This is a genomic window from Acaryochloris thomasi RCC1774 (assembly GCF_003231495.1).
Classification (GTDB): Bacteria; Cyanobacteriota; Cyanobacteriia; order Thermosynechococcales; family Thermosynechococcaceae; genus RCC1774.
Genome location: NZ_PQWO01000001.1, coordinates 512,427 through 605,849, shown reverse-complemented (window position 1 = coordinate 605,849; position 93,423 = coordinate 512,427). Strand labels below are relative to the sequence as shown.

Annotated in this window: 83 protein-coding genes, 2 tRNA genes and 3 pseudogenes (1 of these 88 cut by a window edge); 38 read left to right on the top strand and 50 right to left on the bottom strand. The window is 50.3% G+C overall.

Annotation, left to right across the window (positions count from 1 at the left end):
• On the top strand, window positions 1–199 hold a 199-nt coding region (locus C1752_RS02915), incomplete at its 5' end, for an ISAzo13-like element transposase-related protein (protein ID WP_407061214.1).
• 13 nt (window positions 200–212) lie between these two features.
• Here C1752_RS02915 and C1752_RS02910 read toward each other — a convergent pair.
• Both C1752_RS02910 and C1752_RS02905 read right to left on the bottom strand, forming a co-directional pair.
• Window positions 213–1,184, bottom strand: a complete 972-nt coding sequence (locus tag C1752_RS02910) for a YegS/Rv2252/BmrU family lipid kinase (protein ID WP_110984524.1) — start codon at window positions 1,182–1,184, stop codon at window positions 213–215.
• A gap of 80 nt (window positions 1,185–1,264) precedes the next feature.
• Window positions 1,265–1,666, bottom strand: a complete 402-nt coding sequence (locus C1752_RS02905; RefSeq protein ID WP_110984523.1) for a phage holin family protein — start codon at window positions 1,664–1,666, stop codon at window positions 1,265–1,267.
• 229 nt (window positions 1,667–1,895) lie between these two features.
• On the opposite strand from C1752_RS02905, the gene C1752_RS02900 reads away from it, so the two are divergent.
• Window positions 1,896–2,072: a YqaE/Pmp3 family membrane protein gene (locus C1752_RS02900; RefSeq protein WP_110984522.1), complete on the top strand. Its 177-nt coding sequence runs from the start codon at window positions 1,896–1,898 to the stop codon at window positions 2,070–2,072.
• Window positions 2,073–2,104: 32 nt separating this feature from the next.
• Here the strand turns inward: C1752_RS02900 and C1752_RS02895 are convergent, their stop codons facing one another.
• From C1752_RS02895 to C1752_RS02880, 4 genes are all read right to left on the bottom strand, one after another.
• The gene (locus C1752_RS02895) at window positions 2,105–2,683 is read right to left on the bottom strand and encodes a DUF3038 domain-containing protein (RefSeq protein WP_110984521.1); all 579 of its coding nucleotides are present in this window, start codon (window positions 2,681–2,683) and stop codon (window positions 2,105–2,107) included.
• 172 nt (window positions 2,684–2,855) lie between these two features.
• Window positions 2,856–3,179 (bottom strand): DUF4168 domain-containing protein, encoded by a 324-nt coding sequence (locus C1752_RS02890; RefSeq protein WP_233501282.1) that lies wholly within the window; start codon window positions 3,177–3,179, stop codon window positions 2,856–2,858.
• Window positions 3,180–3,477: 298 nt separating this feature from the next.
• A complete protein-coding gene (gene holA / locus C1752_RS02885; RefSeq protein ID WP_110984519.1) occupies window positions 3,478–4,494 on the bottom strand; it encodes a DNA polymerase III subunit delta in 1,017 nt (338 codons plus the stop codon).
• A 71-nt stretch (window positions 4,495–4,565) separates the two neighbouring features.
• On the bottom strand, window positions 4,566–5,033 hold the full coding sequence (locus C1752_RS02880) for a DUF4168 domain-containing protein (protein WP_110984518.1): 468 nt from the start codon (window positions 5,031–5,033) through the stop codon (window positions 4,566–4,568).
• A 160-nt stretch (window positions 5,034–5,193) separates the two neighbouring features.
• On the opposite strand from C1752_RS02880, the gene C1752_RS02875 reads away from it, so the two are divergent.
• Window positions 5,194–5,820, top strand: a complete 627-nt coding sequence (locus tag C1752_RS02875; RefSeq protein WP_110984517.1) for a cobalt-precorrin-8X methylmutase — start codon at window positions 5,194–5,196, stop codon at window positions 5,818–5,820.
• Entirely contained in the window at window positions 5,817–7,061 is a 1,245-nt protein-coding gene (gene cbiE / locus C1752_RS02870; RefSeq protein ID WP_110984516.1) for a precorrin-6y C5,15-methyltransferase (decarboxylating) subunit CbiE, read from the top strand. The genes C1752_RS02875 and cbiE overlap by 4 nt, the downstream gene beginning before the upstream one ends.
• A gap of 103 nt (window positions 7,062–7,164) precedes the next feature.
• Here cbiE and C1752_RS02865 read toward each other — a convergent pair whose 3' ends face one another.
• The gene (locus tag C1752_RS02865) at window positions 7,165–7,545 is read right to left on the bottom strand and encodes an AbrB/MazE/SpoVT family DNA-binding domain-containing protein (RefSeq protein ID WP_110984515.1); all 381 of its coding nucleotides are present in this window, start codon (window positions 7,543–7,545) and stop codon (window positions 7,165–7,167) included.
• Window positions 7,546–8,354: 809 nt separating this feature from the next.
• On the opposite strand from C1752_RS02865, the pseudogene C1752_RS02860 reads away from it, so the two are divergent.
• The 4 genes and pseudogenes from C1752_RS02860 to C1752_RS02850 all read left to right on the top strand — a co-directional run.
• Window positions 8,355–9,353: pseudogene (locus C1752_RS02860) on the top strand (succinate dehydrogenase/fumarate reductase iron-sulfur subunit); the annotation flags it as partial.
• Window positions 9,354–9,590: a CAB/ELIP/HLIP family chlorophyll-binding protein gene (locus tag C1752_RS30635; protein ID WP_488656250.1), complete on the top strand. Its 237-nt coding sequence runs from the start codon at window positions 9,354–9,356 to the stop codon at window positions 9,588–9,590.
• A gap of 180 nt (window positions 9,591–9,770) precedes the next feature.
• On the top strand, window positions 9,771–12,071 hold the full coding sequence (locus C1752_RS02855) for a metallophosphoesterase family protein (protein ID WP_110984513.1): 2,301 nt from the start codon (window positions 9,771–9,773) through the stop codon (window positions 12,069–12,071).
• Between the two features lie 162 nt (window positions 12,072–12,233).
• Window positions 12,234–13,046 carry a DUF1206 domain-containing protein gene (locus tag C1752_RS02850; RefSeq protein WP_110984512.1) on the top strand — a complete coding sequence of 271 codons (813 nt, stop codon included), beginning with the start codon at window positions 12,234–12,236 and terminating at the stop codon, window positions 13,044–13,046.
• Between the two features lie 42 nt (window positions 13,047–13,088).
• Here C1752_RS02850 and lipA read toward each other — a convergent pair whose 3' ends face one another.
• Both lipA and C1752_RS02840 read right to left on the bottom strand, forming a co-directional pair.
• Window positions 13,089–14,042, bottom strand: a complete 954-nt coding sequence (gene lipA, locus C1752_RS02845) for a lipoyl synthase (protein ID WP_110984567.1) — start codon at window positions 14,040–14,042, stop codon at window positions 13,089–13,091.
• Window positions 14,043–14,171: 129 nt separating this feature from the next.
• Window positions 14,172–14,972, bottom strand: a complete 801-nt coding sequence (locus tag C1752_RS02840) for a TetR/AcrR family transcriptional regulator (RefSeq protein WP_110984511.1) — start codon at window positions 14,970–14,972, stop codon at window positions 14,172–14,174.
• Between the two features lie 51 nt (window positions 14,973–15,023).
• Between C1752_RS02840 and C1752_RS02835 the strand changes: the two genes are divergently transcribed.
• The gene (locus tag C1752_RS02835) at window positions 15,024–16,028 is read left to right on the top strand and encodes a Rieske 2Fe-2S domain-containing protein (RefSeq protein ID WP_110984510.1); all 1,005 of its coding nucleotides are present in this window, start codon (window positions 15,024–15,026) and stop codon (window positions 16,026–16,028) included.
• Window positions 16,029–16,037: 9 nt separating this feature from the next.
• Here the strand turns inward: C1752_RS02835 and nrtS are convergent, their stop codons facing one another.
• Window positions 16,038–16,268: a nitrate/nitrite transporter NrtS gene (nrtS, locus tag C1752_RS02830; RefSeq protein ID WP_110984566.1), complete on the bottom strand. Its 231-nt coding sequence runs from the start codon at window positions 16,266–16,268 to the stop codon at window positions 16,038–16,040.
• Between the two features lie 75 nt (window positions 16,269–16,343).
• A complete protein-coding gene (locus C1752_RS02825) occupies window positions 16,344–16,706 on the bottom strand; it encodes a winged helix-turn-helix transcriptional regulator (protein ID WP_110984565.1) in 363 nt (120 codons plus the stop codon).
• Between the two features lie 230 nt (window positions 16,707–16,936).
• Here C1752_RS02825 and C1752_RS02820 point away from each other — a divergent pair, with 230 nt between their 5' ends.
• From C1752_RS02820 to C1752_RS02795, 5 genes are all read left to right on the top strand, one after another.
• Window positions 16,937–17,647, top strand: a complete 711-nt coding sequence (locus tag C1752_RS02820; protein WP_110984509.1) for an alternative oxidase — start codon at window positions 16,937–16,939, stop codon at window positions 17,645–17,647.
• A 194-nt stretch (window positions 17,648–17,841) separates the two neighbouring features.
• Window positions 17,842–20,268 carry a phosphoketolase family protein gene (locus tag C1752_RS02815; protein ID WP_110984564.1) on the top strand — a complete coding sequence of 809 codons (2,427 nt, stop codon included), beginning with the start codon at window positions 17,842–17,844 and terminating at the stop codon, window positions 20,266–20,268.
• A gap of 615 nt (window positions 20,269–20,883) precedes the next feature.
• Window positions 20,884–21,486, top strand: a complete 603-nt coding sequence (locus C1752_RS02805; RefSeq protein WP_110984508.1) for a hypothetical protein — start codon at window positions 20,884–20,886, stop codon at window positions 21,484–21,486.
• A gap of 51 nt (window positions 21,487–21,537) precedes the next feature.
• A complete protein-coding gene (locus C1752_RS02800) occupies window positions 21,538–24,075 on the top strand; it encodes a PAS domain S-box protein (protein ID WP_110984507.1) in 2,538 nt (845 codons plus the stop codon).
• 62 nt (window positions 24,076–24,137) lie between these two features.
• Complete coding sequence (locus tag C1752_RS02795; RefSeq protein ID WP_110984506.1) at window positions 24,138–24,575, top strand: response regulator; 438 nt, start codon at window positions 24,138–24,140, stop codon at window positions 24,573–24,575.
• Window positions 24,576–24,615: 40 nt separating this feature from the next.
• On the opposite strand, the gene C1752_RS02790 is transcribed toward C1752_RS02795, so the two are convergent.
• The 3 genes from C1752_RS02790 to tmk all read right to left on the bottom strand — a co-directional run bounded on the left by C1752_RS02790 (window position 24,616) and on the right by tmk (window position 26,310).
• A tRNA-Phe gene (locus C1752_RS02790) sits at window positions 24,616–24,688 on the bottom strand.
• A 33-nt stretch (window positions 24,689–24,721) separates the two neighbouring features.
• Window positions 24,722–25,654, bottom strand: coding sequence for a DNA polymerase III subunit delta' (locus C1752_RS02785; RefSeq protein ID WP_110984505.1), 933 nt, complete (start codon window positions 25,652–25,654; stop codon window positions 24,722–24,724).
• Window positions 25,627–26,310 (bottom strand): dTMP kinase, encoded by a 684-nt coding sequence (gene tmk / locus C1752_RS02780; protein ID WP_110984504.1) that lies wholly within the window; start codon window positions 26,308–26,310, stop codon window positions 25,627–25,629. The genes C1752_RS02785 and tmk overlap by 28 nt, the downstream gene beginning before the upstream one ends.
• Window positions 26,311–26,638: 328 nt before the next feature.
• Here tmk and C1752_RS28855 point away from each other — a divergent pair, with 328 nt between their 5' ends.
• A complete protein-coding gene (locus C1752_RS28855) occupies window positions 26,639–27,535 on the top strand; it encodes a hypothetical protein (protein WP_233501279.1) in 897 nt (298 codons plus the stop codon).
• A gap of 24 nt (window positions 27,536–27,559) precedes the next feature.
• Here C1752_RS28855 and C1752_RS02765 read toward each other — a convergent pair whose 3' ends face one another.
• Both C1752_RS02765 and miaA read right to left on the bottom strand, forming a co-directional pair.
• A complete protein-coding gene (locus C1752_RS02765) occupies window positions 27,560–28,078 on the bottom strand; it encodes a DNA recombination-mediator protein A (protein ID WP_110984502.1) in 519 nt (172 codons plus the stop codon).
• 78 nt (window positions 28,079–28,156) lie between these two features.
• The gene (gene miaA / locus C1752_RS02760; protein ID WP_110984501.1) at window positions 28,157–29,062 is read right to left on the bottom strand and encodes a tRNA (adenosine(37)-N6)-dimethylallyltransferase MiaA; all 906 of its coding nucleotides are present in this window, start codon (window positions 29,060–29,062) and stop codon (window positions 28,157–28,159) included.
• A gap of 154 nt (window positions 29,063–29,216) precedes the next feature.
• Between miaA and gyrB the strand changes: the two genes are divergently transcribed.
• Window positions 29,217–31,163 (top strand): DNA topoisomerase (ATP-hydrolyzing) subunit B, encoded by a 1,947-nt coding sequence (gyrB, locus tag C1752_RS02755; RefSeq protein WP_110984500.1) that lies wholly within the window; start codon window positions 29,217–29,219, stop codon window positions 31,161–31,163.
• A gap of 299 nt (window positions 31,164–31,462) precedes the next feature.
• On the top strand, window positions 31,463–32,140 hold the full coding sequence (locus tag C1752_RS02750) for a class I SAM-dependent methyltransferase (protein WP_370664145.1): 678 nt from the start codon (window positions 31,463–31,465) through the stop codon (window positions 32,138–32,140).
• Window positions 32,141–32,293: 153 nt separating this feature from the next.
• On the opposite strand, the gene C1752_RS02745 is transcribed toward C1752_RS02750, so the two are convergent.
• On the bottom strand, window positions 32,294–33,847 hold the full coding sequence (locus C1752_RS02745) for a cation:proton antiporter (protein ID WP_110984499.1): 1,554 nt from the start codon (window positions 33,845–33,847) through the stop codon (window positions 32,294–32,296).
• 174 nt (window positions 33,848–34,021) lie between these two features.
• Window positions 34,022–34,858 carry an acyl-CoA desaturase gene (locus C1752_RS02740; protein ID WP_110984498.1) on the bottom strand — a complete coding sequence of 279 codons (837 nt, stop codon included), beginning with the start codon at window positions 34,856–34,858 and terminating at the stop codon, window positions 34,022–34,024.
• Between the two features lie 121 nt (window positions 34,859–34,979).
• On the opposite strand from C1752_RS02740, the gene C1752_RS02735 reads away from it, so the two are divergent.
• Window positions 34,980–36,209: a methionine gamma-lyase family protein gene (locus C1752_RS02735; RefSeq protein WP_110984497.1), complete on the top strand. Its 1,230-nt coding sequence runs from the start codon at window positions 34,980–34,982 to the stop codon at window positions 36,207–36,209.
• 1 nt (window position 36,210) lies between these two features.
• On the opposite strand, the gene C1752_RS02730 is transcribed toward C1752_RS02735, so the two are convergent.
• A complete protein-coding gene (locus C1752_RS02730; protein WP_110984496.1) occupies window positions 36,211–36,453 on the bottom strand; it encodes a NifU family protein in 243 nt (80 codons plus the stop codon).
• Window positions 36,454–36,918: 465 nt separating this feature from the next.
• On the opposite strand from C1752_RS02730, the gene hepA reads away from it, so the two are divergent.
• Window positions 36,919–38,781 (top strand): heterocyst formation ABC transporter subunit HepA, encoded by a 1,863-nt coding sequence (gene hepA / locus C1752_RS02725; protein ID WP_110984495.1) that lies wholly within the window; start codon window positions 36,919–36,921, stop codon window positions 38,779–38,781.
• A gap of 66 nt (window positions 38,782–38,847) precedes the next feature.
• On the opposite strand, the gene C1752_RS02720 is transcribed toward hepA, so the two are convergent.
• Genes C1752_RS02720 through C1752_RS02705 form a run of 4 tightly spaced genes read right to left on the bottom strand, consistent with a single transcriptional unit; the run spans window position 38,848 to window position 42,150 of the window.
• On the bottom strand, window positions 38,848–39,810 hold the full coding sequence (locus C1752_RS02720) for a succinylglutamate desuccinylase/aspartoacylase family protein (RefSeq protein WP_110984494.1): 963 nt from the start codon (window positions 39,808–39,810) through the stop codon (window positions 38,848–38,850).
• Window positions 39,810–40,715: a 30S ribosomal protein S6--L-glutamate ligase gene (gene rimK, locus C1752_RS02715; protein WP_110984493.1), complete on the bottom strand. Its 906-nt coding sequence runs from the start codon at window positions 40,713–40,715 to the stop codon at window positions 39,810–39,812. The genes C1752_RS02720 and rimK overlap by 1 nt, the downstream gene beginning before the upstream one ends.
• A gap of 5 nt (window positions 40,716–40,720) precedes the next feature.
• Complete coding sequence (locus tag C1752_RS02710) at window positions 40,721–41,203, bottom strand: ATP-dependent zinc protease family protein (RefSeq protein WP_110984492.1); 483 nt, start codon at window positions 41,201–41,203, stop codon at window positions 40,721–40,723.
• A gap of 35 nt (window positions 41,204–41,238) precedes the next feature.
• The gene (locus tag C1752_RS02705; protein WP_110984491.1) at window positions 41,239–42,150 is read right to left on the bottom strand and encodes a mechanosensitive ion channel family protein; all 912 of its coding nucleotides are present in this window, start codon (window positions 42,148–42,150) and stop codon (window positions 41,239–41,241) included.
• 176 nt (window positions 42,151–42,326) lie between these two features.
• Here C1752_RS02705 and C1752_RS02700 point away from each other — a divergent pair, with 176 nt between their 5' ends.
• On the top strand, window positions 42,327–42,893 hold the full coding sequence (locus C1752_RS02700; protein ID WP_110984490.1) for a PRC-barrel domain containing protein: 567 nt from the start codon (window positions 42,327–42,329) through the stop codon (window positions 42,891–42,893).
• Window positions 42,894–42,935: 42 nt separating this feature from the next.
• On the opposite strand, the gene C1752_RS02695 is transcribed toward C1752_RS02700, so the two are convergent.
• On the bottom strand, window positions 42,936–43,979 hold the full coding sequence (locus C1752_RS02695) for a sensor histidine kinase (RefSeq protein ID WP_110984561.1): 1,044 nt from the start codon (window positions 43,977–43,979) through the stop codon (window positions 42,936–42,938).
• A 53-nt stretch (window positions 43,980–44,032) separates the two neighbouring features.
• A pseudogene (locus C1752_RS02690) lies at window positions 44,033–44,747 on the bottom strand (response regulator transcription factor).
• 205 nt (window positions 44,748–44,952) lie between these two features.
• Between C1752_RS02690 and C1752_RS02685 the strand changes: the two are divergent.
• Window positions 44,953–45,330 (top strand): hypothetical protein, encoded by a 378-nt coding sequence (locus C1752_RS02685; protein WP_110984489.1) that lies wholly within the window; start codon window positions 44,953–44,955, stop codon window positions 45,328–45,330.
• A 107-nt stretch (window positions 45,331–45,437) separates the two neighbouring features.
• On the opposite strand, the gene C1752_RS02680 is transcribed toward C1752_RS02685, so the two are convergent.
• The gene (locus C1752_RS02680; protein WP_110984488.1) at window positions 45,438–45,953 is read right to left on the bottom strand and encodes a sterol desaturase family protein; all 516 of its coding nucleotides are present in this window, start codon (window positions 45,951–45,953) and stop codon (window positions 45,438–45,440) included.
• Between the two features lie 322 nt (window positions 45,954–46,275).
• Here C1752_RS02680 and C1752_RS02675 point away from each other — a divergent pair, with 322 nt between their 5' ends.
• Both C1752_RS02675 and corA read left to right on the top strand, forming a co-directional pair.
• On the top strand, window positions 46,276–47,316 hold the full coding sequence (locus tag C1752_RS02675; RefSeq protein ID WP_110984487.1) for a hypothetical protein: 1,041 nt from the start codon (window positions 46,276–46,278) through the stop codon (window positions 47,314–47,316).
• A gap of 146 nt (window positions 47,317–47,462) precedes the next feature.
• Window positions 47,463–48,557 (top strand): magnesium/cobalt transporter CorA, encoded by a 1,095-nt coding sequence (gene corA / locus C1752_RS02670; protein WP_110984486.1) that lies wholly within the window; start codon window positions 47,463–47,465, stop codon window positions 48,555–48,557.
• 248 nt (window positions 48,558–48,805) lie between these two features.
• Here the strand turns inward: corA and C1752_RS02665 are convergent, their stop codons facing one another.
• Genes C1752_RS02665 through C1752_RS02660 form a run of 3 tightly spaced genes read right to left on the bottom strand, consistent with a single transcriptional unit; the run spans window position 48,806 to window position 52,067 of the window.
• Window positions 48,806–50,218: an ATP-binding protein gene (locus tag C1752_RS02665; protein WP_110984485.1), complete on the bottom strand. Its 1,413-nt coding sequence runs from the start codon at window positions 50,216–50,218 to the stop codon at window positions 48,806–48,808.
• Window positions 50,219–50,251: 33 nt separating this feature from the next.
• Window positions 50,252–50,377, bottom strand: coding sequence for a hypothetical protein (locus tag C1752_RS29655; RefSeq protein WP_274704407.1), 126 nt, complete (start codon window positions 50,375–50,377; stop codon window positions 50,252–50,254).
• The gene (locus C1752_RS02660; RefSeq protein WP_110984560.1) at window positions 50,370–52,067 is read right to left on the bottom strand and encodes a SulP family inorganic anion transporter; all 1,698 of its coding nucleotides are present in this window, start codon (window positions 52,065–52,067) and stop codon (window positions 50,370–50,372) included. Before C1752_RS02660 ends, C1752_RS29655 begins: the two co-directional genes overlap by 8 nt.
• Before the next feature lie 356 nt (window positions 52,068–52,423).
• On the opposite strand from C1752_RS02660, the gene C1752_RS02655 reads away from it, so the two are divergent.
• Window positions 52,424–53,230 (top strand): phytochelatin synthase family protein, encoded by an 807-nt coding sequence (locus C1752_RS02655; RefSeq protein ID WP_199464255.1) that lies wholly within the window; start codon window positions 52,424–52,426, stop codon window positions 53,228–53,230.
• On the opposite strand, the gene C1752_RS02650 is transcribed toward C1752_RS02655, so the two are convergent.
• The gene (locus C1752_RS02650) at window positions 53,211–54,632 is read right to left on the bottom strand and encodes a chloride channel protein (protein ID WP_110984484.1); all 1,422 of its coding nucleotides are present in this window, start codon (window positions 54,630–54,632) and stop codon (window positions 53,211–53,213) included. The two genes, C1752_RS02655 and C1752_RS02650, sit on opposite strands and share 20 nt — an antisense overlap.
• Before the next feature lie 421 nt (window positions 54,633–55,053).
• Window positions 55,054–56,496: an alpha/beta hydrolase family protein gene (locus C1752_RS02645; RefSeq protein ID WP_158534995.1), complete on the bottom strand. Its 1,443-nt coding sequence runs from the start codon at window positions 56,494–56,496 to the stop codon at window positions 55,054–55,056.
• Between the two features lie 516 nt (window positions 56,497–57,012).
• Between C1752_RS02645 and C1752_RS02635 the strand changes: the two genes are divergently transcribed.
• Window positions 57,013–57,573, top strand: coding sequence for a TIGR04376 family protein (locus C1752_RS02635; protein WP_110984481.1), 561 nt, complete (start codon window positions 57,013–57,015; stop codon window positions 57,571–57,573).
• Window positions 57,574–57,714: 141 nt separating this feature from the next.
• Here the strand turns inward: C1752_RS02635 and C1752_RS29180 are convergent, their stop codons facing one another.
• The 7 genes from C1752_RS29180 to petP form a co-directional block, all read right to left on the bottom strand.
• Window positions 57,715–57,930: a hypothetical protein gene (locus C1752_RS29180; protein ID WP_233501275.1), complete on the bottom strand. Its 216-nt coding sequence runs from the start codon at window positions 57,928–57,930 to the stop codon at window positions 57,715–57,717.
• 6 nt (window positions 57,931–57,936) lie between these two features.
• Window positions 57,937–58,959 carry a hypothetical protein gene (locus C1752_RS02625; RefSeq protein WP_110984479.1) on the bottom strand — a complete coding sequence of 341 codons (1,023 nt, stop codon included), beginning with the start codon at window positions 58,957–58,959 and terminating at the stop codon, window positions 57,937–57,939.
• 301 nt (window positions 58,960–59,260) lie between these two features.
• Window positions 59,261–59,334, bottom strand: a tRNA-Arg gene (locus tag C1752_RS02620).
• Between the two features lie 163 nt (window positions 59,335–59,497).
• Window positions 59,498–61,825, bottom strand: a complete 2,328-nt coding sequence (locus tag C1752_RS02615) for a peroxidase family protein (RefSeq protein WP_110984478.1) — start codon at window positions 61,823–61,825, stop codon at window positions 59,498–59,500.
• 949 nt (window positions 61,826–62,774) lie between these two features.
• Window positions 62,775–65,210, bottom strand: coding sequence for a peroxidase family protein (locus tag C1752_RS02610; RefSeq protein ID WP_158534994.1), 2,436 nt, complete (start codon window positions 65,208–65,210; stop codon window positions 62,775–62,777).
• A 582-nt stretch (window positions 65,211–65,792) separates the two neighbouring features.
• Window positions 65,793–66,896, bottom strand: a complete 1,104-nt coding sequence (locus tag C1752_RS02605) for a Get3/ArsA fold putative tail anchor-mediating ATPase NosAFP (RefSeq protein WP_110984476.1) — start codon at window positions 66,894–66,896, stop codon at window positions 65,793–65,795.
• Between the two features lie 3 nt (window positions 66,897–66,899).
• Window positions 66,900–67,094: a cytochrome b6f subunit PetP gene (gene petP / locus C1752_RS02600; RefSeq protein ID WP_110984475.1), complete on the bottom strand. Its 195-nt coding sequence runs from the start codon at window positions 67,092–67,094 to the stop codon at window positions 66,900–66,902.
• A gap of 230 nt (window positions 67,095–67,324) precedes the next feature.
• On the opposite strand from petP, the gene C1752_RS02595 reads away from it, so the two are divergent.
• Entirely contained in the window at window positions 67,325–68,125 is an 801-nt protein-coding gene (locus C1752_RS02595) for a peroxiredoxin-like family protein (RefSeq protein ID WP_110984474.1), read from the top strand.
• Between the two features lie 28 nt (window positions 68,126–68,153).
• On the opposite strand, the gene C1752_RS02590 is transcribed toward C1752_RS02595, so the two are convergent.
• From C1752_RS02590 to C1752_RS02580, 3 genes are all read right to left on the bottom strand, one after another.
• Window positions 68,154–68,726, bottom strand: a complete 573-nt coding sequence (locus C1752_RS02590; protein WP_110984473.1) for a CAP domain-containing protein — start codon at window positions 68,724–68,726, stop codon at window positions 68,154–68,156.
• Between the two features lie 123 nt (window positions 68,727–68,849).
• Window positions 68,850–69,539, bottom strand: a complete 690-nt coding sequence (locus tag C1752_RS02585; protein ID WP_110984472.1) for a type I restriction endonuclease subunit R — start codon at window positions 69,537–69,539, stop codon at window positions 68,850–68,852.
• Between the two features lie 105 nt (window positions 69,540–69,644).
• The gene (locus C1752_RS02580; protein ID WP_110984471.1) at window positions 69,645–70,700 is read right to left on the bottom strand and encodes an amino acid ABC transporter substrate-binding protein; all 1,056 of its coding nucleotides are present in this window, start codon (window positions 70,698–70,700) and stop codon (window positions 69,645–69,647) included.
• Between the two features lie 155 nt (window positions 70,701–70,855).
• Between C1752_RS02580 and C1752_RS02575 the strand changes: the two genes are divergently transcribed.
• Window positions 70,856–71,464 (top strand): hypothetical protein, encoded by a 609-nt coding sequence (locus tag C1752_RS02575; protein WP_199464254.1) that lies wholly within the window; start codon window positions 70,856–70,858, stop codon window positions 71,462–71,464.
• Window positions 71,465–71,679: 215 nt separating this feature from the next.
• On the opposite strand, the gene C1752_RS02570 is transcribed toward C1752_RS02575, so the two are convergent.
• The 6 genes from C1752_RS02570 to C1752_RS02535 all read right to left on the bottom strand — a co-directional run bounded on the left by C1752_RS02570 (window position 71,680) and on the right by C1752_RS02535 (window position 85,305).
• Window positions 71,680–73,473, bottom strand: a complete 1,794-nt coding sequence (locus tag C1752_RS02570) for a calcium-binding protein (RefSeq protein WP_110984469.1) — start codon at window positions 73,471–73,473, stop codon at window positions 71,680–71,682.
• Between the two features lie 192 nt (window positions 73,474–73,665).
• Window positions 73,666–74,265: a tetratricopeptide repeat protein gene (locus C1752_RS02565; protein WP_110984468.1), complete on the bottom strand. Its 600-nt coding sequence runs from the start codon at window positions 74,263–74,265 to the stop codon at window positions 73,666–73,668.
• A gap of 1,079 nt (window positions 74,266–75,344) precedes the next feature.
• Window positions 75,345–79,004, bottom strand: coding sequence for a TIGR03032 family protein (locus tag C1752_RS02560; RefSeq protein ID WP_110984467.1), 3,660 nt, complete (start codon window positions 79,002–79,004; stop codon window positions 75,345–75,347).
• A 281-nt stretch (window positions 79,005–79,285) separates the two neighbouring features.
• A complete protein-coding gene (locus C1752_RS02550; RefSeq protein WP_110984465.1) occupies window positions 79,286–81,703 on the bottom strand; it encodes a VCBS domain-containing protein in 2,418 nt (805 codons plus the stop codon).
• 1,121 nt (window positions 81,704–82,824) lie between these two features.
• Window positions 82,825–83,583 carry an alpha/beta fold hydrolase gene (locus C1752_RS02540; RefSeq protein WP_110984463.1) on the bottom strand — a complete coding sequence of 253 codons (759 nt, stop codon included), beginning with the start codon at window positions 83,581–83,583 and terminating at the stop codon, window positions 82,825–82,827.
• A gap of 195 nt (window positions 83,584–83,778) precedes the next feature.
• Window positions 83,779–85,305 (bottom strand): slipin family protein, encoded by a 1,527-nt coding sequence (locus C1752_RS02535; protein WP_110984462.1) that lies wholly within the window; start codon window positions 85,303–85,305, stop codon window positions 83,779–83,781.
• A gap of 234 nt (window positions 85,306–85,539) precedes the next feature.
• On the opposite strand from C1752_RS02535, the gene C1752_RS02530 reads away from it, so the two are divergent.
• Both C1752_RS02530 and rpmF read left to right on the top strand, forming a co-directional pair.
• Window positions 85,540–85,962, top strand: a complete 423-nt coding sequence (locus C1752_RS02530; RefSeq protein ID WP_158534993.1) for a tetratricopeptide repeat protein — start codon at window positions 85,540–85,542, stop codon at window positions 85,960–85,962.
• An 86-nt stretch (window positions 85,963–86,048) separates the two neighbouring features.
• Window positions 86,049–86,225: a 50S ribosomal protein L32 gene (gene rpmF, locus C1752_RS02525; RefSeq protein ID WP_110984460.1), complete on the top strand. Its 177-nt coding sequence runs from the start codon at window positions 86,049–86,051 to the stop codon at window positions 86,223–86,225.
• Between the two features lie 158 nt (window positions 86,226–86,383).
• Here the strand turns inward: rpmF and C1752_RS02520 are convergent, their stop codons facing one another.
• Window positions 86,384–86,683, bottom strand: a complete 300-nt coding sequence (locus C1752_RS02520) for a 30S ribosomal protein PSRP-3 (protein WP_110984459.1) — start codon at window positions 86,681–86,683, stop codon at window positions 86,384–86,386.
• A 122-nt stretch (window positions 86,684–86,805) separates the two neighbouring features.
• Between C1752_RS02520 and C1752_RS02515 the strand changes: the two genes are divergently transcribed.
• From C1752_RS02515 to C1752_RS30170, 6 genes and pseudogenes are all read left to right on the top strand, one after another.
• A complete protein-coding gene (locus C1752_RS02515) occupies window positions 86,806–87,582 on the top strand; it encodes a TIGR01548 family HAD-type hydrolase (protein ID WP_199464253.1) in 777 nt (258 codons plus the stop codon).
• Window positions 87,575–87,877, top strand: a complete 303-nt coding sequence (locus C1752_RS02510) for an HD domain-containing protein (protein ID WP_110984457.1) — start codon at window positions 87,575–87,577, stop codon at window positions 87,875–87,877. The genes C1752_RS02515 and C1752_RS02510 overlap by 8 nt, the downstream gene beginning before the upstream one ends.
• A gap of 199 nt (window positions 87,878–88,076) precedes the next feature.
• Window positions 88,077–88,268, top strand: coding sequence for a hypothetical protein (locus C1752_RS02505; RefSeq protein WP_110984456.1), 192 nt, complete (start codon window positions 88,077–88,079; stop codon window positions 88,266–88,268).
• Window positions 88,269–88,374: 106 nt separating this feature from the next.
• The gene (gene gnd, locus C1752_RS02500) at window positions 88,375–89,805 is read left to right on the top strand and encodes an NADP-dependent phosphogluconate dehydrogenase (protein ID WP_110984455.1); all 1,431 of its coding nucleotides are present in this window, start codon (window positions 88,375–88,377) and stop codon (window positions 89,803–89,805) included.
• A 134-nt stretch (window positions 89,806–89,939) separates the two neighbouring features.
• Complete coding sequence (locus tag C1752_RS02495; RefSeq protein WP_110984454.1) at window positions 89,940–90,179, top strand: hypothetical protein; 240 nt, start codon at window positions 89,940–89,942, stop codon at window positions 90,177–90,179.
• 54 nt (window positions 90,180–90,233) lie between these two features.
• Window positions 90,234–90,443, top strand: a pseudogene (locus C1752_RS30170) (hypothetical protein); the annotation flags it as partial.
• Here the strand turns inward: C1752_RS30170 and C1752_RS02485 are convergent.
• Window positions 90,433–90,942, bottom strand: a complete 510-nt coding sequence (locus C1752_RS02485) for a QcrA and Rieske domain-containing protein (protein WP_233501273.1) — start codon at window positions 90,940–90,942, stop codon at window positions 90,433–90,435. The pseudogene C1752_RS30170 and the gene C1752_RS02485 sit on opposite strands and share 11 nt — an antisense overlap.
• A 134-nt stretch (window positions 90,943–91,076) precedes the next feature.
• On the opposite strand from C1752_RS02485, the gene C1752_RS02480 reads away from it, so the two are divergent.
• Together C1752_RS02480 and C1752_RS02475 are read left to right on the top strand one after the other, a co-directional pair.
• Complete coding sequence (locus C1752_RS02480) at window positions 91,077–91,790, top strand: DsbA family protein (RefSeq protein WP_110984557.1); 714 nt, start codon at window positions 91,077–91,079, stop codon at window positions 91,788–91,790.
• Between the two features lie 89 nt (window positions 91,791–91,879).
• Complete coding sequence (locus tag C1752_RS02475) at window positions 91,880–92,344, top strand: DUF4359 domain-containing protein (protein WP_110984453.1); 465 nt, start codon at window positions 91,880–91,882, stop codon at window positions 92,342–92,344.
• Here C1752_RS02475 and C1752_RS02470 read toward each other — a convergent pair.
• Window positions 92,267–92,863: an L-threonylcarbamoyladenylate synthase gene (locus tag C1752_RS02470; protein WP_110984452.1), complete on the bottom strand. Its 597-nt coding sequence runs from the start codon at window positions 92,861–92,863 to the stop codon at window positions 92,267–92,269. The two genes, C1752_RS02475 and C1752_RS02470, sit on opposite strands and share 78 nt — an antisense overlap.
• A gap of 90 nt (window positions 92,864–92,953) precedes the next feature.
• On the opposite strand from C1752_RS02470, the gene thiO reads away from it, so the two are divergent.
• On the top strand, window positions 92,954–93,423 hold the start of the coding sequence (thiO, locus tag C1752_RS02465; protein ID WP_110984451.1) for a glycine oxidase ThiO. Its footprint extends 637 nt past the window's final position; 470 of the gene's 1,107 nt are visible here — the first part of the coding sequence; its start codon is at window positions 92,954–92,956; its stop codon lies off the right edge, out of view.

Below are 93,423 nucleotides of genomic sequence, written 5' to 3'. Positions count from 1 at the left end.
TTTTGAGGCGGTGGAAGTTGTGAAAGAGTTGATGGCCACAGCCAAGACTAAAACGGGTCTGAAGGTCTTTACGACGGTGTTAGACAAGGTCTACCAAACGGGTCGAAAAGTCACCGAGGAGTTTAAGGAATCAATGGAAATTGTTTTTGATGCTTACTTGCCAAAATGGAACTATACTGCCAAACCTCAGGCGGCCTGATTTTGGATATTATTTAATCCACGATCCTAACGCTCAAATCGGGCAGATTTTCTAGCCGTTCCTGGGGCTGCTCTGGCCGTTCCATATCAGATTGAGGGGTACACACCGTCAGCGAATGGGGGATACAGGCTATTTCTATGGGCGTATGCCCAACCAGCTCACCATCTATCATCACTCGTTGAGCCGGTTGAGTCGTGATCCTAAAATGTTTGGCACGCAGATAGCCAACGCTTTCCTGAGTCGCCGCTTCTCCGCGTAGAGCGGATCTGAGCAGATTATAGGAGGCTGCCATAATGTCCAAAGTGCTCTCTGGGGCCACGATGGTCAGATCCAGTAACCCATCATCAGGAATGACGCCAGCGGGTCCCTGGGCCAGAATCGAAGTTGCGGGAGCCGCGTTTGCCACTGTAATGGCTCCCGCAGAAAACTCCACCTTACGGGAGCCATCAATTTCCAGCTCAGCAGAAAATAACTCTAAATCTTGAAGCTGTCTGAATCCTGCAAAGACGTAGGCCAGAACACCTAGGCGATCCTTCGCAACGCGATCGGCCTTCCGAATCGTTTCTGCCTCCAGACCAATGCCGGCCAATAAAATCATGGTACTGTCACCGCAGGACGCAGCATCCACTACTCGGGTTGTGCCCTCCGTAATCACGCGGCAGGCAGCTTCCAAAGAAGTGGGAATATCTAAAGCATTGGCAAAGGCGTTAGCGGTTCCCCGTCCAATGACGCCTAAAGAGATGGAGGTGCCGATTAGAGCAGCGGCCACCGCAGACACCGTTCCATCTCCACCCGCCGCGATAATCAGATCGAAATTCTGGTTGACGGCGGTCCGTGCTAAGGGCGCTGCATCTACATCAGGGGAGGTTAAGCGAACCTCCAGCTCCATATGGGGAGAAAGCAGCTGACAAATCGTCTGCAACTCCTGTTCAGAATCTCCCTGACCCGCAGCTGGATTGAAAATGAGACAGGAAGATCGCGCCATTGGGTGATTCAAATAGTAGGATTACTCAAGGCTAGCAAAGCGCAAATCTATTCTCATAGATGTCTCTGCCGACAAGCATTCTATTTTGATAACTCATCTGTCTTAAGCAGAGGCGTGTTATTTCCCATCAACTGCGGGAACTTTTCGGTCAAATACTGGTTAAAAAAGGTGCTCACTACCGACAAAATGATCGGCCCCACAATGAACGATAGGATACCGCTCACCTTGAAGCCCGGAACCAAGAGCGCTGCGAACCAGAAACAAAGACCATTCACAATCAGAGAAAACGCACCGAGGCTCAGGATCGTTAGGGGGAGAGACAGTAATGAAAGCACAGGTCGCAAAACAGCGTTGACGCCACCTAAGACAGCGGCACCCGCAAGGGCAGCGGGGAATGTCGCCAGATCAACGCCGGGGAAAATGATGTCAACCACCAGCAAACTAAGGGCCGTGGCAAGTAGAGTAAGCAGGACTCCAAGCATAATTTTTCCTCATCATTAACGATACAGAATAAGAAGGTTCATGATTGAACCGCTGCTTCAGATTTAACAGAGAGCAGTAGAAAGACACATCTACACAGAGGAAGAGTTTTTCCGGCTGCAGAGAAGGGAGATGGCAATAGAAGCCTGTCTCTAGGTAGAGGACAAAATGGCTCTAACGTCAGACGCTGGGTTATAGATGCTGTTCACACAAACAGGAGCGTGAAAGACCATGCAACTTCTCAAGATTATTCTGGCCATCGTCCTGCCTCCGCTGGGTATTTTCCTTGAGGTTGGCCTAAGTGGCACACTGTTGCTCAATATTTTGCTAACGCTGCTGGGATGGCTGCCGGGGGCCATTCACGCCCTATGGGTTATTTCCAAGGGAACGGGACGAGGCCGATTCTAAGGGAGATGAGCTGCGTCAATGGCGCCACAGCTTTACCCATCGTTACCATTCGCTCGGTCGAGAAGTGCTACCCATAGTCGTCGAGAGCCTTGAGGACTGCTGTAGAAGAGTAAGTCAACCAGTAGCTTCAGAGCCAGATGACTGAGGGCATCTGTTGAAAGATTGTCATCCATCCGCTCTTGATAGGTGTTGGTGAACTGATCAAGATAATCACCTAGCAGCGCCGCTTGATGAGGCTGACGATTTTGCTCAGCCAGCTCCTCCAAAAGCATGACGGCTTTGCGAATTATCTCTTGATGTTGCTGTGCGAGATGGCAGCTAATGAGCACTAAAGCTCGCGCCTCATCGATATCGAGCTTCTTGCGTCCGCCGGTTCCGCGCCGCATCGGGTTAGACTGACGCAGCCGCCAGAGAGCGACGCGATCGCTGACCGAGTCCTGCAAATTTAAATCTGCTGCGGCCTGCAGGACCGCCTCAGAGCCAATGCCGATCAGGGCCTCTAGGGCTAAGAGGACCAAATCGAGCTGCGTTTTTATGTTGTCTAACTGAGCTGTATCCGGCTGGACCTCACGCTCTAGCGGTGTAGTTGTGTTTTGCCAACGACTGACCATAGCATCAGGCAGCTCTGCAGGTCTGGCAACATTCGTTCTCCACTATTCTGACGCCCTTAACCCCACATTGGAATAAGTCAGTATAGATCAAACGTCATTGCCACGATCACCTGTCATTATTCCATGACTCTTTCATCTTCGGCAGCACGAGAGAACAGGAGAGGCTCTGATATTACTGACGTCTTTGCAGCTCTTGGTCTAGACGCTGACGATAGAGGGTATCTGTCCGCACCTTTTCGGTAATTTGATTAAATTCCCAGTTAGACAGACCGTTACGCTGAATAACGTCAGCCGACCGGTTATAAAAGTCGGTGCAGGTAGTTTTGACTGAATTTGGTAAATCACTCTGGCGGCAAACGTTTTTGGGCGTCTGCTGCCCCATATAAGAACGCACCTTGGTCAGGGCATTAAGGCGCAGAGGCTCCATTTGTAGAACAGCATCAGCATAGTTACCCACTTTGGGCAACAACGCCTGAGCATGGGCAATGGAACTCATGTCCAATTGTGAAAAATCTTGCGTCAACCCTGGTACGAAACCTGAGAAGCTTCCGATAACGGATAGCAGAGAAATCCAAGCGAATCGTTGCTGGGAACGAACTCGAGCAGGCTGAGTAAGGGATCGAATTAAATAGGCCATGAACGTCTGCAATCCAAACAAACCACTATATTAATGAGTGCTAATGATCTTGAATCATTTTGCAGGTGGGAAGTTCCGTCCCTGCAAACTATATTTTCTGCTCACAGGGGGAAGCCACTATCCTTCGCTATTCTACCCGTTTGTCCGGGTGCGTTGATCAAGGATGATGTTCCCTCGCTGGCATCTGACAGAGCTGACACAGTTCGATAATTTTTGTTTGCAGCACGGTTGTCGAGTTTTGGCCTTGCTTCAAACTGACATCAAGTTCTAGCAGCCCCTTCAGCACCTGTCGTAGCTGTGGGCTGCGGAGAGATTTCACGTCCTGCTGCAAAAAATAGATACGCTTGGGGTTTCTGACCTCAGCCGCCTTGGCGATCACCCGCTCATCTCGCTCCCCGGCTTCAAGCATGAGTTTTATCCAGAGCCAAGTCCGAAACTGGCGCACGAGGGTGGCGGTAATCTTCAGGCTCGGTTCGCTGATCGCCAATAGATCGGCAACCAAAGTCAGGGCTTGACTTGTGTGTCCCTGGCGGATGGCATCGGCCAGCTGCAGGCTATTTTGGGTGGTTGCAGGCACCAGTTTGGCAACTGCTTCGGCCGTGAGGGCCGCAGACTGCTGCTGAGCATAGAGCTGCAGCTTGTTAAGTTCGCAATAGAGACGCTGTGTATCGTTACCTATGGAATCAGCCAGTAGTTCAACGGCATCAGCAGACAGCTTGACACCCACCTCGGAGGCAGCTTGCTTAACAGACTGAATCAAAAGCTGTGTCTTCCAGGGAGGAATGGGGGTAAATTCTTGAGTTTGGGCTTGCTTTTGCAAAAGTTTGATCGCTTTACTGCGACCATTGGGCTTAGAAGCATAGGTGAGCAACAGGTGAGAGGTTTCCGGGAGGGCTGGCAGGGTGCGCTCCAGTTCTGAAACCACATCTTCGCTATCTTGTCGCCCGAGGGTGGGATTGATCAGCCACACCAGTCGTTGCCCTGCACCAAAGGGGGGCGTCATTGCTTGATTGAATCCCTGCATCATCTGGGTGGCGGCATCCGCACTGGATCCAACCTCAATTTTATCGTAGTTAAAGCTCAGCCAAGCGGGATCAAGCACTTGGGCATGGAGGGCTTCCACGGCCCGGTTCAAGCGGTAATGGTCTTCACCCCAGTAAAGATAGACAGGCATATCAACTTAGAGTACGCGAATCTAGGACCGATCGACGCACATCCTCAGCTGTTGCTGAGAGAATGAATCGTTTATTTGGTTTGTTCCAGCAGTGCCTCATTAAGGCGCTGTCGATAAAGCGAATCCATCTGTACCTTTTCAGTGATTTGATTGAACTCCCGGTTAGACAGACCGTTGAGCCGAATAATTTCAGCAGACTGATTAAAGAAGTTGGTGCAGATCGTTTTCACTGCGTTGGGTAGCTCATTTTGACGGCAGACGTCTTTCGGGGTCTGCGAACCTAGTTCTGCCTGCACTTGATTCAAGGCTTGAATACGGAGGGGTTCCATCTGTAGGACGGATTTAGCATAATTGTCGATTTTAAGCAGCAAATCTTGAGCATAGGCAACGGAGGCAATTTCAATGCGTGAGAAGTTCTGCGTGAGGCTCGGGGTTAGCCCTAATAAACTGGCTGATGTGGAGAGTAAAAAGATCCAGGTTAGTCGGTGGCTCAGACGAAGTTGAGACGGTTGTGGGGGGAAGTGAACTCGATTTGCCATGACTGTCAAGATCTAACGAAATCTTTTCTAGAGCAATATTGCTAGCCTTGAATCATTCCTGAGGTGAGAAGTTCCAGGCATCAATTTACATCGCAGCCCCAAAGAGGACGCTTCGATCTATTATGCTGTGGCTTGTACAACTGATGAATCTGAAGTAAAGATGTCTCCGACGGTTCACCCTATTTTGCAGCAAAGCTTTGCTGTAATCGATCAGGAAATGGGTCATCACTCGTTCTCGGCAGATGAGTATGCTGTGGTGCGGCGGGTGATTCACAGTACGGCTGATTTTGAGTTTCAGCATCTGCTGCAGTTCAGTTCTGGGGTGATTGAAGATGCGATCGCAACCCTGACCCAAGGCACCCCTATCATTACAGATGTTGAAATGGTGGCACGGGGCATCCAGCGGCTCGTTCAAGATACTTTCGGCAACCCAATTATAGCCGCCGTGAGCACCGCCTCGATGGCTGCACCCGGCCAAACGAGGACCGAGACCGGCCTCCTGCAGTGTCTACAGCAGTACCCTACCGGCATCTACGTAATCGGTAACGCACCCACAGCGCTTTTGGCCCTCTGCCGCCATCTGAAAACGGCATCACAATCACCTAGTCTCGTGATTGGCGCCCCCGTCGGCTTCATCTCCGTAGTTGAATCAAAGGCGGCTTTGGCTCAGCAGGCGGTGCCCCAAATTCGGACTGAGGGCCGCAAAGGGGGGTCCCCAGCCGCCTCTGCGATTATCAATGCCTTGATCATGCTGGCTTGGGACCGTCAGAGTCCTCGATCCCTATGAACCCCATAGTGGTGGTGGGGATTGGGCTGGCAGGCGCAGCCGATCTCAGCCCCACGGCACAGGCCGCTGTCGATCAGGCAACGCTCCTCGTCGGAGGTCAGCGCCATCTCAGCTATTTCCCCAGCCATGCAGCCCCAAAGCTCACGCTGGGAGACTTAAGCTCTGCTTTAGAGCAAATCCAGGACCATTTGGCGATCTCGCCCCAGAAAAAGGTCGTGATTCTCGCTTCGGGCGATCCCTTATTTTTTGGATTAGGCCGCCTGCTGCTCACAACGTTCTCGGCAGAGCAGCTTACGTTTCATCCCCACCTCAGTGCCGTCCAACTGGCCTTCAGCCGCATCAAAGTACCGTGGCAGGATGCGAACATCGTCAGTCTGCACGGGCGATCGCCAGAGCGATTGATTCAGGCCCTGCAGAAAGGGGATGACAAAATCGCAATTTTTACGGATCCCACCTATACGCCAGCGGCAATTGCTCAGTTATTTCTAACGCTTGATCTGCCTATCGCCTATCAGTTTTGGGTTTGCGAAGATTTAGGAAGTCCGTCAGAACAAGTGCAGGGATTTGCCCCCTCTCAACTGCTGGGGCAGACCTTTGCAGCTCTCAACATTGTTATTCTGATTCGGCTTACACCCACCCCTTCAGAACAAGATTGGCCACACCTAGGTCTGCCGGACGGGAGCTTTTTAAGCTTTCCTGATCGCCCTAGCCTGATTACGAAGCGTGAGGTCAGAGTCTTAGCTCTCGCAGAACTTGATCTCCGTGAAAATCAGATCATTTGGGATATTGGAGCCGGAACGGGTTCTGTTTCCATTGAAACAGCCAGAATTTCAGCGAGCAGTACCGTCTATGCCGTAGAAAAAACGGTAATTGGACATCGTTTGATCCAGCAAAACTGTCGGCGGTTCGCGGTCAACAACGTTGAGGCAATTTGCGGAACAGCACCCGATGTACTGGCAGCTCTGCCGCCTCCAGACCGCATTTTTATTGGTGGCAGTGGCGGAAACTTATCGACTATTTTAGATTGTTGTCAAATACATGCCTGCAAACAGACCGTTATTGTGCTTGCGATCGCAACCTTAGAAACCTTAGAAATAGCTCTTCACTGGCTACGAACCCACCATTGGTCAACGCAGTTATTGCAGATTCAAGTGTCACGTTCAGTCCCGATCGCGACTCTGACGCGCTGGCAACCCCTTAATCCTGTCACTCTCATTCGAGCCAAATTAAAATCGCCCTAGTCAACTGTCAAATTTAACAACCTCCAATGCAGGAGCAATTGACGCTTGAGACCCGGACGATCTTAATTTTTTTCAGCCCATCAACAGAGAGAAAGGAACAGCCCTAGCTATCTTCCTCATCAATCTGGATCAGGTGAATATGCTTGTAGCCAAGCTTAATTTCAAACTCATCACCGGGCTGCAAACCCATCGCTTCAGTATAGGTTGACCCAATCACGATTTGGCCATTTTTGTGTACGCTAACGCGGTAAGTCGGCTCTCGTCCACGGCCATCCTTATCGCCACCGGGGCTCAGCGTAATTCCCTTTGCTTCAATAACAGCATTGAGAAAATCACCCAGGTTAACACGGGGCTTATTATTTTTTGTGATTGTGTAGTAACCACATGCCTTCGCTTTTTCCCGCCGAGATAAGTGCTGTAGTTCTTTAACTTTAGCTAAGAGCGCTTTACCTGTTAACGCTGTATCTTTTGTATCAGTGGTCATTTATAAAAGCATTCCTCAGTTTATAGATGAAGATTAATGTAGACGAGGCTGTTGTATCGAGCCTTCAATTGAGACTACCAAAGCTTACAACAAAGTGTTTTACACTTGCTACAAGCATAGCAAAAAAAAATTAATCATTATCACTAGTTTGAAAAAAATTTGTTTTTTAGTTGAGCAAACACCATTAAGAGTCTGCACAAAAGGATTATGCACTTGCCTCGGTAATCAGCATCGGTAAAAGGTGCATTGAGAATTCTCTCAAATCATATTGATCAATTTATTTGTTTATCCTCTCGATCAAAGACTTCGTGCTCAGTCAGCAAGACCTAAAATTGAATTTAATGCATCGGGGAGCATCCTACTTTTGCAGAAACGCCTAGCGATTGAAATCGCGGCTGTATAGAAGAAATCCGCCTACGCGGACTCACGCATTATCTTTAACCTGCGCAGGCCAGCTTGGTTTTTCTCGCTGCGATTTTGATCGCCAGATACAAAAGTGGGATGCTCCCAACGAACCGTGAGTTGTTAACCTGCATTCTGCTTAAGAGAGTCCTCTGATCGCCATCGATTAGGCAGAAGAGACTCTTCTTTCGTCGAGTGACTCTGAGGGTTTCTTCTATTGTTCACTTTTATAAACTTAAGAATGTTTTGGGAAATCTTGCCTCGAGAAGAAGGTTACCCTAAGTGATAGCGGTACACGTGTTGATCTAAAACAACAAAGTGGCTGAGCGCGATGTCTGCCAACGGAGGGCCGTCCTGACACATCCGGGTACTGCTGTATATACTGATTTTCTGCCGAGTGAGTTTTTATGCAGGTCTCGTTTAAGGTTGTGCGTCAGCAACCTCATCAACAGCCCCGACTTCAAACCTACATTTTAGAAGTAGAGCCTAGCGCTACTGTTCTTGAGTGTCTCAATCAAATTAAGTGGGAGCAAGACGGTACCCTTGCTTTTCGAAAAAACTGCCGTAATACCATTTGCGGTAGTTGTTCAATGCGCATTAATGGTCGGGCTGCGCTGGCTTGCAAGGAAACCATTAAACAAGAGTTAGAACGGCGAGTCGTTGCAACGTCCTTGGCTGCAGAAGCAGCTGAAGGTTTAGGGGAGCATCCTGAATTTGAGATTGAAATTGCCCCTATGGGTAACATGCCGGTCGTCAAAGATTTAATCGTCGATATGCAGGATTTTTGGCAAAATCTAGAGGCCATTGACCCTTATGTGAGTACGGCAGGCCGAAAGATACCAGAACGTGAATTTCTACAGTCGCCAGAAGACCGAGCCAAGCTCGATCAAATGGGAAACTGCATTCTTTGCGGAGCCTGTTATTCCGACTGTAATGCTCGGGAAGTCAATCCAGACTTTGTCGGTCCCCACGCCCTTGCGAAGGCACAGCGCATGCTGGCAGATACCCGTGACCAAGCAACTGAGGCGCGGCTGTCGCAGTACGACGGGACAGAGGGAGTCTGGGGCTGTACGCGCTGCTTTAACTGCAACGCCGTTTGCCCCATGGAAGTTGCGCCCCTTGATCAGATCAGCAACATTAAGTCTGAGATTCTACCGCGTCAGGATGCTCAGTCGAGTCGTTCCGTACGTCACCGCAAGGTGCTGGTGGACTTGGTACAGCAGGGGGGCTGGATTGATGAACGACAGTTTGGCCTCAAGGTGGTGGGCAATGGCTTTCGAGATTTAAAGGGGCTACTGAGCCTAGCGCCGCTAGGACTGCGAATGCTGCAGCGGGGTAAGTTTCCAGGGGCTTTTGAGGCTTCAGAAGGGACCGCAGAAGTGCGATCGCTGATCAATTCCGTTAAGATGCGAGGGTCGCAGCCTGCAAAAACAATGAGCGATCCCTCGCCTGAAACCCCAATTAAGTCTGACTCTATTCCTCAAGAAACTATCTCTCACGAGGACAGACCTGAGCCATCTTTTGGCTGGAGTACCTATGCTGAACAGGTCAATGGTCGCTTTGCGATGATCGGTTTCATTGCACTGTTGTTGCTAGAGCTGATAACTCATCAAGACTTCTTTACTTGGCTCGGTCTTCGATAAGCCCGAACGAGCGACAGAGCTCGCAACAGATTATAGACTTCATAACGGAACTTTCCTGGAATGTCTGAGTTCATACACTTGATGAGTTCGAGCTAAGAAAAGTGGATGCTGCCTCGCCACTTTTGATTCAGGCTTCGGATGGGCCAATGATGCTTGGCTTACGCTTTGCAAATATCTGTTATGCCAGTTAACGTTGCGACCGCCGCGCTCCCTTTGATACTGGCTGGTCCCATTCTTCGTAGAACAGAGTCTGAGGCTGTTACGGTGTGGGTTGCCCTCAGCAAAAAGAGTGTCGTCACCCTAAACATCTATCTTGCAGGCGAGCAGGGTCGTAAAATCCAGAAAATGGTTGCCAGGGGCCAAGGCCAAACGATCCAAATGGGCCGCCAGCTTCACCTTGTTGCCGTCACCGCTGCAGTGCTACAAACGTCCCTCCAGCCGGGACAAATCTATGCCTACGATCTTGAGTTTCTCGCTCAAGGGACTCAGAAATCTGTCAGTCTGCGCACTGAAGCTCTCTTAGAACAAGGCTCTCTCAGCTACTTTTCCCATCATCTACCCACATTTGTCCTACCGCCCGTCAGCCTGGATGACTTGAAAATTGTCCACGGTTCCTGCCGTAAACCTCACGGGGGTGGACCTGACATTTTGCCGCTGCTTGATGACTTACTCATTCGAGATGCCCACCTTGTAGAGCGGAGACCGCACCAGCTTTTTCTCACGGGCGATCAGATTTATGGCGATGATGTTGCCGACCCTTTTCTGTGGATTGCCATTCGTTTAGGTCCTGTACTGCTGGGCTGGGAGGAAATGCTACCGGTTGATAGATTCGAAAACGGCACATTCGATTATTACAGCCCCAAGCTTTGGCCACCGGGAGAGCGCACTGAAATCGCCCGCCAGAAGTGTGGGTTGACGGCCATGTTGCACAACAGTCCTGAAACCGCGAAGAGCCATCTGTTCAGTTTCGCAGAATACTGTATTGCCTATCTACTGGCCTGGTCGCCGGTTTTATGGCCGGAGCCAGAGGCAATTCTTGACGCCAATTCGCTGCACGGGGGTCGGAGTGCATCGAAACGATGGTCGCAAGATGCAGCAGACATGCAAACCTTTGTTCACGGTGTCGCTCAGGTCAGGCGGGCGTTAGCGAATGTTCCCACCTATATGATTTGCGATGACCACGATATCAGCGACGACTGGTATCTCAACCACAACTGGTGCAACCGCGTGCTCAGCCAGCCGCTAGGTCGCTGCGTTGTCCAAAATGGGCTGTTGGCCTACGCTCTTTTTCAGGCCTGGGGGAATACGCCAGAGCAGTTTGTTCAAAATCAGCCCGGTGCGTCTCTGCTGAAAAATGTTGAACAATGGTCTCTCTCGCGGGGAACCGATCAGAAGGCTTGGCGACAGATAGGTCGATATGTGGGTATGCCGCTCACCGATGAGCAAACCGGTCAGCCTCGCACACAGACAGAAGAAGAAGTCCTAATTTTGGAACGAGATCCTGAAGCGCTGAGCTGGTTCTATACAATCCGCAGCGATTGCCATGAAGTCTTGGTTTTGGATACGCGGACTTGGCGAGGCTACCCTAAAGATACAGAAAAGATCGCGCCTCCAATGCTACTTTGCCCATCCGCTTTTCGCCAGCAGATTGAGGCTCCTTTACGGCATACAGATGCGCTCAATCAGCGGGGCGCAAAAATCCGGGAAACGCTAATTGTGCTGCCCACCAATCTTGTTAGTTTATCTATCATTGATGCTGTGCAGCAGTATGATTTTCAGCGGGGTAAGGTGTTTGATAATGATGTCGGTGATGCCTGGAATTTTCATGAGGGCGCATTTACGCAGTTGTTGAGTTATCTGAGTACCTATCGAGATCGAGTGATTTTGCTCTCAGGCGATATTCACTACGGCAGCACCATCAGACTCGATCACTGGACCCACGACAACGCTCAAGCAGCCCCTCATAGCAGCGTCATTGTTCAGTTGACGTCCAGCGCGATGAAGAACGCTGAGCTAGCGACCTATCTGGTTCATACTCGGCTCAAATCATTATTTCCAGAGTCTGCTAAAGCTCGGGTAGGGTGGCGCATCCCCCCTGTCGAGAATTCTGAAGCGAAACCGGACTGGCAGTATCAGGTGCGCTGGATTCCTAGGCAGAAGGCACAAGCAACTGACTTGCCGCCCACTCATCGCTGGTCTCAACGCTCTCGTTCACTCTCCCTGCTCCAGGTTGTAAAAGGGACTGTGTCGTGGCTGTGGCGGAATCGCTGGTTCCAGGAAGGTTCAGAAGTGGTCGGTCACAACAATTTTGGCGTTGTTACTTGGGCAAAGACTGAAACGAGGGAGTCCGCAACTATCGTTCATGATATTTACTGGTATCCACCCTGGGATATGACGCGGCCGGTTAAAAGTCAGTATCGCGCTTCGCTCGCTCAGGCTACTGTTCCTCCAATATCGCCGGTTCTCTATTCCAAATACTAGGTGCAGCGCAACGGGCAAGATTTCGAATCAGCATTCTTCGACAAAAGCATTTTGTGGTCTGACCGTTCAACCCTTTTGTGGACGGTGTACGACTTTCTTGATAGGCGCGGTACGGCACAGTAGGGTGGACTCATAGCTCTACTAAAGCGGTGGTTCGTGCAAATGAAAAGCAATACTGGGTCGTGGATAGAGCGGCTAGCGCGTCTGGGCTATGCCGCGAAAGGCATTGTTTACATAACCATTGGTGCTTTATCAACGTTAGCGGCGCTGAACATGGGCGGCGGAACCACTGGATCGAGCGGTGCGTTAGAAACGATTGCTCAACAGCCCTTTGGACAGATTTTGCTGGGTGTTGTAGCTGTCGGATTGGCTGGCTATGCGCTATGGCGGTTTGTTCAAGCAGGTTTGGACCCTGAACATCGCGATAGCACGGGGGCAAAGGGAATCTTTCGACGCCTGGGCTATGCCGTTAATGGGGTGGCCTATGCTGGGGTGACGCTCACGGCGGTTCAGCTTTTATTAGGCAACAACCAGAGTAGCGATAGCGGCAGTTCGGCTCAGACATGGGTCGCTAAGCTCATGTCACAGCCTTTTGGGGAATGGCTGGTGGGCACGGGTGGTGCTTTCATGATTGGCTTAGGTGTGTATTTTTTCTACCGAGCCTTTACTGTCAAATTTCGTGAAAAGTTGAAGCTAAGAGAGATGAGCCAGACGGAGAAACTTTGGGCGACGCGCGTTGGCGTATTGGGAATCTCAGCCCGAGGGATTGTGTTTATCGTGATTGGTGGTTTTCTGATCCAGGCCGCGCGTCGGGCTGACCCGAGTGAAGTTCGTTCTTCGGAAGGTGCCCTTGAGGTGCTGCAGCAGAGTCAGCCTTTTGGCTCCTTGTTGTTTTTGTTCGTTGCTGCTGGTCTGATCGCCTATGGCGTTCATATGCTTGTGCAGGCCCGCTATCGTCGAATCGAACCGGAGTAGTTGGGGCACCGGAGTTCTCTAGCTGACAAAAGGCTGTCAATACTATTGCTCTTCGCCTGCGTGGTAAGAGCTGCGCACAAGTGGGCCGGAACGAACGTGGCTAAAGCCCATTGATCTAGCTACTGATCCGAGATGATCAAATTCGTCGGGATGCCAGTATTTCTGAACGGGCAAGTGATCTAAAGAAGGACGCATATACTGGCCGAGGGTGATGCGATCGCAACCCACCCCTCTCAACTCTCCCAGCGTTTCCAGAATCTCTGCCTCTGTTTCCCCTAAGCCCAACATCAGTCCTGACTTAGTGGCAATATGGGGCGCAAATTCCTTAACTGCTTTGAGGACATCCAGAGATCGTTCATATTTGGCCCCTCGACGCACGGGGCCCTGAAGACGACGGACGGTTTCAAGATTGTGGTTGTAGCAGACGGGGCCTGCGTTGACGACAGTTTTAATGCAGTTGCGATCGCCCCTAAAATCCGGCGTCAACACCTCAATTTGAGTCTGAGGCATGACCTTATTAATTTCTGCCATTGTGGCGGCAAACCAGCCGGATCCCTGATCTTCTAGGTCATCTCGATTTACAGAGGTCAAAACCACATAGTTTAGCCCCAGCAGCTTTACAGAATCAGCAACTTTCTGAGGTTCCTGAGAATCCAAAGGCTGAGGTGCATGGCCTTTATCAACCTGACAAAAGGCACAGGAGCGAGTGCAGACGGGTCCCATCAACAGAAAAGTTGCCGTTTTTTGGGCATAGCATTCACTGCGATTGGGGCAGCGCCCCTCTTCACAAATGGTGTGAATTTGATGCCGCTTCACAATCTGCTGCACCGTCGATAGCTCACTGGCTTTACCGATGGGACGCTTCAACCAAGACGGAAGTCGCTCAACCTGCGTAGTTTCCAAGATGTTTGTATCTCTAATATCTCTCAGGGCTACCTTAGCAAGGTTTCTACTCTCCTGCAGGAGACGCCAAGTATTGATTGAGGGACCATTCATACCCTGCTTGAAGTTATGCCTTTGCATTGTGCTCAAAAATGTTGCCGTGGGCCATAATTACGCGATTCATATTACAAAACTCTCAACATAGCTTCAGTCCTTGAATGAGGCAGGAGAGTACCGCGAATGCTATTGCAAGGTATCCTGAGTCGCCTTCAGCATCACTGACTCGACAAATTGCTTGCCGCAGTCTTTGCAGAGATAGCACTGTTTGCCTCGCCGAGATCCATTTTTAGAGATCTGCCTCGATCGACAATGCGGGCATTTCATTACTTTCATTACATTCTCGACGAGATGATCCCCAATGTGTGGCTCTAGATACGACACCATCAAATCTTCCATCTGCTCAGTCATGCGCTGACGGTGCTGGATGTCTGGATTACGCAATGCCGCCAGAATGATGGCATTTGTACCATGCACACAGACTTCAGCAATCAGACTCGCTTTATCTTTACCTAGATGAGAGTTGCGCTGTTCAAGAATGCTAGCGAGAACATTTATGGCCTCTTGGGTCATCCCTTCATCAATAGACTGGAAAATCTCACGGGCGGTATAAAACTGGATAAATACAATCCGCGAGACAGGATGTTCAAAGAGTTCGCTCACCGATCGCATCAAAACCTGAATCATTTGCCTGAGCGGGAGTTGAACGACTTCAGGTGTCGTAATCTGTGCCCAGAAAACTTTCGCCCGCTCCACATGCCGTAGCTCCATTGCATTGAAGATTGCGGCCTTATGAGGAAAAAACTGATAGAGCGATCCAACCGCTGTCTCAGCTTTATCTGCGATTTGATGCGTCGTCGCAGCATCATACCCAACCTCATCGAAGATTGCTGCCGCTGCATCCAGAATCTTTTCGACGCGCTCCTTCCCTCGCTGTTGTTTGGGTCGCCGCCGTAAATGACTTGACGAATGCGAATGTTCTGTCATAATTTAAAACACGACAAATTCTTCACAATTTTATAGCGAACGGAGAAGATCATGCGATCTATGCTTCCCGGTGCGCCATGGCTGTTGGCGCACAAATCTATGCTGGCCGAGAATCAGCCTCGCAGAGTATCGCTCTATGGGAATGATTATGTGCTCTGGAAAGATGCTTCTCAAAAGATTCATGCATTGCCCAATACCTGTCCTCATATGGGTGCAATGTTGTCGGAAGGATGGTGTGAATCATTACATCCTGCAGTATCTGATACCTCTGGTATCGTTTGCCCTTTTCATGCTCTCAAGTTTGATGGAGCAGGATGTACTGTTTTGCCGGGGTCTGAAAAGAAAACGGCACCTCAGCTACAGCCGCTAGAACTCATCGTTCAGGGAGATTTCATTTGGTCCTATGGTGGACACGAGCCTCAGAGGCCGATTCCCTCGGTCATGAATGAAATCGCCAAAACCTATCGCTTTATTGGCCATACCGCAGACTGCAGCGTTGAGACCGAGCTGCTTCCCATGCTGCTGAATATGCATGACTACAACCATCAAAACGGAACCCATCGGGATCTCTTTCGCATTACTCAAGTCAACTTTCATCAATTCATCGATCAGGGGCACCAATCTCATGCCTATTTCGATACACCAACAGAGTCCTATCGCTTAGTCGAAAAACTGAGAAAGCCAGATTTGTTCTTGCTGCCTGAGACTATTCAAGCTCATTTAGAGAATCACTTCCCGTCACTGGTCATTTTTCACGGCGAAATGCCTCTCGGGAAAGCAGCGCAGTGTCACTTTTTTGTTCCAGAAGCTGAGAACCGAACCCGCACCTACATTCTGCTCTTTGGTCAGGCCAAGCATCCACTCTTTAATCTTTTGGGCAAGACATATCTCAACTTCGGAAAAGTGGTTGTGGAGCAAGATACCGATATTCTCGGCAAGCTCTACCCTGACGCTCCTCAGAAGATCAGGCTCAACAATGAGGTAGGGATGGATTGGGTTAAGCGAAATTTCGCAGACTTCCCGGAGATAGTGGAGCCTAATTTATCTAAATCTTGAAAGCTCGACTCAACTTTTGTGAGCGGCTTGAGCACCTGTGCTTTGGCCGTGAATGCTAACGAGATAAGGGACACAGTAGGTTAAGACCGCAGAAATCCAGCGATCTCGTTTCATTCGCCCCTCAACCAAAGCTGACCCATGATTAATTGCAAACAGAAGTGATCCCACCACCAAAGCCACCCGCAGTGCTTTAGAACGATAGCGAGGGTTTGTTAGAGCGGCATAAATAGCTTGAAGCACGGTACTTCCAGAAAGATCGCCCACTCAAAGCTAGCACTTAGCGTCGTGATTAAGCGCTTTGCCCAGTCTGATTCTCTAGCTCACTTTCTCACTCAGAGGACAATAGCAATCCTGCTGTTCAAGCCACAATTGCCCCACTTGATAGAGCGCAGATAGAACCGGCTGAACCTGTTGCCCCTTGTCAGTGATGGAATACTCTACGTGTAGCGGAACCTCTGCAAAGACCTGCCGTTCGACAAGGCCGTGGCGTTCTAGCTCTCTGAGACGAACCATCAAGGTTTTGCTGCTGATACCCGGCAATGCATCTAGCAATTGATGCGTACGGCGGGTTCCATCAAATAACTCTCGCAGAATCGGGATAGCCCATTTTCCCCCCAACACATCTAGGGTGAACTCAATCGGGCACTGCACGTTTTGGCAGTCCTGCATTTTGCTCATTTGTTTACCCATTTAGTGTGGCTACCTTTATCTTGGCGGCTGAATCTCTTCTATCGAGATGCCTAGCTGACAGTTACAAGAAATTTAATGTTTTTTTCAGAAGCACGTAGAGGCCAGAGAGAGTACTAGCTTTTTGCTGCTGGTAACTATGGGGCGCTCTGGGTGCCTATCTTGTGGCCCATGAGTGGATCGGCCAGGATGCAGATAGTGAATTAAAGGAGTGTTTCATCATGATTCGATTGCTGGTCGGTGTCTTGGTCTTCGTCTTGAAAAATATTTATCGAGATCGCCCCATTCCACGCTTCTATGTATTAGAAACAGTCGCTCGTGTCCCCTATTTCTCCTACCTTTCCGTTTTGCACCTCTATGAAACCATTGGGGTCTGGCGGCGGGCGGACTGGCTAAAAGTTCACTTTGCTGAATCCTGGAATGAGCTTCACCACCTTCTGATTATGGAAGAACTGGGCGGCAATCAACAGTGGATAGATCGATTCCTGGCTCGCCATGTGGCCCTGCTGTACTACTGGATTATTGTGGGTCTATATGTTGTCTCGCCGCGCTCTGCCTATCGCTTCATGGAGCTGGTCGAGGAAGAAGCATATCACACCTACGATCAGTTTTTGAGCGCTAATGAAGCTGACCTGAAAAACCAACCGGCTCCTCAAATTGCAATCGGCTATTACCGCGATGGCGATCTTTATCTGTTCGATGAATTTCAAACGTCCCAGCCGCCTGAGTCACGTCGCCCCGCAGTAGACACCCTCTATGACGTATTTGTTGCCATTCGTGATGATGAGATGGAGCATGTCAAAACAATGGTGGCCTGTCAGGCAATGGAAGAGCAGTCCAGTCTCAAGAGTCCCCATACTCATCTGCCTATCGAGAATCCGCACACCGATCTTCCCGCAGCGCAAGTGGAATCTGTTGACGTTCGGCAATAGAAGTAACAGCCTTTGGATGGTCCCCTAGCTCCCTAATGCCGGGGGCCAATGCAGAACTTGGCAGCTCCCCTCAGATGTCTAAAACCTGACAAGATGTGTTCTCTAATGCTGCGTTTTGGGTGGTCATCCCTCCAGACTGAAATGAAACCTCGCCCGATTCAAACTTCGCCACACTTCTACAAGAGAGATAAATGATGATTCAGGCTGCTCCACAAGCTATTTCTTCGCTCAACCCATTGACGGACGCTGAATTGCACAAAATTGATGCCTACTGGCATGCCTGCAACTATCTTGCCGTTGGTATGATTTATCTTCGAGATAATCCTCTGCTAAAAGAATCTCTCCAGTCTTCACAGATAAAACATCGCTTACTCGGTCACTGGGGCGCTTCCCCCGCCCTTAGCTTTACCTACATTCACTGCAATCGGTTAATCAAAAAATACGACCTCGACATGATCTTCATGGCAGGTCCCGGCCATGGTGCGCCTGGAGTCCTCGGACCGGTCTACCTCGAAGGCACCTATTCGGAAATCTACCCCGACAAAAGCGAAGATGCTGAGGGCATGCAGCGCTTTTTCAAGCAGTTCTCCTTCCCTGGCTTTATTGGCAGTCATGTCACCCCCGAAACGCCAGGGTCAATTCATGAAGGGGGCGAACTGGGCTACAGCGTTTCCCATGCCTACGGTGCAGTTTTGGATAACCCCGATCTGATTGTGACCTGCGTGGTAGGCGACGGCGAATCAGAAACAGGACCATTAGCAACCTCTTGGCATTCTAATAAGTTCATCAATCCGGCCCGTGATGGTGCCGTGCTGCCGGTTTTGAATCTGAACGGCTATAAAATTGCCAACCCCACGATTCTGGCCCGGATCTCCCATGAGGAACTGGAGTGTTTGTTCAAGGGCTATGGCTACACGCCCTATTTTGTTGAGGGTAAGAATCCGGCGGAGATGCATCAGAAAATGGCTGCGGTCATGGAGGAGTGCGTTCTCAAGATTCGAGAAGTGCAGCAAGAAGCCCGCACCACGGGCAAGATTGAACGCCCTCGTTGGCCGATGATTGTCTTGCGGACTCCGAAGGGCTGGACGGGGCCTCAAGAAGTGGACGGAAAGAAGGTCGAAGACTTTTGGCGATCGCATCAAGTCCCGATGGGCGGAATGCACGACAACCCCGATCACCTCCGCAAGCTCGAAGAGTGGATGCGCGGCTACAAACCGGAAGAGCTATTTGATGAAAACGGGACGCTGATTCCAGAGCTGAAAGAACTGGCACCTATGGGAAATCGCCGCATGGGATCTAATCCCCACGCTAACGGAGGGTTGCTGCGGAAGGCGCTGAAGCTGCCCAACTTCCATGACCTTGCCATCAATATTGGAGAGCAACACGGCACCGTCGAGTTTGAGAATACTAAAGCACTAGGCCTATTCATGCGGGAGATCATGCGGGATAACCCTGATAACTTCCGGTTAATGGGACCAGATGAGACAGCCTCGAATCGTCTCCAGGACGTGTATCAAGTCACCAAGAAAGTTTGGATGGCAGACATGTATCCCGAAGACGAAGACGGGACTGAACTGTCTCGGGACGGTCGGGTCATGGAAATGCTCAGTGAGCATACGCTGCAGGGGTGGCTAGAGACCTACCTACTCACCGGACGTCACGGCCTATTTCATACCTATGAAGCCTTTGCCCATGTGGTCGATTCAATGTTTAATCAGCATGCTAAATGGCTGAATATTTGTCGCAATCATGTTCCCTGGCGGAGATCCGTCTCATCCTTGAATATCTTGTTGTCGTCACTGGTATGGCGACAGGACCATAACGGCTTCAGCCACCAGGATCCAGGCTATGTAGATTTAGTAACCAACAAGAGTCCAGATGTGGTGCGGCTTTACTTCCCGCCGGATGCGAACTGTTTGCTATCGGTGGCAGATCACTGTTTCCGCAGCGTGGATTATATCAACGTAATCATCTCGGACAAGCAGAAACACCTACAGTATCTGTCGATAGATGAGGCGGTTGCCCACTGCACAAAGGGCATCGGTATTTGGGATTGGGCCAGTAATGATGACTGCGGAATCGAGCCGGATGAACCCGATGTGGTGATGGCCTGCTGTGGCGATATCCCGACGATGGAATCGTTAGCGGCGACAGCGATTTTGCGGGAAGAATTTCCCTGGCTTAAGGTGCGATTTGTGAACGTAGTGGATTTATTCAAATTGGTGTCTGAAGGGGAGCATCCCCACGGTTTATCTGATCGAGACTTTGACTCTCTGTTTACCCGCGATAAGCCGATGATCTTCAACTTCCATGGCTATCCCTGGTTGATTCACAAGCTGGTTTATCGTCGCTCTAATCAAGAACGAATTCATGTACGGGGCTATAAAGAGCAGGGCAATATCAATACGCCACTAGAGTTGGCAATTAAGAATGAAGTGGATCGCTTTAATTTAGTCATTGATGTGATTGACCGAGTGCCAAAGCTAGGATCTGCGGCAGGCCACGCAAAAGAGCGGATGCGGAATAAAATCATCGAGTGTTTGGCCTATGCTCATACGCATGGCAAGGACCAAGATGAGATTGTCGACTGGAGGTGGCCCTACTCTGAGATGTGTGAATAGCATCTTTCTCTCCTTTGCCGATATCAGGTCTCAAATCAGTCATAACAAATTAACCTAGTTGTGAAATTGAGAGTTCAGCCTTGCAGGTCTATCTGGTTTGATAGACCTGTAAGCAATTGTGCACCTTCTAAAGTGAGTCCCTAGTGAAAGTTTCTCTCACATGAGTTGAAACTATTTGCACGTCCCTTTGTAGAGAAACTGCAGTTTCAAAGCCCAAGGTTTATGGAGGTCTGAGAGAATAATCGCGAGTGCCGTGCAGATAATCGGAGACAGGCTACCTTGTAAACGTTAAAGGCAAAAAAACTTTAACGTTGCTAAGAAAAGTCGCATTAGCCCTGGATAACAATTAGACCTGACTATAGTTCTAAGCTAAAGCGAATTATACTTTTTTGCGAGAATTTTAATCAGTTCTGTATTTGCTTTTCCATCAACAGTCGGCGGCCGTAGAAAGACAGTGAATCTACTGTCAGAGATAGGTTTGGTGGATTAATCATGGGCACTTAGCTTCACCCTAATCTGCATCTTTAAGATATCAAAGACGCTCACTTCCAACGAATTATTAATGCCTCAATGTCAATGCTATCTTGAGAGAGGTTTCTATTGGTTTAATCATTTGTGAATACGCCCAGCCATGCAATTCTAAATCTTGCTCTGCTGCTACCGGAACCTCAAGCACTCCCGATTATCACATTAGGAGCTATATTGCCTGATGTTCCGATGTTTGTGCTGTATGCATGGGCAAAGATTCGACGTATTCCAGCACGGCAACTATGGACCGAAACGTACTACCTGCCATTCTGGCAAACCTGGACTGATCTATTTCATTCTATTCCCTTGGCGAGTGTGGGAGTGGGTGTGGGTATCCTATGCCAATCACACACGTTAGCACTGTTGTCCGGTAGTGCCGTGCTGCATTCACTATTAGACCTTCCCGTCCACCATGATGATGCACACCGTCACTTTTTTCCCTTCCATCACTATCGTTTCATCAGCCCCGTATCGTATTGGGATCCAAGGCACCATGGCTACATTGTGGCCCTAGTGGAAATTTTGCTGGTGCTGATCGCCACGCTGTATTTATTCCCGATCGTTGAGTCGGTGTTTGTACAGGGTCTCTTCATTGCCGTGAATGTACTGTATATCGGCGTTTATCTGCTGATGTTTGTGCGGCGGCGACTACCCAATTTGTTCTGTCAAGCGGCACTGAACCGCGACTGAGTGTTGGCCTATCTTGAGGGGCTGGTCGAGATTATTGAATAACAAGTCAAAATGCTGGATACTTCCTACTCTCCGAGCTTTTTTATCCCCCATGGCCATTGCTATCTCTGGAAACCAGAGTTAGTTGGGCTGCATGTGATCTCGGATGCGCTAGTTGCGATCGCATATTTTTCTATCCCTTGCATGCTGGTTTACTTCGTCTATCAGCGAAAAGACTTGATGTATTCCAGAGTATTCGTACTGTTCGGAGCCTTTATTCTTGCCTGCGGTACCACTCATCTTTTAGAAATCTGGACGTTATGGAATCCTGACTACTGGATATCAGGCTTTGCGAAAGCCGTGACTGCCATTATTTCAGTGATGACCGCGATTCAGCTTTTGTTTGTTGTCCCCCAAGCCTTAGCGCTCAAGAGTCCTGCGGAGCTGGAAAAAGTCAACCGCGCCCTAACGTTCTCTATGGCAGAGCGACAACGCATTGAAGCAGAATTAACAGATAGCCAGCAGCTTTTCCAAAATGCCTTTGACTATGCCCCCATTGGCAAAGCACTCGTTGACCTAGACGGAAGCTGGCTAAAGGTCAATTCAGCCCTTTGTGAACTCACTGGCTATTCAGAGGCAGAGCTGTTACAAACGACCTTTCAAGCCATCACCCACCCTGAGGATCTAGACAAAGACTTGAATTATGTACAGCATATGTTCTTGGGGGAAATCAGCCGCTATGAAATGGAAAAACGCTATTTTCACAAGGATGGGCAGGTAATCTGGGCACTCCTAAGCGTATCCACAGTTTATGGACCGGAGGGACATCCACAATACTTTGTCTCTCAGATTCAAGATATTACCGCCCGTAAGCAGTACGAAGCCGACCTACAAATTCTTAATGAGGATTTAGAAGCGAGAATTCAGGAACGAACTGCGGATCTTGAGCAGACCTACATTCGGTTGCAGGAGTCTCAGGCAGAATATCAAGATCTCTACGAAAATGCGCCCGACATGTACGTCTCTGTTGATGCGGAGAGCAAAAAAATTCTTCGCTGTAACCAGACCCTAACGAACGCACTGGGCTATACCAAGACTGAAATATTGGATCGAAGGATTTTTGACGTCTATCACCCTGCTTGTCTACCAGACGTTGAAGTGGCCTTTCAGCAATTCGTCCAAACCGGAAGAGTGCAAGATGCGCAACTTCAGCTCCAGCGTAAAGACGGTAGTCAGATGGATGTTAGCCTCAATGTGCATGCTATCCGCGATCAACAGGGACAGGTTGTTCAAAGTCGATCAAGCTGGCGAGATATCACTGTGCGAAAGCAGCTCGAACGACAGCTCCAGCAAGCAAAGGAAGACCTAGAAAATCGAGTCAAAGAGCGCACGCAAGAGCTGCTCACAGCCAACCAGTTACTGCAGCAAGAGGTACAGGATCGACGACAAGCTGAAGCAAGTCTAAAACAGAGCCAAGAACAGCTAGAGCTGGCACTAGAGGCATCGGGTGCAGCCTGGTGGAATTGGGATATCGAGACTGGCGCACTTAACCTGAGTCCTCAGTACTTCACAATGCTGGGCTATACGGATCAACAAGGCAAAGGAAATTATTTGACTTGGGAAAACCTAGTCCATCCCGATGATTTACCCTGGGTTCAAAATATTCTTGCGGCTCACCTTAAAGATGCCTCTACTCCCTATGCCTTTGACTATCGAATGCTGACGGAATCCGGCGCATGGAAATGGATTGCCAACCTCGGGAAAGTGGTTGAGCGAGATGGGCAGAATCAGCCCTCACGCATGGCTGGCGTACACCTTGATATTAGCGATCGCAAAGCAGTAGAAGAAGAGCTACACCAGCTCAACCACGAACTCTCACGCTCAAATCAAGAACTGGGCCAATTCGCCTACGTTGCCTCCCATGATCTTCAAGAACCCCTGCGTAAGATTAAAAGCTTCACTGAACTTCTGTTTAAACGCTACCCAGGAGAAGGAGATGAAAAAGCAGAGCGCTACATGAACCATATTATGGACGGCACCAGCCGAATGCAGGTGTTGATCCGCGATCTGCTGACCTACTCTCGGGTCGGACGGGCAGAGCTCAATGTTCAGCCCACTGATCTGAACACGATCTTGGCGGATATTCAGTCCGATCTGACTCATATCATTACAGAACGACAGGTCCAAATTGAATCTCAGCCCTTGCCGACCTTACCTGCAGATCCGTCGCAAATGCGGCAGTTATTTCAAAATCTGGTGAGCAACGCGATCAAGTACTGTCAGGCTGAGATTCCGAAGATTCAAATTCGAGCGGTTCAATCTGATGCAATCTGGACTTTCTCTGTTCAAGACAACGGCATTGGTATTGCTCCTGAGTATGCAGACCGCATCTTTATCATTTTTCAGCGCCTCCACAATCGTGAAGCCTATTCTGGCACTGGAATTGGTTTAGCCGTCTGCAAAAAGATTATCGAACGACATGGGGGAAAGATTTGGTTGAGCGAGTCCTCGGAGCCAGGAGCTACCTTCATGTTCACACTCTCAACCCAGCGAAAACTGGATTCACACCACCAAGAGGTGACTCTAGCTGCTGTTGAGGTCAGCGCATAAATCAGTTCAGCGCAAAGGCTATCAATCACGGTAAGTTTATCGAAGTAAGGGAGAATTGAATCTTGATTACGGTTTTATTAGTTGACGACGACTTGGGCGACATTGAACTTATTGAAATTGCTCTAGAAGAGACCAAGGTGCAGCTAGAGATGGAAGTTGCTCGCAATGGCGTGGAGGCTATGTCATACCTACACGAACAACTTGATAAGCCAGAGCCAAACCTACCCGATCTGATCCTGCTTGACCTCAATATGCCCCAAATGGATGGCCGTGAGGTGCTAGAAAAAATTCGCGCCCATGACGGTCTAAGGCACCTGCCTGTGGTTATCCTCACGACCTCTGAGGCGGATGAAGATGTCCTCAAGAGCTATCGCATTGGAGCCAATGCCTACGTCACTAAACCGATTGGGCTAGACGGGCTAACCAAAATTGTGCAGTTGCTGGAAGAATTCTGGTTTACGATCGTAAGACTGCCTCCTAAAAATGCACCAAAAAGGTGATGCCAGCACAAAATGCTGTACGAGAGGCTTCTAGTTTAAATGCCAGGAACCAGAATTGAACTGGTGACACGAGGATTTTCAGTCCTCTGCTCTACCAACTGAGCTATCCCGGCGGACTCGAATAATTGTAGCACCGAATTGACGAACTAAGGCACTGTTTCCATAAGCTCTAACAGGGTAACTTCCCAGACAAGGCGGGGCTGAGCATAGGAGCGCAGATAGCGCCTCGCGGTTTCGAGAATATGAAGTCGCTGGGCTTGCCCATAAGTTTGCCAGTCAATCTGCTGCAGATAATCAATCAGCCAGAGCTGAGCATCGACCTCTAAGGACTGCTCAACGGACTGCGCGAGCGCTAGGCAGTCAGAAGCGGTCGTCGGGCAGAGATGGCAGCGCTCAAGAAGTTCAGATGGGATTGTCTGGAGCTGTTCCCAGGCGGTGATGGCAGCACCAGGACTGCCCTGGGCCATTGAGAGAACAGGAATATTGCTGAGGACTTCGGCGTGGCCCGCTTGGCCTAACACCTGCTGCATGTGAGCGGCAGAGAGGGGCCGGAATGGGATCTGCTGACAGCGAGAGACGAGGGTGGGCAGAAGACTATCGGCGGTGGGGGCTAACAGAATCAGGGTTGCACTTCCCGGTTCTTCTAGGGTTTTGAGCAGGCCGTTGGCGGCGGCTTCTTTCATCGTCTCGGCATGATCAATGACGACGCACTGGCGGGCTGCTTCTAAAGGTGACTGACTAAGGAACTGAGCAATCTGGCGAATTTGAGCCAAACGGACCTGTGGCTGAGCTTTAGGAGGCTTGTCTCCTTTGGCGGCTAGGGCAGAGACCGTGATCAGTTTGCCCTGCTGTGTATAGGTGGGTTCGATCCACAGCACGTCGGGATGGTTCTCAATGGCGCGGTGAGTAGAACCTTGAAGCAATTGCTGCAGGAAGGCTTGAGCTGCTAAGCGACGTCCAACACCGTGGGGGCCTACAAAGAGGTATGCAGGGGCAATGCGGTGGGTTGCGATCGCACGTAGCAGCAGCTTAGTTGCCTGCTCTTGTCCAACTAATTCTGAGAAAGGGGCGGATACCATTGCTGTAGGTACTCTTGGATAACGGCTTGAATATGAGCAGCCACCGTATCAGGATCGCGGGCCGCATCGATCTGCACCATCGTGGGCTGTTGAGCCGCAATCGCCGTAAATCCATCTCGAATCCGTTGATGGAAGGCGACCTCCCCGGTCTCCATGCGATCGAAGGTCTCACCACGCTGCCGGACTCGCTCAAGGCCAATGCTGACATCAAGATCAAGCCAAAGGGTCAAGTCGCAGGTAACCCCTGCCGTAGCAATTTGGTTGAGTTGTTTAATGAGACCCAGATCCAGACCGCGACCGTAGCCCTGGTAGGCCACGGTTGAAGCCGTGTAGCGATCGCAAAGCACGAGGTCTCCCTGCTCTAGATGGGGAGTAATAAACTCGGCAACATGCTGGGCTCGGTCTGCCGCGTAAAGCAGGAGTTCAGAACGATTTGCGATCGCAACCTCCGCTGAATCTTGAGTGTTCAAAAGCAACGCCCGCAGCCGCGCCCCCAAAGCTGTACCACCGGGTTCACGCGTTGTGACGACAGGCGGCTCGCCTCCCTGTCGCTGCGCCCAAAAAGAACTCGCTAACAGCCAGTCCTTCAATCGCATCAGCTGCGTTGATTTGCCGCCCCCTTCTCCGCCTTCAAAAACAATTAACTTGCCCTGCATAGATACCTGCCGTGGATACACAAATATTGAAACAGGTCCAAAGACATTACGCTACGAAGTCATCGCGGGACAGCGGCATGCATTAAACTTTGATGAAATTTAACGGTCTGCGGAAGGAGGGAAGTGGATGTCTATCGTGCCGAGCTGACAAGGTTTTATCCTCTCTGTGCCTTGATCAAACCTAGGAGTCAGCTTATGTTTAAGTGGAAGGTGGATTGTTCAAAAATCCTTGCAACCGGGGGCAAAACTTGCCAAGACGAATTTACTCGCTATGCTGAAGTGAATTCGACCTTCCCTTTGCCGCTTAAAAAGTTTATCCTCCCTTAACATGGCTCGATATACCTGCTCAGTCACAGTGGCTGTTGCCCTCGCAAATCTTTATCCCAATATTACAGAGCTTCTCAAGAGCTGTAGCCTTGAGGTACTAATTTTCAGGGAAGACTATCTCATGGCCAGGGAAAAGCCTGGTCAAGTTCCGTTCACTAAGCTGGCGACCGTCGAAGTACTCGTAGATAGCACCCGTTCAACAATGCATGCAGCAGACTTTGAGCTGGTGGTGAAGAACGAAGAACTACCGCTGCAAAGCAATAATCACTGCAGTCAGGTCTATCAAAGTCTCCTTAAGCGAAGTGCGGCCAATCCCGGCTGGCGTTTGCTGAGCTGCAGCGACCAGGACTTTGCCGTTAATGTTCCAGCTTCAGAACCTCAGCCTGCCCAATCTCCGCCCCCGGCCGCGGCTGCCACAGTTCCGCCATCTGCCACCTCCCCAGAGCCTTCAGCTTCCTCAGCATTGAGTAATGACGCCACGACTGCGGCAAACTCGTCACCCCCGAAAACAACTGCAGCGCCATCAACACCTCTGAATTCTGCTGCTGAGCCAGATGCTGCTGCCTTCGTGGTCCAGGAAGCACCGGAACAACTGACTTCAGAACCTAGCCATCAACCAAAACCGATATCTGATCCGTCTCGCTTTACATCATTGCCCAAGGTCGCGCCGCGCACGCCACCGGCGACCACCGCAGAGACTGCTGCAGCCAATGGTGGTGGAACGTCACAGCCATCAGCGAACGGCGCTAAACTTATCTGGAAACCCGTGTCTCCTGACGCTCCTCCGTCTCACCCAGAACCTCCAAAAGTGGATCCTAGCTCATCCTTTGAAGAGTTCCTGGCTGCCGGAAAATCAGCAGAGTCAAAACCGCAGTCTGACCACGGTTTGCAGACCTAGCCCCCGAGGGTCAGACCGGTCTCATCAATCGAAATAGAATAGAGTCACCAGCTTGCGCTGGGCCTCAGCATCGTGGCAGGTTTTTAAGAGTGTTTGGCTGTCATGGAATGCAAAGCAAACCAGCTGATCACAGCGAGATACGATTTCTTGATTACAGAGAGCGCTGGCTTCACCTAAAGCAAGACCGTCGTTTTCAGGCTTTTCAACCAGGTGCATGACATTCTCAAGCTGTTCCCTTGACTCGCGGGGCTGGCGGCCCATGCTTTGGGGCAAAATGACCGTTAATAGGCTGGGATCAGCTCGCATCGCACCTCTAATAGCGGCGGCATTGGTGCCAATCGCTCCCGAGGTCAATAGTTGATTGCCGGTGAGCACGAGGGCATAGCTCATCATTTCAATCATATGCTGATGCATGAGCGGCACGTGGCGGGATCCAAGCAGGGCAATGCGTTTGGAGCTAGTCTGCTGGATGGCGGCTAACTCTTGCAGAAACTCGTCAGCCTTAGGATCACCCACCTGAGGTAAGTCAAGCGATTGAGTCAAATGAGGTTGAATTCTAAACAACCCCGCTATTTTAACAAAGCCCTGTGAGCTTGTGCGGAGGAAATTTCAGGGCCTGAGCTAGAGCGGACGGATAAAGCGATCGATGACCTGCTCAAGGACGAGCCAATCAGGGTTTGAGGCCGCTAGCCATGTGATAGTGGGATCAGCCCGAAACCAGGTCCGCTGGCGTTTGGCGAACTGACGAGTATGAATAACCGTTAAGTCTTGGGCTTGCTCTAAAGAAATTTCATGCTGCAGGTGCTGTCGCATTTCTTGATAGCCGAGGGTATTGAGCAACGGTAGCTTGGGGCCATATTGCTCCATCAAGTTTCGTATTTCTGTGAGCCAGCCCTGCTCGATCATGACCTGAGTGCGCTGCTGAATCCTCTGGGTGTGCAGCTCTAAATCCTGATCGTCCAGCCCAATCTGCAGGATGGGATAGGTTGGCGGACAGCGGCCCTGCTGCTGTGAGAGGGGAAGGCCGGTCACGTAGTAAACCTCCAGGGCTCTTAGCGTTCGGACCCGATCGTTGGGGTGAATTTTGGCGGCGGAGCTAGGGTCGACCTGCTGCAGCCAGCCATAGCTTTGAGTTTGATCAGGGAGTTGCGATCTCAACTCCAACTGCGGCCCCACCTGTGGGATCTTCAGTCCCTGAACCACAGCTTTAATATAGAGTCCGGTGCCCCCCACTAATAGGGGTATAATGCCCTGAGCCTGATACTGAGCAATCAGTTCTTGAGCCTGCTGCTGAAACTGAGCAAGGGTAAATGTCTCTGTGGGATCACAGATGTCAATGAGGTGATGAGGAACTTGCGATTGTTCCTCCCGAGAAGGTTTAGCAGTACCAATATCAAACTCCCGATAGACCTGCCGCGAATCAGCGCTAAGGATTGGACCGCCAAGACGCTCAGCTAAGTGAAGCGCTAACCGTGACTTACCCGTCGCCGTAGGGCCACAAATCACAATCAGACCGGGCTGTATCATGGGTTACAAAACTTTTTGAGGTGGATCTGCAATCTAAATTCCCTCATAGACGCTTCTAGGGCCGCGACCAAGGCTTTTATGCTAGAATTCAAGTGCTTTTTTGCATTTTAAATGTCAAGCTTGCTTTGAGTTGCTTACAGGAGCATTTCAGTTTATGACCACAAACTCAAACTATAGTGCGGATCAAATTCAGGTTCTCGAAGGTCTAGAGCCCGTCCGTAAGCGTCCAGGGATGTACATCGGCAGCACCGGCCCCAAGGGACTGCATCACTTAGTTTACGAGGTGGTCGATAATTCTGTCGATGAAGCATTGGCAGGACACTGTAAGCACATATATATAGATCTCAATACCGACGGCAGCGTCTCTGTTTCTGATGACGGTCGCGGCATTCCCACAGGCATCCATCCGCATACCGGTAAATCAGCTCTAGAGACCGTGATGACGGTGCTCCATGCCGGCGGTAAATTTGATGGCAGCAGTTATAAAGTATCGGGTGGCCTGCACGGTGTCGGCATTTCGGTGGTCAATGCCCTCTCCACATGGGTAGAAGCAAAGGTATGGCGCGACAACAAGCTGCACACCCAGCGCTTTGAGCGCGGTATCCCAGCGACAGGGCTGGAGGAATCAAAAAGCGATCGCAAAGAAACCGGCACCTCCATCTCGTTTTTACCAGACCCCCAAATTTTTCCGACCGGGACTGAGTTTGACTATAAAACCCTAGCAAGTCGCTTCCGGGAGCTGGCTTACCTCAATGCTGGCGTCGAAATGATCTTCCGGGACAACCGCCTAGAGCTAATCGGAGCATCAGAACCCCATGTTGAGACCTACCGCTACGACGGCGGCATTAAAGAATATGTGGAGTACATGAATCGGGACAAAGATCCGATGCATGAAGAGATTGTCTATGTCGAAGGAGAGCGCAAGAACATTCAGGTAGAAGTGGCACTTCAGTGGTGTCGAGATGCCTACACCGACAGTCTGCTAGGGTTTGCCAACAACATTCGTACCGTTGACGGTGGCACCCACTTAGAGGGCTTAAAAACGGTCCTGACGCGCACCATCAACACCTTTGCCCGCAAGCGCAAGAAACTTAAGGACAGTGACTCTAACTTCGGCGGTGAGCATGTGCGGGAAGGCATGACCGCAGTGATTTCAGTCAAGGTACCTGAGCCTGAATTTGAAGGCCAAACCAAAACCAAGCTGGGGAATCCTGAAGTTCGGGGCGTGGTTGATTCTTTGGTGGGAGAGGTGCTCACAGAGTACCTAGAATTTCGGCCCAATGTGATTGATTCTATCCTTGATAAAGCACTGCAGGCCTATAGTGCCGCAGAGGCCGCCCGTCGGGCGCGGGAACTGGTGCGCCGCAAGTCAGTACTGGAATCGTCAACGTTGCCGGGTAAGCTGGCCGACTGCAGCTCTCGAGATCCGAGCGAATCCGAAATATACATCGTTGAGGGCGACAGTGCGGGCGGTAGTGCGAAGCAAGGACGCGATCGCAGATTCCAGGCCATCCTGCCACTGCGGGGCAAAATTCTCAACATTGAAAAAACCGACGACGCCAAAATCTACAAAAACAACGAAGTCCAGTCGCTGATCACGGCTCTGGGTCTGGGGATTAAGGGCGAAGAGTTTGATCTCAAGCAGCTCCGGTATCACCGCGTGATCATCATGACCGACGCCGACGTCGATGGGGCGCACATTCGGACGCTGTTGCTCACGTTCTTTTATCGCTATCAGCGGGCACTGTTAGAGCAGGGCTATATATACATCGCTTGTCCACCGTTGTATAAAATTGAGCGGGGGCGAAAACACTACTATTGCTATAGCGATCGCGAGATGCAGTCGCTAATTGCGAACGAATTCCCAGCTAACGCCAACTACACCATTCAGCGCTTCAAGGGCTTAGGCGAAATGATGCCCACGCAGCTTTGGGAAACCACAATGGATCCTGAGACGCGTACGCTCAAGCAGATTGACATTGAAGATGCCGCTGAAGCCGATCGCATCTTTACGATCTTGATGGGCGATCGCGTCGCGCCTCGCCGGGAGTTCATTGAAACCCACGGTCCACGTCTCAACCTCGCTGAACTAGATATTTAAATCAGCACCCTTCGCACAGGTAGGTACTGGTATAGAAAAAGTTTTCGCTTGAGATACGGTGGTCAACCACCAGCCTCTGACTGTCGCATCCTGCAAAGGGCGCTCTGGTGCGGTACCAATGTAGAAGCATTACGCGCTAGCGATACGGTTTAACATACAGAGGTCGTCGTCTCAGGATTACTGTGAACCGCTCTACTCATATATGGTCTACCCTTGGACCGTTCACCCTCTGTCTTTTGCTCCAGATAGGGCTGGCTCTACCGGCACAGACTTCTGAACTGCTGGCTCATCCTGCTGCAATTCCGATTGTGCAGCATACTACCGATCCTTTAGCGACCGTTTACAAATCACAGGCTCAACCTAGCTCCGACGGCATTGGCAAGATCTACATGGGACGAGAGATCTCTCAGGTGATGGGACATCAAGGTGCTGGCTGGCTAGAGCGGCCCAGCCGATCCATCTCAGAACAACCGCAGCAGTTCATTCCAGCCTTGAACCTAGAACCCACCGACACCGTCGCTGACATTGGTGCCGGGACAGGATTCATCAGCTTTCGACTCGCCCCCCTACTGCCTGAAGGCAAAGTCCTCGCCGTAGATGTGCAGCCCGAAATGCTAGAGATTTTGGAGAGCGTTCAACAGCAACGGCAGATCGCCAACATTCAAGGCATCCTGGGAACCGAGAAAAATCCTAACCTAGCGCATGAAAGCGTGGACTTAGCTCTAATGGTGGATGCCTACCACGAGTTTGCCTACCCCCGCGAAATGATGGAGGCCGTTACCCAAGCTCTCAAGCCGGGTGGCAGAGTGGTCCTAGTCGAATACAAAGCAGAGAACCCTCTTATCTTTATCAAGCCACACCACAAGATGTCCGTCAGACAAGTTCGTAAAGAAATGCAGGCCGTCGGACTGAAATGGAAAGGCAATCAGAAGGTGTTGCCACAGCAGCATGTGCTGACATTTCAAAAAAGCCTGTAGTCCTGCAACAACACAGGCGATTTCCTAGAGTTAGAGGGACAACATCCAACAACCACGCCTAAGGGGGCGTCTCTCACACTCTGCCTTAGGTAGCAGGAACCTGTGCTGCTGTAGGCAGCAGTCCTCTAAAATCGGGGCTCAATAGCTGAGTATTCAAACATTCCCCATGAGCGCATCTGACAGATAGGGAGCCAGCTCCTTATTTAATCGCCCCGCTCGGACAAATTCAGCATAGGTGTCGGCCTCGATAGCCATCAACTCATCTCGCAGCTTTTCGGCGGTGAATTCCTTGAGTTCAGGATGCGTTATTTGCAGTTTCTCAAGCTGAGATTCAATTTTTTCTAGCTCCCCCTTCACCAAAGCCGTTTGGTAGCGATAGTATTCGGGATCAACTTCGAGCTTGCGATCGCCCTTCTCTAAATATTCCACAACCCGCCCGAGCGCCGCCCGTCGAGCAATTGCCTTCTGATAGTCTTGCTCATAGGCGCGACCACCCATTAAGCCCAGGTTTTGCAGCAGTGGCTTCGTCGTTAGTCCCTGCACCAGCAGTGTAAACAGAACGACGCCAAATACTGTTGCGATAATCTCTTCTCGCTCTCCTAATACTTTTGGGACACTGAGGGCCAGGGCAATGGAAACAGATCCCCGTAAACCACCCCACCACAGCACCGTTTGATCAGGAATGCCAATTTCAGAGCCAACTAGTCTGTTGCTAATAAAGCCAAGACCGTAGGTTGAAACAGCACGTGCTGCAATCATTGCGGCAATGGTGACTGCGATGGTTTGCAAATTATCACCCAAGATTGCAAATCGAATCTGGTCACCAATCAATAAAAAGACAATCGAGTTGACGAAAAAAGCGAGGAAATCCCAAAACTCCGTCACGATTAGCCGAGTCCGTGGATTCATCCCGATCCGCGAGCCAAAGTTTCCTAAAATCAACCCCGTCGTTACCACGCCAATAACGCCTGAGCCGCCTAAATCTTCCGTCACCAGATACGTTCCATAGGCTGACACCAGCGTCAATGACTGCTCTACCAGTGGCAGATCAAAGCGCTGCGTGAGGTATGAGATGCCAAAACCAACCAAACCCCCCACACCTAAACCAATGCCGACAACCGCCAATAGCTCGCCCAAAACCTGAGGCGGTGCAAGGTCTGTCTGCCCCAGCGGGATGCCCACCAAAACGCTGAAGGCAACGACCGCCATGCCGTCGTTGAAGAGGCTTTCGCCTTCCATGAGCGTTCGCAGGCGTTTCCCGACCCCCAGCTCTCGAAACAGAGCCACCACCGAGACGGGGTCGGTGGCAGAGAGACTGGCCCCAATTAACAACGCGGTCGCAATCGGAACCCCAGCAAACTGATTGAGCCCCAGGGCAACCCCGGCAATGGAGATCACTACGCCCAACACGGCAAACAAACAAATGGGCACTAAATCACTTTTGAGATCGGCCCACTTAAGATTCCAAGCCGCTTCGAACAGCAGCGGGGGGAGAAAAATTGCCAGAATTAGCCCCGGCGATAGATCTACCAGTCGCACATCGACAAAGGCTAGACACAGCCCTACGATCACCAACAGTAAGGTGTAGGGGATTTGACGGAACCAGCTAAACACCTGCGGTAAAGTAGCGACACTGAGAGAGACCGACAGTACCAGTAAAAACTGTTTAAGATTATTGGCGATCAATTCTTCGCCTTCTGTTGCCATCTCAGTGGCGAGTAAGTTTATATCCACAGGGTTAGCTCAAAACTTCAATCTAAAGTGTACAGGGGATATCTGGTGGGATGCGAAAATTATCGCCCATGAAAAAATCGGCAGTAAGCCGAAGCTCAATGCCGATTTCTAAATTCCGTCCGTCAGGACAACAGAGCTTGCCTAAATTTAGACCTTGCTTTCAGCCGGAAGCCGGACCTTCGAGGCGAGTCCCAGCGTTTGAAAGAGCTGAATCAACATCCAGGTGGTGTCGATTTCCCACCACTGAATGCCGTGGCGAGCAGATTGCGGAAACGCATGATGATTATTGTGCCAGCCCTCACCGTAGGTCAGCATCGCAACCCACCAGCAGTTGGTGGAGTTATCGTCAGATTCGTAGGTTTGATAGCCAAACTTGTGAGTCGCACTGTTGACAAACCAAGTGCAGTGATAAACCAGCACCAAGCGAACAAAGATGCCCCACACGACAAAGGACCAGCCACCCACTAAAAATAGCAGCGCACCAAAAGCAATCTGAATTGGGAAAAAGTAATTATCTAAGAACTGATAAACAGGGTCGTCACGCATATCTTTTGTGAGACGCTCAACCTCTGATGCCGCAGGGGTCTCATGCATCATCCAGCCCATGTGGCTCCACCAGAAGCCTCTATTGGAGTTGTGCTGGTCATTATCAGTATCCGAGTGCATGTGATGGTTGCGGTGCAAACCAACCCACCAGATTACGCCGCCTTCGCAGGCCAGAGTGCCGCAGAAGGCCAAGAAATATTCGAGAGGCTTTGGAACCTGAAAGCTGCGGTGGGTTAGCATACGATGCCACCCCAGCGTAATTCCTAGACCGCCTGTGACCCAGTGCAAAAATAAAGCGAGACCGACAGCAGCCCAGCTAAAGTTTGAGGGGAGGAGCGCAAAAAGTGCTCCAACATGCACCACAGCCAGGACTATGATAAAGGGCCAACTTTTCTTTAGTTGGTTTGGCTCGACTGGACGTTCTGTTGCAATAGTCATTTAAACATCTTTATGTAAGTGATGATTGACGAGGTATGCCCCCTCTCCGCCCAAAATAGCCCCGTCTCTTCCAAACATTAGGGTGCCCAGTCGTCTATAGGAGTTAGTTAATAAAATCTTGATGAACACCCACTCACAGCTAGAGGCAGCAGAAAAAGCACTAACCTTCACTTTTGCTAAAATTGATACGAAAGTCAAGAAAAATTTACAACGCGTGCTGCAGGCATTCCGCGACCATAAAGTCGGAGCGCACCATTTCGCAGGGGTTTCGGGTTACGGTCACGATGATCTGGGACGTCAGGTTTTAGATCGGGTCTTTGCTCAGGTGATGGGAGCTGAGGCGGCAGCCGTGAGGGTGCAGTTTGTCTCGGGAACACATGCGATCGCGTCCACCCTATACGGCGTTCTCCGCCCCGGCGACGAAATGCTAGCCGTCGCTGGCCCTCCCTACGACACCCTAGAAGAGGTGATCGGCGTCCGAGGACAAGGACAAGGCTCTCTCAAAGAATTCGGCATCCACTATCGTCAGCTTGAACTCACCAAGGCCGGCACTATCAACTGGCAGATGCTCGGCAAGGCTGTACAGCCTCAGACCCGCCTTGTTTTTATCCAACGTTCCTGTGGCTATGACTGGCGTCCCAGCCTTAGCATTGATGATATTGCTCGAATTGTAGAAAGCGTCAAACAGCAAAATCCCAATACCGTTTGCTGCATAGATAACTGCTACGGCGAATTTGTCGAAGATCGTGAACCCACAATGGTGGGCGCGGATTTAATTGCCGGTTCGTTGATTAAAAACCCGGGCGGAACCATCGCAACGGCCGGGGGCTACATCGCTGGAAAGGCTGACCTTGTGGAACAAGCCGCCTGTCGACTCACCTCACCGGGCATTGGTCTCGCAGGAGGTGCAACCCTAGATCAAACGCGACTGATGCTTCAGGGACTGTTCCTTGCCCCCCAAATGGTGGGAGAAGCCATGAAGGGCAACCATCTTACCGCTCACGTCTTTAGTGCTTTAGGGTATCCTGTGAACCCTAGCCCCGATGCACCACGCAGAGACGTCATTCAAGGTATCCAGCTGGGGTCGGCAGAGAAGCTGGTCGCTTTTTGTCGTGCCATTCAGCAATATTCGCCCATTGGTGCTTACTTAGATCCAGCACCCGCCACAATGCCAGGGTACAAAAGTCATCTGGTAATGGCGGGCGGCACATTCATTGACGGCAGCACATCCGAGCTATCTGCCGATGGTCCCTTGCGGGAGCCTTATGTTGCCTTTTGTCAGGGGGGAACCCATTGGACCCATGTTGCAATAGCGCTTGAAGCCGCCATCGCCGCCGTAGGTCCAGCCTAATTTAGATCACCTGCTCAACTTCAGCGACCTCAGGAATCATGTCACGCATCTTGCGTTCGATACCCATCTTGAGGGTCATTGTTGAGCTAGGGCAAGAACCACAGGCTCCTTGGAGACGCAGGCGTACAACCGGCCCTTCAATTTCGACCAGTTCAACATTGCCGCCATCCGCCATCAGGTAGGGGCGCAGCTCATCCAAGACAGTTTCTACATTTTCTGGGTTAAGTTCTAAAATCGCAGCCATAACGCAAAAAGATCAATAACAGTGCTTCTATCATGTTACTTGAGTCAAGAGGGATTGGGTTGACCATGGCTGAGCATCACTCCCCCACCCTTTCGAATGGCAACAACAACTGTGGCTTGATGCACGTGAAACAAGTTGCCCCTAGCTTCGGACCTCACAGCTTGGCCCCTCAGTGTATTTACCTTTTGGGACGGAAAAGGATAGAACATATTTCCAAAAAGAGCATCTTCTCTCTGGTGAAGGTTAGTATGTTAGTGGTTTAGAGCATCCATGAGCTTCAAGAATACGAGGTTATTCACCCCGAATAAACCCTCTCGTACAGAGGGCTGTCAGTATCTCAATTGACGCATCGATGTAAGAAATCGTCTGTATACAAATTTCTAGTTAGCCCTATCTTTACCATCAATGCTAGTTTGCATTGGATAAGTGGTGAGAACAACTATGCAAAGTTCATAAACATTGCCAATGCCCAAAAGATCTCTGAAACTGCCGACCTTTGTTCGTAACTTTTTGAAAGCGACCAGCATATGGCAAGAACACCGCTTGATTCTCCGAGAGCTGAAGTATTTTCGTCGACTGCTCTTTTTAGCAATCACTTCTTCTCTCATCTCTGCCATCACTGCAGCAATTAGCATTGGCCTGATCGGAGCCTTACTTCAAGGTCTCACCACCCCACAGGCTCCACCTCTGCAGACAGATATTGCCTGGATCGATAACGGCATTCTAGGTGTTCAAGCCTCTGTCAATGAGCGCATCTATCGCTTGGGTGGTCTCTCTCTCATCGCAGCATGGGTTCAAATGGCCACGACCTATTGGGGGCAGCTAGCGTCTAGATATGCAGCTTTTGGACTCGTCAACCGAGTGCGAAAAGCACTGTTTGAACAAATACAGGGTCTCAAACTCAGTTTTTTCATGACCACGAGTACTGGCGCACTCGTCACAACGCTGACTGGAGAAGTCAACCAGATTCAGCAAGTTCTGAATAGTATCTCTCAAATGATCACGCAGATGTTTTTGCTATCTGGCTATGCGGTTTCGATGGCATTACTATCTTGGCAGTTATCTCTGGCAACTATTGTCATTTTTGGCCTACTTTCAGTGGGAATGACAGCGCTGCGACGCCGGGTTCGAGAGGCCAGTTTTGCCGTTCCCATTGCCAACAAGAAATTTTCCTCAGTTACCCTAGAATTTATCAATGGCATCCGCACTGTTCATGCTTCCGGTACCCAAAACTTTGAACGTGAGCGTTATGGGACGGCGGCCGATCAGGTTTATCGAGCGGCTCGTCGATTGAGTAAGGGCACGCTCAGCGTTCAACCGCTAACCCAGGGATTTGCCAGTAGCTTATTAATTATTTTAATTATTCTTGCCTATACAATACTCGTATCAAACGGCATTCTACAGGCTACGACGTTACTTGCCTTCTTGTTTGCCTTGTTTCGGACATTGCCCATCGTGGCCCAGATGAGTGGCTCTCGCGTTAATGTTAGTAGCTTGCAAGGCTCCCTCAAAAGCGTAACTGAGCTACTTGAGCGCAAAAATAAGCCCTATCTGCGAGACGGCGATCTTGCCTATCAGAGTCTGCAGTCGGCCATTGAGCTTGTGGACGTGAGCTTTGGCTACGATCCTGAGCAGCTTGTCCTCCAAAATGTTTCGATGGCGATTAAGCAGGGACAGACGACGGCTTTAGTGGGATCTTCTGGTGCTGGTAAAACCACCCTGGCAGATCTGATTCCACGCTTTTTTGACCCCACAGCAGGTCAGATTTTAGTGGATGGCGTCGATCTTCGTCAGCTGCAGATTAACTCACTGCGGTCTCGGATGGCGATTGTGAGTCAGGATACTTTTATTTTCAATGCTTCGGTTTACTACAATATTGCCTATGGTCTTGCGGACGTAACTGACGCAGAGGTGCGACAGGCGGCGGAGCAGGCAAATGCGCTGGAGTTCATCCTAGAGATGCCGGAGCAGTTTGAAACTCAGTTGGGCGATCGCGGTTTGCGACTCTCTGGCGGTCAGCGTCAGCGTATTGCCATTGCCCGTGCGCTTTTGCGCAACCCTGAAATTTTGATTTTAGATGAAGCAACCAGTGCCCTAGATTCCGTAACGGAGCAGCTGATCCAAGAGTCGTTGACGACCCTATCTTCGGGCAGAACAGTGATTTCTATTGCCCACCGTCTCTCAACGATTTCCAATGCAGATCAGGTAATCGTACTAGAACAAGGTCAGATTGTTGAGCAGGGGACCTACCAAGGTCTGCTCGAACAGCAGGGTAAGCTGTGGCAATATCATCAGATGCAGTACCAGCAGTCAGCAGTTCAGGCCTGATCGGCAGACCATAGGCTGCCTGAGCACTTGATGTAGCCTGCAGCCGCAATCTGGATTAGAGCCGGACTAAAGCTGCTGAGCGATGTGAACAATACCATCCCCTTGGTTCACTAAGGGGTTTTGAGTGTAGCCAATGATCACTCCGGCACAGGGAGAGTAGATTTTGATACTGGTATCGCCCAACGTATCAGAGATAGAGCCAATGTGCTGTCTTTTCGTCACCTGCTGTCCTAAGGCAACATGCTTATGCAAAATACCGCTGCGTGAGGCTCTCACCCACCGAGACTGCCGCAGCTCTAGAGACTGGGACTGTTCAGATGAGGGCTGCTGAACAGGGGGCCTCAACATACCTAGGGTCGTCATCACCTGCAAAATTCCTGTCACCCCGATTGCAATCGCATGAGGGTCAAATCTGAGGGCCTCACCGGCTTCGTATAGCAAAACCGGAATCCCTTGCTGAGCGGCAGCTTGGCGAAGTGAGCCATCGCGGATATTGGCGTGCAGCATCAGAGGTGCATTAAAGGCTTTAGCACAGCGGTAGGTTTCTGCATCATCTAAATTTGCTCGGATCTGCGGCCAGTTTGTGCGGTGATTGGAGGCCGTATGGAGATCAATGCCGTGGGTACAGTGGCTAACCACTTCTTTCATGAACAGATGGGCCAACCGCCCCGCGAGTGATCCGCGTACAGACCCAGGGAACGATCGATTGAGATCGCGGCGATCGGGAAGATAGCGCGACTGCTCAATAAAACCAAACACATTGACGATGGGTACCGCCAGCAACGTACCGCATAGTATTTGCGGATTGACCTGTTCCAATACCTGACGAATAATATCGACACCGTTGAGTTCGTCGCCATGAATTGCTGCACTCAACCAAAGGCAAGGGCCAGACTGAACGCCGTTGATGACGGTAATCGGAAGGGACAGCATCGTTTGCGTCGGCAGCCGCGCGACGGGCAGATCTATTTGCTGTCGTTGCCCAGGGTGAACGGCAACCTCTCCGACCTCAATAACGTTAGGTTCCATTAATACTTGATGCGATCGCGAGTTTTACCCGGCTCAGCATTCTTTCCCAAGAAGTCAATGATTTTTCCTGCCACGTCTACCTCTGTGGAGGTTTCGATGCCTTCTAGCCCCGGAGAAGAGTTCACTTCCATCACCACAGGGCCATGATTCGATCTCAGGATATCGACGCCAGCGACGCGAAGACCCATTGCTTTGGCGGCACGGGTTGCCGTACTGCGCTCTTCTGGCGTGAGCTTAATCTTGACCGCGCTCCCGCCTCGATGAATATTGGAGCGAAACTCACCGGGCGCTCCCTGACGCTTCATGGAGGCAATCACGCGATCGCCCACCACGAAACAGCGAATATCCATGCCCTTGGCTTCTTTGATGAACTCCTGAACGAGAATGTTGGCGTCCAAGCCTCGAAACGCTTCGATCACTGAGGTTGCGGCCTGCGTTGTTTCCGCTAGAACAACACCAATGCCCTGTGTTCCTTCTAGAAGCTTGATCACAACAGGGGCACCGCCAACGGTCTCTAGTAAGCCATCAATATCTTTTGTGGAATGAGCAAAACCCGTTACGGGCAGACCGATCCCCTGACGAGCCAGAATTTGTAGACACCGCAGTTTGTCGCGGGAGCGCGAGATCGCTTGAGATTCATTGGCGCTGAAGACATCCATGACTTCAAACTGTCGGACAACGGCACAGCCATAGAAGGTCTGTGATGCACCGATGCGGGGAATGATCGCATCAAACCCTTCTAGATCTTCGCCCTGATAAATCACTTTTGGTTTATGAGCGGCGATGTTCATGTAGCAGCGCAGGTAGTCGATGACGCGAATTTCGTGTCCTCGCTCTTCTCCTGCTTCCTTGAGACGTCGAGTGGAATAGAGAGAGGCGTTCCGTGACAAAATTGCGATTTTCATAGCACTCAAGTTCTCTGCTGTTCCAGTGTAGAGTGCTGGGCTGCACTCTGAAGGAAGGATTGTCCCGCATCCACTAGAAATCTCCCCCGCACGGCTTCGCGCCCCAACAGCATTCGGAATCCCATGCTGCTGCGGTCAGTTAAGGTCAGTTCGATGGGCCAAGACTGACCGTTGAGGGTGACGTCAACCTGAATAATCGGCCGCAGCTCAGCGTGACCGCCGGAGTCTCGGACCTCACGCTCATCAAATAGGTCAGCTTCTGCCGTGATCACGATATCGGTGCGGTCTTGTTCTGGATGGACTTTGAAACGGACTCTGGTTTTGCCTTGTGCTTCAATCCGCTCAACCTCAAAGGCGTGGAGAGCTGAGGATCGTGCGCCTGTATCAATTTTGGCTTTGACGTGATCAATACCGAGGCTAGGCAGCGTAATCCACTCACGCCAGCCAATGGCGGGGAGAGCCAAGGTGGCAGGCAGGGGGGCAGTCATAGAGGCATTCCTCAACGTTTTGGTCTGTGGCGTATCTATTGGGGTGGCCGGTTCAGGTGCGGATCGCTTGATGAAACAAACCGCTGGGTAGGATAGGCAAAGGCAATATTATCGTGCTGGGCAAACGTTCTCAAAATATCTTCCCAAATGGACTGCTCTGTTGTTCGTCGCTGCCGAGGCTCACAGAGATAGCGAATAGTCAGCAAGACACCGCTCTCCTGCACGGAGGTATAAACGATGGGGGTGAGTTTAGAGTAGACGATCATATATTTTTGAGCCGCAGCCCGCAGACGAGACTGGGCTGCATCGCTAAGGTGTTCGGCATGACAGTTGGCGAGCTTAAGCAAGATCTGTTTGGCCTGCTCCCAGTCGCTCTCAAAGGTGAGCAGGACCGGAATTTCGTGCCAAAGATATTGGAACCCTTGGGAATAGTTGGCAACGGTATCTTGAAATACTTTTCCGTTGGGTACGTGAATCACGCGGCCTGTGCTCTGATCGGCCGCCACCCAATTGCCCACTTCCATGAGCGTAAATTGAAAGATGCGGATGTCGATGACGTCGCCGGCATGGGGGCCAAGTTGGATGCGATCGCCCACTTGAAAGGGCTGCCGAGAAAGGATGAAAGCCCATCCCACTAAATCAACGATAGGTTCTTTCAACGCTACCGCCAAGCCTGCTGTGACAATCCCTAAAAAGGTAGAGATGTTCTGTAGTTCAGGAACCCAGGGCCGACCGACGCTGAAAATGGAAAACCCAAAGCTGATATAGCCGACCCACTTGCGCCAGCCGTAAAGAATACGCGGATCTTTGACCCGGCGATTCAGCACACGCAGTGCCAGCCAGCGGAGACTCAGGACCAAGATGAGACCTATGGCGGAGGCGATCAGCTTATTTGGAATCTCAGGGTCTATGCCTAGATTAAGATTGAGCTGATTGAGCAGGTCCATAAGCCAAAGGCTCAAACTGTATAAGGATGACCGGAGTTTAACAACTTTTTCAAACGGCAGACACAACTGTCATCAAACTGGCACTCACTCGCCATAGAAATGACATACCTTCTCTCTAAACTTGTCAGTATCAATTTCAGCTAAGTGACTCTACCGCTTTGAAGCAGGAGAATAATATGACTCACGCCCTAGAGTTAAAAGTTTGCCACAGTAGTTTCCTGCATTGCCAGGTCGTGACTACTTCTTCCGCTAAGCTACTGGGTCAAGTCTCTGCCGTCTGGCTAGACCTAATTAATCACAAAGTCTTAGGTTTCAGCAGTCGCGTTGGCTTTTGGGATACGTTGCAGACCTATCCCTGGCGGCAGGTCGTAGCCGTTGAAGACCAAATGATCAAGGTTAAAGCGGCTTCGGCGAGTCATCCCAGCTCGGTTTTGCACCTAGAGGCTCAGTCATGGACTGCGACAACGACTCGCCTCGATTTTGAAGTGTGGACCCATAAAGGACGGCGACTGGGCAACATTGCAGACTACTCTTTTGACCCCAGCACGGGAATCATCTGTGAATATCTCTGCGCTGTTCAAGGCCGCATTGGGCTGGCAGAGAATCTGCTTCGTATTTCACCTGACATGATTATGGATGCAGGACAGGGATGGTTAGTGGTTCCTGATGCAGTGATGCAGCAGGTAGAAACAGAAGCAGAGCCAATAGATATTTCACCGAGCAGAGTCGTCGCTCTATGCTAGCGAGCTGAGTACGCAAGTGTTGTGGGTAAAAGCTCGCGCGAATCAGTTCACCTTTGGCAGCGAAAAGCGAAAGGTACTGCCAATGCCTAGTTGACTTTCAGCAGTGATTTGCCCACTTTGAAGTTCCACTAGGCGGCGAGTGATGGCGAGTCCGATTCCGGTGCCTCGGGTTGCTTGCGATCGCATCTCTTCGGACCGCCAAAATCGTTCAAACACGTGGGGTAGATCATCAGCCGCGATCCCTGATCCTGTATCCTGCACTGCAATCCAGACATCACGCTCTTCTGCCTGAACTTGAATAGTGACGGTGCCGCTTTTTGTGTGGCGGAGCGCATTCCCCAGCAGATTGACCAAAATCTGCTTTGTTCGTGCGGGATCGGCAAGAACCTGTGGGCTCTCCGACGGACAGTCTAATCGGAGGCAGGGACCGTCCTCCGTTAACTGATGGGAGAGGGTTTGGATCAGTTCTTCAATCAGCGGCCTTAACGCTAGCGGCTGCAGATCTAGAGTGAGATGTCCGGCTTCAGCAACGGATAGCTCTTGCACATCATTCGTCAGCCGTTCTAAACGCTTGGTTTCCTGAATTAAAAGCTGGTAGGCTTTTGCGTTGGGCGTCAGCTTCCCGGTGGCCCAGGTTTCTAGATATCCTTGCAGAATCGTCAGCGGCGTCCGTAGCTCGTGGGTTAAATCGGTGATTAGCTCCCGCCGCCGCTGCTCCACATCATCAAGCTGAATCGCCATGCGGTTGAAGCTGCGGCTGAGACGGTTTAGCTCTGGGATGGCATTGCTGGGCACCCGTTCCTGTAGATCGCCGGCCGCGATCTGATGAATCGTCTGCTCAATCTGGGTCAAGGGCCGCGTGATAATACGAGCAAGGATCAAGCTCAAAATAGCAGCGGTAAAGCCTCCCACCAAAACAGCCCAGTAGGTGCTGTGACTCCAGGCAGCCTCGAAGCTCTCTAGTAGGACAGTGCGGGCCGTGCGGATGGTAAACCCTTTGCCTTCAAGCTGCGCTAGGCGATCGGCAAATAAATTCACGGCGGAGGCTTTGCTGATTAAGATAAAGCCCAGCAAAGGAACGACCATCACAAACAGATGAGAAAGAAAAAGACGCGATCGCAACCCTATTCGCACTTTCTTTACGCTCCTGGTGAGTCTTCAAACCGATAGCCCACTCCGGTCACGGTTTTAATGAACGCAGGTCGAGCCGGATCTGGCTCAATTTTTTTTCGCAGTCGCGACTTGGGTATCCACCACTCGGTCATCGCCAAAGAAGTCGTCGCCCCACAGCTTCTCAATTAGTTGTGTTCGGCTCCAAACCCGTCCCGGCGAACCGATTAAAGTCGCCATCAGCTTAAATTCTAGCGTTGTCAAATCTAGGGACTTGTCTCCCTGGGGCTGGCCATGCTGCTGGGCACGATGCTGATCGAGATCAACGGTAAAGTGCTGCGTTCGGTAAATCTGAGACGAATCAGCCTGCCGCAAACTACGACGCAGTAAAGCCCGCACCCTTGCCACTAACTCGATGGGACTAAAGGGTTTAACCAAGTAATCGTCAGCCCCTGTTGATAGACCAATCACCCGATCAATTTCTTCACCTTTGGCCGTCAACATCAGAATATAGGGGTCTTTGGCGCTGGCCTGCTGGCGAATGCGAGTGCAGACTTCAAGACCGTCTAGGCCGGGAAGCATCAGGTCTAAAATCAGCAGATCGGGCTGCAGTGTCTGGTTGAGACTGAGCGCCTCTAGGCCATCGTGGCAGCTTTGACATCCAAAGCCTTCCTGCTCTAAGAGCTGTTGGATAAACCGAGCAATCTCGACTTCATCTTCAACAATGAGAATAGATGGCTTCATGGCTGGGCCGAAATCACTCACAATCTAGTGGTCAGGGGCAGCAGTGTCGCCCTGCTCACAATATTGACATGCGTTTTACACACTCACGACACATGGCTCCCCTACATTAATAACCATAGGCCCAGCGTACAGCGATGCGAATAGCGCAAATGGTTGATTTGCTGTCAGTGGCTGTTTGAGTTCGTCTTTAACAAAGGCATTGACAATGACGCTAGCGCAATTGCTTCCCCCGCCTCGGCTCCTCTTCGTTGACCTGATTCAACGCTTCTGTATCTGGACTTTCTCGCTGACCGTCTGCTGGTTGGTTGTCGGGTTTCCGGTGGTGGCGCTGCTGGTGATTGGTACTTCACTCGTAGCGATTTCTCTCCAGGCTGTGCTTCCCTTCAGCACGATTATGGTCGTTGGCGGCGGCGTACTTGCGGCTAACGTCACTTTCCTCATAGTGGGTGCAGCTTTGCTCACAGCCTGGGGTGTTCATCCCCGTCAACTATCTGGTGTCGGATGGCCGAAGTCACTGGCTCAGGAGCCAGTCGTGTTTGCATCCTGTCCTTTGACTTGCGATCGCGTTTTTCTTACCCCATAGATTTCATACCTCACTCACGTGATTTAGCCCTAGTCAAAAGCTAGGGCTTTTTTCTGGCATTACGGATCGCCTGCTGAGCGACAGCAGTTGACGTGCCCCATTTCCCGTCAACGCCACTTGATCGCCAAATAGCCCCGTTTCGATGAATTCTCTTTTATAGGTGTAGACCACGGCTTGAGCTGATAGGTCCCAAATACTCGGTCCCACCAGTCCACGGCTATGCCAAAATTATGGTGCCACTGGTTGTACTGATGATGGACAGTGTGAACCGGCATCTCCATCCAGTCACACCGCGCAGGATTATCATGCTGCAGTTGATGGGCATAGGCTGAAAACGTCGCATAGGCAATGCCGCCCAGCGTACAGCACACCCCAATTTGCCAAGAGAATAAGAACGTAGTGGCCATAAGCGGTGCAGTCCCAATCACATAGTTTCGCAGCTCTAGCAAAAATCCCTGGCCGGTATTCTCTTGATGATGTTGCACATGGACTTTGCCAAGAGGGTAGGGATCGATATGCATGAAGCGATGTAGCCAGTATTCAACGAAGCTAGCGAAGATAAAGGCAGCTATAGACCAGCCCAGGTATCCTGCGACCTTGAAGATATCTGAAATGTTGTCCATATGCCCGTTCTCCTTACGAACTTACTCAGCATTAAGAGCGTTATTGTTCCGAAGCCATAAACTTGAATATTTTATCGTTTCTATCGCGAATGCCTCACCCATTGAGGGAACACTGGACCGTGAGCCGTCTGTCATTTAGGTTGATCGACTCAGCGAATTGATGCGTAAAACATGAGCATGAGCTTAGCTCATGAAAGCTTGTGACGAATATTACGTGATCCTAGAAGTTTGGATCACCAACGGTTTAATTGTTTGTTAAGTAAAGTGGAATGGCCAATCATTCAGGCTGTAATTCAAGGTACATCAAGGGTTCAGTTGAGCTATGCGTAATTTCAAAGTTCTATTTTCTCTGCTTTTTAGTGTGTCGATCGTTCCGGCCTTGGCTCAAGTCAGTCGGGCAGAAACCTATCAAGGGGTAGATTTTCCGCAGGGAGAGATCTCGTTTGCCGATCGGGTCGTGCGTCTAAACTACAACGCTGCTGGCGGGAAGGTTTCTGGGAAGAATCGAGAGGCCAGTCATGCTTTAGGTATTCCTGATAAAAAGTACGTCTCTCTCGGGAATGCGACAGATTTAGCAACCTCTTCTGATCTGATACTGGAGTTCACCAATAATCGGCTCGTTGATAGACAGGGGCCAGATCTCTATATTTTTGAGACGGGGCCTGCGGTTGAGGCAACTTCAGTAGAGGTTTCAGTCGATGGAACAACCTGGTATGCGTTGGGACGTATCGAAGGGTCAACGCGCTCCATTGATCTGGCAAACTATCAGCTCCCGCAGAATGCTCAATATCGATTTGTGCGTCTGCGAGACTATCCCGACGGTAATACCAGTGGGTCTCCCTATGCCGGTCCTGATATTGATGCGGTGGGTGCTATTGGCACTGTTGCAGCCACGCCAGGGGCACCTGTGTCACAGGATGGCAATCAGCCTCAACGTCAGCCCTCGCAGGGGAGTGCCAACGCTCAAAAGGGATCCTGCCCGCTAACAGAGAGCGTATTTACTGCGATGGGTAATCCCAATTACTCAATGATGTTCGCGCCAGCATCAGGGGAATTTGCGAGTGTTCCATACACGGTCACGATTGGGCACACACAGCGTGGTCCCATTGATCTGTTTGACTACTCTGCTTCAGTTGGTTACCCGAGCCCGAGCCTAAACCTACGTAAAGATCGGGGTCAGACAAACTCTCGCAGTTTTTCAATTTATTTTTTTGATGCCAACTTGCGTCCTGCCTATGACGGAGAGACAGCCACCTATGCTTTTGTCAGCGGCCTGGGTGCCTATGACTATTACAGCAATGTTGATACGGGGTCTCGAACGAACGAGATGGGTAGCGTGATGTGGAAGCGGAGTTGCTCCTAAATCGTATGTAGGCAGAACAGACAGGCCAATCCAGGAAACAATAGACATTTGCAGGACAGATTCTGCAGCAGTCGAAGCATCTGGTCTTTTGATGTTTGCCTAGACTTACTGTCTGTTCAGCTAATCCAGCGCTATCGGAGCATTGTATGACCCAGTTTCCCGCTTCTCCTCCAGACTATGCGGACTACTTTTACGACCAGCCCGGTAGTGCCCCTGGCACGCTGATGATCGATGAGGATGCCCATCCTCCTGAAATCACGTTGATTGAATATGATGCAATGCGATCGCGTCGGGCTGCGATCGCAAATCCTGAAGATTGCCTCGCCTGTCTTGACACAGAGATGGTGTCCTGGATCGATGTTCAGGGGTTAGGTAGCGAAAGTATCTTACGGCGGCTGGGTCAGGTCTTTCATCTGCATCCCTTGGTGCTTGAAGATGTCGTCAATGTCCCCCAGCGCTCTAAAGTGGAGAACTACGAAGATCAGTTGGTGCTTGTAGCCCGAATGGTTTTACCCGCCGCCGGAGAACCTGGATTCACCAGTGAGCAGGTGAGCTTTATTCTGCAGGATCATACGCTGCTGACGGTGCAGGAACACCCTGGAGACTGCTTCGATCCGGTACGCCAGCGGATTCGGTTTAAGAAAGGATCCATCCGACGGGCAGGGGCCGATTATTTAGCCTATTCACTTTTAGATGCGGTGGTGGATGGCTTTTTCCCGATCTTGGAAAACTACAGCGATCAGCTTGAGATTCTCGAAGATGAAATTTTACTCAATCCATCACGGGAGTTGCTCAATCAGGTGCATACGCTTAAGCGAGAGCTGCTGTCTCTTCGGCGACTGAGCTGGTCTCAGAGAGATGCGATCGCATCTCTACTCCGCGACGACAGCCCCCTCATTAGCGAAGAAGTGAAAGTCTACCTGCGGGACTGCCACGATCACGCCATTCAGATTTTAGAGATGGTGGAAACCTATCGAGAGTTTGCCGCCAGCCTGATGGATGTCTATCTCTCCTCGGTCAGCAACCGCATGAACGAGGTGATGAAGATTCTCACCGTCATTTCGACAATTTTTATCCCGCTCACTTTTATTGCGGGCATCTACGGCATGAATTTCAAAAATATGCCGGAGCTGAACTGGGAGTGGGGATACGCAATGGTGTGGTTTTTGATGGGTGCGATCGCAAGCAGCCTAGTGTACTTCTTTTGGAAACGAGGCTGGTTTAGCAACTTCTCAGGCTGAAGAAGCACCTATGAATATCTATAGGCGTATACCCATTACCCAAAGTGAGGCACGGATAATTGGGAATTAGCGTCTAAAGAAGGAAAGCCTTCTATATCAGGCTTTCTGCAAAAACGGATTACTGAAAAGTGGTTTGTATCTAAAGAACGGCCTATGGAATAGAAATTAGCATCTAAAGAAAAAATCCCTATATATCAAAGGTTTCAAGGAAAACAGGTTGAGAGCCGTCGCTTGTATCTATGGAGACTTCAAGCCCAGAAGGGAATATAACTCCGATAGCGGGTAGATGTTACAGATGGATCAGCAGGCTGAACTAATCTAGCATCAAGGGCTTCACGAATGGCTCTTGAAACCGGCTCTGCTTTCTTATCCGGTAATTGAAAGCGCTTTCTAAGAGACCTGTTGGTCATTTTCTCATTCATCACATACTTTAAGCAGCAGTGTTGGTAGGTTGCCCGGATACGATCGTCACGATCCATCTCCTTGAAGTCCTTATGGGCAAAAAGCACGATAGATGTGTGAACGGTCCCCAATCTAATGTCAGGAGCGGGTAACTGATGCACTTCAGTCGCATTGACAACCCGATCAAAGCCACTTCCTTTACGCTCACAGATTCTAAGACGACGCATGAGATCCGCAAGGCGCTCGTTGCGAGATTTATCCTCATCAATAAAACGCTCGGTATCAATTGGAGGTAAGCCCAAATTGCTAATCTCTAGGCGATCTGAGAAAAGCTCAATTCGGACCGATGGCCCAGTCTGAGAAAAATCTTGATGAATTAGTGCATTAGCTAACAATTCCCGCACAGCCTCTTCTGGGAACATTTTGACTGATTCTCGTAGTGCTCCGCTGAGGACTTCGCTTTGCGGAGTTTGGGCCATAATAAAGCTCACTAGACCCGAGAAACCCACGGCGTAACCCTTGCTTCCAAAAATATCCATGCGGGTGTTGAGCTTATTGTTTTGCTCATAAACAACGAAACGAGGCGCTTTTGACTGTAGATCAGGAAAATCTTGTTCAATGCGTTTGGCAAATAAGATAGCTCCCATACGGGTAATATTCCATCCAGCTGTAGCGGATTCGATCAGGTGCTCTTGCTCAAACTTTCGTAGAACTTCTGCACGGGTACTTGGATAAGTCCGTTCTTGTAGGTCATAGTAGCTTTGAGTATCCAGTAAGCGGACAATATCTTCATCGCTACAGTTTGACTTGGCGGATCCCTCCAACCAATCGGGTTGGCCCTCAGCAAAAATTCTTCTCAGTTGATCTTCACTCATAGGTACAAGTTGTTCGCCAGAGCGCATAAGATAGGCTCCGCCGTGATTGTACGCTGTGCCTTTGGGGCGAGATGGAATAAGAAAAACTATAACTCGACCATCGGAATGCTCTACAGCCTCTACTTCAACGCGAAACTTGAGAACTATCAGGAGTTTTTCAGCGATTACACCTGGATTAGGGAACGCTGAGGTACCTACCACGGGACGAGGGCGCTCATCCGAAATCCCAAGTAAGAGATGTCCGCCACCTTCGTTGGCAATAGCAACGCAGTATCGATAGAGCTTAGTTTTATCAAAGCTATTTTTAGCTTCTTTAAACTCTAGCTTTGGCGTTTCTCGAGGGACCTGTCGCCATACGTCAATCTGTGCCGGTGTAATAGTCATGTGCTTTTCTTGATGGATAAAACCGCCAGCAATTTAGTCTACTTCTTTTGGCGTCGGAGCTGATTTAGCAGCTTCTCTGACCAACAGCCTCACTACCTGGAGGGGATGGCAGGGCGTCAGCGGTTCCATCACTACTCGCAACTCTAAATCCTTATCCACGATTTGGGTGAGTTTGAGTGCAAATAACTGCTGTTTGCCTCACCCCATCTAGGTTGATCAACGTCAACGCCATCTCAAGGGCATAGGAGCAAGCGGGCAAAAAGTTTGCGGCAGGTAGAGCATCCTGAACTTGAAATTGCTGCAGTCGTTTCTCTACTTGGCCTCTCGCTCCAACAATATAAATTTCGACCTGTCGGCGACGAGCCGCTTTTACTTCTGCTTCGACAATCAACGAAGCCGTGACGCCTATCAATGGTACATGACTCAAATCGAGAATCAGGATGTCAAAGTTCCGCCCCATTTGGTACGAGATGGTCCTGGCTGCTCCATAGCTTATGGGACCACTCATCTGAATCAACAAGATACGCCCTTGGGCCTGATCCATCAGCCGTCGTTCTTCAGGTGTCAAGAGTATGTTGGGATCGTCAGCGGGATGGGTAACCGCCAAAATCTTGCTGATTTGGAGGCTGGTTAGTCGCTGGATGGTCAGTATATTGGCCACGAAAGCCCCCACCAGAACTGCCGTGATCAGATCCACAAAAACGGTGAGGAACAGCACGCCATAGGTCACCAAGGCCGCCCGAAAAGAGACCTGACAGATTCGCCAGAGGAACCCCCAATCTATGATTTGGACGCCCACCTTAATTAAAATTCCGGCGAGAACTGCATGGGGGATTTGAGAGGTAATGCCGCCAGCCCAGAGGACAATACACAGCAAAACCAGGGCGTGAAACATGCCTGAAAGAGGGGTGCGTCCGCCTGCTTGCACATTAATCACAGTCCGCATGGTGGCGCCAGCACCGGGCAGCCCGCCGAACAAACCGGACAGCAGGTTGCCAATGCCCTGACCGATCAATTCCTGCTCAGAGTCGTGCTGGGTGCGGGTGATGTTGTCAGCAACCAATGAAGTGAGCAATGAGTCGATGGCCCCCAAGGTTGCCAGCATGAGGGCATAACCAACAATATCGCCGAGTTGGCTCAGGCTAAGCTGCGGCCACTGCAGTTGGGGTAGCCCCTGAGGAATATCGCCAATGCGGGCCACATCGTTATTGGGAAAGATGAGAGTTGCGATCGCAGTGCAAACAATCAGCGCCACCAGCGGTGAGGGTACGATTCGTGCCCATCTCTTCGGCCAGCCAAACACGATCAGCAGCGTTAATCCCCCCAGCCCCACTGCTACAGGATGAGGTTCGGCTAGAGCGGTAGGCAACTGCTGCAGTCCTTCCACAACGCTGCTCTGGGCTGCATGTCCCAGTAGAGGCGCAAGCTGCAGCGCCACAATGATTACCCCAATCCCAGACATGAAACCAGAAATGACGGTATAGGGCATCAGCGTAATGAACTGCCCCAGGCGCAGCATCCCAAACAGAATCTGAAGTGCACCGCTAAGCATCACGGCAGTAAAGGCCATTGCCATGCCGTTCTCGGGATTCTCAGCGATTAACTTCGCGAACACCGTCGCCATAACTACGGTCATCGGACCTGTCGGGCCAGAAACCTGGGAGGGAGTACCGCCCAATAGCGCAGCAAAGAAGCCCGTGAAGACAGCACCGTAGAGACCTGCGATCGCACCTGCACCCGAAGCAACGCCAAAGGCCAGCGCCAGCGGCAGTGCAACAATGGCTGCGGTCAAACCACCAAACAGATCGCCTCGAAGATTGTCAAACTGTAATCGACGCCAGAGCTGCATAGAATCTCGACCCTTCATAAATGGACCCATGCGCTCTCAAAGCAAGGCTCTATCCTCAGCATTGGAAAAGGTGATGGATCGGACTGAAGCATTCTAAAACTCAGGCTGAGCGACCAATGTGTAGATCAGCACATTTGGGCAGTGCAAAGCTCGGTTTATGGGTTGAGTCCAACCGCCTCGTAAAAACAATACTCAATTTGGGAAAAAGTTCTTAATACTCTGCAAAAAAGAGATGCTACAAGCAACATAAAACACAGGATAGAAACTATACGATTGATAACCTCTAACGGACTTTGTGAGTCAAGACTTTGTGCAAGGATCAGGAAGTTGCGATCTGAAAATTTTAGGGTGGGCACATGCAATCAACAACGCTGGGCAAAATTTATGATCTAGCTCTTAAACCTCTGGGTGAGAGAGGTGAAACGGCCCTCTGGTCCCTGTGGTGGATCATGACTGCTATGATCCTTGGCTCTCCTGGTTCCAGCGCTGCGCAGGAAATCTCTAAAACGAAAGCTTTGGTAGACCTCGACTCACAAGCGGGCGAACAGTTGTTGTTTACAAGTCAAGCTCGACGGGACTATCTACCGCTGTCCTCGGAGTTTCTGACTCAGAATCATCTTGCCTACTGCGGCGTTGCCACCATCGTCATGATTCTCAATGCTTTAGAGGTTGATGCACCAGAAGTTGTCAGCCATACCGTTCCAGGATTGGTCTCCTATCGCTTTTTCACGCAAGAGAATGTGTTTGAAAACGAGAACACTCACACCGTCATCAAGCCCGAGACCATCAAAAAGCAGGGCATGACTCTACAGGAGCTTGGAGGACTGTTTCAAAGCTATCCTTTGGATGTGCAGGTTTTTCATGGTCAAGAAGTGAGTTTAGATCAGTTCCGAAACTCCGTTGTGCAAAACCTTCAACAACCCAAGAACTTCGTCGCTGTTAACTATTTGCGGCGCAGCCTTGGGCAAAAAGGTGGCGGTCATATCTCGCCAATTGCTGCCTACAACGCAGAATCAGATCGATTTTTGATCCTCGATGTTGCTCGCTACAGGTATGAACCCCTCTGGGTTGAAGCAGAGGCGTTATGGAAGGCGATCAATACCTTGGATTCAACGTCAGGTAAGAGCCGTGGCTTTGTCCTAGTCAACTCAGTGGCTCGTTGAGCCGCAGAGCAGGGGGCGGCGGACCGGCAACCTGCTGCAGGCTTGCAACCAAATCGGGCTGAGCAGACATCGCACTTATGACCAAACTTTCTGTACTACGCGATCGCTGAGTCCCAATCATCGTTACCTTGCTGGTGAGTAAAAAGCTCGTAAAGCTAGCGATGACGATCACCGGCAGCATCGCAGTCCCCGACAAAACGCTGAGAATAATGCTGCTGCTTACTGGCGTTTTAGTCACGGCCACATTCACCGCCGCCATTAGACAAACCATGCCAACTGTGGGATGAACCTGCGGCACCGCGAGAGAAATTGCCAGACCGACATTAGCTCCAATAAAAAACAGCGGGAAGATAAATCCACCCAGGAAACCTGAATGCAGCGTAAAGCTAATGGCAAACATTTTGGCGACAGCAATCATCAGCAAAAAGCTAATGCCCAGCGTTGCGCCGGTTTCAATCACAGTATGAATCTGCTCTTCACTGAAAAATAGCGTCTGAGGAAAGGCAAACGCAATTAAGCCAATGGAGAGACCGCCCAATGTGGCTAAGGCAATCCGGTAGTGCTCTAATGGCTCTAACAGTTGACCAATGAGGCGAAAGACCCCGATAAACATTACGGCTATGCCTGCACCGATCACGCCCAAAACTAATCCTTCAAATAGATTCATTGGCGTTAGGGCCGGAACGGTTTCAAAGTGGTAGAACCCGCCGATGGTGATGCCGGTATTGATGCGAAAGACGGCAAAGGACAGGATGGCCGAGACGATGGCAGGTGCGATCGCTTCGTAATACTCCAGACCCTTGCGATGGGGAATCTCTAAAGCAAACAAAGCTGCGCCAATGGGGGCACCGAAAAAAGCACCGAGGGCCGCACTCATGCCGCAAAACGTGAGGACCCGCACGGACTCACCTGAGAGTTTTAGCTTTTCTCCCAGCCAACTACCAAAGCTGCCGTTCACCTGTACAAGAGGTGCTTCAGGGCCGGCACTGCCGCCAGAGGTGATGGCAACCAAAGAGGCAATAATCATCGCCGGGGTTTTACGGACATCAATCTTGCCGGGGCTGTGGATGTTGTCTACGACCTGAGCCATCTCCCCAGGTAGACCCATAAAGTAGAGGACTAGACCGACGCAAAAGCCGCCCACGGTAGTAGCGATCCACACATAGTTCTGGGTCGGCAACCAGCTCGGGAAATACGGCTCTAGAAAGTCTGGGGTAGTGTGCCACATCCCATGCATCATGAACTCTAGAACAAAGTAATAAATTGTGGCGACGAGACCACCGACGGCACCAATCAGCGCGGCGCATAAAACAAGCTGAGTGTAGGTCAGTTGACGAGGCTGATCAGAGGATTGCGCTTCCTTTTCTGTCTCAGCTTGATCGCTTTCCGGTACTTGAAGCATAAGCAATCGGTCTCCTGAAGTGCTTCACAAGTATCTAATCTTGAAAGTTCGCGGCAAAAGTCTTCTTCGTAAAGCCAAAAAATGAGGGTATTTAAAGCCAAATTTGGTTGTGTTGAAGTAGCATTAAGGGCAAATATTTCGATGCTTTAGATTTGTCTTTTAGGCTACAAAAATAGATAAAAGATAAAGTTAAATCATTCTCACAACGTACTGAGTTTCTCTCCAGAGTTTAGTATCCTCAATTACCCCTTAATGCTCTCAACTGGCAAAAATATTGAGTAATGCATGACTAGAATGCATTTTTTGAATGGCAAGGGAGAGCAGAAAAATTTAAGATTGCGATCGCAATTGGAACCGTAATCGATACAAGTCAAACCAAGATAGATCAAGACAGGCAAGATCTCAGATTGTTGAGAGGGATCTAAACCAACGGAAAGGGTGTCACAATTAGCCAACTAAAAATGGGCGCACAGGCAAGGCAAGCACCCCAGGGTGAGGCAGCCTTAGCAGTAACCAGTGAAAACAGAGCGACCAAAAGCGGGAAAACAGGCAGCATGATCGCCAAGAATCCCAAAGAAGGCAACAGTGCAATCGTGCCGGTTAATCCCACCAAGAAGACAAGGCTTTGTCCCAGCCACCACGCTAGACGGCGTCGCCGTTTTGCCTGATGCTGCACGAGGCTAGACGCCAGGAACCAGGGAATGCAGGCGACCGAGATCGCAACCCACAGGAGCAGCCGAGTCGGCACAAGAAACCAGGGCAGCCAGACCCATTGTGCCAAGGCCCCCAGCCCCAGCCACAACATTGCAAAGCCAACCGCACCCACCTTCAGATCTTTGATTGTGGGTTTTCTAATCGCAGCTCGGCCCCCAGCAGTGACCGTGCCCAACCACACTAACCCGGCGAGCAGCATCCAAACGCCAAGGGCACCCCCAATCAGCAAGCCACCTAAATTATCGATGGGGGTTTGTCGGTTAAGCAGCTTAAGGAATGCGATGGGGATGACCGGAGCGAACAAAAGGCCGCCCCAGCTCCATCGGGCCGCAGTCGCTTTTCTCTGGAGTGGTTGTGATGGTCCCGGGACAGGAGACGCGGGGGAAGGCATGGAATCCCAGGATTTTGAGGGAGGGGAAGGTGGTTTGATGACTGTCGGTAGAGCAGATGCGATCGCAACCACCCACCCTAGCAGGTGCAAACCATACCAAGCCATTCGTCGATCTTTATAGGTACTCATAGAGGTCAAGCCAAAGGTTTGGTTGAGCCAGTTAAGCGACTCTTGATGGCTGACATCGCTAAACAAAATCGTGGCATGCTCCACGGCAGGAATAATTTTGAAGGACCGCCCTCGCCCCTGCGACACATCTAGACTGGCACCCCCCGCTTGGTCCAACAATCGCTCTGCATAGGGAGCAAGATAAGATTCCCACTGACCAATCTGGAGATTCAAATTTTTAGGTAGCTCCGGCGTGACCGGGGCATCAGTAGATGAAATCGCCACCACCGCATCAAGCTGATCACCATGCTCAATGCCGCCCCTTAGGGCAACCCCCCCACCCATTGAATGCCCTAACGCAGCGAGTCTCTGAGGATCAATCTCTGGCTGTTGTTCCAAGGTCGAGAGCGATACGTCAAAACTATGCTGTAGAGACTCATAGACAAAGGGCTGTGTGTTGGCCCCGTGCCCTGGCAAATCCCAGAGCAGCACACCGTAGCCGTTGTGAACCAGCACATAGGCATACCCAAGCATCAGCTGTTTGGAGCCAGAGAAACCGTGGGCAATTAAGACACCAGGATGCTGCCCTGCTGTCTGCGGAGTCATCAACTGCATCGGAATGTCCTCAACCGTTAGGGAACGACTCGTCACTCCTATCTGTGCTGAATAGATGCCCCACCAAGACAGGACGATGAAAAGACCCGCGAAAAGCAACAGTATGAGCTGCCTTATTTTTGAAATCACCATCTTTTGTAGAGTCTTGCTTACTGTTCGTTAGCGCCTCTCTAGTTATGACAGATGTGAGCAACTCGTGAGCGTATTCCCCTAATGGCTAGTTCCTATGAGCAGCCTATTTATACATCGATGTATAAATTAAACATCGACTCAAGGCCGCCTATACGCTATCTCCTTTTGATTTCCACACCTTAACCGTAGATAGCCAGCTTGAAACAGAAGTGGTGCCGCAGTAAGAAACCTCTCATCCTGTATGAGAAGATATTCATCATTGGTCTGGCTTTAAACCTCAACGCTATTGAGCGGATAGATGAACGATTGACGGATACAAAACGGCTTTTTTGCATGAATCGGTCAAAGATTGAAGTCGGAATAAAGAAATATGACACACTTTAATAAGTGGGACCAATCAATCTTGATGGAAATTGCCCGATGAGTGTATTCGACGATGTTAGCCGCTTCCTAGAAGAGCGCCTTGAGGAATATCTACGTGCCCATCCTCATTTAGAGCTACAGGTTCTTGATGATAAGCTTCGTGATCAAGCCGCAGATACCGCAAAACTACTGGCCCAACTTCAGGCCGAAGAACAACAGCAGCAAAAAGCCATTCTAGAGACGGCCAATGAAATTCAGCGCTGGCATCAGCGTATCAAAAAAGCACAGCAGGCTGGTCGCAAAGATTTAGCAACGGCAGCGGAGCAGCGAGAAGCTGCACTCCTGCGCCAGGGCAACCAGCAGTGGGGGCAGCTTGAAATTATCAAAGAGCGCGTTGCTCAAACCAAAGAGCTTCATCAAAAAATTCAGGTCCGCCGGCAAGAAGTTCAGGCGAAGATTCGTCAGGCACCTAAACAGCAAACCGCCCGCACCGCCCAGACGACCGGCTGGTATCAGAAAACGTCCTCCGGAGGAGCCTCCGACCCTCTAGAAGAGCAGTTCCAGCGCTGGGAAATGGATGATGAACTCGATCAATTAAAACGGAAAATGGGACGCTAACAAAGAAGACAGGCCTAGCTCTATCTAGTTCTTCTTCGCTTTGTTCTTATCAAAAACTTCGCAGTCTTCACAGTTTGCCAATTTTAGAAGACTGGAAAGCAAGCACAAGCTTGCTATCTGCCCTGCTGTTCACAGATCTTCTTACTCCGATGCAGAGCGTTTCTTCTCAATCATCTTTTCAGGCATCGACCGCAGCATGAGATCAGACTGAGTGAATAAAACAGACCCGTTAGAGATTACGGCTAACGCCGCTCCTCCTATTAGTAGGGCTGGCCAAGGCAGTGCAATCTGCTGAAGCCACTTACTGCTTTCAACCAAAGCCAACAGCACAATAAAACTAGTGAGCCATACCTTCATGTCAATTTAGTCAGCCGTGCGCGTGAACACAGATACAGGCTCAGAGTTAGTTTGAGCAGCCCTAGGATCAATCAATTGATGCATTGTCCGCCAGAAACGTTGCTGAAGCTCTAGGGCTGTAAACGCTTGCTCAATGTCGTTGCAGTGAGCTTGATGAATCAATTGCCTGTGATGCATACCCACCGATAGCTTATTGAGGGGAATATAGCGCCAATGAACATCGCGTGGGAATGCCGGTAGGTCTAAAGGTCGTTTGTCCTGTTCTGTAATCTGATGTGCAGAAAGCTGAGGCGGCAATGTTGTCCCTTGAGACGGCTGACACTGAATAGTCTGTTTTTGCCGAGGTAGAACAGGTAAACTCACAGCGTCTAAGTCCTGGTGTTCAGAGACCTCGTCTATCTCCATCGCAGGGAAATGATGGGTATCGACGAGGCTTGCCTCGCAATAATCTATAGAGAAAGAAACATTACTCTTCTCCTCCATATCACTTTGCACAATGTCCGCTACATCTATCAGATCACAGTCAGCAGCTTGTGACCCAACGTTTTTTGTTGCACCGGTAGCCACGAAATTCTTTTCTGCATTAATCTGGTTGGCAATCTCACTCATGACAGTAGCGTCTATCTCTTGCACCTGCGGCCAGCTATTTTGAGTGGCTTCCACAAACTCCCAATCAGATATCGCATCACAGTCCTCTGCCAGCACTTGAAGATTAATAGACTGACTGTACTCGTTAGTCTGGTCCGCCAAAAAGGTACAGGTTAAAGTCCAAAGACCATGTCCCAAGTAAGCATCTGGTAAAAGGCTCAGATTGCCATGGACGTCGGGTTTCTGCCGATGCTGTTGACGCTCTTCCTGGAGAACACCGTTGTTTTCATAACGATGGCGAATCTGAATATCTAGGGGCTGATCAAGTTGAGTCGCATGGGCTATTAAATGATATCTTCCCTCCAACACTTCAACGGTAGGAGATTCTAAAGGCAACCATTCTCGGTCGCCCGCCTTCTGTATTAAAAACGTTAGATCCATCATGCTGTTTTAACCCCGATCCCTCACACTTCAGATTTCTTGTCAAGCGGACTCAGTTCGTTGGCAAGTGTAGCCGATTCTACTCAAAAATGGGATATAAATATCGAATTTTTTCTTAAAGTCGGGAAACGTGAGCCTATTCCTAGACGCTCAAAGTCAGCAAACGATACTGAACAACCGATTCTCCTGCAAAGGTTGGTTTTAGTTTTCTGAATCGCTGCTTTGCAATACGGCGACTGACTCCATTCGTCGAAGAGAGCCGCTCGCAAATGGAGGACCAGCATTACATCAAGCCTAAAAACGGGACTGGGCGGATTCGAACCGCCGACCTAGCGCTTAGGAGGCGCTTGCTCTATCCATCTGAGCCACAGCCCCATGCCTCTATAAACGCCATATTAGCGTGAGATTGGTGCCACGTTCACAATAAAGACGACTCAGAGGGATGCCCCCTGAGTCGTCTTTGAATAATCTTGAATCTCAAGTCACAGCGTAGAAAGCAACTTCAAGATAGATTTGAAACACCTTGAAGCAGAGCCTTCTAGGCTAATAGATCTGAAAGCTGCGCCTGAGCCACGTTGATAGCAGCACGATTTCCGAAAACGTTAATCGTATCTTCGCCACCGTTGAGTTCAATTTCAAGTAAACCGTGGCTGACTCGATTGACATCAATTGAGCCACTGTAGTCACTGAAATCAAAAGTATCAATTTTCTGGAAGCCAATAATGACATCAGTATCTGAAAAGCCATCTTCAAGGAGAGCATCACTGAAGATGAACAGATCTGCACCACGACCGCCATATAGGGTGTCGCTACCGGCCTCACCTTCAAGGTGATCTACACCATTGCCGCCTGAGAGAATGTCTTTACCGATCCCGCCGACGAGGGTGTCATATCCAGCGCCACCGCGGAGGAGATCATTGGCATCGCCTCCCATAAGGGCATCAGAACCCCAGCTGCCAGAGATTGTATCAGCACCTAAACCACCGACGAGGGTGTCGTTGCCGTAACTACCAAAGAGCACATCAGCTCCGTTACCACCCAGGACAATATCATTCCCCCAAAAGCCATTGATATTGTCACTTCCAGCTTCACCATCAACGAGATCATGCTGATTAGTGCCGACTAAGGCATTGCGTGACTCATCGCCGGAAATTGTGTTTTTGTAAGGAACTTGAAAGGGATTATCTTGAACGAGAAGGGAACTCTCGGTGTTGTCCCGGATGATGTCAGCAAAGGTCGTGTCAGCGATGTCGGCATCTAGCCACTCGAGACTTTCTAAATCGTTGGCGTAGAAAAAGCGATCGCCATCTCGTAGCCGCGTAAACTGATCCGCCACGATAGTGTTGAAGGTCTCGCCCAATACACCGCCATTGACGTGCTGTTCACCTAGTCCACCGATCCATAGATCAACGTCATCGACCGAGGCGTAAACACTTTCGAATTTAGCGGCAAGGTCTGCATCGCCACCGGCCAAATCAAGGAAGCTATCGTACGTAGAGAGACCCAAGCTGTCGCGAACATCATTAAGGGCAGGTAAACCGTGATCCCGTCCTCGCTGAATGTTGAGAGAAACAAGATCAAAGCCACCGGCTCCAGGAGGCCCAAACAGGAAGTTACGGACATCGTCAATTACTAGCGTATCGACTTCTTGAGCCTGCTGCAGACCCAGTCCTAAGAGGAAGGATTCTACACCGCCATCTTGAGCCAGAGTGGGTCGAAAGAAAGCATCCTGTAGTGCGGTACTGCCCAGGCTACCATTGGCATCGTACTGCTGCAGTTGAGGGGACAGCATCGTGTGGCCGAAGCGGAATGCTGCCGTTGAGAACTCATTGGCAATGCTGGGATCTACGCTGGAGTCATAGCCGCCATAGGCAGCGAGTGGTCCACCCAGCATGAGGGGTAGAAACTCGTTATAGGTAATCATCTGAATCTTAGCGCCAATGAGCTTGCGGGCAGATTCGTAGACAAAGTCACCTTCAGTTGCCTCTGCATTCTCAGATAAGAAAGCATTTAGCTTTTGTACAACGGTGCTGTCACCACTTTCGATTCTTTCTAGAAGACTATCTGCAATGCGATTGTGCTCACGTACGAACAACGTGTGTACTGATGTCAGGCCAATTTGTTCATTGGCGCGGATATCACCGGCTAAAAATAGGTCAGCGCTATCGCCACCTGCATTGCCAAAGCCACCTTCGTTAAACGGCAGTAAATCGCCTTCAGATGTCTTAAGACGTCCGGTGCCGTCGTTAGAACGTAGTGCATCGGCACGTTCTTGATCTGAACCATAGACCATCGAACCATCGATATAGGTTGTGATCTCGTTGATCTGTTGGCGTGGATTTTCTGTACCCGTATGCTCGTCGAAGACAGACCGGTTAAGCTCAATTTGTGCTGTTCCGGTATTGAATGGGTCGAAGTGTTGGTCACCCATGGGCACACTAATATTGAAGGGTTCTGCAACCTCCCCACCTTCTGTTAGGTCAATATCGTGATCGAGGAATTGCCCCCATTGCCAAAACCAATCGCTGAGACCCAGAGAGTTCAACACTGAGCCGGATTGAGAAGCGACGCTGTTGCTAATAGCGCGAGCACTTGGCAACTCAGTACTGTTATCAGAAGCAATACTACGAGGAGTCGAAATCCCGTCGTCATAGTCTGCATCGCTTAAACGTCGAAGCTGGGTATGGGGGGTACCCAATTCGGAGTCGTCAATATTGTTGCCGGAACCGTCAATGGAGCGGAATTCTAGTCCCTCTAGCCCAGCAGTTGCTTCTTCTACCTCAACTGTTTCTACAGTCAAATTCTGCTGACCCATGATACTCCCAGGAGCAGAATCTAGTAAATTAGAACCTAGCTGATCACTCATTAATTTAAACCTCAAAAGATAAAGAACTCACAACACGGAATAAACGAGTCAAACTCTCCGTCCAGAGTTTTCAAAACTCAGACAGCAAGATTTAGATGCACTTACTTGGCATCAACTCGCAAAAGTAAAGACATGAAAAGAACACCGATAGGTTCTTCCCGCATCAGCAAATCACTAACCAAAAGTTAGTATTCTGCTTAAGTTACGTTTGTAAAAATTTAAACTTTGCTTTCAGAAGCAAGCTGAGATAACCCCCGTAAATCTCAGATGCTGTGCCTGAAGGCTAGCTTCAACAGCTTTGAAATAACACTGGAAAAACAAATGGCTAGTAGCCATATCCCCAATTGATAAACCACCATGGATATGAATGGTCTGTCAGATAACACCCTTAGAATTCAAAGCAGCAGTAGTCCTAAAGACTGCAAAAAATGGAAAAGAGTTCCAATACTGTTTTGTACTTTAGCTTGAATCTAAAATTAGCTTAACCTCATCAACCCTGGAACGGCAAGTAAATTTAGATTTTGTTGTGACTGACTGCTTGTTCAGGCTTGGCTTCATCCTGAACTTTACTGAGAGAGCAAGGAGGGAGCCTTACTTAGGCAATCCTATATTGTCAGTCTTGGTGAAATCCCAGCGTCTGAATACCTTCTGTAGATAGTCCCAGAGTTTAGTGTAAATGGAACTTCAAACAGCTCAAGTCAAGCTGAGGTTAATCTCTATCAATAATTAAAGGCAAAATTGAGTAAACATGAACTTCAAAACTAGCGATTAGGCACTTGTTTAATCTATTCTGCGCTTCAACTCTCTGTTTCTGTGATGTATAGAATTGGTTTTGCATGATTGACATATGCGAGAAGCCTCAAAGAGATAGGCTTTGAGGCTTCTTAAAAAGAGTAGTCTTAAAAGACGAGCTTCAGATAGATTAAAGGGCTTGCTGAAGCTCTTTAGTCTAGGCTCGCTCTGAAAGTTGCGTCTGTGCTGCATTCAATCCAGCGCGACTGCCAAATATATTGATGGTATCTTCACCACCATTGAGTTCAATCTCTAGCAGTCGTCTGCTTACTCGATTAAAGTCAATGGAGCCACTATACTCGGTAAAATCAAAGCTATCAAAGCGCTGGAAACCCCAGATTGTGTCTGTATCAGATACGCCATCATTGAGGATATCATCACTGAATATGAAGGTGTCGGATGCTGCTCCACCCCGAAGAGTGTCGCTACCAACTCCACCTTCCAGGGAATCAGCCCCCCCGCCACCTGCAAGTAAGTCGTTGCCAGCATTACCTAGAATCAAGTCATTCCCTCGAATGCCCAATAGCCGATCATTACCGTTACCTCCTGAAACAGTGTCGTTCCCGGAGCCACCACTGATGATGTCCTTATCATCCCCCCCCAGAAGCACATCGTTACCGAGGCTACCGAGGATACGATCTTGTCCAAGTCCGCCTAGAACGGTGTCATTTCCTTGACCGCCCATGAGCACGTCATTACCGGCATCGCCTAAGAGAATGTCGTCACCCCGACGACCAATGATAAAATCGCGTCCCTCTTTGCCATCGATTAAATCAGCAACGTTAGTTCCTAACAAAATATTATTCGATTCATTCCCGACGACTGAATTTTCATAGGGAACGTCAAAGGCATTGTCTTGAATGAGATAGCCCTCTTCAGTGTTGCCACGCAGTACCTCAGAAAGACTGGTATTGGCGAAATCAGGATCTAATAACTGGATGTCTTCTAGCTCATTGAGATAGAAGAATCGATCGCTATCACGCGTTCGAGCAAACTGCTCAGCAATGATAGCGCTAAAGGTTGGGCCAAGAAGACCACCATGATCATCCGCCTGCTCAGAGATGCCTGCAATCCAGAGGTCAATTTGGTCGACTGTTTCATAAGCTTCTTCAAAGAGAGCAACGACATCATCTGCTATGAGCCCTAGGCCCGAAGATCCGAGATCATCAAAGCTATCGATGCTGGTGCCGAAAAGGGCTTCATAGACTTCAACATAGCCAGGTAAGCCGGTATCACGCCCTCTTGCAATATTTACAGAGGCTAGATCAAGCCCTCCGGTCCCTGCCTCGAATAGGAAGTTCCGCACCCCATCAATGACAAGATTATCTGCCTCTTGTGAAGCTTGGAGGATTAAACCGCGTAGGGTTGAATCAACGCCCTCGTCTTTGATTTGTTCGGGGATAAAGAAAGCATCGCCTAACGCAATCTCGCTGAGGCCATTTGTACTCAGGCGCTGTATTTGATCCGATAGTAAGGTGTGACCCACACGGTAGGCTGCATTAGCAAACTCTGTACTGATGGATGCCAGCACATCAGATTTATAGCCGTCGTACTCTGCTGTTGTTCCTTCACCAATCAACAGAGGTAGGAATTCATCATAGGTAATTTGCTGGATCTTGGCCCCTACAACCTTGCGGGCTGCTTGGTAAATAAACTCATCCTGCAGAGCATCGCTATCTGTTTCGTCGCTGGTCTCTGTGAACTGCTCAAACTTTTCGACTAATGCTGCTTCACCTGCTTCTAGGCGGTCAAGAAGATCTGCCGCAAGACGATTATGTTCACGCACGAACAAGGTGTGAACTGCTGTTAAGCCAATTTGCTCATTCGCTCGAATATCTCCGGCAACATACTGGAAGTCACCGAGGGTTCCACCTGTGGCATTTTCTTGCCTTTCTCCCGTTCCTTCATCAGGATTCTCTGGCAAGAGGACTTCGCCATTGTTGGTTTCTGAGAATTTGAGCTGCCCATTTGCAAAGGAACGTAAAAAGTCGCCCCGCTCTTCATCAGAGCCATACACACTGGAAGCATCAATAAAGCTGGTAATTAGATTGTCGGCCTGGCGGGGATTATTGATGCCGGTTCCTTCTGAAGCCCCTACTCTCAAAAAGGGCAGAAATGTTCCATCAGAGAATGTGGGATCGCCATTTGGAACCACAATGGGTGTGAATTCACCAGGGTTGTCTGCGGTTGACTCGTTTAAATCGAGGTCATGATCGATGAATTGTGCCCACTGCCATATCCAATCACTGGCATTCAGAAAATTAGAGACTGACTCTGATTGAGCAGCGATTGTATTACTGATAGTACGAGGATTGGGAAGGGATGAAGGCGGACTTGAGGGATCGAAGGGATTGGGAAAGTCTCCCCCACGTGGTGTACTGATACCGTCTTCAAAAGCATTCGTGAAGAGGCGCAAAAGTTGCTCGCCGGTGACGCCTGTATTTGTATCATTATTGTCAGAACCGTTGATGGAGCGAAACTCTAGACCTGAAGAGGCTTCTTCTACCTCAACTGTTTCTGCGCTTAAGTTGCTCTGCCCCATGATGCTCTTGGGAGCAGAGTCAAATAAATCAGAACTGAATATGTCAGTCATTAACTTAGACCTCGATAGAAAAAACTCACAGCATGAAATTCTGCCGCGTAGGCTCTTCACCCCCATACTTTTCAGCCTGTGGACAGCAGAGCCTACGCGCATCAACCTTAAGTCAGTGCACAAGAATAAAGGAACCGAGGAGAACAGCAATAAGTTCTCCTGGTCAAGACAGCAGGAATAAGACTGCCTGCTGTGTAGCTATGCTTATAAAACTTGAACCATCTGTGTAAAAAGCAGATTGAGAGACTGCTCAACTGCCTTATCCACTTGGACGTTGGATTAGCTTAAATAACTTGGTAACACCCCTATTTGAAGACAATGACTAATTGCCATACCCCCAACTGTATGCCAGTCATTGATGCTGATAATGTCTCAGATAACACCCTCAACCCTTAAAGCTTAATTTCTTTAAGGTAATCCTATTGCTCAATGACATTCAGGACTGAAAGCATGTTCCAGCACCTTATACGTCTATCGAACAGATAGCTAAGGATACAGTATCGCTATTAGTCCTGGAACGGCAAGTATATTTAGATTTTATTTATAGACTCAATGGTTCAAGTCTTGAGCGATTTTGTTGGGTTAAAAGGAAATAATGAGTGAGCTACCTTGAAACTTAGCGCCTTTAACAGGTTTCCCACGCAACTCTGAGGGTAGAAAAATGTTACGCCGTTGGTCTCCAGCTTCGATGGTGACTTCGGGGCCATATTGTGTCAACTTAACCTGTTTTTTATCAAAGCCAGGTAAAAACAGCTTGACCTGCTGCTGCGCGAGGTCGATTGTAATGGGCTGGGGGGCCTGTTCGGCTTCCGTGAAGCTGGGCAGGGCTGACATGAGGGGCTGCCAATGTTCACCGCTGCGAAATGGAATCGATTGAATGGGCAGGGGAGCAAACTGCTCTTCAATGGTGGCGGTCTTCATGCTCAAGCTGGGCTGATTTAAAAGAACGCCACCAACGGTTAAGCCCACTTGTTGGGCGCTGCCCCACAGATAGCGGGCTGTTGCGATGGCCGTTTCATCACTTGTGGTCACTAAATAAGCGGCGACTCTACGAGGATCGGCTACAGCATTTTTGCCTTCATCAAGTTGGTTGTTGACCTGCTGGGTCGGCTCGGCAAAGTTATCACCCGACCAATTGACCGTCAGTACGGCACTGGAAATGGGCTGGATAAAGGGAGATAGCGTGCGGCCAAGATCAGAGTCTGCAAAGACCTGCCGAAAGCGGCGAATGTACCAGCTTAAGACTTCTGGCATGCCCAGCATTCGCAGTGTGGTTTGGTCGCCAGGACCGTCAACAATAATGACGTCGTAGTCTCCACTGGCGTCATATTCACGAATGGCGTTGAGGGAGAGTGCACTTTCTAGGCCAGGGAGCACCCCTAGTTCTTGGCCGTACACGTTTTTGAAGAAGGGGGTACGCACATACTCAGCTTCAAGCTGTTTGACCTGTTCCCAACTTTTTTCGAGAAGAGCGGCTGTTTGAAATTGCACAGCGTTTAAGTTTGGCTCTACTGTTTGAGGCTCAGCGCCGACTGGTTTGCCCAGCAGCATTTCAAAGACTGGGCCTGGATCTTGAGTGGTCAGCAGGACGCGCTTACCTTGGCTGGCATATTGCTTGGCGGCTGCGATCGCAACCGTCGTGCGTCCTGTCCCCCCCTTGCCCAAAAACGTGAGAATAAAGCTCATGATTTATCGACGACCTTCGAGTTCATCTTCAAAAAACCAACTGCTGCTGTTATCGTTGAAGGCTACTACAACGCCCACGCCGCTACCGTCCGTCATTTTGTAGTCTTTTACAACCCCCATTTGACCCACTTTATCGCTAGCATCACCCGAGAGGCGATCGAGGATGCGAGCAACGCGGACTTTCTGACCTATTTTCATTCGAAGACTCCAACTGCTTAAGTTAAGTATTGTATCAGCCTGTGCGGCCCGAATGGTATAGATCTGAGAGATTGTTGCTAATTATGACGCTTTTCTCATTCATAATTTTAGTCTTCAATTCAGTTCACGGTTGTACGGTGTAAGCCATAACGGAGCGTCCTATGAATCGAAGTGAATACTAGGTAATGAATTTTGGCTGCAAAGCTGAGCAATATCAATACAATTAGTACATGAATACCTTCAATACTTTTAAGCAATCTCAATTTCAGCGCGTGAATGATGGTGAAATAGCGCCAATCCTCAGCGGCTGCGAGTCAGCTCGTCGCTTGCTAGTGATGGTGTGGCCCCAGTTAGGTGACTTTGATAGTCTTGAATATGCCTGGTGGCTGCGGCGAGAGGCTGAGTTACTTCAAGAGCAAGGTATTGTCTTCCGGGCGGTGGGGATTGGCGATCGCAACTCCGGCAAAAAGTTTTGCGAATATACAGGGTTCCCCGCAGACTGTTTATACGTCGATCCCAAAGCAGAACTCCATCAACAGCTCGATCTCTACCCTGGCCTAAGGCTTAAGGTTCCGGGCTGCTCAGTCGCTCAAAATGCCTATTTCAGTTTGCTGCTCATGTGTGCAGGGATTGGCAGTCCGGGAACGTTAACGGAGGTTTTTCGCGGATACAAGGGCGATCGCAACGCGCCTCAGTTGATTGCTGATGATGAAGTGGTCAAGGCGACACCACTGCCACCCGTAAAAGGTGAACTGTTCAAGAATGTAGGGGGCAAAGGTTTTCAGCGGCCCTTTGAGCTAGCGACGCTGAGGCTGCGGAATATGGCGGAGGTGTTGGGCAACTGGGGCACCTACGTTCCTGATGCAGCTCACATTACGCAGCGAGGCGGGACGTTTTTGTTTGAGAATGGAGAGCTGGTGTATGAGTTTTGCGATCGCAACATTCTCGGCTTCGCTGCCAACATGAGCCGTCCACTAGAGTTCTTATCTATGGAGTCTCAGTCTGAAACGGTTGTGCCCACTGCATCCTAATCTTTTCAGATAATCAGCTCCGTCGCGATTAACGCTTGGGTTCAATATAGAGCTGGGTCACATAATAGGTTGAACCGCGCTGCCAAATACCCACGCCCGTTTCAGTCATTTGGGGAAGCAAAATATTTTTACGATGTCCTGCACTGTTCATCCAGCCGTTGACTGACAAAGCGACAGGATGTCTGTTGTAACCAACCTTCATCAAGTTTTCACCAATTAAAGCTGCGCGCAGACCGGCGGCTTCAACGCGTTGTCGATGGGTCTCTCCTGAGGGGCCGATGTGTCCGTAGATATTGTAGGCAGCCATTTGTTGACTGTAGGTGCGCGCAACCTGGCTGAGTCTGGGGTTTCGCCTGAGGGCGGGCAGTCCATATCGCTGCCGTTGATGATTCACCTGCCGCAGAAGCTGTTGCTCCATTGTGGCAATGTTGGGTGACTGAGACGTTTGCTTAGCTATCCGGTAAGAAGTTGTTGAAGCCGCACTAGGGAGGGCGGGCTGCAAACATCCGTAGGCTAATGAACAGGCCATTAGCCCTAATTTTAGGGATATTCCCAAGCGGGATGACGTTCGTGAAGGAACGCTGCGACAGACAAAACTCATGAATTCACTCCTGCGACTGCTGTAATTGCGAGATCTCAAAGATTGCAAGACAACAATTCACTTTTGCGAACCACTATGGGAGGTATGAGGGGTTCTACCTTGTATCGAAGATTACAAATACCTTTATTTCCCCTTTCTGAGCGGACAGTATCCATCAGGCAATGCGGGTTGTTTCTGCTCTGCTTTTCCTGTAATTCGAGCAATGTGCTGCAAAATTTGCAAGATTCGGTAGGTTTCTTGGTCAGAGGTTAATGCTGCGAAGACGCGTGAAAAATTGTACTGCCTTTGCGTGTCAGAGGGAGCAAGCTTTACAAAGACTGAATCGTCGCCATTGGTCATCATGCCAAATCTTGGCAGTTTGGGGTGGGGATTTGTCATTAGGTCGGCAAGTGTTTGAGGTAAGGCTGACCAGATAGAAAGCGCTGTTTTTTTTGACTCTAAAATGACCACCCAAAGTTGGTTCTTAAGGACCAACACGTCTAAACGGCCCTGCAAGACCTCTTCACTGTCTTCGAGGTTGAGCTGTACTGCTTTTTCTGCACGAACCCTGAAGGGCGGATCGTAAAATCCCGCGATTGTCAGCAAAGGAGAAGCAAACAGGAGCGTGATTGTTCCTTCGAGCAAGTGTCCTTCAGATCGCTGGTAGAGATACCGACGACGCATGGCCGTTAAGTCTGTCTTCTCTTTTTCTGTCAGGCTAGGTAGGCTCTGAGACCATTCACAGAAGAACGCTTCATCCTCTGTACGAGTCAATTGAAATCGCTGCTCTGCCTCTGCGAGTGTGGTGATGGCTTCTGTAATCGCAACTGACATACAGCTAACCTAGCAATTTTGCTTCTATGCTAGCAGTCATCAAGGTCTTAAAGGCTCTACTCATGAAGCCGCTCACGGCATCCATCATCTGTCTTGGCAACAACATTAGCGGAATGGAGGGGCGTACAGTAATCCACCATCCTGCGCTAGCTTATTTTGGCCTCGGGGTAGGTTGAGCTTTGTGTTGGGGCCGAGGTTGCGATCGTAAATTTCAGCGTAATTACCAACGTTTTTGATCACGCGGACGGCGAAGTCATCAGGGAGACCGATACCGGTCCCCAGGTTATCTTCTTTGCCGAGAAATCTCTGAATAACAGGATCGTCGCTATCAGCAAACTGATCGAGATTATCGGAGCGAATGTCTAGATCTTCGGCTTCTATGGTGCTGTAAATGACCCATGTGACTACATCTAACCATTGAGAATCACCATCAGCGACGGCTGGCGCAAGGGGCTCTTTGGACATAACCTCTTCAAGAATGACGTGATCGTCCTGTTGCGGGAAGGCACTGCGGCGCGAGAGGAGCTGAGACCGATCTGAAGTGACGCCCTGGCACCGATCTTCGGCATAGGCTTTGTAGGCGGCGTTGATGTCTTCGTAGACAACAGGAGTGTAGTCAACCCCCAGCTTCCGCATCTGATCTGAGAGGTTTTGTTCATTGGTGGTGCCGGTCTGGGTGCAGACTGATTTCCCGGCAAAGTCTTTGAGGGTTTTGATACCGCTGCTTTTGCGCACCATCATGCCCTGGCCGTCATAGAAAACCACGGGGGCAAAGGCCATCCGGTTCGATCCGTCACGGCTGAGGGTCCAGGTGGTGTTGCGGCTGAGGACGTCGATCTCGCCGGTTTGTACAGCGGTGAACCGTTCTTTGGCGTTGAGGCGGCGGTAGTTGACGGCGTTGGGATCGTCGAAAAGAGCAGATGCGATCGCACGACAAAAATCAACATCCAGTCCCGAATACTCGCCCTCAGGATTGACAAAGCTAAATCCCGGCAGCTCGCCGCTGATACCGCAGTTGAGCTGCCCTCGCTCTAAAATGGCCTGCAGCCTCCCAGAAGAGGATGAACCGGAAGAGTCCAGGCTAGGAAGACAGCCGGTTAGCGTGCTGAGACAGAAAAGACCGGTCACCACGGCTCGACGGAAAAACGGACGATGCTTCATAACGGCTCTAAGCGAAGGACTGCAAGACAGCGGAATTGTCGCTGCTTCACAATTACAGCACGAAGAGTCCCACACACAAGCCTTTAGCACTAGCGGAAGATGCCCCTTAAGCCTGACACTGGGGTTGAGGGTAAAAGCAGCAGAAGGAGTGAATCATGTCACCGGTTGAGATTCTAGAACAGGCCGCTCAAAAGGCATTCAATGCTGCGGAGCGACCTGCCCCTGACGCTGTACGAGAAGCTTGTCTTGAGGCCGAGAACATAAGCAGACATTCCAGGGAGAGTCATGGCTTTGATCAACTAGTCGGGGACTGGCGACTTTGCTTTATCACCGGCACGAAAAAAACGCAGAAGAAAGCAGGGCCAGTGATGGGGGCCGGTCGATATTTACCGAAGCTGGCCTCTATTTCTCTGTCCTACACGCCCAGAGAACAGCCAGCGGAGAACTCAGGAGAAAAATTTACGGCGGGTACAATCGCCAACGACATCAAGTTTCTGGGCATTCACCTATCCGTTTCAGGCCCCGCGAAGTTTTTGTCACCTCAGAACATTATGGCCTTTGATTTTACGCGCATGGCGGTCAGGGTTTATGGCGTGAAGCTGTTCGACAGTTTTATCCGCAAGGGTGAAGCCAGTGAAGCGAAGTTCTATCAGCGGAAGGTGGGGCAACAGGCGTTCTTTGCCTATTTCTTGATCTGCGATACGGTGCTGGCCGCTCGGGGGCGAGGGGGTGGCTTAGCTGTGTGGGCGCGCGAGCCATCTTAAGTCAGCTCCTGAATCCAGCTTCAGAACGCTTTTATAATTTGATTCTTGCCTTTCGTTTTCCGCTGCTCTAAAAATTGCTCATTGCAAGTGACTCCCTTCTACTGGTTGAATCTAGGCAAAAGAGCGGCTCTCGATGTAGTACAAAAAGGCCAACAGATTCATCGTTAATCTGTTGGCCTAGTTTTATTTATTCAATTGACTCAATTGCAAATGGTTTAGGCAATCAACTCAATCTGACTGGCTTGGAGGTCAAAGGTATTGTTGAGCTGAGCGAACTGACCGCCAGTACCGAAGCCTGCTGCAGCGCCATTGGCATTGAAGTAGAGGCTACCATCATTGCTGTTGTAAGCGATGGATGCACCACTGCTTTCGGCGTCAGCCAGAGAGCTGACGCTGGCGAACTCGCTCATATCGATGATGTCACCGATGGCACCTGTCAGACCAAAGACAGACAGACTCAACTCCATTACATCATCGCTGGTAAGGTCTATGATCGTATCGGTGCCGAGGCTGTTGAAGCCACCGCCAAATCGGAACGTATCAGACCCGACTCCACCTACAAGTGTGTCATCGCTGGAGCCACCGACGAGAATGTCGTCACCGCCGCCGCCAATCAAGCGATCAGAACCAGCTTGACCTTCGAGCACATCGTTGTCGTTGCCGCCGTTAAGTGTATCGTTGCCGAAGCCACCCCTTAGTTGGTCATCACCTGCAGTGCCGATCAGACGATCGAGTCCGTTTCCGCCTAGGAGAGTATCATCTCCGGCTTGGCCGACCAGCGTGTCGTTGTCGCTCCCCCCACTCAGGAAGTCGTTGTCGAGTCCCCCTTGAAGCAGGTCGCTTCCTGTTGAGCCAATCAATATATCGTTGCCGCTGCCGCCTTGAAGAGTATCGTCTCCCGCTTGGCCCTGCAGCGTGTCGTTATTGTTGCCCCCATTAAGAAAGTCATTGCCGTTACCGCCAAAGAGGAGGTCGATACCGCTGCCGCCGAAGAGGGTATCGTTACCACCTTCACCCAGGAGGGTGTCACTACCATTGCCGCCTACGATGCGATCATTGCCATTTCGGCCATTGAGACGATCTCGACCATCTAAGCCTTCTAAAGTGTCGTCATCAGGGGTTCCTGAAAGGCGATCTGGACCAGGGGTCGCGCCATTGGGACTCCCGGCATTCTCAAAGAAATTGATTGTGCCAGGGCCATTTCCAACAACTAGATCGAGGTCGCCATCACCATCAACATCAGCCAAGACAGGTTGGCTTTCACCCCCCACATTAAACCCATCGAAGGGATTGCTAGTGCCGGTTTGCTCGATGTAGTTGGGACTGGTTGTACTGCCTGTGTTCTCAAAGAAATTGATTGTGCCACTGCCAGCCCCAACAACTAGATCAAGGTCGCCATCACCATCAACATCAGCCAAGACCGGTTGGCTTTCAAAGCCTACATTAAACCCATCGAAGGGATTGTTAGTGCCGGTTTGCTCGATGTAGCTGGGGCTAGTGGCACTGCCCGTGTTCTCAACGTAGTTTATCGTGCCATTGCCATCTCCCGTGACTAGATCGAGATCACCGTCGCCATCAAGATCGGCAAAGAAGGGAGAGTTGCTATCGTTTGAACCAACGCTAGGGAAAGGATTATCAGTGCCAGTTTGTTCGATGTAGCTAGGGCTAGTGGCACTGCCTGTATTTTCAAAGAAACTCAGGCCACCGAAGGATTGTCCAATAACCAGATCAAGATCATCATCGCCATCAATGTCGGCAAAGGTGGGGGTGCTTTCACTTCTAGAAATACCGTCGAAAGGGTTATTGGTGCCGGTTTGTTCAACATAGCTGGGGCTAGAGGCACTACCCGTATTCTCAAAGAAGTTTAGAATGCCATCGGAAAAGTCCCCGATCAGTAGATCAAGATCCCCATCGTCATCAATATCGGCAAAGGTAGGGTGGCTGTCACTTCCAACATTAATCCCATCAAAGGGGTTATTGGTGCCGGTTTGTTCGTTAAAGGTGGGCATTAATCGTCTCAACTAATAATTTAATGAAGAACAGATTGAATTCCTTCACCTATGTTGAGGTGAAGGAAAAGCGATGGGACTCCCCCGTCCTAAGACAGATCCCAGAGCTTCCCAGGAGACTCTTCCAAGTAGAAAATCCACGACTGGGGTTGGAATAGCGGTAAACCTGCTGCAGTTTTCGCATAATCTCCGCTATATGGCAGCCATCCCACCTGCATGAGTGGCAGGATGGACTGTCTTTTGCTCATAAGCAACAGCACTGTCACAAATGAGCAAATCTTTGAAACCCGCCGCTGCGCAGATACTGGCTTCCGTTTGTGATGCATCAGGATGGGTGAGCAACGGCAACCAGGCTGAGAGTGCAATCGCCGTCGAACCGACCCTGTAGGTGCAGGCGTCTAGGAGCAGATCCGAACAGCGATAGCGGGTTAAATATTCGTTAAAGGGTAGCTGAGGAGCAAAGATCAGTTGGTCAGGATCAAGCTCCTGGGCGCGTGCGGCTTGGCGCACGTTGACCTTGACTGAGTTTGTCCTATCAAAGAGCAATAGCGCTGCTCCCGGAACCTGCCGCAACATCTGTTGTTCGACAGACTCAGATGGAACCACTTCACGGATTTTGAGGTTATCGGTCGTGTAAGCCAGTTCAGGGATATAGATGCGATCGCAACTCTGACGCAACCCTCGTGCCCTTAGCAAATGATCGAGCTGCCACTTCTGATGGCGAGTACTCATGCAGAGGCAATTATTCTGGGCAAATTGACCCATCGGCTTGTCAACCAAGCGTTCACGCATTGTTTATACGTCCTTCTGGACGAGACTCACGCAGAAAAGACGGTTGGTTTGATGAGTGGTAAAAGCTACATTCAGGTCTTGATGCTGTAACCCATTGGGTAACCCTTCAGAATGAGTCACTTTTAGCTGGGAGGCTATAGCTGGGGGTTCGAAATTTTTATCGTCAGCGGAGAATTTCACAACGTTCAGTAAACGTTGCGGGTTCAAAGACGCAATCATAAATAAATCCGAGCAACTGGCAGAAGAAGAAGTCTATATAGAATTTTGAAATTTAAATTATTAAGCTGTCTGAAATTGAGTGTACCCAGCTAAAAACTTTGTATAACAATGGAATTCAACACGTAGCGGTAAGCAAAAACAAACGCGAAAATATACAAAATTTCTCTGGAAATATTTTTTGTAGAACTCCATCTCATCATGCTTCTATTGTTTTTAGACACGTTTTTATTGCCTAGATGTGATTCTGAGGTATGCCAACATCATGCGAAAGTTGTTTTTGAAACCAACAAAGTAGAACATCAAAGCATACAAAAAAACCTGAATTTCTGGAGCAGAAATATTCGAGCGTTAACTATCACTTTTGTAGAGCAAGGGTTACAGCGTTATACCTAGTATTTAGGATGATAATAACTGAGTGTTTATAGCTCAATAAAATAAGACTTAAAAACATACAGGATTTCTCCAAGCTGTTTTCTGCTGGTACAGCTTCTGTTTTGCTTTTTGTGGCTTGGGGTAAGCGTTTCAGCCTCGTGGTGCAATCTTCAAAAACGCAATGGCTATCGTTTTAAGTTTCTTGTCGCCTGATCGTGTCTGACGGACGGCTGATTTCTTTTGATGTCATATCGCAGGCTTGATAGCTTACTGATCTGGAGCTGTGCGGTCTAAGCAAATGAAGACATTGCGGGATAATCTATGTGAGAGTAGGCCTGTTCTTGATGAGAGAGACAGCGGTTGATCGATGCGATCGCAACCGTCTCCATTCTTCAATTCCCCTCAATTAAGATGGGCCGCATTCTCCGTGAAGCGGCCCAAAAAGATGAAGGCAGCACGATGGGGACTTTCCTGTCTTAGAACAGATCTCAGAGTTTCTCTAGCGTTTCTTCCCAGTGAGAGATCCATTGCTGGGGTTGAAACAGCGGTAAATTGCTGCGATTGCCGCGTAACTTCTGCCGTAGGGTCGCCATCTCTTCTGCGTGAGTTGCAAGATGCACAGCCCTTTGTTCGTAGGTCAATATGCTGTCGCAAATCAGCAAGTCTTCTAAGCCCGCTGCCGCGCAAATGCTGGCCCCCATCCGTGAGGCATTGGTCTCGCCTGGATGGGTCAACAAAGGTACTCCTGCAGAGAGCGCGCAGATTGCGGTCGAACCCGCTCCATAGGAGAAGGTATCCAGAAACAAATCAGCAAATTGATAGCGGGCTAAGTATTCGTCAAAGGGGAGCCGAGGGGCAAAAATCAATCGCTCTGCCGCAACCCCATGAGCCTGGGCGGCCTGACGCAGATTCACCTTGACCGGGTCTGGCCCATCTGAGAGCCAAAGCACTGAGTTTGGTACCTGCTGCAAAATCTTCATCCACACCGAAAACACCGTCGGTTCGATCTTGCGATGGAGATTAAAACAACAGAACACAAACCCCTTTGCAGGTAAACCATAGTCCTGGCGGGTCTGCTTTAAATTCCCTTGTTTTAGTACCTCTTGATCTATCTCGGCCTTTGGCAAACAAGACTCTGCGAATGTTGGCGATACCACAAACTGATGCGGTAGGTAGACCACCTGCTCAGTACAGTGAGCTGCCAATGCAGGCGGCACGACCCACTCATCGGTGATCAGATAATCGATACTCTCTGAACCGGTGGTATCGGGATAGCCTAAATAGCTGCACTGAATTGGTGCGGGACGCAGCGCAAAAATCTCAGGTCGAGAATAGGTGGTGTAACCCGCTAGATCAATCAAAATATGAATGCCATCAGCATGAATGCGGTGAGCACTCTCTTCCGGCAATAGCTGGGAGCAGTCGATAAAATGATCGCACCCGGCCTCAATGTTGGCCTGCACTGAATCTTCGGCATGGCGGAGGCTATAGGCAAAGATTTCAAAGCGATCGCGGTCGTGGTACTGAAACAAATCTTGCATCAGCCAGCCCACCGGATGATTGCGGAAATCAGGCGAGACGTAGCCAATCCGCAGTTTATCGACAGGCCCCTGAGGATGCTGGAAATGACATCGTTCTTTAGTCTCGGCCATGCGTCGCTGAATCTGCGCTGCGTGGTGTTCGTTCACGGCCCGATGCAATGCTGGCGATGCGGGGAAAACGCTCAGGCTCAAGGGGGCGAGGGCAGGACTGTCGGTCTGAGCAATGTGCGTCTCAAGGCGCTGCAGTAGCTCTGTCATACGCGCATCGTCGTGCTGCCAGTTGCAAAGCTGCCGCCGCACATAGCTAAGCTGGTAAGCGGCTAAATGCTGCCACTCTAGGCAGGTATTAAATAGCTTCTGGTAGCAGGCACGAGCAACCGCTAGTTGCCCTTGGGCCTCAGACAAAAAGCCTAGCTCTAATAGAGCGGCTGAGTGTTCCGGCTGGAGCTTTAAAACCTGCCGAAAACAGGCGTTTGCCTGCTCTAAATGGTCCTGAGTCAGCGATACCTTGGCAAGGCCGTAGTGGGCTTCTACTTGTTGGGGATCGGCTGCAAGGGCCGCTTGATAATGCACTGCAGCGTTTTTTTGCTGGCCTGCTGTTGCGTGCAGCTTGGCTAGATTGAGATGGGCTACGGTTAAGTCGGGCTTGAGGGCAATGGCGGTTTGATAGGATGCGATCGCATCTCCCGTTTTCCCCTGAATCTGCCAGATCGCCCCTAGGTTGGCGTGGGCCTGCGCGACGTTGGGATTGCGTTCTAAGAGGGCTTGATAGGTTGCGATCGCATCTTCTGTTTGCCCCAACTGCTGATAGGCATTGCCCAGTTGGTTATAGGCGGCGAGGTGGTCGGGGCGTTGGCGAAGGGCCTCAGTAAAGCAAGCGATGGCTGCGTCTAGATCTCCTTGCTTAGCAAAGGCTTTGCCCTGCTCAAAGGGGTGTGGTGCCTCTTTCTCAAGCTGCGGTGCGAAATTTTTGTGCCATCTATGCTGGGTGTGGTTCTGAGAGAGGGCTTGCCAGCCCAAGTTTTTCAATAAAGGCTCTATCTGGGTAAGGGCAGTGGCCTCGTAGGCGATTAACAGTTTAGTGCAGCCCTCTTGGCAGACTTTCTGCTCCAGAATTGCCATCAACCGCTGTCCGATCCTTTGTTGCCGGTACTCTGGGGTCACCCAAAGCGAGATCACCTCAGCCGACTGATCGGGCAGCAGCTCAGCCACACCGAAGGCCACCATGTCGCCCTCTACCGACGCTGATACGCCGAGCATCTCGCCGCGCTGAGGCTGCTGTGACCAGCGCTGCCGTAGACGCGGAAACGTGAAATCGTCGTAGTCTGCCAGATTTTCTGGTGTCAGATGGTAAACGTGCTGAAACTTAAGGGAGTCTAAAGCGGCAGCGATCGACGGGACTGAAGCCGTTGAGGAGCTTGACTGCCCATCCCAGACGGTGCGGGGTACGCCAGCAACGGGGGCTTTGCCTGCCAAACTCGGGCGCTTGACCGTGGGTTTTGTGACCACAATCCCTTCAGCCTCTGGGAAGGTGACTAGCCGCTCAATTTCATCAGACTGGAACCCTAGAGATTGCGGCTGGCGGACGTTGGGTAGCACCACCACATCAAAAAGCTCTTCAACGACTCCCTCTAAACGCAGCCAATGCAAAACGTTGCCGGTCTCTAGGTCAACAACCATCAAGCCACAGTGGGGGCGATCTCCCGCTGCCGTTAGTCGTTTTTCCAGCGCTAGACCGGTGAAAGATTTTGACCTCAATTTTGATAGACCGATCACGGCGACGTTGCCGCAAAAGGTCATTCCCCGCACGAAGCCGGGGCAGAAGGTGAGCGGGACAAAGGCACCGCTGTCGAAGTCGATGTGACCGAGTTCACCGGTCCCTGAATTGAGCAACCAGAGCTTGCCGCGATACCAGCGTGGCGAGTGGGGCATTGAGAGGCCCGTGGCGATCACTTCGTTGGCTTGGATATCCATCACGACGCCGCCGTCAACCCGGTGGTGACGCCAACTGGCGGCTGTATTGGTGCTGCTACAGGCGGTCATGTAGGCCGGTTTGCCCTCTCGCAGGGCGAGGCCGTTGAGGTGACAGCGATCTTCGGCGACCCATTTCGAGATAAAGGGCGGTCGCCATTGCGGTACAAAGCTATAGTCAGGGCTGAGACGGGCTAAACAGTTGAAGTCGGTATTCACAAACAGAAGTTCGCCGGATGCGTCGATAACCACGTCGTGAACGTTGAGGTCGCCGGTTGTGTGCGCTAGTTTTGGGGTGTAGATGAGATCGCAACCCTGACGCAGTTCTCCGGGTCTTAGCAGATTATCGAGCTGCCATATTTGATAGCGGGTACTCATGTAGAGGCGATTGTCCTGGGCGAACAGGCCCATTGGCTTATCAAACAAGCGTTCATGTAGCGCCATTTTCCCTGCCTGTGTCGTGCCCAGACAAAATAAGCGATTCGTTTGGTAGGTCGTAAAGGCTAGACTGAGCTGCTGTTGCTGCAGCCAATGGCCGAACCCTTCAGAATGGGTAGCCTCTAACGTTGGCGCGGCGACACCTGCGTCACCGCCAGGAGTACTCGATAAACGTGGCTCATTCAAAGAAGCGGTCATGTATCAATCTGGGGTAACAATAAAGTCATTGCGGGTCAAAGGTTATAGAAAGCAGCCATGTCCTGATCATGAGAGGGGAACGCTAGCCTCAAACTTTTCTATAAAATGCGCTCACTCTTTTGCTTTCAGTGTGCCCAGTCAAAATATAAATCTACGCCATATCGCAATCGTGCGGTTGGTTTTACCGGATCAGATGAGCCGATACTTGTCAGGCAAAAAAGCCAGCCGATCATGATCGGCTGGCTTTTGCTTATCTATTCAGTTGACTTGTTACCAGTAGTTTAGGCAATCAATTCAATCTGGTTGGCTTGGAGGTCGAAGGCGTTCTCTAGCTGAGCGAACTGACCGCCGCCGTTGCCAAATCCGGCTGCAGCGCCGTTGGCATCGAAATAGAGGCTACCGTCATTACTGTTGTAAGCAATCGCTGCGCCACTGCTTTCGGCCTCAGCAAAAGAGCTAACGCTTGCAAAGTCACTCACATCGATGACGCCACCGATGGCACCCATCAGCCCAAAGACAGACTGGCTTAACTCCAGTACATCATTGCTAGCGAAGTCTGTAATCGTATCAAGGCCGAGGCTGTTGAAGCCAACGTCAAATCGGAATGTATCAGACCCAGTGCCGCCTGTGAGTGTGTCATCGTTAGAACCACCTACGAGCAGGTCGTCGCCGCTGGCACCGATTAAGATATCGAAGCCACCTTGACCTTCGAGCACATCGTTGTCGTTGCCGCCGTTGAGGGAATCATTGCCAGTGCCCCCTTGTAGAAGGTCATTGCCTGCGGAGCCGACCAGAGAATCGAGGCCGCTAGCTCCGATCAGAGTATCGTTACCTGCTTGGCCAAACAGCCTGTCGTCATTGCTGCCACCGACGAGGCGATCGTTATCGAGTCCGCCTTGCAGGAGGTCATTGCCTGCAGCACCGATGAGAATATCGTTGCCGCTGCCGCCCAAGAGCGTATCGTCGCCACCTTGGCCTGAGAGGGTGTCGTTGTTGTTGCCACCGTTGAGGGAATCGTTGCCGTTGCCGCCAAACAGTCGGTCGATGCCGTTGCCGCCGAAGAGGGAATCGTTGCCGCCGTCGCCAAAGAGGGTGTCACTGTGGTTGCCGCCCAAGATGAGGTCGTTGCCGTTAAGGCCACGGATGCGATCGTTGCCATCTAAGCCTTCTAGAGTATCGTCGAGGGGGGTTCCCACAATTAGATCGGGGCCAGGAGTACCGATTTGAACGGTATCACTATTGCCATCGATGGTGATGGTGATATCTTGAGTCGTGCCATCGGCAGTAGCAACGGTGATCACATCTGTAACAGTGTCACTAGAACCCAAAGCTTCTGTATCAGCATCACTGTTATCGAGGGTGTAGGTCCAGTTGCCGGATGCGTCAATGGAGAATGTGCCGTAGGTGCCCGCTGCATCGGTTTGCACTGCGAAGTCAGTGCTGGAATCGACATCGGTGGCCATTAGGCTACCCATCGCAGTCGTAATAGCGTCATCTTCAGTGACTGCACCTGTTGTTGTGCCGGCGATGATAGCTGCATCATTAGCACCTGTGACAGTGACGGTGACCTCTTGAGTTGTGCCATCAGCTGTGGCGACAGTGAAGACATCCGTGATCATTTCATCTGCTTCTAGAGCATCGGTATCAGCATCAGCGTTGTCGAGCGTGTAAGTCCAGACTCCAGCTGCATCGATAGAGAAGGTGCCGTATGTACCAGCAGTATCAGTTTGCACAGTGAAGTCAGCGCTGGAGTCAACATCGGTTGCGTTTAGTGTGCCAGTGGCAGTTGTAGTGGTAGTGTCTTCAGTAACTGCACCTGAAATATCGCCAGTAATGATCGCTGGTTCATTGCTGACGAAGAAGCTTAATTGCCCTGTGCCAGAGACTAGATCGAGGTTGCCATCACCATCGACATCGGCAAAAGTAGGTGTAACGGAGCCAAAAGCACTTCCGAAGTTAAGCCCGTCAAAGGGGTTATTGGTGCCGGTCTGTGCGCTGAAGCTAGGGTTAGTGGCACTACCTATATTCTCAAAGTAACTGAGTGTATAGTTACCATTGCCCACCACTAGGTCAAGGTCGCCATCTCCATCCACATCGACCAATGTGGGGGAGCTGTTAATTCCCTGGCCAATACCTTCAAATGGGTTATTAGTACCGGTGATCTGGCTGAAACTTGGGCTGGTGGCACTACCTGTATTCTCAAAGTAACTGAGCTGATTGGTATCATCTCCCACCACTAGATCAAAGTCGCCATCGCCATCGATATCAGCAAAGGTAGGTGAGTTGTCATATCCCACAGAAAGCCTGCCCAAGGGGTTATTGGTGCCGGTCTGTGCGCTGAAGCTAGGGTTAGTGGCACTACCTATATTCTCAAAATACTCTAGTTGAACGCCACCATTATTTCCTCCAACTAGTAGATCAAGGTCGCTGTCGCCATCAATATCAGCAAAAGCAGGAGAGCTATCGTCTCCCACATCAATCCCGTTAAAAGGATTGTTGGTGCCGGTTTGTTCGCTATAGCTAGGGGTGGTGGCACCGCCTGTATTTTCAAAGTATCTGAGCGCACCGTCGCTATCCCCCGCTACCAGATCAAAGTCGCCGTCGCCATCTACGTCTACCAAAGTAGGATCACCCTCAATCCCCGCATCAATGCCGTCAAAGGGATTATTGGTGCCAGTTTGCTCGTTAAAAGAGGGCATAAATCGTCTCAACTAAATTAAATAACAACAGACAGATTGGATTCCTTCACCCGCGCTGAGGTCAAGGTAAAACTACTGGGACTCCCCCGCTTGAGACAGATCCCACAAATGTCAGAGTGCTTCTCCTTGTAGAAAGAACCACAACTGAAGTTAGAGCAGCAGTAAACCGCAGCGGCCTAGAAACAAGCTCCGCTGTAAAACAGTCACTTCATCAATACAAGTGGCAAGAAAGACAGATTGAGTGTTGACTGGGTGACAGAAAAATAAAATTATTTTTCAGCCCAGAGATAAAAGCCTTTGTTGTGAACGCTCTATCTTTTTTGAACCCCTTAAATACTGCAGATGATTGGCTCTCTGTATCCAAGTATGCCCAGCCAAAATCGTTAGCTATCAGGGAAATCAACCATTTTCAAAATAAAACAAACACTAATTTATACGTGTTTTCACCGTACTCATTTTGTCGCAGGTGACTATACACACCCCAAATAAGCTGTTGGGTTGCTAGAAAATCATCATTAGCCCTGCAATGCCTGCATGGCAAACGTATACACAAGACTTTTTGCGTATACCGCTATGATTTCAAGCTGCCTTCTTTCAATTAGCGTCTTGCACTGCCCCCCAGTCCCCCAATTCTGGGGGGAGAGTTTTGAGAGTTTTCATTGTGGTACCAATATTTAGAGAGTTGCTCTCACCACCACTTGAGTAGACAACTATTGAAATCAAATGGGTTAACAATAAGCTGATTCACAGCCACAATTGAACGCAAAGAGATAACAAGATAAAGCTGTTCTCCCCCCAGAATTGGGGGGCCGGGGGGCGAATGCAGTCGTGTTGCTAAATCTCACGATACGAGCAAGTGTGCGTTTGCCAACAAGACTTGTCTATTTACAGTGCTCCATTAATAAGCATTCAAAACTGACCAAACAAACGGCTGACCACCTAAACAAAAGCAGGCTCATCTTCTCTGTGCGATCGCAACCCACTCCCCCTACGATACCAGTTGAGTTAACCCAACAGCTAGACCAAGAGCATCAACGAGCAGACCAAGAACACGAAAGGGCAGAACAATTAGCGGAGCATTTGCGAAAGCTGGGTGTTGACCCAGGTTCGCTCTAAACAACTCAATTTGTTTGATCTGGGAGCTGACGCAACCACTGTTCAACCACCTGCGTAAATACAGGCGTGTTCTCCCACGGGACTCGATGGCCTGCATTTGCGATCGCAACCCACTCCACCCCACGACACGCCTCAGCCAAACGACGACCCATCGCGCAGTATTTTCGATCAAGCTCCCCAGAAATATACAAGATTGGCGGGTTCTCCAGCGCTTTTAATCGAAGTAGCAAATCCTCTTGACGGCCCTGGGAAAAAATATCGAACAGTCGCGCAATCCGCTGTCGAGAAAACTGACTTTCCTTTCGCTCAATGTTGCAGGGAATGCCATTAAAAACGGGTAGGTTATCCCACTCATTTAGGAGCGCTTGCCACGGTTCTGTTCTAAAGCGTTGGCCCCAGATTCGATCGCGCTGAAGACAGGCCTGACGGTCCTTAAAACTAGAGAGACCAGGGGATGTGCTGGTTGCGATCGCACCCTTCCACAACCCCGGATTTTGCAGCACTGCATGGAGGGCCAACCGTCCACCCAAAGAGTAGCCCAACACTACATTGCGACTGGCTCCCTCAGCCACCACCCGTTCACAGAACTGCTCTGCCCAACCCCAAAAATCCTGAGCCGTCGTTGACCACAAATCCACCGGAATAACCCTGATCGCTGGGTCTCGCCAAAGATCTCTCAGAGCCGTTTCCCAAACGCTAGGCTGCTGTAAATTACCGTGCAAACACCAAAGATGAATAGGCGAGATGTTTGCACTCTGACTCATCCCCCAACACCTGAAGGCTGCAACGACAGAACTCTAAAGGAGTTCCATGAACATCGGCAAGACCTCAACAATGCAGAACTTACCGGTTTGAACGTCACAGGTATATCTCTCCCCCCAGAATTTGGGGGCCGGGGGGGCCAATGCAGAGCTATCATAATTTCCAAGAAACCTTCGGACGGAACGAATCGCTAAACACTACTGACGCTCAATTTGGATAATATCTGTGAGAATACTGTCCAAACTGCCGTTAACGTTAATCTTCTCGATCTTGTCCGCGATCCGCTCCAGCAACTCCAGCTCCTTTAACCGCAAAGCCACCGGATTGTTCTCCATCACCTTCGCCGTATTCAGCATGCTGCGGGTCGCCGCCGTTTCTTCCCGCCGTCGAATCACATTGGCCTGCGCTGATTTCTCCGCTTCCACCACCTGACACAAAATCGCCTTGATCTCACCCGGCAAGATAATATCCTTGACGCCCACCGACTCTAGATTAATGCCATACTCTTCCACCTTGGGCAGCATGTGTTCGGCCACTGAATTATCGATAGCCCCCTTATCTTCTAATAGGGCATCCAGCGTTTTCGTGCCCACCGCTCCCCGCAGCGCAAACTGGAGTTCCTTATAGACAAACCCTTCAATATCCGCCAGCCCCGTTTTCGCCTTCACCGGATCTTCGATCCGATAGCCCGCCGTTAAGTTTAGGCGCAGCGGTACCTTATCTTTCGAGAGAATTTCCTGGCCGGAGACCTCCAGAGTCTGTAGCCGCAAATCAATGACTTCAGTGGTCAGCGATCGCCCATAGATCCACCAGCCGTGATAGCCCGGTGCCAGGGGTTCTTGAAAAGCACCTTCGTTGTAGAGCAGACCTAAATGCTGGGACGGCACCTCCAAGACATGCAGCGATCCGTAAGCGAGATCTAAGACCTCAGGTAGACCCGAAATCAACTCAGCCACCAGTGCTGCCGGGAGCTTGGCGTTAGAACTAATATCGATCACCTCGACCGTGACCCCTTTCCAGAACAGCTTGCGGCTGCAGGGTGGCAGGACGGCGATGACCTTGTTCTTGTGACGTGCGATCGCAACCTCTTGTCCCCCTAACTGCACCGCCTCACAGTAGGTCGCCACAAATTCGGGATGCTGCTCAAAGAGCACCTCTTCATTGGGGAAACTGGGGGCAGGGTGTGTGCAGTCAAAAACAGGAATCTGAACCTTACGATTGAATGTCCAAAACCCATACTCCCCCGACTCCAGCGGGCGCACAAAGTTATCCCGCTCATAGAGCATTCCCACCTGTGATTCAGAGATCTGAACAAGCGTCAGCCCCGGCAGCACTTGCTCCCGTAGCTGCTGCACAAAAGCCGTTGGTAGCTCGAAATCCTCATCCAAATTGAAAAAGTGGACCTCAACCTCAATAAAACCGCGCCAAAACACCCGCAACTGATCCGGCCCCACCGTACACCATCGCTGTCCCAGACGCACTAGCGCCGCGCTGCTAAAGGTCGTACGAACCACCGTGAAATGCTCATTGAGCTGATCGGCGTGAGACTGCAGCAGCAGCTCAAGATTTTCAAGCTGAGCCTCTGGCTGGTTGAGGTCAAACGTTCTCACATTCCAATGCCACCCTATGCGGCGGTGGATTCCAGGCTGCAGCACTTGCTGAAAGTTGCTGCGATAAAAGAGCATTCCCCGTTCATGAGGCTTGATATAAAACGACTTAAACATGCGAAGTGTTTGCAGATGATATCGACAACTTTAAGAGGACTCATTTAATTCCGGGCATATTGCAATATTTCGATCCATTGTGGGGCTGTAGTGACGTGAGAAACGATCGATAATCTTGCTTAGCACTCAAGCCCCCCCCTAGCCCCATCTAACGACTGATAGGCTACACTGAGCCGTTTAATGCTTTTCCTGTCATCTCCACGTCTCTTCTATTACTTACGGCTATCTACAAATATGGAAACTCCTAATTTTTTAATCTGGGCTGTCGTCGTGTTCGGCATCGCGGGGTTCGCCATTGTCTCCATGGTAAGAGCCTTTCGCACACCGATTGCGGTACTACCTTTTCCTGATACCGTCATCGATTTGCCTGCTATCTCCATATCAGACGCCGTGATGGCAGACTTCGTAAGTTCGGTGGCTACATACAAAACGGGTAACTACCAAGACGCGATCTCGCAAATGATGCCAGTGGTAGAGCAAGAACCAAGCTGTGCTGAAGCTTGGCACAATATCGGCCTAGCATACGCAAACGTTGGGGACAACGACAAAGCCGTCCGCAGCTTATTAAAAGCCAGTGATGCATACGAACAGCACAAAACTCAGGCTGGTATTGAGCGCCTTAAACAAGATCTGGCAATCTTAAAGGCTCAGGGATAAAGAACACTTGCACATCAAATGCTTCAAGCAGCACTCTTCAGCAATGCTACAATAGTGAACTTATTAATCAATGTACGTATAGATTCATGGCCGTCCCCAAGAAGAAGACTTCTAACTCCAAGCGCAACTCCCGCAGAGCTCACTGGAATCGTAAGGCTAATCTTGCCGCTCAGCGAGCCATGTCCACCGGGAAATCGATCCTAAGCGGACGTGCGAAAGGGTTCTACTACCCTGTTAAGGAAGACGAAGACGACGAAAAGTAAATTAGCGTCTCACGCTCGAATTCATCAAAATGGGGAGTACAAGGCTGTGCTCCCCATTTTGCGCTGTTAACGGTCCCATTTGTTCTCAGAACCCTGTCTCACAAACCGACGTCAAGTCTTCTACTTTATCTAGTGACCTAGGTTAAGACTCTCAACCCTTAGGTTGTACCGGTGAACATAACGTCAGGGAACCTACCCTGAGCTTCTTCCAGCGGACGGCGGCGGCCTTCTTCTTGCCAGTAGTTAATCACTTCTGTCGCTTGGTTCAACAGTTCGACTCTATCGACTTCGTTGATCCAGCTCTTTTTTTCCATTTCTGTCTTCAGCTCTTCCCAAGCATCAGCACGAGGCCAGAAAAAATAAGAGGTCAAGGGGCTGCTGCCGTTGCCTACAACTTGATCCACGGCGAGGGCAACGTTATCGTCGAGCCACAGTGCCTTTAAAATAAACTTGGCCAATCAAACCTCCAGAACTTAAAACTGCGTATTGAACGACATCAATTTTAACGCATTCAGGGTGTCTCGACTACGAGAAAACGTCAGTGATGTAGCATGATGGCGATCTGTTCTTAATCATTAACATGCAGGATTCTCAATCTCGGGCACTAATGGTCGTTTTTGATATTGATGGTGTTGTGCGCGATGTTGCAGGCTCCTATCGGCGAGCATTGGCTGACACCGTCGAACAATTTACCCAAGGTCAGTACCGGCCCACGATGGCAGAGATTGATGCACTCAAGGCAGAAGGCTGCTGGAACAATGACTGGAAGGCTTCTGAAGAGCTAGTTTATCGTTTTTGCAAAGCCCAAAATTTAGAGCGACCCACGATTGACTACTCTGCCCTGGTTGATTTTTTTCAAAGCCGCTATCGGGGGCAGGATTTCTCCGGCTACATCCAAAATGAACCGCTGCTCATGACCCGTGCCTATTTAGAACAGCTCACGCAAGCGAATATTGCCTGGGGTTTTTTTAGTGGAGCGACGCGTGGTTCTGCTTCCTATGTTTTAGAGCATCGGCTAGAGCTAGAGTCTCCGGTACTGGTGGCAATGGAGGATGCTCCCGGCAAACCCGATCCTACAGGGCTGATGGCGACTGTCGAGACTCTGCGAGAGGGGCAGGATTCTAATCTGTCACTGACTGTTTTTTATGTGGGCGACACGGTGGCAGATATTCAAACGGTGATTAATGCGCGATCGCAATATCCCAACATCAACTGGATCGGTGTAGGTGTGCTGCCGCCCCATGCTCAAGATTCGCCAGAGTATGCGCAGAAGTTGAAGGAAGTGGGTGCGATCGCAACTCTCAATAACGTTCAAGACCTCACGCCTGAGCTGATGCAGTCCTTCGATCATGGTTGATCTGTTGCAGACGGCTATTAACCTCGCCCACCAAGCCCACGCAGGTCAAGTTGATAAAGCCGGACAGCCTTATATCAGCCATCCCTTAAGAGTCATGCAGCAATTGTCCACAACCCCTGACAAAATTGTGGGCGTTCTCCACGATGCTGTAGAAGACTCTGAATTAACGTTGACTGAGCTACGACGGGCCGGCTTCCCTGATCGCATCGTTGCGGCCATTGATGCGATCACGAAACGAGAAGCTGAAGCCTACGAAACCTACTTAGTCGTCCCTGAAAAACCCCTTGCATTTTGAAGGTATTTTGCTGCGGCCCCTGTATATCAGAGCTTCTGGAGACCCGATTTGGAGCACATAGATTTGTGCAAACACATGGATTGGGGGCTTCAAGCAATTAAGAAAAGCGCCATTTCACCAGTTTTTGCAAGGGGCAGCGAATTTACTTGCAATTTAGATCCACATTTTAGTGCCTGAAAGGCTGGTGATATATGGGCTAATGAGGTTTTTCAGGGACGACTACTTACAGCGCGTGATTGCCAATCAGATGGCGCTACGCGTCAAAATTGTCGATATGACAGACAACATGGATCTCAGCCGCATTGCAGCACCCACGGTTCAGGATCGAGCAAGATTACAAAAATACGACAGAACTCTACCGCAGCTTAAGCAGGCACTTAAAGAGCCTTAGCCGCAATATTTCAGGAAATCTCAAGAGTGTTTTAATCTCACACCCATCAGCCACCAAGGGGATCAAGCTAGGCTGAAGGCGAACGTGTTCCGAAGGAAGTCCACCGATGTCTCAGCAACAATTTGGTCTGATCGGCCTTGCCGTGATGGGTGAAAATCTCGCTCTCAACGTGGAACGCAATGGCTTCCCCGTCGCCGTGTACAACCGCACCGCCTCTCGGACCGACGAGTTTATGAAAGAGCGCGCTGCGGGTCGAAATATCAAGCCCACCTATTCCCCAGAAGAATTGGTGGAATCCCTCGCGCAGCCTCGCCGAATTGTAATCATGGTCAAAGCCGGTGGCCCGGTTGATGCCGTTATTCAACAGCTCAAGCCCCTGCTTTCGCCTGGCGATGCCCTCATTGACGGCGGTAACTCTCTCTACGAAGATACGGTTCGTCGCACCAAAGAGTTAGAGGCAGACGGCCTACGGTTTATTGGCATGGGCGTCAGCGGTGGCGAAGAAGGAGCACTTAATGGCCCCAGTCTAATGCCGGGTGGTACTCAAGAAGCCTATACCGATCTTGAGCCGATTCTGACCAAGATTGCTGCTCAAGTTGATGACGGTCCCTGTGTGACCTATATCGGTCCAGGGGGCGCAGGTCACTACGTCAAGATGGTTCACAACGGCATTGAATATGGCGACATGCAGCTCATTGCTGAAGCCTACGATTTACTCCGATCTGTGGGGCTGACGGCGGCTCAGCTGCACGATGTCTTTGCCGACTGGAACAAGACGGATGAGCTAAATTCATTCTTGATTGAAATCACAACCGAGATCTTCACCTACATTGATCCTGACACCAAAAAGCCATTGGTGGACGTGATTATGGATAAAGCCGGTCAAAAGGGCACAGGCCGCTGGACCGTGATGAGCGCCCTAGAGCTGGGCGTGCCCATTCCCACCATTACGGCAGCGGTGAATGCGCGCATTGCTTCGTCTTACAAAGATGAGCGCATTGCAGCCTCGAAGATTCTGTCAGGCCCCACAGCGAAATATGACGGCGATCAGCAGACCTTTGTCAATCAGGTTCGGGATGCGCTGTACTGCTCTAAGATTTGCTCCTACGCTCAGGGCATGGCGCTGATGGGCGCGGCTTCTAAGGAGTTTGGCTTTAATCTCGATCTGGGCGAGATTTCCCGCATTTGGAAAGGCGGCTGCATTATTCGAGCGGGCTTTCTAGACAAGATCAAGAAAGCGTTCTCTGATGATCCGAACCTCTCCAATCTGCTGCTTGCACCTGAGTTTAAGCAGACGATTTTAGATCGCCAAGAAGCGTGGCGAGAAGTGATGGCAACCGCTGCCAAGATCGGGGTGCCGGTGCCTGCCTTTAGCGCCTCCCTTGATTACTTTGATTCCTATCGGCGTGAGCATTTGCCTCAGAACCTGACGCAGGCTCAGCGCGACTTCTTTGGTGCCCACACCTACGAGCGCGTCGATAAAGACGGTAGCTTCCACACAGAATGGACCACCATTACTGAAGCGCCCAGGGGCTAGATCTAAAGCTTCACTGGCTTGATCAGCCATTTGTTCTTGCTCATGTTGTCCTTCCCCCGATCCTGTTTGCTTCTAAGCACAGACGGGGGAGGCAATAGGGCAATTGTTATAATTTGCGGGAGCAAGGAGGCAATGTGGTTACTGTATTAACTCAACCGTCTTCTCTTATCCATGAAATCCGTATGGAACAAGTGGGGCACTTGAACCTGTTCAAGTTCAGCGAATCTTTGCAAGATCGGATGGAGAAGCTTTTAGAAAAACGGAAGGCGGATCTATTGACTTTGGAAGAAGAGACAGAACTCCAGTCCATTGGTGAACTAGACCGAATTTTTACGCACATTAACGCGATGACTGCGGCCCAGAATGCCGATTAATGAAATAGATTGGCAGTTTGTGCGAGAAAGAGCCAACTACCTATGTGAATACTGCTATGGGAGGCAGCCGGGATCTTGATTGAGGGGCTTTCTCCTATAGGGCGAGCGACTTGTAACCGCCTTGATCTTAACGATACTCGCTATCCAGAGAATGACTCTATTCAGAGTGCAAGACGCTTTTGGATTCAAGCTGGACTACATCCACCTCCAGATGAATCGATTGGGGGCGATACTAATCGCCCCTCATCTAAAGTTAAGCCTTGACTAACACAGCCTCTCCATCAATTTTGGCTTCAAAGACATCAAGGGGCTTTTCGACAGGGCCGGTGTCAATGCTGCCGTCGGGATTGAATTTAGAACCGTGACAGGGACAGATGAGCAGACTGGCATCTTTGCTCCAGTCTGCGACACAGCCCTGGTGGGCACAGGTGGCATTCACCGCAATCAGCGCTTCACTGTTGGCAGGGTCACGAAAAACAGACAAAGGACCGGCGCTAAAGTCTTTATCTGCAATCGCACCATTGGCGTCTAGATCAGCAACGGTACCGACCTCAACAAAACCATCTTCCCGGGCGGGCGCTCCTGGTGGTGGCGGTGGTGGGGCATCGGCGGGTGCATCCGCAGTCGGGGATTCAGCTGTGTCAGAAGAGCAAGCTGCGATCGCAACGGGCAAGCTCGTGGCGACGAACCCTAACCCAACCCAAGACATAAACGTTCGACGGTCCATGATATGTTCTCCAATCTGTTGGATAGTTGGGGTCATTATGCCTGATCAATATTGATTTAGACTGAATTTGCACGGATATCTGCATCATTGATCAGAAGAATCTGCATCGATTGCCCCTGCAGATCGGCTTGCGTTTGATCTATCCTGATCCTGTTTTGGAGAATAATCCCTTGCGTACAATCGCTATCATTCTTACTTTGCTGTTTCTGTTTGCCTTTCATCCGTTGGGGGTGGCAGCGGCCTCTTTAGAAGAGCAGGTTCTCCAAATTATCCGCGATCACCCGGAAGTGATCTTGGAATCAGTTCAAAACTATGAGGCGCAAAAACGGCAGGCGCAGCGACAACAGCAGCAGGGGGTTCTAAAAGAGCTGGCGAACCAGCCTCAAGTTCTGACGGGTGCATCCCCCACTAAAGGCGCACAAGATCAAGCGCTACTGCTAGAGTTCTCAGACTTTGAATGTCCCTTTTGCGCGATGTCGGCTCCAGCAGTCCGCCAGTTTGTCGAGGAGCATTCCGAGCAGGTGACCCTGGTCTATAAGCACTTCCCGCTCACAACGATTCATGACCAAGCCCAAGCTGCAGCTCAAGCCTCGTGGGCGGCCCAACAGCAGAATAAATTCTGGGAGTACCATGATGCACTGTTCGCTCAGCAAGAAGAACTTGGGGAAACGTTGTATATCGAGATTGCCCAACGGCTTGAGCTGAAAATGGAGCAATTTAATCGCGATCGCAACAGTCCTGCAGCCGCAGCCGCCATCCAAGCAGATGTCACACTCGGAGAACAGATCGGCATTGACCGCACCCCATTTTTTGTACTGGACGGTCAAGTGCTAGATTTACCCCTCAATCCTGCAGTCATGGAACAACTGCTTAAAACAACCTAGAGTCCGATACTCAGAGTCATGAGTGACCGTTAAAATGGGGTAAAGGTGTGTAGCTTTATTTCCAGCCTTAATGAAATATCATCTGTGAAATGGCGACAGATTCTATGGCGGCCATAGCCACTAAAAGCATTCAGTACCTCAGTGCAGTTGTTGTAACGGGCATGAGTGCGCTGTTAGTGCTTTCCAATCCTGGTGAGTCGGCCTACAGCGAATTTGCAACGCAGCAAACAGTGGACTTGCTGCTGCGTGATATTTGTCAGGCCAACCAGCAGCAATCTGATGTACTCGAAAAGCTGTGGGGAAATAGTTGCAAAACCTTATCCGTGGACAGCGCTGCTGATATTCAGCAGTTTGTGACTTACAACACCCAGCGCCAGAATCTCTGGCTGTTTAGCTTATATACAACGGAGCTGCCCCTACATTCCTTGAAGGTCTTGGGCATTGCCAATCAGTTTGTGGTGCTCTCCTTTACCGGATCACAAAATCTCAACTCTGGCCGCCCCCTGCCGGAGAACGCTCCACTCAGAACCGCCCGTCCACTGCATGACCGTTGAGGGAATGGGGGGCTGCCCTTCAGGAACTGTCGGAAGCGGCCAGTCCTGGGACAGCAGCACATCTGGAAACTGGTCTTGTATTTCTGCCACTGATAGCAGGGGAGGGTGATTAGATTCATTGACGCTGGTGGTGGCGAGTGGGCCCGTTTGCTGCAGAATAATTTGGGTCAGGGTCCACTGGGGGACTCTCAAACCAATCGTTCTAGCCTGAGAGCCAAGTCCTGGCGGGATGCGATCGCTGGCGGGTAGAACCAGCGTTACGGCCCCTGGCCAAGAGCGAGCCGCCATCTGCTGCCAGCACCGTTGTTCTTCTGTACTGCCTTGGACAAACGGCCAGAGTTCGCCCGGTGTTGCAGCCATCAAAATTAGAGGTTTATCCGCCGGACGATGTTTTGCAGCATAAATAGCGTGTGTCGCGGTGGGACAGGCTGCCAACGCCGGGACCGTATCGGTGGGAAAACTCACCAACCGACCAGAGCGAGCGGCCGCAACGAGCGCTGCGATGGATACTTGAGTCATGTTGATAGCCTTATCGGAGAGCAACGAGAGACAGGAGATTCACTATAGAATTAAGTGATGCCTTATTTTGATAGATACGTCACAGCCTGAATGAACTCCAGTGCAGATATTCTAATCATCGGTGGCGGTGCAATGGGGTTAGCGACAGCCATTGAGCTGGCCCGTCAAGACCGACAGGTGACTGTCCTTAGCCGTAGTTTTGAAGAAGCAGCCGTTCATGCCGCCGCCGGGATGCTGGCCCCCCAAGCAGAGGGGTTAGCTGCTAGCTCTATGCTAGACCTTTGCTTGCAAAGCCGGTCGATGTACCCCGACTGGATTCAAGGGTTAGAAGAACTCACTGGCTTAGACGCCGGGTACTGGCCCTGTGGTATTTTATCTCCCTTGTATGAGCCGCCGCCGGGTCACTCGCTCCATGCATCAGACTGGCTGCAGCCCGAGACCCTCAATCAGCGGCAGCCGGGGTTAAGCGCTGAAGTTAAAGGGGGCTGGTGGTTCCCAGATGATGCTCAGGTGAACAACAGAGCGCTGGCGCAGGTGCTCTATGCTGCAGCTCAGCAGCT

Coding starts and splice junctions, on each gene's coding strand:
- C1752_RS02745 (WP_110984499.1), bottom strand. CDS start 33,847: ATGGCAACAGAAGGCGAAGAATTGATCGCCAATAATCTTAAACAGTTT.
- petP (WP_110984475.1), bottom strand. CDS start 67,094: ATGAAAATAGGTCAGAAAGTCCGCGTTGCTCGCATCCTCGATCGCCTC.
- C1752_RS02635 (WP_110984481.1), top strand. CDS start 57,013: ATGAGTGTATTCGACGATGTTAGCCGCTTCCTAGAAGAGCGCCTTGAG.
- C1752_RS02880 (WP_110984518.1), bottom strand. CDS start 5,033: ATGGCAAATCGAGTTCACTTCCCCCCACAACCGTCTCAACTTCGTCTG.
- cbiE (WP_110984516.1), top strand. CDS start 5,817: ATGAACCCCATAGTGGTGGTGGGGATTGGGCTGGCAGGCGCAGCCGAT.
- C1752_RS02610 (WP_158534994.1), bottom strand. CDS start 65,210: ATGACTGACATATTCAGTTCTGATTTATTTGACTCTGCTCCCAAGAGC.
- C1752_RS02680 (WP_110984488.1), bottom strand. CDS start 45,953: ATGGACAACATTTCAGATATCTTCAAGGTCGCAGGATACCTGGGCTGG.
- rimK (WP_110984493.1), bottom strand. CDS start 40,715: ATGAAAATCGCAATTTTGTCACGGAACGCCTCTCTCTATTCCACTCGA.
- C1752_RS02605 (WP_110984476.1), bottom strand. CDS start 66,896: ATGAGCTTTATTCTCACGTTTTTGGGCAAGGGGGGGACAGGACGCACG.
- C1752_RS02735 (WP_110984497.1), top strand. CDS start 34,980: ATGAACACCCACTCACAGCTAGAGGCAGCAGAAAAAGCACTAACCTTC.
- C1752_RS02855 (WP_110984513.1), top strand. CDS start 9,771: ATGCCAGTTAACGTTGCGACCGCCGCGCTCCCTTTGATACTGGCTGGT.
- C1752_RS02835 (WP_110984510.1), top strand. CDS start 15,024: ATGCGATCTATGCTTCCCGGTGCGCCATGGCTGTTGGCGCACAAATCT.
- C1752_RS02570 (WP_110984469.1), bottom strand. CDS start 73,473: ATGCCCACCTTTAACGAACAAACCGGCACCAATAACCCCTTTGATGGG.
- C1752_RS29180 (WP_233501275.1), bottom strand. CDS start 57,930: ATGAAGGTATGGCTCACTAGTTTTATTGTGCTGTTGGCTTTGGTTGAA.
- C1752_RS02700 (WP_110984490.1), top strand. CDS start 42,327: ATGACTCACGCCCTAGAGTTAAAAGTTTGCCACAGTAGTTTCCTGCAT.
- C1752_RS02655 (WP_199464255.1), top strand. CDS start 52,424: ATGCAATCAACAACGCTGGGCAAAATTTATGATCTAGCTCTTAAACCT.
- hepA (WP_110984495.1), top strand. CDS start 36,919: ATGCCCAAAAGATCTCTGAAACTGCCGACCTTTGTTCGTAACTTTTTG.
- C1752_RS02900 (WP_110984522.1), top strand. CDS start 1,896: ATGCAACTTCTCAAGATTATTCTGGCCATCGTCCTGCCTCCGCTGGGT.
- corA (WP_110984486.1), top strand. CDS start 47,463: ATGACCCAGTTTCCCGCTTCTCCTCCAGACTATGCGGACTACTTTTAC.
- C1752_RS02865 (WP_110984515.1), bottom strand. CDS start 7,545: ATGACCACTGATACAAAAGATACAGCGTTAACAGGTAAAGCGCTCTTA.
- rpmF (WP_110984460.1), top strand. CDS start 86,049: ATGGCCGTCCCCAAGAAGAAGACTTCTAACTCCAAGCGCAACTCCCGC.
- C1752_RS02470 (WP_110984452.1), bottom strand. CDS start 92,863: ATGACTCAAGTATCCATCGCAGCGCTCGTTGCGGCCGCTCGCTCTGGT.
- C1752_RS02590 (WP_110984473.1), bottom strand. CDS start 68,726: ATGAGTTTTGTCTGTCGCAGCGTTCCTTCACGAACGTCATCCCGCTTG.
- C1752_RS02665 (WP_110984485.1), bottom strand. CDS start 50,218: ATGACTATTACACCGGCACAGATTGACGTATGGCGACAGGTCCCTCGA.
- lipA (WP_110984567.1), bottom strand. CDS start 14,042: ATGAATGGTCCCTCAATCAATACTTGGCGTCTCCTGCAGGAGAGTAGA.
- C1752_RS02615 (WP_110984478.1), bottom strand. CDS start 61,825: ATGAGTGATCAGCTAGGTTCTAATTTACTAGATTCTGCTCCTGGGAGT.
- C1752_RS02650 (WP_110984484.1), bottom strand. CDS start 54,632: ATGCTTCAAGTACCGGAAAGCGATCAAGCTGAGACAGAAAAGGAAGCG.
- C1752_RS02905 (WP_110984523.1), bottom strand. CDS start 1,666: ATGCTTGGAGTCCTGCTTACTCTACTTGCCACGGCCCTTAGTTTGCTG.
- C1752_RS02705 (WP_110984491.1), bottom strand. CDS start 42,150: ATGGACCTGCTCAATCAGCTCAATCTTAATCTAGGCATAGACCCTGAG.
- C1752_RS02580 (WP_110984471.1), bottom strand. CDS start 70,700: ATGAAGCATCGTCCGTTTTTCCGTCGAGCCGTGGTGACCGGTCTTTTC.
- C1752_RS02540 (WP_110984463.1), bottom strand. CDS start 83,583: ATGAGTCAGAGTGCAAACATCTCGCCTATTCATCTTTGGTGTTTGCAC.
- C1752_RS02515 (WP_199464253.1), top strand. CDS start 86,806: ATGCAGGATTCTCAATCTCGGGCACTAATGGTCGTTTTTGATATTGAT.
- C1752_RS02740 (WP_110984498.1), bottom strand. CDS start 34,858: ATGACTATTGCAACAGAACGTCCAGTCGAGCCAAACCAACTAAAGAAA.
- C1752_RS02825 (WP_110984565.1), bottom strand. CDS start 16,706: ATGAGCAAAATGCAGGACTGCCAAAACGTGCAGTGCCCGATTGAGTTC.
- holA (WP_110984519.1), bottom strand. CDS start 4,494: ATGCCTGTCTATCTTTACTGGGGTGAAGACCATTACCGCTTGAACCGG.
- C1752_RS02585 (WP_110984472.1), bottom strand. CDS start 69,539: ATGTCAGTTGCGATTACAGAAGCCATCACCACACTCGCAGAGGCAGAG.
- gyrB (WP_110984500.1), top strand. CDS start 29,217: ATGACCACAAACTCAAACTATAGTGCGGATCAAATTCAGGTTCTCGAA.
- C1752_RS02720 (WP_110984494.1), bottom strand. CDS start 39,810: ATGGAACCTAACGTTATTGAGGTCGGAGAGGTTGCCGTTCACCCTGGG.
- C1752_RS02660 (WP_110984560.1), bottom strand. CDS start 52,067: ATGCAGCTCTGGCGTCGATTACAGTTTGACAATCTTCGAGGCGATCTG.
- C1752_RS30635 (WP_488656250.1), top strand. CDS start 9,354: ATGCGAGGGTCGCAGCCTGCAAAAACAATGAGCGATCCCTCGCCTGAA.
- C1752_RS02625 (WP_110984479.1), bottom strand. CDS start 58,959: ATGGATCTAACGTTTTTAATACAGAAGGCGGGCGACCGAGAATGGTTG.
- C1752_RS02815 (WP_110984564.1), top strand. CDS start 17,842: ATGATTCAGGCTGCTCCACAAGCTATTTCTTCGCTCAACCCATTGACG.
- C1752_RS02785 (WP_110984505.1), bottom strand. CDS start 25,654: ATGGTATCCGCCCCTTTCTCAGAATTAGTTGGACAAGAGCAGGCAACT.
- C1752_RS02675 (WP_110984487.1), top strand. CDS start 46,276: ATGCGTAATTTCAAAGTTCTATTTTCTCTGCTTTTTAGTGTGTCGATC.
- C1752_RS02535 (WP_110984462.1), bottom strand. CDS start 85,305: ATGTTTAAGTCGTTTTATATCAAGCCTCATGAACGGGGAATGCTCTTT.
- C1752_RS02840 (WP_110984511.1), bottom strand. CDS start 14,972: ATGACAGAACATTCGCATTCGTCAAGTCATTTACGGCGGCGACCCAAA.
- C1752_RS02895 (WP_110984521.1), bottom strand. CDS start 2,683: ATGGTCAGTCGTTGGCAAAACACAACTACACCGCTAGAGCGTGAGGTC.
- C1752_RS02710 (WP_110984492.1), bottom strand. CDS start 41,203: ATGACTGCCCCCCTGCCTGCCACCTTGGCTCTCCCCGCCATTGGCTGG.
- C1752_RS02850 (WP_110984512.1), top strand. CDS start 12,234: ATGAAAAGCAATACTGGGTCGTGGATAGAGCGGCTAGCGCGTCTGGGC.
- tmk (WP_110984504.1), bottom strand. CDS start 26,310: ATGCAGGGCAAGTTAATTGTTTTTGAAGGCGGAGAAGGGGGCGGCAAA.
- C1752_RS02575 (WP_199464254.1), top strand. CDS start 70,856: ATGTCACCGGTTGAGATTCTAGAACAGGCCGCTCAAAAGGCATTCAAT.
- C1752_RS02875 (WP_110984517.1), top strand. CDS start 5,194: ATGTCTCCGACGGTTCACCCTATTTTGCAGCAAAGCTTTGCTGTAATC.
- C1752_RS02530 (WP_158534993.1), top strand. CDS start 85,540: ATGGAAACTCCTAATTTTTTAATCTGGGCTGTCGTCGTGTTCGGCATC.
- C1752_RS02475 (WP_110984453.1), top strand. CDS start 91,880: ATGGCGACAGATTCTATGGCGGCCATAGCCACTAAAAGCATTCAGTAC.
- C1752_RS02550 (WP_110984465.1), bottom strand. CDS start 81,703: ATGCCCTCTTTTAACGAGCAAACTGGCACCAATAATCCCTTTGACGGC.
- C1752_RS02595 (WP_110984474.1), top strand. CDS start 67,325: ATGAATACCTTCAATACTTTTAAGCAATCTCAATTTCAGCGCGTGAAT.
- C1752_RS02820 (WP_110984509.1), top strand. CDS start 16,937: ATGATTCGATTGCTGGTCGGTGTCTTGGTCTTCGTCTTGAAAAATATT.
- C1752_RS02505 (WP_110984456.1), top strand. CDS start 88,077: ATGAGGTTTTTCAGGGACGACTACTTACAGCGCGTGATTGCCAATCAG.
- C1752_RS02565 (WP_110984468.1), bottom strand. CDS start 74,265: ATGCGTGAACGCTTGGTTGACAAGCCGATGGGTCAATTTGCCCAGAAT.
- C1752_RS02485 (WP_233501273.1), bottom strand. CDS start 90,942: ATGACCCCAACTATCCAACAGATTGGAGAACATATCATGGACCGTCGA.
- C1752_RS02560 (WP_110984467.1), bottom strand. CDS start 79,004: ATGACCGCTTCTTTGAATGAGCCACGTTTATCGAGTACTCCTGGCGGT.
- C1752_RS02800 (WP_110984507.1), top strand. CDS start 21,538: ATGCTGGATACTTCCTACTCTCCGAGCTTTTTTATCCCCCATGGCCAT.
- C1752_RS02910 (WP_110984524.1), bottom strand. CDS start 1,184: ATGGCGCGATCTTCCTGTCTCATTTTCAATCCAGCTGCGGGTCAGGGA.
- C1752_RS02695 (WP_110984561.1), bottom strand. CDS start 43,979: ATGGTCGTTCCTTTGCTGGGCTTTATCTTAATCAGCAAAGCCTCCGCC.
- C1752_RS02685 (WP_110984489.1), top strand. CDS start 44,953: ATGACGCTAGCGCAATTGCTTCCCCCGCCTCGGCTCCTCTTCGTTGAC.
- C1752_RS02890 (WP_233501282.1), bottom strand. CDS start 3,179: ATGAGTTCCATTGCCCATGCTCAGGCGTTGTTGCCCAAAGTGGGTAAC.
- C1752_RS28855 (WP_233501279.1), top strand. CDS start 26,639: ATGGCTCGATATACCTGCTCAGTCACAGTGGCTGTTGCCCTCGCAAAT.
- C1752_RS02510 (WP_110984457.1), top strand. CDS start 87,575: ATGGTTGATCTGTTGCAGACGGCTATTAACCTCGCCCACCAAGCCCAC.
- miaA (WP_110984501.1), bottom strand. CDS start 29,062: ATGATACAGCCCGGTCTGATTGTGATTTGTGGCCCTACGGCGACGGGT.
- C1752_RS02730 (WP_110984496.1), bottom strand. CDS start 36,453: ATGGCTGCGATTTTAGAACTTAACCCAGAAAATGTAGAAACTGTCTTG.
- gnd (WP_110984455.1), top strand. CDS start 88,375: ATGTCTCAGCAACAATTTGGTCTGATCGGCCTTGCCGTGATGGGTGAA.